The 115,343-nt window shown below is 68.8% G+C and carries 97 protein-coding genes and 6 pseudogenes (1 of these 103 running past the window's edge); 67 read left to right on the top strand and 36 right to left on the bottom strand.

Going from position 1 to position 115,343, the window contains the following annotated elements:
* Positions 1-4 carry the 3' end of an ArsR/SmtB family transcription factor gene (locus OG510_RS00515; protein ID WP_406134606.1) on the top strand. The gene continues 374 nt to the left of window position 1, outside the view, so 4 of the gene's 378 nt are visible here — the last part of the coding sequence; its start codon lies beyond the left edge, outside the window; it ends in the stop codon at positions 2-4.
* 560 nt (positions 5-564) lie between these two features.
* A pseudogene (locus OG510_RS00510) lies at positions 565-1,781 on the top strand (IS110 family transposase).
* Between the two features lie 131 nt (positions 1,782-1,912).
* On the opposite strand, the gene OG510_RS00505 reads toward OG510_RS00510, so the two are convergent.
* The 4 genes from OG510_RS00505 to OG510_RS00490 form a co-directional block, all read right to left on the bottom strand.
* Positions 1,913-2,404 carry a nucleotidyltransferase domain-containing protein gene (locus OG510_RS00505; protein ID WP_406134605.1) on the bottom strand — a complete coding sequence of 164 codons (492 nt, stop codon included), beginning with the start codon at positions 2,402-2,404 and terminating at the stop codon, positions 1,913-1,915.
* 317 nt (positions 2,405-2,721) lie between these two features.
* Complete coding sequence (locus tag OG510_RS00500) at positions 2,722-3,288, bottom strand: dihydrofolate reductase family protein (protein ID WP_406134604.1); 567 nt, start codon at positions 3,286-3,288, stop codon at positions 2,722-2,724.
* A 977-nt stretch (positions 3,289-4,265) separates the two neighbouring features.
* Entirely contained in the window at positions 4,266-5,048 is a 783-nt protein-coding gene (locus OG510_RS00495; protein WP_406134603.1) for a maleylpyruvate isomerase family mycothiol-dependent enzyme, read from the bottom strand.
* A gap of 300 nt (positions 5,049-5,348) precedes the next feature.
* The gene (locus OG510_RS00490; RefSeq protein WP_406134602.1) at positions 5,349-5,555 is read right to left on the bottom strand and encodes a hypothetical protein; all 207 of its coding nucleotides are present in this window, start codon (positions 5,553-5,555) and stop codon (positions 5,349-5,351) included.
* A gap of 373 nt (positions 5,556-5,928) precedes the next feature.
* Between OG510_RS00490 and OG510_RS00485 the strand changes: the two genes are divergently transcribed.
* The 3 genes from OG510_RS00485 (at position 5,929) to OG510_RS00475 (ending at position 7,498) form a co-directional block, all read left to right on the top strand.
* Positions 5,929-6,447: a hypothetical protein gene (locus OG510_RS00485; RefSeq protein ID WP_406134601.1), complete on the top strand. Its 519-nt coding sequence runs from the start codon at positions 5,929-5,931 to the stop codon at positions 6,445-6,447.
* Complete coding sequence (locus tag OG510_RS00480; protein ID WP_406134600.1) at positions 6,434-6,799, top strand: winged helix-turn-helix domain-containing protein; 366 nt, start codon at positions 6,434-6,436, stop codon at positions 6,797-6,799. The genes OG510_RS00485 and OG510_RS00480 overlap by 14 nt, the downstream gene beginning before the upstream one ends.
* A 318-nt stretch (positions 6,800-7,117) precedes the next feature.
* Positions 7,118-7,498 carry a RidA family protein gene (locus tag OG510_RS00475; RefSeq protein ID WP_406134599.1) on the top strand — a complete coding sequence of 127 codons (381 nt, stop codon included), beginning with the start codon at positions 7,118-7,120 and terminating at the stop codon, positions 7,496-7,498.
* Between the two features lie 508 nt (positions 7,499-8,006).
* Here the strand turns inward: OG510_RS00475 and OG510_RS00470 are convergent.
* Complete coding sequence (locus OG510_RS00470; protein WP_406134598.1) at positions 8,007-8,138, bottom strand: hypothetical protein; 132 nt, start codon at positions 8,136-8,138, stop codon at positions 8,007-8,009.
* Between the two features lie 644 nt (positions 8,139-8,782).
* On the opposite strand from OG510_RS00470, the gene OG510_RS00465 reads away from it, so the two are divergent.
* The 7 genes and pseudogenes from OG510_RS00465 (at position 8,783) to OG510_RS00435 (ending at position 16,232) form a co-directional block, all read left to right on the top strand.
* Complete coding sequence (locus OG510_RS00465) at positions 8,783-10,432, top strand: helix-turn-helix domain-containing protein (protein ID WP_406134597.1); 1,650 nt, start codon at positions 8,783-8,785, stop codon at positions 10,430-10,432.
* A 410-nt stretch (positions 10,433-10,842) separates the two neighbouring features.
* Positions 10,843-12,216 carry a helix-turn-helix domain-containing protein gene (locus OG510_RS00460; protein WP_406134596.1) on the top strand — a complete coding sequence of 458 codons (1,374 nt, stop codon included), beginning with the start codon at positions 10,843-10,845 and terminating at the stop codon, positions 12,214-12,216.
* Between the two features lie 3 nt (positions 12,217-12,219).
* On the top strand, positions 12,220-12,810 hold the full coding sequence (locus OG510_RS00455; RefSeq protein ID WP_406134595.1) for a hypothetical protein: 591 nt from the start codon (positions 12,220-12,222) through the stop codon (positions 12,808-12,810).
* A gap of 495 nt (positions 12,811-13,305) precedes the next feature.
* Positions 13,306-13,659, top strand: a complete 354-nt coding sequence (locus OG510_RS00450; RefSeq protein ID WP_406134594.1) for a beta/gamma crystallin domain-containing protein — start codon at positions 13,306-13,308, stop codon at positions 13,657-13,659.
* A 266-nt stretch (positions 13,660-13,925) separates the two neighbouring features.
* Positions 13,926-14,897, top strand: a pseudogene (tuf, locus tag OG510_RS00445) (elongation factor Tu); the annotation flags it as partial.
* 527 nt (positions 14,898-15,424) lie between these two features.
* Entirely contained in the window at positions 15,425-15,949 is a 525-nt protein-coding gene (locus tag OG510_RS00440; protein WP_406134593.1) for a VOC family protein, read from the top strand.
* Between the two features lie 112 nt (positions 15,950-16,061).
* On the top strand, positions 16,062-16,232 hold the full coding sequence (locus tag OG510_RS00435; RefSeq protein ID WP_406134592.1) for a hypothetical protein: 171 nt from the start codon (positions 16,062-16,064) through the stop codon (positions 16,230-16,232).
* 424 nt (positions 16,233-16,656) lie between these two features.
* On the opposite strand, the gene OG510_RS00430 is transcribed toward OG510_RS00435, so the two are convergent.
* Positions 16,657-17,574 (bottom strand): alpha/beta fold hydrolase, encoded by a 918-nt coding sequence (locus tag OG510_RS00430; protein WP_406134591.1) that lies wholly within the window; start codon positions 17,572-17,574, stop codon positions 16,657-16,659.
* Between the two features lie 113 nt (positions 17,575-17,687).
* On the opposite strand from OG510_RS00430, the gene OG510_RS00425 reads away from it, so the two are divergent.
* Positions 17,688-18,323 carry a TetR/AcrR family transcriptional regulator gene (locus tag OG510_RS00425; RefSeq protein WP_406134590.1) on the top strand — a complete coding sequence of 212 codons (636 nt, stop codon included), beginning with the start codon at positions 17,688-17,690 and terminating at the stop codon, positions 18,321-18,323.
* A gap of 164 nt (positions 18,324-18,487) precedes the next feature.
* Here the strand turns inward: OG510_RS00425 and OG510_RS00420 are convergent, their stop codons facing one another.
* Entirely contained in the window at positions 18,488-19,219 is a 732-nt protein-coding gene (locus tag OG510_RS00420; protein ID WP_406134589.1) for an SDR family oxidoreductase, read from the bottom strand.
* Positions 19,220-19,348: 129 nt separating this feature from the next.
* On the opposite strand from OG510_RS00420, the gene OG510_RS00415 reads away from it, so the two are divergent.
* Both OG510_RS00415 and OG510_RS00410 read left to right on the top strand, forming a co-directional pair.
* Positions 19,349-19,939, top strand: a complete 591-nt coding sequence (locus OG510_RS00415; protein ID WP_406134588.1) for a TetR/AcrR family transcriptional regulator — start codon at positions 19,349-19,351, stop codon at positions 19,937-19,939.
* A 514-nt stretch (positions 19,940-20,453) separates the two neighbouring features.
* Positions 20,454-21,446, top strand: coding sequence for an aldo/keto reductase (locus OG510_RS00410; protein WP_406134587.1), 993 nt, complete (start codon positions 20,454-20,456; stop codon positions 21,444-21,446).
* Here the strand turns inward: OG510_RS00410 and OG510_RS00405 are convergent.
* A complete protein-coding gene (locus OG510_RS00405) occupies positions 21,443-21,643 on the bottom strand; it encodes a hypothetical protein (protein ID WP_406134586.1) in 201 nt (66 codons plus the stop codon). The genes OG510_RS00410 and OG510_RS00405 overlap by 4 nt on opposite strands.
* A gap of 418 nt (positions 21,644-22,061) precedes the next feature.
* Here OG510_RS00405 and OG510_RS00400 point away from each other — a divergent pair, with 418 nt between their 5' ends.
* Entirely contained in the window at positions 22,062-22,847 is a 786-nt protein-coding gene (locus OG510_RS00400) for an alpha/beta fold hydrolase (RefSeq protein ID WP_406134585.1), read from the top strand.
* Between the two features lie 124 nt (positions 22,848-22,971).
* Here OG510_RS00400 and OG510_RS00395 read toward each other — a convergent pair whose 3' ends face one another.
* On the bottom strand, positions 22,972-23,979 hold the full coding sequence (locus OG510_RS00395) for a GlxA family transcriptional regulator (protein WP_406134584.1): 1,008 nt from the start codon (positions 23,977-23,979) through the stop codon (positions 22,972-22,974).
* A gap of 727 nt (positions 23,980-24,706) precedes the next feature.
* Here OG510_RS00395 and OG510_RS00390 point away from each other — a divergent pair.
* From OG510_RS00390 to OG510_RS00340, 11 genes are all read left to right on the top strand, one after another.
* On the top strand, positions 24,707-25,915 hold the full coding sequence (locus OG510_RS00390; protein ID WP_406134583.1) for an ATP-grasp domain-containing protein: 1,209 nt from the start codon (positions 24,707-24,709) through the stop codon (positions 25,913-25,915).
* Positions 25,912-27,276: a type III PLP-dependent enzyme gene (locus OG510_RS00385; protein ID WP_406134582.1), complete on the top strand. Its 1,365-nt coding sequence runs from the start codon at positions 25,912-25,914 to the stop codon at positions 27,274-27,276. The genes OG510_RS00390 and OG510_RS00385 overlap by 4 nt, the downstream gene beginning before the upstream one ends.
* A 92-nt stretch (positions 27,277-27,368) precedes the next feature.
* On the top strand, positions 27,369-27,653 hold the full coding sequence (locus tag OG510_RS00380) for a phosphopantetheine-binding protein (protein WP_406134581.1): 285 nt from the start codon (positions 27,369-27,371) through the stop codon (positions 27,651-27,653).
* Positions 27,654-27,667: 14 nt separating this feature from the next.
* Complete coding sequence (locus OG510_RS00375) at positions 27,668-28,489, top strand: hypothetical protein (RefSeq protein WP_406134580.1); 822 nt, start codon at positions 27,668-27,670, stop codon at positions 28,487-28,489.
* A complete protein-coding gene (locus tag OG510_RS00370) occupies positions 28,483-28,959 on the top strand; it encodes a holo-ACP synthase (protein ID WP_406134579.1) in 477 nt (158 codons plus the stop codon). The genes OG510_RS00375 and OG510_RS00370 overlap by 7 nt, the downstream gene beginning before the upstream one ends.
* Positions 28,956-29,453, top strand: coding sequence for a hotdog fold domain-containing protein (locus OG510_RS00365; protein WP_406134578.1), 498 nt, complete (start codon positions 28,956-28,958; stop codon positions 29,451-29,453). Before OG510_RS00370 ends, OG510_RS00365 begins: the two co-directional genes overlap by 4 nt.
* A 67-nt stretch (positions 29,454-29,520) precedes the next feature.
* Entirely contained in the window at positions 29,521-30,999 is a 1,479-nt protein-coding gene (locus OG510_RS00360) for an MFS transporter (protein WP_406134577.1), read from the top strand.
* Positions 30,996-31,967: a 3-oxoacyl-ACP synthase III family protein gene (locus tag OG510_RS00355; RefSeq protein ID WP_406134576.1), complete on the top strand. Its 972-nt coding sequence runs from the start codon at positions 30,996-30,998 to the stop codon at positions 31,965-31,967. Before OG510_RS00360 ends, OG510_RS00355 begins: the two co-directional genes overlap by 4 nt.
* Positions 31,968-32,116: 149 nt before the next feature.
* Positions 32,117-32,650: a GNAT family N-acetyltransferase gene (locus OG510_RS00350; RefSeq protein WP_406134575.1), complete on the top strand. Its 534-nt coding sequence runs from the start codon at positions 32,117-32,119 to the stop codon at positions 32,648-32,650.
* A gap of 329 nt (positions 32,651-32,979) precedes the next feature.
* The gene (locus tag OG510_RS00345; protein WP_406134574.1) at positions 32,980-33,231 is read left to right on the top strand and encodes a hypothetical protein; all 252 of its coding nucleotides are present in this window, start codon (positions 32,980-32,982) and stop codon (positions 33,229-33,231) included.
* 86 nt (positions 33,232-33,317) lie between these two features.
* A complete protein-coding gene (locus OG510_RS00340; RefSeq protein WP_406134573.1) occupies positions 33,318-36,377 on the top strand; it encodes a BTAD domain-containing putative transcriptional regulator in 3,060 nt (1,019 codons plus the stop codon).
* Between the two features lie 16 nt (positions 36,378-36,393).
* Here OG510_RS00340 and OG510_RS00335 read toward each other — a convergent pair whose 3' ends face one another.
* The 12 genes and pseudogenes from OG510_RS00335 to OG510_RS00280 all read right to left on the bottom strand — a co-directional run bounded on the left by OG510_RS00335 (position 36,394) and on the right by OG510_RS00280 (position 48,749).
* Positions 36,394-36,582: a hypothetical protein gene (locus tag OG510_RS00335; RefSeq protein ID WP_406134572.1), complete on the bottom strand. Its 189-nt coding sequence runs from the start codon at positions 36,580-36,582 to the stop codon at positions 36,394-36,396.
* A 96-nt stretch (positions 36,583-36,678) separates the two neighbouring features.
* Positions 36,679-37,317 (bottom strand): hypothetical protein, encoded by a 639-nt coding sequence (locus tag OG510_RS00330; RefSeq protein ID WP_406134571.1) that lies wholly within the window; start codon positions 37,315-37,317, stop codon positions 36,679-36,681.
* An 86-nt stretch (positions 37,318-37,403) separates the two neighbouring features.
* Positions 37,404-37,646 (bottom strand): annotated as a pseudogene (locus tag OG510_RS00325) (amidohydrolase); the annotation flags it as partial.
* Entirely contained in the window at positions 37,643-38,917 is a 1,275-nt protein-coding gene (locus OG510_RS00320; RefSeq protein WP_406134570.1) for a PLP-dependent aminotransferase family protein, read from the bottom strand. The gene OG510_RS00320 and the pseudogene OG510_RS00325, both read right to left, overlap by 4 nt.
* Positions 38,918-38,987: 70 nt before the next feature.
* Entirely contained in the window at positions 38,988-40,247 is a 1,260-nt protein-coding gene (locus OG510_RS00315; protein ID WP_406134569.1) for an MFS transporter, read from the bottom strand.
* Positions 40,244-41,242 carry an NADP-dependent oxidoreductase gene (locus tag OG510_RS00310; RefSeq protein WP_406134568.1) on the bottom strand — a complete coding sequence of 333 codons (999 nt, stop codon included), beginning with the start codon at positions 41,240-41,242 and terminating at the stop codon, positions 40,244-40,246. The genes OG510_RS00315 and OG510_RS00310 overlap by 4 nt, the downstream gene beginning before the upstream one ends.
* A 62-nt stretch (positions 41,243-41,304) precedes the next feature.
* Positions 41,305-43,239 (bottom strand): phenylacetate--CoA ligase family protein, encoded by a 1,935-nt coding sequence (locus OG510_RS00305; protein ID WP_406134567.1) that lies wholly within the window; start codon positions 43,237-43,239, stop codon positions 41,305-41,307.
* Positions 43,236-44,444: an acetyl-CoA carboxylase biotin carboxylase subunit family protein gene (locus OG510_RS00300; protein WP_406134566.1), complete on the bottom strand. Its 1,209-nt coding sequence runs from the start codon at positions 44,442-44,444 to the stop codon at positions 43,236-43,238. Before OG510_RS00300 ends, OG510_RS00305 begins: the two co-directional genes overlap by 4 nt.
* The gene (locus tag OG510_RS00295; RefSeq protein ID WP_406134565.1) at positions 44,441-45,400 is read right to left on the bottom strand and encodes a 3-oxoacyl-ACP synthase III family protein; all 960 of its coding nucleotides are present in this window, start codon (positions 45,398-45,400) and stop codon (positions 44,441-44,443) included. The genes OG510_RS00300 and OG510_RS00295 overlap by 4 nt, the downstream gene beginning before the upstream one ends.
* On the bottom strand, positions 45,388-46,284 hold the full coding sequence (locus tag OG510_RS00290; RefSeq protein WP_406134563.1) for a TauD/TfdA dioxygenase family protein: 897 nt from the start codon (positions 46,282-46,284) through the stop codon (positions 45,388-45,390). Before OG510_RS00290 ends, OG510_RS00295 begins: the two co-directional genes overlap by 13 nt.
* Before the next feature lie 72 nt (positions 46,285-46,356).
* Positions 46,357-47,577 carry a 5-aminolevulinate synthase gene (gene hemA / locus OG510_RS00285; protein WP_406134562.1) on the bottom strand — a complete coding sequence of 407 codons (1,221 nt, stop codon included), beginning with the start codon at positions 47,575-47,577 and terminating at the stop codon, positions 46,357-46,359.
* Between the two features lie 185 nt (positions 47,578-47,762).
* The gene (locus OG510_RS00280; protein WP_406134561.1) at positions 47,763-48,749 is read right to left on the bottom strand and encodes a helix-turn-helix domain-containing protein; all 987 of its coding nucleotides are present in this window, start codon (positions 48,747-48,749) and stop codon (positions 47,763-47,765) included.
* A 111-nt stretch (positions 48,750-48,860) separates the two neighbouring features.
* On the opposite strand from OG510_RS00280, the gene OG510_RS00275 reads away from it, so the two are divergent.
* On the top strand, positions 48,861-49,889 hold the full coding sequence (locus tag OG510_RS00275; protein WP_406134560.1) for a saccharopine dehydrogenase family protein: 1,029 nt from the start codon (positions 48,861-48,863) through the stop codon (positions 49,887-49,889).
* 197 nt (positions 49,890-50,086) lie between these two features.
* On the opposite strand, the gene OG510_RS00270 is transcribed toward OG510_RS00275, so the two are convergent.
* Positions 50,087-50,479, bottom strand: a complete 393-nt coding sequence (locus OG510_RS00270; RefSeq protein ID WP_406134559.1) for a nuclear transport factor 2 family protein — start codon at positions 50,477-50,479, stop codon at positions 50,087-50,089.
* 95 nt (positions 50,480-50,574) lie between these two features.
* On the opposite strand from OG510_RS00270, the gene OG510_RS00265 reads away from it, so the two are divergent.
* Together OG510_RS00265 and OG510_RS00260 are read left to right on the top strand one after the other, a co-directional pair.
* Positions 50,575-51,141 (top strand): PadR family transcriptional regulator, encoded by a 567-nt coding sequence (locus OG510_RS00265; protein WP_406134558.1) that lies wholly within the window; start codon positions 50,575-50,577, stop codon positions 51,139-51,141.
* Positions 51,138-51,917 (top strand): SGNH/GDSL hydrolase family protein, encoded by a 780-nt coding sequence (locus OG510_RS00260; RefSeq protein WP_406134557.1) that lies wholly within the window; start codon positions 51,138-51,140, stop codon positions 51,915-51,917. The genes OG510_RS00265 and OG510_RS00260 overlap by 4 nt, the downstream gene beginning before the upstream one ends.
* An 837-nt stretch (positions 51,918-52,754) precedes the next feature.
* Here OG510_RS00260 and OG510_RS00255 read toward each other — a convergent pair.
* Both OG510_RS00255 and OG510_RS00250 read right to left on the bottom strand, forming a co-directional pair.
* A pseudogene (locus OG510_RS00255) lies at positions 52,755-53,273 on the bottom strand (AAA family ATPase); the annotation flags it as partial.
* A gap of 84 nt (positions 53,274-53,357) precedes the next feature.
* Positions 53,358-53,870 (bottom strand): annotated as a pseudogene (locus OG510_RS00250) (GNAT family N-acetyltransferase); the annotation flags it as partial.
* 147 nt (positions 53,871-54,017) lie between these two features.
* Here OG510_RS00250 and OG510_RS00245 point away from each other — a divergent pair.
* Together OG510_RS00245 and OG510_RS00240 are read left to right on the top strand one after the other, a co-directional pair.
* A complete protein-coding gene (locus OG510_RS00245; protein ID WP_406134556.1) occupies positions 54,018-54,506 on the top strand; it encodes a GNAT family N-acetyltransferase in 489 nt (162 codons plus the stop codon).
* Between the two features lie 809 nt (positions 54,507-55,315).
* Entirely contained in the window at positions 55,316-56,422 is a 1,107-nt protein-coding gene (locus tag OG510_RS00240; protein WP_406134555.1) for a hypothetical protein, read from the top strand.
* Here OG510_RS00240 and OG510_RS00235 read toward each other — a convergent pair.
* Positions 56,356-57,214, bottom strand: a protein-coding gene (locus tag OG510_RS00235) for an IS5 family transposase (RefSeq protein WP_371628382.1) whose coding sequence is annotated in 2 segments (ribosomal slippage) — positions 56,356-56,860 and positions 56,859-57,214 — 861 coding nt in all. Because the reading frame shifts where the segments join, the coding sequence is not laid out codon by codon here. The two genes, OG510_RS00240 and OG510_RS00235, sit on opposite strands and share 67 nt — an antisense overlap.
* A 162-nt stretch (positions 57,215-57,376) precedes the next feature.
* Here OG510_RS00235 and OG510_RS00230 point away from each other — a divergent pair.
* From OG510_RS00230 to OG510_RS00200, 7 genes are all read left to right on the top strand, one after another.
* Positions 57,377-58,330, top strand: a complete 954-nt coding sequence (locus tag OG510_RS00230; protein ID WP_406134554.1) for an IS481 family transposase — start codon at positions 57,377-57,379, stop codon at positions 58,328-58,330.
* A gap of 45 nt (positions 58,331-58,375) precedes the next feature.
* A complete protein-coding gene (locus OG510_RS00225) occupies positions 58,376-59,704 on the top strand; it encodes an IS630 family transposase (protein WP_406134553.1) in 1,329 nt (442 codons plus the stop codon).
* 14 nt (positions 59,705-59,718) lie between these two features.
* On the top strand, positions 59,719-60,057 hold the full coding sequence (locus OG510_RS00220) for an SAVED domain-containing protein (RefSeq protein WP_406134552.1): 339 nt from the start codon (positions 59,719-59,721) through the stop codon (positions 60,055-60,057).
* 1,436 nt (positions 60,058-61,493) lie between these two features.
* Positions 61,494-62,468 (top strand): hypothetical protein, encoded by a 975-nt coding sequence (locus tag OG510_RS00215; protein WP_406134551.1) that lies wholly within the window; start codon positions 61,494-61,496, stop codon positions 62,466-62,468.
* On the top strand, positions 62,465-63,049 hold the full coding sequence (locus OG510_RS00210; RefSeq protein WP_406134550.1) for a hypothetical protein: 585 nt from the start codon (positions 62,465-62,467) through the stop codon (positions 63,047-63,049). Before OG510_RS00215 ends, OG510_RS00210 begins: the two co-directional genes overlap by 4 nt.
* On the top strand, positions 63,043-64,323 hold the full coding sequence (locus tag OG510_RS00205; protein ID WP_406134549.1) for a ThiF family adenylyltransferase: 1,281 nt from the start codon (positions 63,043-63,045) through the stop codon (positions 64,321-64,323). The genes OG510_RS00210 and OG510_RS00205 overlap by 7 nt, the downstream gene beginning before the upstream one ends.
* Positions 64,320-64,802: a Mov34/MPN/PAD-1 family protein gene (locus tag OG510_RS00200; protein WP_406134548.1), complete on the top strand. Its 483-nt coding sequence runs from the start codon at positions 64,320-64,322 to the stop codon at positions 64,800-64,802. The genes OG510_RS00205 and OG510_RS00200 overlap by 4 nt, the downstream gene beginning before the upstream one ends.
* Before the next feature lie 343 nt (positions 64,803-65,145).
* Here OG510_RS00200 and OG510_RS00195 read toward each other — a convergent pair whose 3' ends face one another.
* The 5 genes from OG510_RS00195 to OG510_RS00175 all read right to left on the bottom strand — a co-directional run bounded on the left by OG510_RS00195 (position 65,146) and on the right by OG510_RS00175 (position 70,475).
* Complete coding sequence (locus OG510_RS00195) at positions 65,146-66,267, bottom strand: hypothetical protein (protein WP_406134547.1); 1,122 nt, start codon at positions 66,265-66,267, stop codon at positions 65,146-65,148.
* Positions 66,264-68,225 carry an integrase gene (locus OG510_RS00190; protein WP_406134546.1) on the bottom strand — a complete coding sequence of 654 codons (1,962 nt, stop codon included), beginning with the start codon at positions 68,223-68,225 and terminating at the stop codon, positions 66,264-66,266. Before OG510_RS00190 ends, OG510_RS00195 begins: the two co-directional genes overlap by 4 nt.
* Positions 68,226-68,237: 12 nt before the next feature.
* Complete coding sequence (locus tag OG510_RS00185) at positions 68,238-68,558, bottom strand: hypothetical protein (protein ID WP_406134545.1); 321 nt, start codon at positions 68,556-68,558, stop codon at positions 68,238-68,240.
* Positions 68,555-69,283: a hypothetical protein gene (locus tag OG510_RS00180; protein WP_406134544.1), complete on the bottom strand. Its 729-nt coding sequence runs from the start codon at positions 69,281-69,283 to the stop codon at positions 68,555-68,557. The genes OG510_RS00185 and OG510_RS00180 overlap by 4 nt, the downstream gene beginning before the upstream one ends.
* A 190-nt stretch (positions 69,284-69,473) precedes the next feature.
* Positions 69,474-70,475, bottom strand: coding sequence for a hypothetical protein (locus tag OG510_RS00175; RefSeq protein WP_406134543.1), 1,002 nt, complete (start codon positions 70,473-70,475; stop codon positions 69,474-69,476).
* A gap of 212 nt (positions 70,476-70,687) precedes the next feature.
* Between OG510_RS00175 and OG510_RS00170 the strand changes: the two genes are divergently transcribed.
* Both OG510_RS00170 and OG510_RS00165 read left to right on the top strand, forming a co-directional pair.
* Positions 70,688-74,305, top strand: coding sequence for a Helicase associated domain protein (locus OG510_RS00170; RefSeq protein WP_406134542.1), 3,618 nt, complete (start codon positions 70,688-70,690; stop codon positions 74,303-74,305).
* Positions 74,306-74,773: 468 nt separating this feature from the next.
* Positions 74,774-76,075 (top strand): DEAD/DEAH box helicase family protein, encoded by a 1,302-nt coding sequence (locus OG510_RS00165; RefSeq protein WP_406134541.1) that lies wholly within the window; start codon positions 74,774-74,776, stop codon positions 76,073-76,075.
* Between the two features lie 301 nt (positions 76,076-76,376).
* On the opposite strand, the gene OG510_RS00160 is transcribed toward OG510_RS00165, so the two are convergent.
* The gene (locus OG510_RS00160; protein ID WP_406134540.1) at positions 76,377-78,197 is read right to left on the bottom strand and encodes an ATP-binding protein; all 1,821 of its coding nucleotides are present in this window, start codon (positions 78,195-78,197) and stop codon (positions 76,377-76,379) included.
* A 380-nt stretch (positions 78,198-78,577) separates the two neighbouring features.
* Complete coding sequence (locus OG510_RS00155; RefSeq protein WP_406134539.1) at positions 78,578-79,006, bottom strand: hypothetical protein; 429 nt, start codon at positions 79,004-79,006, stop codon at positions 78,578-78,580.
* Between the two features lie 158 nt (positions 79,007-79,164).
* On the opposite strand from OG510_RS00155, the gene OG510_RS00150 reads away from it, so the two are divergent.
* A complete protein-coding gene (locus OG510_RS00150) occupies positions 79,165-79,437 on the top strand; it encodes a helix-turn-helix transcriptional regulator (protein WP_384364035.1) in 273 nt (90 codons plus the stop codon).
* Between the two features lie 218 nt (positions 79,438-79,655).
* On the top strand, positions 79,656-81,131 hold the full coding sequence (locus OG510_RS00145; RefSeq protein ID WP_406134538.1) for a UvrD-helicase domain-containing protein: 1,476 nt from the start codon (positions 79,656-79,658) through the stop codon (positions 81,129-81,131).
* Positions 81,132-81,592: 461 nt separating this feature from the next.
* Here the strand turns inward: OG510_RS00145 and OG510_RS00140 are convergent, their stop codons facing one another.
* The 4 genes from OG510_RS00140 to OG510_RS00125 form a co-directional block, all read right to left on the bottom strand.
* Complete coding sequence (locus OG510_RS00140; protein ID WP_406134537.1) at positions 81,593-82,753, bottom strand: MAB_1171c family putative transporter; 1,161 nt, start codon at positions 82,751-82,753, stop codon at positions 81,593-81,595.
* The gene (locus OG510_RS00135) at positions 82,750-83,229 is read right to left on the bottom strand and encodes a hypothetical protein (protein ID WP_406134536.1); all 480 of its coding nucleotides are present in this window, start codon (positions 83,227-83,229) and stop codon (positions 82,750-82,752) included. Before OG510_RS00135 ends, OG510_RS00140 begins: the two co-directional genes overlap by 4 nt.
* A gap of 105 nt (positions 83,230-83,334) precedes the next feature.
* Positions 83,335-83,886 (bottom strand): hypothetical protein, encoded by a 552-nt coding sequence (locus OG510_RS00130; protein ID WP_406134535.1) that lies wholly within the window; start codon positions 83,884-83,886, stop codon positions 83,335-83,337.
* A gap of 342 nt (positions 83,887-84,228) precedes the next feature.
* Positions 84,229-84,444: a hypothetical protein gene (locus OG510_RS00125; RefSeq protein WP_406134534.1), complete on the bottom strand. Its 216-nt coding sequence runs from the start codon at positions 84,442-84,444 to the stop codon at positions 84,229-84,231.
* Between the two features lie 268 nt (positions 84,445-84,712).
* Here OG510_RS00125 and OG510_RS00120 point away from each other — a divergent pair, with 268 nt between their 5' ends.
* The 24 genes and pseudogenes from OG510_RS00120 (at position 84,713) to OG510_RS00005 (ending at position 115,002) form a co-directional block, all read left to right on the top strand.
* The gene (locus tag OG510_RS00120; RefSeq protein WP_406134533.1) at positions 84,713-85,657 is read left to right on the top strand and encodes a ParB N-terminal domain-containing protein; all 945 of its coding nucleotides are present in this window, start codon (positions 84,713-84,715) and stop codon (positions 85,655-85,657) included.
* A gap of 429 nt (positions 85,658-86,086) precedes the next feature.
* A complete protein-coding gene (locus tag OG510_RS00115) occupies positions 86,087-87,922 on the top strand; it encodes a carbamoyltransferase (RefSeq protein ID WP_406134532.1) in 1,836 nt (611 codons plus the stop codon).
* A gap of 27 nt (positions 87,923-87,949) precedes the next feature.
* On the top strand, positions 87,950-88,081 hold the full coding sequence (locus OG510_RS00110) for a hypothetical protein (protein WP_406134531.1): 132 nt from the start codon (positions 87,950-87,952) through the stop codon (positions 88,079-88,081).
* Between the two features lie 165 nt (positions 88,082-88,246).
* A complete protein-coding gene (locus tag OG510_RS00105; RefSeq protein WP_406134530.1) occupies positions 88,247-89,863 on the top strand; it encodes a hypothetical protein in 1,617 nt (538 codons plus the stop codon).
* Positions 89,864-89,890: 27 nt separating this feature from the next.
* Positions 89,891-91,126 (top strand): acetyl-CoA carboxylase biotin carboxylase subunit family protein, encoded by a 1,236-nt coding sequence (locus OG510_RS00100; protein WP_406134529.1) that lies wholly within the window; start codon positions 89,891-89,893, stop codon positions 91,124-91,126.
* Positions 91,123-92,307: a cytochrome P450 gene (locus OG510_RS00095; protein WP_406134528.1), complete on the top strand. Its 1,185-nt coding sequence runs from the start codon at positions 91,123-91,125 to the stop codon at positions 92,305-92,307. Before OG510_RS00100 ends, OG510_RS00095 begins: the two co-directional genes overlap by 4 nt.
* Positions 92,308-92,711: 404 nt before the next feature.
* A complete protein-coding gene (locus OG510_RS00090) occupies positions 92,712-93,959 on the top strand; it encodes an MFS transporter (RefSeq protein WP_406134526.1) in 1,248 nt (415 codons plus the stop codon).
* 88 nt (positions 93,960-94,047) lie between these two features.
* Positions 94,048-94,770, top strand: coding sequence for a pyroglutamyl-peptidase I (gene pcp / locus OG510_RS00085; RefSeq protein WP_406134525.1), 723 nt, complete (start codon positions 94,048-94,050; stop codon positions 94,768-94,770).
* Between the two features lie 61 nt (positions 94,771-94,831).
* Positions 94,832-96,787, top strand: a complete 1,956-nt coding sequence (locus OG510_RS00080) for a hypothetical protein (RefSeq protein WP_406134524.1) — start codon at positions 94,832-94,834, stop codon at positions 96,785-96,787.
* A 39-nt stretch (positions 96,788-96,826) separates the two neighbouring features.
* The gene (locus OG510_RS00075; protein WP_406134523.1) at positions 96,827-98,146 is read left to right on the top strand and encodes an LLM class flavin-dependent oxidoreductase; all 1,320 of its coding nucleotides are present in this window, start codon (positions 96,827-96,829) and stop codon (positions 98,144-98,146) included.
* Between the two features lie 121 nt (positions 98,147-98,267).
* Positions 98,268-99,215: a chlorinating enzyme gene (locus OG510_RS00070; protein ID WP_406134522.1), complete on the top strand. Its 948-nt coding sequence runs from the start codon at positions 98,268-98,270 to the stop codon at positions 99,213-99,215.
* 8 nt (positions 99,216-99,223) lie between these two features.
* Positions 99,224-99,493 carry a phosphopantetheine-binding protein gene (locus tag OG510_RS00065; RefSeq protein WP_406134521.1) on the top strand — a complete coding sequence of 90 codons (270 nt, stop codon included), beginning with the start codon at positions 99,224-99,226 and terminating at the stop codon, positions 99,491-99,493.
* 8 nt (positions 99,494-99,501) lie between these two features.
* Positions 99,502-100,275, top strand: a complete 774-nt coding sequence (locus OG510_RS00060; RefSeq protein ID WP_406134520.1) for a thioesterase II family protein — start codon at positions 99,502-99,504, stop codon at positions 100,273-100,275.
* Entirely contained in the window at positions 100,253-101,857 is a 1,605-nt protein-coding gene (locus OG510_RS00055) for an amino acid adenylation domain-containing protein (RefSeq protein ID WP_406134519.1), read from the top strand. The genes OG510_RS00060 and OG510_RS00055 overlap by 23 nt, the downstream gene beginning before the upstream one ends.
* Positions 101,854-102,327: a YbaK/EbsC family protein gene (locus tag OG510_RS00050; RefSeq protein WP_406134518.1), complete on the top strand. Its 474-nt coding sequence runs from the start codon at positions 101,854-101,856 to the stop codon at positions 102,325-102,327. Before OG510_RS00055 ends, OG510_RS00050 begins: the two co-directional genes overlap by 4 nt.
* The gene (locus OG510_RS00045) at positions 102,324-103,478 is read left to right on the top strand and encodes an acyl-CoA dehydrogenase family protein (RefSeq protein WP_406134517.1); all 1,155 of its coding nucleotides are present in this window, start codon (positions 102,324-102,326) and stop codon (positions 103,476-103,478) included. Before OG510_RS00050 ends, OG510_RS00045 begins: the two co-directional genes overlap by 4 nt.
* 285 nt (positions 103,479-103,763) lie before the next feature.
* Complete coding sequence (locus OG510_RS00040) at positions 103,764-104,714, top strand: cupin-like domain-containing protein (protein WP_406142265.1); 951 nt, start codon at positions 103,764-103,766, stop codon at positions 104,712-104,714.
* Positions 104,715-104,804: 90 nt separating this feature from the next.
* Positions 104,805-106,364: an NAD(P)-binding domain-containing protein gene (locus OG510_RS00035; RefSeq protein WP_406134516.1), complete on the top strand. Its 1,560-nt coding sequence runs from the start codon at positions 104,805-104,807 to the stop codon at positions 106,362-106,364.
* A 191-nt stretch (positions 106,365-106,555) separates the two neighbouring features.
* On the top strand, positions 106,556-108,124 hold the full coding sequence (locus OG510_RS00030) for an MFS transporter (protein WP_406134515.1): 1,569 nt from the start codon (positions 106,556-106,558) through the stop codon (positions 108,122-108,124).
* A gap of 115 nt (positions 108,125-108,239) precedes the next feature.
* Positions 108,240-109,069 (top strand): annotated as a pseudogene (locus tag OG510_RS00025) (IS5 family transposase).
* A 285-nt stretch (positions 109,070-109,354) separates the two neighbouring features.
* Positions 109,355-109,603 carry a hypothetical protein gene (locus tag OG510_RS00020; RefSeq protein WP_406134514.1) on the top strand — a complete coding sequence of 83 codons (249 nt, stop codon included), beginning with the start codon at positions 109,355-109,357 and terminating at the stop codon, positions 109,601-109,603.
* A 13-nt stretch (positions 109,604-109,616) separates the two neighbouring features.
* Positions 109,617-111,146, top strand: coding sequence for a helix-turn-helix transcriptional regulator (locus tag OG510_RS00015; RefSeq protein WP_406134512.1), 1,530 nt, complete (start codon positions 109,617-109,619; stop codon positions 111,144-111,146).
* Between the two features lie 19 nt (positions 111,147-111,165).
* The gene (locus tag OG510_RS00010; protein WP_406134511.1) at positions 111,166-111,738 is read left to right on the top strand and encodes a transcriptional regulator; all 573 of its coding nucleotides are present in this window, start codon (positions 111,166-111,168) and stop codon (positions 111,736-111,738) included.
* A gap of 756 nt (positions 111,739-112,494) precedes the next feature.
* The gene (locus OG510_RS00005) at positions 112,495-115,002 is read left to right on the top strand and encodes a Helicase associated domain protein (protein WP_406134510.1); all 2,508 of its coding nucleotides are present in this window, start codon (positions 112,495-112,497) and stop codon (positions 115,000-115,002) included.
* Positions 115,003-115,343 lie beyond the last annotated feature (341 nt).

Genomic DNA, 115,343 nt, shown 5'->3' with positions numbered 1-115,343 from the left:
CTGACGAAGGATCACGGCACGTCTCCCGGCGAGGTGGCTCACCAACCACGCGTGGAAGGGCAACCGGCCCAAGAGCGTTGAAGGAACAGCAGTCCCTGCGGGTGCTCTGATGGGTTCTCATGACCGCCTGACCAGACGGTTCAACAGTGAGAGCAGCGATGATTCCCTGCGGCGGCGCTGGAACTGGCGACTCGAGGCGTTGGGCGAGGACCCGTTCAGTGATCCCCACCGCCCCTCCGAAGCCCGGGATCGGGCCGGTCCGCATATCCCGAAGCTGTCCTACTCACCGGCCTGTTCGCCCCCGTTATGTTTTCCGCGGCTCCGCAATGGGGCCGCTGGCCTCCGGGCCCGGCATGACTGTTGCCCCCTGTCGAAGGCATGACCTGGGGGGTGGTGTTCACCGGGCCCGAGAGGTGTCCGTCGGAGACGCTGATCAGAGGTCCGGCCACCGTCCGGCCCGGCGCAATGCCGGACAGTTCGCGGGCGGCAGGTCTGCATAACGTGGATGCGCGAGCACGACACCCAAGCCGAGGCCGGCACCGTCAACACCCCGGAAAGGGAACGATGTCCGAGATTGAAAATGTCGGCGTATTCCTGGGCCTGGACGTCGGCAAAAGTGCCCATCACGGTCACGGACTCACCCCGGCCGGGAAGAAGGTCTTCGACAAGCCCCTGCCCAACAGCGAACCCAGGCTGCGGGCCGTGTTCGACAAACTGGCCGCGAAGTTCGGCACCGTCCTCGTCGTTGTCGACCAGCCCGCTTCCATCGGCGCCCTGCCGCTGACCGTCGCGAGGGACGCGGGCTGCCGCGTCGCCTACCTGCCCGGCCTGGCCATGCGGCGGATCGCCGACCTCTACCCGGGCGAGGCGAAGACCGACGCGAAAGACGCCGCCGTGATCGCGGACGCGGCCCGCACCATGCCGCACACCCTGCGCTCGCTGGAGCTGACCGACGAGATCACCGCCGAACTCACGGTCCTTGTCGGCTTCGACCAGGACCTCGCCGCCGAGGCCACCCGCACGTCCAACCGGATACGCGGCCTGCTCACCCAGTTCCACCCCAGCCTGGAGCGCGTTCTGGGTCCCCGCCTCGACCACCAGGCCGTCACCTGGCTCCTGGAGCGCTACGGATCCCCGGCCGCCCTGCGCAACGCCGGCCGACGCAGACTCGTGGAACTGATCCGCCCCAAAGCCCCCGCATGGCACAGCGACTGATCGACGACGTCTTCGACGCCCTCGACGAACAGACCGTCGTGGTCCCCGGCACCGGCACCCTCGACATCGTCATCCCTTCTCTGGCCGCCTCCCTGACCGCCGTCCACACCCAGCGCCGGGCGATGGAAGCCCAGATCAACACCCTGCTGGAGGCTCACCCTCTTTCCCCGGTCCTGACGTCGATGCCCGGCGTCGGCGTCAGGACCGCCGCAGTCCTGCTGGTCACCGTCGGCGACGGCACCAGCTTCCCCACCGCCGCCCACCTCGCCTCCTACGCCGGACTCGCCCCCACCACCAAGCAGTCCGGCACCTCGATCCACGGCGAACACGCACCCCGAGGAGGCAACCGGCAACTCAAACGGGCGATGTTCCTGTCCGCCTTCGCCTGCATGAACGCCGATCCGGCTTCCCGCGCCTACTACGACAGGCAACGGGCCCGCGGCAAGACCCACACCCAGGCCCTCCTCCGCCTCGCCCGCCAACGCATCAGCGTCCTGTTCGCCATGCTCCGCGACGGCACCTTCTACGAATCCCGGACACCGAAGGGCGTCGAGCTCGCCGCATAACCTCAGCAACCCCGAACCACCCCAAACCCGGCAGGAGTGCCTTGACGAAAGACATAGAGGCACCCCCCCGCACTGGCGAGACCACGGCTACCTGCACCCCCCGAAGTGGCGCGGAGGCTTGGCCTCGTTCCTCAGAAGTGGGTGGTGATCCCGAAGACTCGCCGGAGTTGAGTCATGTCGTGCCGGTCGCGGTCCCTGGGCTCGTATCCCTGATGGAAGTAGACCTGCTGCTCGGCGGACAGACACGGGACGGGCGTTCCCTTGATGGTGCCGGTCACGAAGCACGAGGAGGGATAGATGAAGGGACGCTCCGGTTCGGGTGACGCCTGCACCGCCGTGCCGTCGTCGGCGAAGACGAGGGGATGAAGGTCGATCTCCCGGCCGTCCGGTGCCGTGACGACGAACCGGATGGGCCTCCAGCTCAGGCTCTCCTTGAAACTCGCCTCGGCGAGGGCCGCCATCACAGTGGCCTCCTGGTTTTGCCGATGCATCAGGTCCAAGTCGCTGTGGTGCCGGGTCTGTTCGCCGACCAGAGCGTCAATTCCCCACCCTCCGCCGATCCAGACCTCTACCTCTGCCCGCCGCAGCAGAGCCAGGACAGACAACACGTCTTCAGCCGTCATCACATGACGCAGGCTAGGAGCGATCACCTCGGACGGCGAGCGAATTCCTCCGACTGCGGCCAAGCCCTGCCTCGGCGGACTTACCAGGAAACTGTCCCCTTCAATGAGAACGGTGGGGCAGACGTCCCAGCATCCTGACGCACCCCAGCTCAGGGCGCACCGCCTCCGCCATGGTCGACGAGACGCGTCCCTGCGACCCGTGAGCCACAGCCGAGACGACCTGCCGGACCTGTCACGAATCCCACTCCAACCTGTCACCCCGCAGGGGCAACGGCCTTGCCTCTGCACGATCTAATGCGACGGGGGAGTGCTGCTGCTCAGCGCCTCGACTCGTACCTGGTCAGGACCACGCCGCCGGGAAACGTCCGCGTCTCCACCAGGTTCAGGTTCACCCAGCTGTCCAGCGCGGTGAAGAACGGCGTCCCGCCGCCGACCAGGACTGGATAGGCGGCGATCGCGTACTCGTCGATCAGCCCGGCGCGCATGGCCGCCCCGGCGAGCGTTGCGCCGCCGATGTTCATCGGGTCGCCGTCCCCGGCCTTGAGCCGGATGATCTCGGCGATCGCGTCGCCGGTGACCAGACGGGTGTTCCAGTCGACCTTGCCGATCGTCGAGGAGAACACCACTTTCGGTGTGTCCCGCCAGTTCCGGGCGAACTCGATCTCCGCCGGGGTGGCGTTGGGCTGCTGGTCGCCGGTCGGCCAGTAGGAGCTCATTGTCTCCCACAGCTTGCGCCCGTACAGCGACAGGCCACTCGCCTGCTCGTGGTCGAGCCACCACTGGAACAGCTCGTCGCTCGGCGGCCCGCCCCAGCCGATGTCAGCATCGGCCGCGGCGATATAGCCGTCCAGAGTCAGGTTCATGCCGTAGATCAGTTTCCGCATGGCTCAGCCTTCCGTTCGTGGCTGTCCGGCGTATGGACCAGCGCGGCGCGGAAAGCTCATCGGCGGGCGATCTGGGCTCGCTGGCAGCCTTTGTGCCCAGGGCTCAGCGTGGTGTAGTCGGCCGACTCGGACAAGCCGTCTGATCTCGACCTCGCGAGGAAATGCCACGGAGTTGAGACTGGTCATGGGTGACAAGGCCGTGTGAAACCAAGAACGCCCAGGTCACGCAAGATCGACATGTCATGAACGGTGAGCCCCTTCACCCGGCGAGCGCGCCGGCGAGCCGGCACCAGGGATCCATGCCTCCATCCTCGCCTCGGAAATCCTGGCACGCACCCCGGACGCGCGCACGCCGCATACTCGCCGGCGCTGCTTCGCTGGTCCCGTGAGGACGGCGTGTCGGCGTACTGCTGTGCGATGCGGTCACTTGACCATTCCCCAACGGAGACCAAGAGCCGGAGCTGGGCTCAGAAAACAAGACACTCGACTCAGACGATCGATTTCAAGCCGTCAGTGGTCATAGGCAGTCAGCGACCGCATGACGAGCTGGCCGGTGTGCTCGTTGTGCCGGATGGCAGCGGTCAGCGCGAGGCTTCGCTGGAGCACGCGGACGATCACCCCGCCTGGGGTGCGGCCGCGGTGCCGTTCGGGGGCAAGCCGGCCCTTGAAGGTCTCGTTAGATGGGCCCGGGCATGCCGCAGCCACCGAGCTTCGGAGGTGTAGCCGAACATGACCTGCATCATCGACAGCGTCACCAGTCCGGCATCGCTGAGCTGCGGCGAATCCATCAGCAGGTCGTCGGTCCTGACGTAGGGCGCGGTCGCGAGGGGGCATGCCTGACGTCACAACCTGACTGAGGATTCCCTCGTCCCATGCGCGCAGCCAAGCCTTGGAATCGATCATCCAGTGAGACCGCCACCGTTCGGTGCGAGTCCGTTGGCGATTCAAGCGGCCGGTTTGTGCGCGGTGGCGTGTCGTTACGCCCAGTCCTCCGGTTCCCAGGCGAGGAGCAGGTCGAGCAGCTCCGGGTCCCCGTCGAGTTGCAGGGGGTCCACCGAAACGCGGTTGTACAGCCAGAGGACCAGATCACTGGCCGTGCCGCGAATGGAGAGGCCCGCCGCGTCCGGGTCCTCGCCGGTGGCGGGCAGCCGGGTGGTCCGTGCACCGTCGCCGTCGGCCGTGAGGCGCCAGGAGCGGCCCTCGGTGGCGTGGAAGTCGAAGGCGGTGGGCTTGTGCGGCCAGGCGCTCGTCGTGAAGCTGGCGATGAACAGGTTCTCCTCGACACCGTCGAGCGCCACCTCGAGAGGCAGTGAGGCCGGCTCGCCCACGGTGAGCTGGGCGTCGTAGGTGTGCACCGCGATCTCCTGCACCTGGTGCCGGGCGACGCCACCGGCGGTGTGCGGCGTCTGCGTGTTACCCCAGCCGGTGAAGCAGCCCTGGTCCGGGCCGGCCTCCCCAAGGGCCTTCAGCAACAGCTCGGTTGAGTCGGCCAGCCAGGCCGGCACGGCCTCGCGCTCCTGCGGCGCGACCGCGTCACCCTGGGCCGGGGTCCTGGACGTGGCGTCCGGCCCGGCGGCGACGGTGGCGGCCCAGCGGCGGCGCCCCTCGCCGATGTGCTGCACCAGGTCGGACAGTGTCCACCCGGGGCAGGTCGGCACGGACAGGTCGAGGCTGGGGGCGGCGGCGATCGCGGCGCGGAAGGCAGTTGCACGTTCGTCGATCAGCCGCAGCAGATCGGGATACTCCAGAGTCTTGTGCACGGCGGTACTTCTATCATCTTGATTCATTTGCCCGACAGCGGTTTTCCCAGCCGGTACGGCGGGGGAGTCCGGCCCAGGCGAGCCCACGCTCGGGGCTTCCGCTACGCCACAGCCGAGCCCCGAGCCCCGAGCCCCGAGCCCCGAGCCCCGAGCCCCGAGCAACTCCCAGGTCCGAAAGCGGCTTTACGCCGTCTGCCGGTGCTGCTCGTCCCCTGCTGCTGCCGACAACCGCACCAGGAGACCGTGTTCTTGCCGTTCAGCGCCTCAACGCGCAGCCCAGGACCCCTTTGGAATCAATCATCAGTCTTCGGGGGCGGACTCGGTGTGCCAGTTGTCCGGGGAGACGGCCTGCGGGGCGATGTCCTGATACTGGTTCCCCGGCATGGCCGCCGCGACATCCGAGGTGGACCAGGAGTGGTCCGAGCCAACGGACGTAAAGGGCGTGGCGGCGAGCACGCCACCGGCAAGCAGAGCCGTAACGGTCAAGGCCGCGATCTTGTTGCCCATGGTGTGAATCCTCCCCGCCCGCCCGGACCGTCCGGCAAGCTTCGACAACTCTGACGTAGGCGGATAAACAGATGCTTGACGCCTTATTCAGCCGCGTAGGGGCGTCTCGTGACCAGGCTTCGCCCGGCCCTTCCCGGATCGCCCCCTCTCCGGCCATGCCGTGGTGACACGCGCCCGAGCCGGCCGGCGCACCGCCGCCCTGGCCACCCTCCTCGCCCGCCCGGGGCGCACGCCATGTGGCCCGGCCCTGTCCACCGTTCGACGGCCACGCCCCTGCTCTGCGGCCACCATCCGACGTTTGACACTCCCCTTTCAGGCAACTACTTTCCTATCAGGAAACAGGTTCTGATTGAGAAACACCAAGGAGGCCATCATGACCCGAAACCCCACACCCGCCGAGGCATCAAGGGCGCTCCAGGACGTCCAGCAGCGGCGGGAGGAGGCGCTCGGCTCGGCGCGGGACTCGCGCTGGGTCGCCGTCCTCTTCGGCATCGCCGTTTTCGCTCTGCTCGCCGCGCCCGACTTCTTCGGGCAGGGCGTCGAGTCCGCGGTGAACGTCGCCTTCGCGGCCGTGGCCGTCGCCTACGCGGCACTGCTGCGCAGCAGGCGCGGTTCGGCGCTGCTGGGGCGGCGGACCAAGGTGCGGCAGGACGCGGTCTCGCCCCGGTTCGCACTGTGGAGCAGGGTCATCATCCTGACGGTTCTGGCCGTCGGCATCGTCGCCGCCTTCGTGCCGCACCCGGGCCTGTCCGTCCCGTACGCGCGGACGATTGCCGGCGCGGTACTGGGCGCGGTCCTGATCCTCTTCGGGAGCCGTCTCCAGAGTGCTCTCGCCTCTCTTGCCACGGGCGCAGGGCGCGGACGATCCGGGGCGCTCGATGGATCGGCCTGACTTCGACCCGGTGCTGCTGGACCCCACCCGCCTGTCGATCGTGTCGTTGCTCGTCGGCACCGAGTGGGCGGAGTTCGGCTGGGTGCGCGAAGCGGCGGGACTGTCGGCCTCCGCACTGTCCAAGCAAGTGGGCACGCTCGGCACCCACGGATACGTCGACGTGGAGAAGGGCTACGTGGGCAAGCGCCCCCGCACATGGCTGAACCTCACCACCGCGGGCCGCGAAGCCCTGGAACGCCAGGTCACGGCATTGCAGAAGATCGTCGACGACTCCCGGGCAGAGGGCTCCGAAGCACGAGTCCAGAACCCCGGACCCGGCGAACGCGGCGGGCGCACCACGCACGGGACGTGACGGTGCACGGGAGGTGAGCGTGCGCGGCGGCGGGACGCGAAAGCTCGCGGCACCCGGACCGCCAGAGCGACGGTCGGACAACCCGCATCACTGGCCACTGGGTGAAACCCGGTCATGAGACGTGCAGTGGTCCGAACCCACCCGGTTCACAGTGCTGGTGGCCACGCCGGACACGGCATCTGCCCAACAACGCATCGCCCTGACCCCCCAACGTCAACGCCGACGGGCGTCGGACCGGCGAGACGATCGCACCCAACTGGCCGCGTGATACCGCGTGATACCGCGCGGAGCTCGACGACATCGCGAAGAAGGAGCCGAATGATCAGCCGCAACCCCCAGAACGTGCACGCTCCGGTCGCGGACTACGCCCATCAGATCGAAGTGAGCGCACCCGGCCGCTGGCTCGTACTCTCGGGACAGATCGGGATGCGACAGGACGGCAGCGTGCCACCGGACCCCATCGAACAGATCGACGTAGCCCTGGAGAACCTCCGGAGCAACCTCGACGCCGCCGGCATGGTGGTGAGCGACCTGGTGAAGCTGACCTTCTACCTGGTCGGCGACATGGACCCGGCGGCACGGCGCGCCACCGTCGCTCAATTCCTCGGCGGCCATTTGCCCACAACCACGCTCCTCTACGTCAGCGCCCTGGCCGCCCCGGCACTGCGTGTCGAGGTCGACGCGTGGGCGTTTCAGTGACATCCGCAACGAGTTCAGCTGTACTCCGGCGGCGTTCCTGGCCTGTTTTTTGCGGAATCGCAACCGTATGCCTCGGGGTTGGAATGCTCGCGGCGGTGCTTAAAGTGAGCTCACTGGTCGATCACTTCAAAGGCTCTAGCGACAAGGCGGAGCGCAAGATCAATAATTGGCTGCACTCCACACGCGCGGTGCACGAACAAAATGCTGCCGCGCCGCAGGTCCGCTGGACGCGTTGCCGGAGTGCTGACGCCTCTCTCGTCCTGTGCGCTGCTGTATCGGGTGCAGGCGCTGTCTGGATGGTGCTCAGCGGCAGTTGACAGCCTTAACCGCCTGATCGCGACGGTTCGGAAGGCGTTGGACTCGTCGTGGCCGGAGCCTCGTAAGAAGCTGCCGCCCCGAGCCGCGACCTTGGACCCGTATCTGCCCGAAAAGCAGCCGGTACCTCGACCTCGAAATGGCTCGCCGGATAACTGGCGAGCCATCACGAACGAGTCGAAGCAGGAATCGACTAGGAACAGGTTCCGTAGTTTTGATGCTGCACGCGAGCGGTGTACTGGTCGCTCACCTTGACCCACACCCGGTCCTTGTGCGAGCGGTTGTACCAGCGGTAGTAGCGGTGGTAGAAGCTGGTGAACTCCACCTTGTAGCACCACCCGGCATCGACACGGAATGTGTCCCAGTCCTGGTTCTTGGGCGTCCCCTGCCCCGAATATATCCACTTGAATTTTTGAGGTACTTTCTTGCTGCCCGCCTTTGAGCTGCACTTCGGGGTCGAGTCCGTCCAGTCCCCGTTACCGCCGCCCCCGCACCAGTTCCGGGCCACGTAGACGGGTCCCGGAGTCTCATCCACCGTCCTGGAACACCCGAGAACGGTGCAACTGGCGTCCGCGTGAGCCGATGGCGCCGCGGCGAGCGAAAAACCCAGCAGCGTGGCCAAGAATATCGCGGCCGGAACAGCCTTCTGCTGCCTGCGGAGATCAAGGACTGATCGCATTTTCTCCCCTGTCCACTGTGATGGCGTTCTGAACGGGCACAGCGCTTCCAGTTTGGTTTTCCTGCCTTCGGATCACGTGCTCAGGCAGCGAGTCAGCAGGAACCGCCGCATGTCAGAGCCGCGGGCCACGGTCGCCGCGGGCCACGGCACATCGAGCGTGCCGGGCGGTGCAACTGCGCGGCAAGGCTTCGGCGTCCCTGGCAGGGGAAGGGATGAAACGAGGCCTCTGACCTGCTCCGACGGGGCGGCCTGGGACGCCGGAGTGGGGATGCGTATCGGGGAGTTGGGGAATGTCCGATCTGGCGGGACGCCTGCATGAGCTGAAGCAACGCAGTGGTAGCAGCTACGCCGAACTTGCCGTTCGATGCGGAATCAGTACCTCCACCCTGCACCGCTACTGCCGGGGCCAAGTCCTGCCGGACAGCTACGGGATGGTCGAGCGCATCGCCCGGACCTGTGGAGCCGAACGGGCCGAGCTCTACCAGCTGTGGGAACAAGCCGACGCCGCCCGGGCCGGAGCAGCCGCTGAATCCGTCCCCGCCCCTCACGATGCCGGCGAGGCACCCGCCCCGGCCCCGATACCCGTGCGGGACGCGGGTGTTCCGTGGTTTCCCGGTCGGCGGTCCGGCCGGGTGCGGTGGTTCGCGTTCGTGAGCTGTCTCCTGCTCACCCTGGTTTTCGGGGCGACGGCGTCGTCTCCCGCCCGGCACCATGACGCGCGGGCGGTTCAGCGCGTATCGGGCCCGGCCTGGTCGCAGTACCCGTCCGCGGTGCCCTCTGTGTTCTACGGGGTGACGATGAACAACGGCAGCGGGGCGATGCCCACGTTCCGTGTGGGGGCGGTCCGGCTGTGGGACAGCGAGACCCGCTGGGCACAGGTCGAGCCCGCACGCGGCCGGTACGACTGGACTGTCCTGGACCGGCTGGTTAACGGGGCTGAGCACGCACACCTCCCGGTCCTGTACACGTTCGGAGCGACCCCGTCGTGGGCAGCCCCGGATGCGCCGCTGGGCCCGTACACCGACAGGTCACGTGTAGCCCCGCCTGACGACATCAACGACTGGGTCGACTTCGTCCGGAAGGTCGCCACCAAGTACGCGGGCAGGATCGGGGCATACGAACTATGGGCCCTCGCGCCTTCCCCGCATTTCTTCACCGGCGACGCCGCGACGCTCGCCCGCATGACCCAAAGGGCCGGCGCCGTGATCCGGCGGGCCGACCCGAAAGCAACGGTCGTGTGCCCCTCCATGGGAAATCTCTGGGAGCCGGCATCGCTTCGGTTCCTGCGCGACTTCGCGGCAGCCGGCGGCTACCAGGACTGTGACGTCGCCGGAGTGAAGCTTTCTCCCCGCAGCGACGGCGACCCTCCGGAAACCTTCATCCGCCTCGCCCAGACCATCGAAAAGACCTTCCACGAAGCCGGAGTACACCCCCGCCTGTGGAACACCGGAACCACCTACCGCATCCCTGAGGACCAGCCACTGGACCAGGCCGATGCCATCGCATACGCGGCGCGCTTCTATCTGGTCGGCATGTACCTGCGCTACGACCGCATGTACTTCTACAACTGGGGCGGCACGAAGATCCCGCTCGTCCTCCAGGCCGCCGGTGGTCAACCGACGGCCGCCGCCCGTGCGGTGGCCGTACTGCAGCACTGGCTTGCCGGGGCCCGCATCACGTCATGCGGCCACGGACAGCAGGACGGGCTGGCCGGCCCGATCTGGGAGTGCCGCTATCTCCTGGCCGCAGCAGACGGAAAGGCATCACTCCCGGCCGTCATCCGCTGGACGGAATCCGGAACCGCATCCATGCCCGTCGACCGCGGCGCACACACCGTCCAGTCCCTGGACGGCACCACAACCTCAGCCCCACACACCTTGCGCATCACCGGGCAACCCGTATTGATCACACTCTCCGAGGAAGCAGGAGACACTCCGTGATACGCGGGGACGGCCCCCTGCCCACATCGCACGACGGGCAGGACCTGTCCGGGCCACGGACGGCCTGCTCGTTGCTGCGACGGCACTCCTCGGAACGGATGTCTACGGCGTAGCCCTGGGCCTCGCGGTTCTGCGGCGCGGCCGTGCTGGTCGCTGGTGTCGTGCCGGCCCCGTTCGCCACCCGTCCCCGCACCACCAGCAGCCCGGCCAACGGCCAGTCGTACTTCGCGTACTTCGCGACCGCGGGGCCGGACGCCATCACCGGCGTCCTGGCAGCGGACCGGCACCCCGCCCGGCTCCAAGCGCTTCGCCGGGGCACGCTCAGGCCGAGCGGTTTTGTACGCACTCCGACTGCATGCCTAAGCCGCAGCGTGAATGCGGTATCCGCATGCGATAGGTACTGTGTGGGTATGCTGATGAGCACCGAGGAAACGCTGCGGGTGACAGTGGCCGCGATCGCGCACCGCACCGGTGAGCAGCAGTCCGTCCTGGCCGCCGCCCTGGGCCTGACGCAGAGTCAGATCAGCCGTAGGCAGCGCGGACAGGCCGCATGGACCCTGACGGACGTCGACCGCCTCGCCGAGCACTGGGGGATGCCCGTACTGGATCTGCTCGCCGGTCCCACGCACGCCATGACGAAGCTGCCCGCGGACCGCATCGCGGGCGGCGGCACACAGACGCTGATCCCGCTCGACGCCCGGGCCCCGGCGCCCCGGCGCACCCCGGCTCCGACCCCCGCCGCGGCCGAGGCCAAGGCGGCGCCGGCCCCGGAGCCGGCCGCACCACCTGCCCCGAAACGGGTGGCCGCACCACCGCCCCCGAGGCGGGTGGCAGCGCCCGCCGGCCCGCTCGCCGACCGTGTCCACGCCCGCGTACGGGCTGAACTGACCGCGCATGAAGGGGACTTGGAAGCGGCGCGGAACGCGCTCATCAAGTCGGCGGTCCCGGACGTGATGGCACTGTTCGCGGCCTCGCGGGTAGGCGGCCGCTACGAGCACTCCGAGTTCCCGCCCACCGCGGCGATCCTCACGAAGGCGCGACAGAGGGGCGCGGACCAGGTCTGGGAAGCCCGCCCGAAATGGCGCTCCGAGGAACTGCACCGCGCCGCACGCGGCGGCCACGTGACCCTCGAAGTGACCGCCCTGGACATGAACGCCGCCTACCTCAGTGCGCTGAAATCATGGCTGCCGATCGGCAAATTGGTGCACTCCGAAGGCGGGTATCACGACGCGAAGCGCTCCGGCATCCACCGGGTCACTCCGGCCGCCTGGGAACAGCCGGACCTGCCCTCACCACTCGGCGCACGCAAAGAACCCGGAGACCTGTGGGTCACCGAACCCACACTCCGCCTTCTGCTGCGCTGCGCGAAGCTCGGCTACTGCGACGCACCCGTCATCCACGAATCCTGGACATCCGGCGCCTCCGAAGGACTCCTGGAAAAGATGCGCCGCGCACTCGCCGAAGTACGCAAGGACGCCATTTCCAGGAATGACGAAGTGGCCCTGGAATACGTGAAATCCATGTATTCTAAGTTCGTGTCCACTATCGGCGAGAGCAGCGCGAACCGGGAGATCCGGCGACCCGACTGGATGCACATCATCCGCTCCCAGGCATTCGCGAACCTGTGGCTGAAAGCGCATAAAGCCCACACGTCAGGGCTGACGGTCGTTCAAATGTCAGGCACCGACGAACTGCATATCGCCGGAGACTGGAAAACGGTGTTCCCGGAAGGCCGAGACCTGACCCAGGTCAAAGCCAAAGCCATCTACACACTGGGGGAGTAGTCCGTGTCCGGCGGAGCAACCGACCTCTGGGGCCAATGGCAGAAACACGGCGCCCAGGGACTGAGCGGCGCCCAGGCACTCGCCACCGAGCTGGACCGCATCACCCGCGAAGGCGCCATCGCCTCACCCGTCACCACCAACCGCGGCCTCTTCGCCCGCCTGCGCTACCTCAACACCCGCCCCGGACGCCAAGTCCTCACCCAGCACGGCGTATCCACCCGCCTCCTGCGCTCCTGGCAGCGAGGAGCGCACCCCAGCCGCCCCAAGCTCGAAGCCGTCGACCGCGCCTACCAGGAACGCCGCAAGAACAACCTGGTGCGCTCGGGCACGCTCAAGCGGCTGCTGGACAACGAAGGCCGCGGCCGCCGTATCGAGATCTACCCCGTCGACCAGGCCACCGTCCCCGAGCAGTACCGCCGGGCGAACCTCAGCGAGCGCTCCGTGCAGGCGCGTTACGTCTGGGACGACATGGTCGACGCCTGGGGCAAGGGCGACATGGGCACCCTGGACGAGATCTGGGACGACATCATCACCGACCTCGACTCCGACTACGCCGCATACGCCTACGTCGGAGCCATCGGAATCGGCGCCTGACGACCACACCGGTCTTACCCGTCAGAAAGCGCCCTCCGCCCCGCCATGAGTGTTCCGGACGGCCGCACGGGATGGTCTGCCCCGAGTGAGCCAAGGGCTGCGGCTGCGCGTACGGCCGCACCGCTCGCGGAGATGCGGGCCGCGACCGGCGGCCAGGGAAACGATTCGGGAACGGCACCGCTGGCAGGGATCCGCTGCGATACGCAAGCGGAGAGTGTGCGCATTATGCGGATTATAAAACCACCGGCATTCGCAGATTTGGACATTCGAGGGATGGAAACCGGCCTCTGCGGCAACGCCGGCGGCCGTATGCGCCGTCCGTGCAGGACTCTCTGCCGAGTAAGTAAAAGATGAGGCAGAGATGGCTGATCTGCAGGGTGAATATCGCTGGCGTTGACCACCCCTGGCCTGGTTCCTGGCCTGGCCTCTGGCCTCCGGATCCAGGCGCACTGCGATGAAAAGCCCCTGGTCCGCCATCCAGAGCAAGGAGGATCTGTGATCTCACAGTTGAAGAAGGCCACACGTTCTGCGGCCGTGGCCCTCGCGGTGGCCGCCGCGTTCACCGTCACCATGCCGGCCAGCAACGCTTTCGCCATCGATAAGGTCGCCTGCCGCGGCGGTGAGAACTTCCTGAAGATCTGGTCGCACAGCGGCGGCACCCAGCGTGTCGACTGCTACGCGAACCGCGGGAAGACGTCCTTCGGCGGATGGTGGGTGGACAAGATCTCCACAGGGAACAACGACCTGATCTACTACGACAACAATGGCGACTCGGTGAAGGTCGACAGGTGGCATGAGATCTCCTTCCCGAATCGCCCGCCGAAGGTCAACGCAATCGAAATTCTGTGACGTCCTCACCAGGTGAGTCCGAAGAGCAGCCGTTCTCCTGGACTTCGAGCCGTGCGTAACGCCGGTTCGGCGGATATACGGTGCCGGTTCCCCCGGCCGTGAACCCGTTTCCGTATGGCTCGCCGAGCCGGCTGCGCCTTCGCGGTGTGGCCGGCGCCGGTACCCCGGCATCAGGTGGCTCCGTGACGCAAAGGACCGGCGGTGGCTGCGCGACCGGCGTGGTAGGCAACGGCTTGGGCGGACGTAAGGCCCGCCCCGTCGATGTCCACTACTCACACGTGGACTGCCCCGGCCACGCCGACTGCGTCAAGAACATGATCACCGGTGCGGCACGGCTGGACGCAGCGATCCTGGTCGTCGCCGCCACCGACGGCCCGATGCCGCAGACCCGGGAGCACCTTCTGCTGGCCCGCCAGGTCGGAGTGCCGCGCATCGTCGTCTTCCTCAACAAATGCGACTTGGTCGACGGCGAGGAGTTGGTCGAGCTGGTGGAGATGGAGGTCCGGGAGCTGCTCTCGCAGTACGGCTTCCCCGGTGACGACGTGCCGGTCATCCGCGGCTCCGCGCTCAAGGCCCTGGAGGGCGAGGCGGAGTGGGAGGCCAAGGTCCTTGAACTGGCAGGGGCCCTGGACACCTACGTACCCGAGCCGGAGCGGGCCATCGACAAGCCGTTCCTGATGCCGGTCGAGGACGTCTCCTCCATTCCTGGTGGTGGCGCCGTCGTCACCGGCCGCATCGAGCGCGGCGTCATCAGAACCGGAGAGGAGATCGAGATCGTCGGGATCAAGGACACGGTCAGGTCGGCCTGCGCCGGTGTCGAGATGTTCCGCAAGTCGCTGGACGAGGGGCGAGCCGGTGAGAACTGCGGGGTGCTCCTGCGCGGCATCAGCCGCGAGGACATCGAGCGGGGCCAGGTCCTGGCCAGTCCCGGCTCGGTCAAGCCGCACACACAGTTCGAGGCCGAGCTCTACATCCTGAGCAAGGAGGAAGGCGGCCGCCACACGCCCTTCTTCAAGGGCTACCGCCCGCGGTTCCACTTCCGCACCACGGACGTCACCGGTGCCATCGAGCTGCCCGAAGGCGTTGGAATGGTCATGCCCGGTGACACCATCAACATGGAAGTCACCCTGATCCACTCCATCGCCATGGAAGCCGGGCAGCGGTTCACCATCCGTGAGGGTGGCCGGACGGTGGGCGCCGGCGTAGTGGCCAAGGCCGGAGCGCGGCAGGAACCGTAGGCGCTCGTGCCCATCGGCACGTGATCTTCGGACGCTGTCTTCTGCGGGTCCCTCGCACGTGACGCCGCGGAACACCGAACCCCCGCTACCTCGATGCGCCCGTCACCCAACTCCGCGCCGAGGCCACCAGATCCGGGACGAGGACGCCGCCCGGCTCTCCCCGTTCGAGGAACGGCACATCGGGTGTTGCGGCGAGACGGATGACGGGCCCGGCCGGCCCTGGGCGTGGTGGCGTTGGGGGACCGATCTCCAGGGCGGGACGGGCAAGGGGCGCGGGCGCACCCGAGGCGGCCGTCCCCGACGGGTTCGATTCGAGGGCCTCCCGGAATCTCCGGCCGTTGTCCGGCCGGCTCTCGCACGGTGGGGGCCACCGGTCGGCCAGGCCAGGTGCCGCCCGGGTGCGGGACGGAGGCACGGCGGTCAGGGGCACTGGTGTGCTTCGCGCACATCGATGTGCCTTTTGTGAGGTCCCCAATACATCCCTACGGTGGGGCTACGCACTAATCGTAACCAAGCGTAGGAGTGACATGCCGGTCCAGCGTCTCAACCACGCCGTGCTCTACGTCCGCGATGTCGAACGCAGCGTCGCCTTCTACACCGACCTGCTGAACTTCCGCACCGTCTTCCGCCTCCACGCCGACGGCGGCAAGGTGCCCGAGGGCGCGTTCTTGCAGGCCGAGGGGTCGGCCAACGACCACGACTTGGCCTTCCTCCAGATCGAAGGCCCGGCTTCCCCGCAGAGCCCGGGCCGGCGCCCCGGACTCGCGCACCTGGCATGGGAGGTGAACACCCTGGCCGAACTCCAGCAGATCCGCGGCACGTTGCTGCAGAAAGGTGCACTGGCCTACGACACCGATCACGGCACCACCAAGTCGCTGTACGCCAACGACCCGGACGGCCTGGAGTTCGAAGTGTGCTGGCTGGTGCCCGCCGACAGGACGAACGAGGTGCACCCCGTGGCCTTCGCACCACTCGACCTGTACGCGGTCATCGCACAATTCGGTGCCGACCTCCCAGGCGGGATAGGAATCTCCGCTCCGGCCCGCCACTGAACCACCCGGCTGATCGTCGGTGTCTGGGTGGACGTGCTGTGCCCGTCAGCCCGATCCGGATGCCCCGACCGAGGCCGTCCCGACCCTGGAGTACCGGCGGCGAAGTATGGGGGTGGGCCAGACACAGGCGCGTGCGTTGGAGGAGGGCCTGCTCGTCTCTCTGGTCGCCCTGTTGGTCTCGCAGAGCTGCACCATCGGTCTGACCCCGGTCATCGACCCGCAGAGCGAGGCGTTGGCCCGCCCGCGGCTGTCCCGCGCAGACCAGAACTATGTACGCCGCTGACACCCTCGCCGCGGCGAACGCCACGCTGGTCGCTGCCCAGTCCCGCATCGAGCCGGCCCGGATGCGGGGCGGCGGCCTGCTCGCCTCCGCCGGCGGCCTGCCCAATGGAGAAGTGCCGACCGTTGGGTACGGGCCGCTGGAGGCATTGGCCTGCTGCAAGGTCAACTTGAAGCGGATCGAAACACATTGGCCGGACATGCTCCGGGTGGCCGGGCCGCTCATCACCCACCAGGGCCGGGTGCGGGCGGATCGGCAAGACTTTGAACCTGCTCGCCTTGGTCGACCCGATGGACGACACTTGTCGCCGTCTGATGAACCGGCAGCTCACCGTGCAGGAATCCCCAGCTCGCCCGCGCGATCCGCCAGGGCGGCCGGGGCCAGATCCGTCAGGCGTACCGCTAGGGGCAGGAGGACCAACTCGCTGTCAGTCGGTGGAGTCCATGAAGCCCAGTATCCGGCGGTTGATCTCGTCCGCGTGGTCGATCTGGGGTCCGTGGCCGGTGTCGGAGATGATTTCGGCTCGGGCACTCGGTATGAGGCGCGGGACGCGCTCGACTTGCCTGTGCGGGTGCAGAAGGAGGCTTCGCCTGCCGAGTGCCAGGTAGAGCGGGGTGCGGATGGTGGAGAGCTCGCCCTCGGACAGAGGCAGCGGGGCGGGACGTCGTATGCGGAATGCGCGAACGCCCAGCCTGATCATGGTGCGCAGCTCCGGCACGACCAGGACCGGCTGTTCCAGCCACGCCGCCAATCGTGGGCGCAGCGCCTTGGGTGCGAAGGTCGCGAACAGGCTGGCGAAAATCCAGACGAAGAAACGCAGACCGACTTTTTCCAGGCCGCCGGGGTCGAGGAGGGTGACCGAGGCGAGGCGGCCGGGCCTGCGGTGCGCTTGGTTCAGAGCGAGCCAACCGCCGTAGGAGGAGCCGAGCAGGTGCACGCGTTCGAGCCCAAGTCCGGCAAGCGTCTCGTCCAGCCACTGTGCGGCACGTTCGGGTTGATGGATGGGTGCGCGCTGGACGCTACGGCCGGGATCGCCCGGGGTGTCGATCGCGTAGACCGGGCGGGCGGTGCTGAGGGCTGGGGTGTTCGGGTACCACATGGCGGAGCAGGAGCCCGCTCCGTGCACCAGGACGATGGGGGTACGTGACTGGGCGGCCGGGTCCGTGGGGTCGTACTTGTAGACGTGCGTGGTGCCGAAGGAGGTCTCCACGTCCGTCTCCGCGTGAGCGAGTGCTCCCATCGCATAGACCGCGTCGCAGGCCGCGAAGTAGCGGTCGCGCCGGGTGTCACTCACATAACGGCCGACGTCGGCCTGGGTGCGGGTCTCGGTCCGGGACACGGCCACCTCCGGGTGTCGATTCTTGATGATACGAACGTATCACCTTGATAATACGGCTGTACCATCAAGGCGACGGGGGCGACCCCGGCCGGTGAAAGCGGCGAGCGGAGGAGCGGTCGATGCCCAAGCGGGTGGACCACGCAGTGCGGCGTGCCGAGATCGCCGAGGCGCTCCTTCGGGTGGCGGCGCGACGCGGGTTGCACGCGGTGGGTATGCGCGATGTGGCAGCGGAGGCGGGCGTCTCGCTGCGGCTGGTGCAGTACTACTTCGAGACCAAGGAGAAGCTGCTGCTCTACGGGCTGCAGCATCTGGCCGAGAGGTTCGGGGAGCGGGTCACCGCCCGTGTTCGGGCCGCCGGCCATGATCCGGGACCGCGTGCCGTGATCGAGGCGATGTTGATGGCGGCGTTGCCGATCGACGCGGAGAGCCGCGTCTTCCACCTCGTCTACACCTCGTACGCCGTTCTGTCCGTCACCGACAAGGTGCTCGCGGCCCAGCCCTTCATCACGAACCCTGATGCCGCCGAGAGCGCCCTCGTCGCTCTCCTCCGGGAGGCAGAGGATGGCGATCTCATCCGGCCCGAGGTGGACGCGGGTCTGGAAGCTGTCAGCCTGCTCGCCATGTCTGCAGGACTCGGCACCAGCATCCTTGTCGGCCAGCGCAGCCCCGAGTCGGCCGCAACGGTCATGAACCACCACCTCAACCGAATCTTCCGAGGCGACCTTGCCGACGCGGAGGCGCGGACGCAGGAGTGACGCCATTTCCCGGAACATCACCCGTGCCTGTTGGAGGCCCGTGGGTTCAGCCGAACTGAAGCTTGTTCAGAGGGAATTCGGGGGTCGGCCCGTGTGTGCCAGCTGGGGGTATCCTTGGGTTCGACAGGGATAGGTGTGTGGTGCGGCGTGGCTGCCGCGCAGGACTATCCCTGGGCGGTGGGGCGAACGACGATGTCACCTACATCGACACCGTCCGGCTGTTCGATGGCGAAGGCGATGGCGCGGGCCACCGCGTCCGGCGAAAGAGCGGTCTCCATCATCTTGTCGATCTGGTCCTTCACGGCCGGATCCATGCGCTCCGCGAAGTCCGTGCGGACGGCGCCGGGCGAGACGACGGTCACGCGCAGGCTGTCGCCGGCCTCCTGGCGCAGGCCCTCGGAGATGGTGCGCACGGCGTTCTTCGTGCCGGCGTACACCGACTGGAGCGGCACGATGCGCAGTCCGGCGGTGGACACGGTGTTGACGAAGTGTCCGAAGCCCTGCTCCCGGAAGACGGGAAGGGCTGCGGCGATCCCGTACAGGACCCCTTTGAGGTTGACGTCGATCATCTCCTCCCAGTCCTCGACGCGCAGGTCGTCCAGACGGGAGATCAGGCCGATCCCGGCATTGCTGACGAGGACGTCGAGCTTGCCGTATCGATCGCGTGCCAGCTTGACGAGGCCGGACAGGTCCGCGTGCCGCGTCACGTCCGTGCGGGCCCAGGCGGCTTCACCGCCGGCCTTCTCGATGCGGGCGGCCAGGGCCTCAAGACGCTCCGGACGGCGTGCCCCGAGGACGATCTTCGCGCCGCGCTCGGCGAGCAGCAGCGCGGTCGCCTCGCCGATGCCGCTGCCGGCGCCCGTGATCGCCACGACTTTGCCGTCGATTCCCGACATGATGGGCAGTCCTTCCGGTAGGGGAGTGGGGGCGGCCATGCCCTACAGTGAAAGTGGAGGCCCCGCCACTTCATCCACACTAAGTGGCGGCTCCTCCACTTAGCAAATGGAGACAGGGGAGAGCCACCGATGGCCCGGGACGCAGGACGCCCGCTGAGAGCTGACGCACAGCGGAACCGGGACAAGATCCTGGCCGCCGCGGTGCACGTGTTCACCGAGGAGGGACTGGACGCGCACTTCGAGCGCATCGCCAGAGAAGCGGGCGTGGGAACCGGCACCCTCTACCGCAACTTCCCGACCAGGGAAGCTCTGATCGAGGCGGCGTACCGCAACGAAGTGGCCCGGCTGTGCGACGCCGTCCCCGGCCTCCTCGCGGCGATGTCGCCGCCTGAGGCCCTGCGCGCCTGGACGCGCCGCTTCATCGACTACGCCACCGCCAAACTCGGCATGGCCGACGCCCTGCGAGCCGTCGTCACCTCGGGAACCAACCCCTACGCCGACAGCCACGAGATGATCCAGACCGCCCTCTCCTCCCTCATGGACGCCAATACCGCTGCCGGAACGATCCGCTCCGACATCAGCCCGACCGACATGTTCGCCGCCCTCGCCGGTATCGCCCTCACCTCGGCCAGGCCCGAGCACCGAGAGCGGGCCGAACGCCTCCTCGACCTCACCCTGGACGGACTGAGACCTACGCCGTCGCGGCCCTCCGAAAACTGACGGCAGAAGCCAGGACGTCATCGAAGCCACTGTTCAGCGGCCTGTTCCAGTGGTGCTCGCGCGGAGCCCGCGTAGCGCATCGCGGTCTTGTCGTCAAGCCCGGACACCACCTCGGCGACACCACCTCGGCGACACCACTTCGGCGAGGCGGAGCGGGCCGGGCCTACCGGCAGACGCACTGTGATGCGGTCGCCGCAGGCTTTGAGGGCGAGAACTGCCGGGGTGGCGGTCCGGGCGCTCTTACGGCCGCCGCCTTCGACGTGAACTCGGGTGGTGGCGGCGGGCCCACCACCGCGATGCACGGCACCTGCTACGCCGTGTCCGGTACTACACGGCGTCCGTGGCGACCTGTTGCCGGTGGACCGCTTCACCCTCAGCCGCTCAGCCGCGCCTGACCCGCCTGCGGGGCCGGTCCTCCGGGTTGACTTCGAGCGCGCTCCAAGTCCTAGTGTCGGCGCCGTTCGTCAGCCCGTGAAGTACCGCCCGGTCCGCCGGGCAGGAGGAGTATCCGCGCATGAACACCCGAACCACACTCGGCTCGCCCGGTCTCACCGTCAGCGCGATGGGCCTGGGGTGCATGGGGATGAGCGAGAGCTACGGCGCCGCCGACTGGGACGGCGGCCTGGCCACCATCGACCGGGCCCTGGAGCTGGGCATCACGTTCCTGGACACCGCCGACGCCTACGGCACCGGGCACAACGAGGTGCTGGTGGGCCGGGCCATCCACGGCCGCCGGGACCAGGTGCAGCTGGCCACCAAGTTCGGCATCGACCGCAGTGCCGGCGACCGGGCACGCCACATCCGCGGTGCCCGGGACTACGTGCTGCGCTCCTGCGACGCCTCGCTGCTGCGGCTGGGCGTCGAGGTGATCGACCTGTACTACGCCCACCGCCCGCCCCAGGACGTGGAGATCGAGGAGACCGTCGGAGCGATGGCCGAGCTGGTCGAGGCGGGCAAGGTCCGCCGTCTGGGCCTGTCCGAGGTCGACGGCGAGCTGCTGCGCCGGGCGCACGCGGTGCACCCGATCACCGCGGTGCAGAGCGAGTACTCGCTGTGGACCCGCGACGTCGAGGCCATCACCCCGGTGATGGCCGAGCTGGGGGTCGGGCTGGTGCCGTACTCGCCGCTGGGGCGGGGGTTCCTGACCGGCACCCTGGACCGCTCCGCACTGGGCGAGAAGGACTTCCGGCGCACCAACCCCCGCTTCGCCGGCGAGGCGGGCGAGGCCAACGAGAAGATCGCGCAGACCGTACGCGAGGTGGCCGACCGGCTGGGTGCCACCCCGGCCCAGGTGGCGCTGGCCTGGGTGTACGCCCAGGCCGAGCGGCTCGGGGTGGCGGTGGCGGCCATTCCGGGCACCCGCAGCCCGGCCCGGCTGGAGCAGAACGCGGCCGCGCTGGAACTCACCCTGGACGCCGAGGCGCTGGCCGCGCTGGACCCGCTGAGCGACCAGGTGACGGGCGAGCGCTACACCCCCGCGCACACCGCTGAGGTCGCTCGGGATTAGCCGGTGGGCCCGACGCGTACGACGTCCAGCTCGACGACGTCGTAGACGTCCCGCCCACCGGTGACCTCGCCGGTCACGACCAGCCCGGGGCGGGCCGGCGGCGCCCCGTACTGCCCGACGGCCAGGATCGCCCCGGTTGCCGGAGCCCGGGGCGCTCTCGCCGTAGGAGACCAGCGCCCGGTACCCGTCCGGCCCAAGGACCCTCCCGTTGCGCCATCTTGAATTCTCCGGGCGACCCGACAGCCATCACTGCACGTCACCCGGTCTCGGTGTCATACGGGACGGCGTGAAGGCCGGCGATCTTGTGTTCGGTGCGACGCCGACGGAACAGGCCAGTGGTTCGGAGCAGGCCAGTGTTCGGGGCATGCCTGAAGTGCGTCTCAGCGTCGCGTAGGGGCACGCGACGCTGAAGCTCTCCCCGGCCCTTCGCCGAACAGCCGGCCCGACTCCGGCGGCGTGCCGGGGCCCAAGTACGGCTGATCGCCCGCCACCGCGCCCGCCACGGACTTGGCCGCCGACCGCGCCTTCCAGGCGAGCCCCAGGCATCCGACGCCCGTCCCCTTGAGGCGCATACGGTGGCGTGAGTTCGCCGTTGGCCTCATTCGAAGGAGTCCTATGCCCGACCTCTCCGCCGCGCAGTCTGTCGTTCTCCACTTCCTTGAGCGGGGACAGGGGGAGGGGCTGGTATTGGTCCACGGAGTGGCCGGCTCCATCGCCGGCAGCTGGGGGAGTCTGCCGGAGTATCTCGCTGAGCACCATCGCGTCATCGCCGTCGACAACCCCGGTTCGGGCCACAGCCCGCTCCCCGGTGCTCCGCTTCAGTTGGACGTGCTCGCCGACAGCATCGCCGCGACAGCCGAGCGCGCCGGTCTCCATCGCTACAGCGTCGTCGGGTATTCGATGGGCGGTGCCATCGCCGTGCGGCATGCCACCCGGCACCCCGCCCGCACCGCCGCGCTCGTGCTGGTCGCCGGATTCGCCCGGCCTGACTGCCGGCTGCAGTTGGCGCTGCGCAACTGGCGGGATCTGCTGGAGGCCGATCCTCGGGTGCTCGGTCGTTACCTCATGCAGCTCTCGTGCGGCCCGGCCGCCCTGGCGCAGCTGGACGGCACGGATCTCGACCGGATCGCGCAGGAGATGGTCACCGGGATGGCGCCGGGCACACGGCACCACATCGACCTCGCGCTCGATCTCGATGTCCGTGCCGACCTTGGGCGCATCGATGCACCCACTCTCGTCGTCGCCGCGTCCGAGGACATTCTCGTTGCCCCCAGCCATTCCGACGAGCTCGCCCAGGGCATCAGGGGAAGCCGCCTTGTCCGCGTACCGGCCGGGCACGACGCGCCCGCGGAGCAGCCCGCTGCCATCGCCGCCCACATCCGCGCACTCACCCGGTGTTGACCGGCCGCCCCGTATGCGCCGAGACGGGACTCGCCCGATGCGGTGCGCCATCTCATGCGGTTCCGGGGCGAGTTGGGGCGCAAACGCTGGAGCGTCACGGTGCCGCCGGCTGACAGCGGGGCCGTCAGCCGGCGGAGCGCGATCCGAAGTCGCCCGGCTCGTGGCGGAAGGTGCGTCGGTAGGTGCCGGGAGAGACCCCCACGGCGGCCCGCAGGTGCTGGCGCAGAGTCGTACCGGAGCCGAAGCCGGCGTCGCAGGCTACCTGGTCGATGGGCAGGTCGGTGGTTTCGAGTAAGTGGCGGGCGCGGGCGATGCGTTGCTGGAGGACCCACTGAGCCGGGCTCAGGCCGGTTTCGTCGCGGAACCGGCGCGTGAAGGTGCGTACGCTCGTTCGCCCGTGCCGGGCGAGGTCGGGGAGCGCCAGGGGCTCGGCGAGGTGGTCCAGGATCCATTGCCGGGTCGGTCCTGTGGTGCTGCCGGTCGCCTCGGGGACGGGTGTCTCGACGACCTGGGCCTGGTTGCCCTCTCGCCAGGGAGGCACCACGCAGCTTCTGCTGGCGCGGTTGGCCACTTCGCTGCCGTGGTCACGGCGGACGATGTGCAGGCACAGATCGAGTCCGGCGGCGCCGCCCGCGGAACTCAGGATGGTGTCGTCATCGACGTAGAGGACGTCCGGGAGCAGTTCCACATCGGGGAAGAGCGAACGGAAGTGCTGCGTGTAGGACCAGTGCGTGGTGGCCTGCCGGTGGTCGAGGAGACCTGTTGCGGCGAGGACGAATGACCCGGTGCAGATGGTGACCATGCGGGTGTCGTCCGCGGCGGCGGTCAGAGCGTGAGCCAGGGCCGGCTGGAGGGTCCCGTCCCGGATGGCGGATGAGCCGTTGGGGGTGGGGATGACGACAGTGTCGGCCCAGGCCAGCGAATCCTCGCCGTACGCGGGATGAATCCGGTAACCGGCGTCAGTGCTGACCGGTGCGCCGTCCAGCGTGCAGGTGATGACCTCGTACAGGCAACGGCCGGTGCTGTCCTTCGCGGCGGCGAAGACCCGTTCGGCAATGCCCAGATCGAAAGGGGTCACCTCCTCCAGGGCGAGGACGGCGACACGGTGGGGTTGCGGAGACTCTGCTGGCATGACCCAGATCCTTCATTTTTTGGCCCGGCATTACTCGCGGGCGCAGTGAGAGATGCGGCAGTGTTCTTGGCGGGGCGAACACCACGGCGCGTCAGTACACAAAGTGGAGGTCGGACAGACTTTTTACCGAGGGTTCATCGGAACCTCATCAGAATTCAGGCCAGATGGCTGGGATTCGCTCCTTGGCGACCACAGGGGCCACCGAGGTGACGCTCACGCTCCGCGGGAGAGGCGCAGTGAGGACTCGGCGCCTTTTCGTTGAATCCTGGACGGAAGACGTGCCTGATATCCGCCGCAGGCCAAGAGACCGCCCCTGCCGAACAGGGGAGCGGGCGGCCCTCGGGCTGCCGCCGGAGCTTCCGTGACTGCGTCGAGTGGTGCATTCCCCCGCCCCTTCTCGTCCGGTTCCCGTCCGGCATTCCAGGCGCGCCACTGTGCCGGCGCCCGGACAACCAACGACCGTAGCAACACATTCGAAGACTGACCAGGCCGTTCAGAATCGGTGCCGAATCAGTGCTGAATCAGTGCTGTGTGTGCAGTTCCAGTGAAAGGGAGGAATCCTCGCCATATGTCCAGTTATTTGCGGGCGATGAAAAAGGCCGTAGCCGGCGACCCGGACGCCGTGTTCGTCTTTCTCTGCAATTTCGAGGTGGAGCGGAATTGGGCAGAGGATTACGTTGGGCTGCCCGGGCCCCAGCTGTCCGGATCGGACGAAACCGTTCAGCGCATGGAAGAGCTCGGAGCGCTGCTCGGCGCGGAGAGCGATTTTCTGCTGGTGCAAAAACCGCTCGACCCTTCATTCCGCGATTACGCCGCAGCACTCGGATTGACGCCGCCGACCGAACTGATACCTGAAAACTGTCCCGAGGGCGCGGGAACTGCCGCAGCGGTCCTCTCCTCACCGCAGCTCCTCGCCCGGTTACGGGAATTGGCGGAGAACGGGGCGTACCTCATGCCCATGGGTACCTCGGCAGAGGAACAGAAAATAGCCGAAGAAACCGGGCTGCGCCTGGCAAGCGCCCGGTCGGATATCGCCGAAAAGGTCAACAGCAAGATCTACAGCCGCCGGATCACCGACGAACTGGGCCTGCGGACCATCGCCGGCCGGTGCTGCGAGAACGCCGGGGAACTGGCTGACGCCTTGACCTGGGGGCTCGCGGATTCCCCTGCCGTCATCGTCAAGGAGGCATACGGCGTCTCCGGACGCGGCCTCATCGTCATCGACAGCCCGAAGAAGGCGGACCGGCTGCTGCGGATGGTGCAGCGGCGCGCCGGACAGTCGGGCTCGGACCGGATCGACGTCGTCGTCGAGCGCTTCCTCGAGAAAAAGGCCGACCTCAACTACCAGTTCGTCATCGGCCGTGACGGCTCGGTGTACTTCGACTTCGTGAAGGAAGCCCTGACGGAGAACGGTGTCCACAAGGGCCACCTGATGCCCGCCGGACTGACCCCACCGCAGTCCACGGAGATCGAGCAGGCCGCCTACGCCCTCGGTACGCGTCTGTACGCCGACGGGTTCTTCGGCGTCGTCGGCGTGGACGCCATCCTGGGCGCCGACGACCTCGTCTACCCCGTACTGGAGATCAACGCCCGCCTGAACATGTCCAGTTACCAGGGCCACGCCATCGACATGCTCGCGCCCAACGGCGGCACCGTGCTGGCCAAGCACTACCCGCTGCAACTGGACCGGCCCCTGACGTTCGAGGACATCCGCGCAGTACTCGGCCCGTACGACGGCCTCGACGAGAACACCACCGGTGTCGTCATCAACTGCTTCGGCACCGTCAACGCACAGGCCCAGGTCTCCCCGGCCGGCTTCGACGGCCGGCTCTACACCCTGCTCTTCGCTCCCGACAAGGAACGACTGCTGCAGCTCGACACGGCAGCCACCGCACGGCTGGCCTGCCTCAGCACCAAGGAAGGCGCCGCACGATGACCGAAACCCAGACCTCGCCCACCCAGACCTCGCCCACCCAGACCTCGCCCACCCAGATCTCACCCGCCCAGACCGCGCCTGCCCATGCCGCTCCCGGCCCGGAGCGACACTTCCAGGGCGTGCCCGTCTCAGAGATCGCTGAGACCTTCGGCACCCCCACCTACATCTACGACACCGACACCCTGCGCCACAGCTATCAGCACCTGCGCGACCTCCTCCCGCCCGCGGTCGACATCTTCTACTCGCTGAAAGCCAACCCGAACATCAGCATCTGTGGCTACCTGCACTCGCTGGGCGCCGGGGCGGAACTGTCCTCCCGGGCCGAGCTGGAGACCGCCCTGCGGGCCGGCGTCGCCCCGCGCGACATCATCTTCCTCGGCCCCGGCAAGACCACCGAGGACCTCCAGGCATGCCTGGACGCCGGCATACACGCCGTCGTCTGCGAATCCCTGGAAGAACTGCGTCTGCTGGACCGGCTCGCCGCCGAGCAGCAACTGACCGGCGTGCGCGCCATGCTGCGGGTCAATCCCGACTTCCATACCAAGGGATCAGGACTGGCGATGGGCGGCAAGCCCCGCCAATTCGGCATCGACGCCGGCATTCTGCGCTCCGCCGCCCCCGAGATCGCCCGGCTTCGCGCCGTGCGAGTCAGCGGCCTCCACGCCTACATGGGCACGCGCTTCCTCAACCACAGCGACATCGTGCACAACACCGAGCAGATCCTCAGCACTGCCGAAGAGCTCAGCGCGGACCTCGGCATCGCCCTGGAGACGCTCGACTTCGGCGGCGGCCTGGGCATCGCGTACTTCGACAACGAGAAGGACCTGGACCTGGAGGCTCTGGCGGCCGGACTGGGCGAGATCATCGCCCCCTTCGCCGCCCGCCACCCGCAGTGCCGCCTGATCATGGAGCTCGGCCGCTACCTCACCGCACCGGCCGGCACGTACGTCACCCGCGCCCTGTACGTAAAGGAATCCCTCGGGGAAGAGTTCGTGGTGGCCGACGGCGGGACCAACCACCACATGGCGGCCGTCGGCATCGGAAGCTTCGTCAAACGGAACTTCCCGGTCACCTCGCTCACGCACTACCAAGCCCCGGCCACCCGGCAGTACACGCTGGCCGGTCCGCTGTGCACCCCCAACGACGTCATCGCCAAGCGCGCCACCCTGCCACCGGTCCAGGCCGGCGACCTCATCGGCGTAGAACGCTCGGGCGCGTACGGCCCGAGCGCCTCACCGGTGAACTTCCTCAGCCACGGCCACCCGGCCGAGGTCCTGGTCCACGGCGGCGCCGCCCACCTCATCCGCCGCCGCGCCACCCTCGATGACCTGCTCGAACCGCAGCACCTGATCGACCTGTGACAGCGCTCAGTGCCGGGCCGCCGCACCCGGCACGACCGCTGCCCCGCACATCCCGTTCCGGACGACACCACCCACACGAAGGAGCAGCCATCATGCAGCGCACCGACGCCGTCACAGCCATCGAGACCGCCCTCACCGAGGTCCTGGACCGTGAGGTGACCGGCACTCAGCAGAGCACCCGCCTCTTCGAGGACCTGCACCTCGACTCCACCTCCGTCCTCGAACTGCTGATGTCCCTGGAGGACTCGGCCGGCATCGAGGTCGACCCGGAAGAGATCGACGCCGACGACTTCCGGACGATCGGCACCCTCACCGACTTCGTACTCGCCGCGACGGGAACCCCGGCCGACGCACCGGCCGCGGCCGCCGCCCACTGAAGCGGAAGAACACCATGGCAACCCTGACCGCCACCCACCACGTGCTGGCCCCGTCCCGACGCCCCGTCCCCGACATTCCGGGCCTGGCCCAGTACCACGCCGACCTGTTGCGCCCGTACGGCACAGACCTCGATGAAGAGCGGTGGGAAACCGGGCCCCAGGTCGGCTTCCCCGACCTGGCAGACGGTCTCCTCGGCACCCACGGGGCCGAGGCCGCCCCGGCCCCCGACCTGATCATCGTCGCCTATGCCCTCCCGGACCTGCACCCCTTCACCACGACGGCCTCCTACATCAACCACCACTTCGGCGACCGGGCCAGGAGCTTCGCCGTCTCCGAACAGGGCCTGCTCGCCCCCTTCACGGCCCTGCAGATCGTCTCGGCCTATCAGCGCAGCGGCCGCAGCCGGCGCGCCGTCATCGCGGTACTGGAACAGACCACGCTGCCCGCGTACGACCCGCTCGTGCACGACGCCGCATTGATCGACTCCGGTGTGCTGCTGAGCCTTGACGCTGACGGCGGCGGCCTCCCGCGCGTCCTGCGCGCCGGCACCGAAGGCCAAAGCCTCGGCGCACTGCATACGCTGCTGGACGCCCCGGAGCACGGCGCCACTCTGCTCGTCACCAGTGAGCGGACCGAACTGCCCCCCGCCACCAGGGCGGACATCCACCGCACACGCCCCGACACCTACTGCACCGGAGTATGGCTCGAACTGAGCAACCGGCTGCCGCAGTGGCGACGCCAGTACGAAACGCTCGTCCTGCACGACGTCGATCCGCGCTCGGGAGCCCGCGCCACCGCCGTCATCGATCTGACAGGACGGCGCACCTCGTGGTGAGCGCCCCGGCCGTCCGGCCGGCCTCCGCAGAGGCCCGGGAGACCACGTCCGCGCAGGCGGCCGGGCCGGCCACCGCCATGCCCGGCATCGGCATCGACCTGCTGTACCTCGATGAGCTGGACGCACTGCTCCAACGCCCCTGGGTCCTCAGCTACCTCTACGCCGAAGCCGAACTGCGGCATGCCGACACCCTCACCGGCGGGCGCAGGCGTGACTTCCTCGCAGGCCGCTTCGCCGCCAAAGAAGCCGTCCTCAAGGTCCTCGACTGCGGTCTGTTCGGCGAGGTGCTGCCCCGGCACATCGAAGTACACCGCACCGCTTCCGGCCGCCCCGACGTGCAGCTGGCCGGCAGCGCCCGCCACCGCAGCAACACCCTGGGGCTGGCGGGCATCACCGTCACCCTCACGCACAAGAGAGACGTGGTCCTGGCCCTGGCCCTCGGCCTACCGAAAAGGAGCCTCACCCCGTGACGACCCCCTCCCGCACCGCCCCGACTTCCCGCACTGTCCCGGCCTCCGGCAGTGCCCCGACCGCCAGTACCGCCACCAGCGCGCTCCCGCCGGAGGGTCTGAGCGCGACCCTGCGTGTACGGATCAGCGCGGGCGACGTGCACTACGGCGGAGACCTCGTCCCCGGGGCCCGAGTCCTGGAACTGTTCGGCGACGTCGCCACCGAGCTGACCATCCGCACCGACAGCGACGAAGGGCTGCTGACGGGCTACGCCGACGTCAGCTTCACCGCCCCTGTGCACGCCGGTGACTTCCTGGAAGTAACAGGCACCATCCGGCGCCACACACGTCTGCGCCGCACCATCGCCTTCGAAGCCCGCAAGGTCATCGCCGCCCGGTACCAGGACGGCGCCAGCAGCGCGGCCGTCCTGAGCGAATCCCAGGTGGTCTGCCGGGCCACCGGCACAAGCGTTGTCCCCATGGCCAAGGCACAAGCCGCACGCCACGCCGGATGAAAGGCGCCCGGCCCACCGGCATACGGCCGGGCGCCGCTCTGCAGAACCAACTGACCAGGAACCGCTGATGAACGAACTCGACACCGCCACGCACACACCCACCGACGCTGACCCGCACACACCCACCGACACCGCCACGCACACACCCACCGACTCCGACTCCGCCCCGCAAGACCACCCCCGGGCGGGCACCGGCCTCCCCGCCGGCCTGAGCAAGGCATCCCGTCTGCCCTGGGTCTGGATCGTCACCGTCGTGTCCTTCCTGGCCCTGACCGGCTCCTCCGGATTCCGCGCGGTCCCCGGCGTGATGATGGACCCGCTGCACATGGAATTCGGCTGGAGCCACGCCTCCATCGCCACCGCGGCGTCGGTCAACATGGTCCTCTACGGAGCGGTCTCCCCTTTCGCGGCCTCCTGGATGGAGAAGTACGGCATCCGCCCCGTGGTCACCACCGCCCTTCTCCTGATCGCCGTGGGCAGCGCGCTGCCCACGTTCATGAGCTCCCCCTGGCAACTGACCCTGTACTGGGGGGTCCTGGTGGGCGTGGGCAGCGGGGCCGTCGCCCTCGCCTTCGTCGGTACGGTCACCAACCGGTGGTTCACGCGCCGCCGCGGCCTCATCACGGGCATCCTGACCGCCGGCAGCACCGCCGGACAACTGGTCTTCCTGCCCCTCCTGGCCTGGCTGGTCAACCACACCAACTGGCGCATCGCCTCCTTCACGGTGGCGGCCGCCGCCCTGGCGGTCGTTCCACTGGTCATGTTCTTCATCCGCGAGCACCCGAAGGACGTGGGCCAGCGCCCCTTCGGCGAGGACCCCGCGACCTCACCGAAGGACGACACCACCGACACACCGGAGGCCACTCGGACCGCCCCGGAACCGGAACCGGAACACAACCCCCTCGGTGTCACCGGCGCCTTCCGTGTCCTGCTGGCGGCCGGCCGTACCCGCCCGTTCTGGATGCTCTTCGCGGGGTTCGCGATCTGCGGTGCGACCACCACCGGACTCGTACAGACCCACTTCATCCCGGCCGCGGGCGACCACATGATGCCGCAGACCACGGCGGCGAGTCTGCTGGCCATGGCCGGCCTCTTCGACCTGGTGGGAACCATCGCCTCCGGCTGGCTCACCGACCGCTTCAACGCCCGCGTCCTGCTCTTCGTCTACTACGGCCTGCGCGGCGTGTCCCTGCTCGCCCTGCCCTCACTGTTCGCCCGGACCGCCACTCCCAGCATGCTGTTGTTCGCGATCTTCTACGGCCTCGACTGGGTGGCCACCGTCCCGCCCACCATGGCCCTGTGCCAGGAGCGCTACGGCTCCGCCTCCGCCATCATCTTCGGCTGGCTGTGGACCGCCCACCAGGTCGGCGCAGGAGCCGCGGCCATCCTCGCCGGCACCGTCCGCGACCAGCTGGGCGACTACGCGATGGCCTGGTACGGCGCCGGAGCCCTGTGTCTCTTGGCCGCCTTCCTCGCCCTCGCCATCGGCCGCAACACCACATCCCCGGCCCCGGCCGCCCTTCCGCACCCCAAGGAAGCCGTATGAACCGCATCGCCACCATCGAAGCCGTCGAGTCATTCCTGCCCGACAACTCCCACACCATCGAGGAACTGGCCGGCCCCCTCGGCCTCAAGCGTGCCCAGATCCGCCTGCTGCAGAAGGTGCATGGGCTGCGCCGCATCCGCCAGGACCCCGACGCGAGCCTCCTCGACCTGGTCCTTCCCGCCGCCCGGCGGGTGCTTCACCGGGTCCCCGACCCCACCGACATCCGGTACGTCCTCTACGTGCACTCCACCCAGGAAGTCACACCCTCCCACCTCAACGCCGCCGCCCTGATCAGCGACGCCCTCGATCTCCAGCACGCCGCTTCCTTCGCCGTCACCCAGCAGAACTGCGCCACCGCCCTGGCCGCGATCGAACTGGCGGGCACCTTGCTGGAGGACGACGGCGACCCCTACGCCCGCGTACTGATCGTCACCGGCGACAAGGCGTTCACCCCCGGCAACCAGCTGCTGTACAACACCGGGGCCCTCATGGGAGAAGCCGGCGCCGCCATGCTGGTGGCCACCGCGGACACAGCCGGCGACCGCGTCCTGTCCTACGCGACCCGAACCATGGGCCAGTACTCCGGAGGAGTCCTGCTCTCGCCCGAGGAGTCCAAACAGTACGGCCGCGACAGCGCCCGTGCCCTGGCCGACGTCATGCAGGAGGCCGTCGAGCAGGCGGAACTGACATGGGACGACATTGACTGGGTCATCCCCCACAACGCGCCCCTGACCGAGACCGTCAAACACCTGGGCATCGACCCGGCGCGCGTCTACCTGGAAAAACTGGCCGAGTACAGCCACTGTTTCGCCTCGGACGTGTTCCTCAACTACACCGAGCTTCGCGACTCCCACCGGCTACAGCCAGGCCGCCACTACATCTATGTGGCCTCCGGGCTGGGGGCCACATACTCCTCCATGACCTTCCAGCACCAGGCACCCGCTCTGCCCCGCCTCACCACGATCTGACCCTCCGCGCAGCCGCACCGGGCGGCCCCGGCCCAACACGGCGCTCGGGCATTGATCGCGGCTGTCCCGCATACCGGGCGTCCACGCCCGGCAGGACCGACCGCGCCCCGTGGCACGACAGCGCGTGCGCCCGTGAGACGGTTGCTGTCATGGCAAGTGGCACACCGGGCGGCGAGGTCGCACTCGAGACGAGCCGCCTGCTGCTCAGACCCTGGCGGGCAGCCGAGGCTGTCGTCCTGCGTGAACTGTGGACCGAACGTGATCCACGGGTGCCGCCCCACCGTCGAGTCGACGCGGACGGACACCCCACGGTCGCGGAGCTCGAGGATTCGATCCGCACCGACAAGGTGTGGTCGACCGGGCTGCTGGCGGTCGAACGGAAAACCTCTCGTGACGTCATCGGCTACTGCGGGCTGGTCGACAGCGGACGAGGACCGGCAGGGGAACCGGAACTGGCATTCGAGCTGCTGCGCCGGGTCTGGCGTCAGGGATACGCGACCGAGGCAGCGTCGGCGGTCGTGGAATGGGCGCGATCGTCTGGGTACGGACGTCTGTGGGCCACGGTCTGGGACTGGAACACCGCTTCTCGCCGAGTGCTGGCCAAGGCCGGGTTCACCGAGACCGGCCGGAAGGAAGCGGACGCGGTGCACGGGACCACCTTGTTCACCACGAGAGGGCTCTGACACGCCAGGCGTGTGACCTACGGACGGCTCCGTGCAGTGCCGGCAGGCGGCAGGTGGCCCCAAAACTGTCAGCAGGCAGAAGCGGATGCGGCACATACTCCACCCCGGAGCGAACGGGAGCGGGGGAGCGGCGCAGCAGGTAAGCCGGGAGCGGCCCGCGATGGCCTGTCCGGCGCAGGGGCGTATCACCAACTGGTCGGAAGTGGCCGACCGTTGCATGTGACGTTCTAATATGGCGTTCTGCGCCGAGACCGCACGCACCACTGCGGCATCGGCGCTACCCGCACGTCATGCCCCGTCCCGCAGAGAACGGGGGGATACGGAGCCTCTTGACTGTGCAGCTCACCCGCTTCTGCGCGCACGGCTTTCGCTCGCCGGCCCATGGCGAGGAGATCCCGGTCCTCGGTCCGTACGCCCTCGGCCACGGAGGCACGGCCGGCGCACGGGTGTTCGCGAGCCCGCGTCTCGGGATCGGATACGGATACGGCCGGAACCGGTTCGCGCTCGGGGACAGCGCGGAGAAGGAGAACATCCTGCTGATCGACGAGGTGGTCAGGGCGATCGGCCGCATCGCCGCTTAGGGGCTTTCGTTTGGATCAGGCTGGAATCAGCGGCTCCGCAGCACTCGTCTGAAGTGCCGCGGAGCCGCTCACGGGGGGACGAGAACATGGAAGAAGAAAACGCGGAACGAGGGACGACGACCAGAGGGCTGTGCTTCCGGATCCTCGGACCACTGGAGGCAGCGGTCAGCGGGAAGCGGCTCCTGCTGTCCGGTGTGGTGCAGGAGCGGGTGCTGTCCATGCTGCTCCTGGAACCCGGCCGGGTCGTGCCCATGCCCCGGCTCGTCGAGGCGGCCTGGGAGGATCCGCCGGCGACCGCCTCCCACCAGGTCCGCAAGGCCGTCTCCGACCTGCGCCGCCGCCTCCCGGACGACGGGGTCATCCTCACCGACGGCAGCGGCTACCGCATGGTCGTGGCCCCGGGGCAGCTGGACCTGCTGGAGTTCGACGCCCGGATCCGGGCCGCCGAACAGGACCTGCGCGACGACCGGCGGCCGGAGGCCGCCGCCCGACTCGATGCCGCGCTCGGGCTCTGGCGCGGGTCCGTCCTCTCCGGCCAGGGCGGCTCCGTCATCGAGGCGGCGGCCACCGCCCTGGAGGAACGCCGGCTGGTGGCCACGGAGGAGCTCTACGACCTGCGGCTGGCACTCGGACTCAGCGGTGAACTCGTCGCCGGCCTGCGCATGCTGGTCTCCGCCCACCCGCTGCGCGAGACCTTCCGCAGCCAGCTCATGCTTGCTCTCTACCGCACCGGGCGGAAGGCCGAGGCACTCAACGAGTACGGCCAGGTCCGTGAGTTCCTCGCGGACGAGCTGGGCGTCGACCCCGGCCCGCCGCTGACCAAGCTCTACGAGGGGATCCTGCGCGACGAGCCCGGACTGGTGCTGCCGTGGCAGGAGTCCGCGCCCGTCCCGGACGAACCCCCCGCCCCGCCCGTCCGGGTCTGCACCCTGCCCCAGCCGCTGGCCGACTTCACCGGCCGGGCCAGGGAACTCGCCGAACTCCTGAACTGCGTCGACGCGGCCGATCTGCAGGAAGGCTCCGACAGCAGATCCGCCCGGGTCGTGGCCGTCGACGGCATGGGCGGATCCGGGAAGACCTCGCTTGCGGTGTGGGCCGCGCACCGGCTCGCCGACCGGTTCCCCGACGGGCAGCTCCACGTGGACCTGCGCGGGTTCACTCCGGGCGAGCAGCCTCCGGTCCCGCCCGGCACCGCGCTGCATCACCTGCTGCGCTCGCTGGGCGTGGACGACGACCAGATCCCCAGCGACACGGAGGCCAGGGCCAACCTCTGGCGGGCCACGGTCGCCGGGCGACGGCTGCTGCTGCTCCTCGACAACGCCGCCCATGTGGACCAGGTGACCCCGCTGCTGGCCGCTTCCCCCGGCTGCCTGGTCCTGATCACCAGCCGCTCCCGCCTCCTGGACCTCGACGGTGTCAGCTGGGTCTCCGTCGGTCTGATGACGCCGCAGGACAGCGCCGCCCTCGTGGCGGCGACCCTGGGGGCGGACCGGGTCGAGGCCGAGCCGGAGTCGGCGGCGGAACTGGCCGAGCTCTGCGGCCACCTGCCGCTGGCCCTGCGCATAGCCACCGCCCGGCTGCGCAACCGTTCCTCCTGGACCCTGCGCTACCTCGCCGAACGGCTGCGCGACGAGACCCGCAGACTCGACGAACTGCGCTCCCCACAGCGCAGCGTCTCCGCGACGCTGCACCTGTCGTACATGGCACTGGACGAGCCCCAGCGTGCGGCCTTCCGTACCCTCGGACTCCACCCGAGCACCGGCGTCGACGTCCACTCGGCTGCCGCCCTGCTGGGTACTGGACCCCACGATGCCGAGTCGACCCTGGAAGTCCTGCTGGACATGCGGCTGGTGCAGCAGCCGCAGCTGGGCATCTACACCCTGCACGACCTGGTACGCAGCTTCGCCCGCGGCCTGTGCGGCCCGGCGACGGCGCAGCAGGACGCGGCGGTGGTGGAACGGCTGCTCGGCTACTACCTCACGGCGACGGACGCGGCCTGCCAGATCCTCTTCCCCGGACGCGAGCAGCGCGACACCGGCATCCCGGCGTACGACGGCAGCCTGCCGCCCTGCCAGGACGCCGAGGCCGCCCGCGCCTGGTTCGACCGTGAGCACAGCGGACTGCTGGCTGCCGTCTCGCTGGCGGTGCTGCACCGCCTGCCCCGCCACACCGTCTGCCTCACCCGTAACCTCAGCTTCCACCTGAACGCCCGCGGGCAGTTCGACGACCTGTGGAACATCTGCCGGAGAGCCCTGGCGGCCGCCCGCGATCTGGACGATCCCCAGCTGCTCTGCGTCACCCTGTCGAACGTCGGGGTGGCCTGCTGGAAGGTGGGCAGATTCGCCGACGGCCTGGAAGCCGCGCAGGAGGCCCGGGACGTCGCCGTGGGCCTCGGAGACCGGCGCATCCAGGCCCACAGCGAATCGACCATCGGACTCCTCGCCTCGATGCTCGGCCGGTACGAGGAGGCGCTGACGCTGCTGAGCGAGGCCGTCACCCGCTCCGCGAAGCTGGGCGCCAGCCGCTCCGAGGCGGAGGGCCTGTCCACGCTGAGCACGCTGTACGAGAAGTGGGGCCGGTACACGGAGGCAGCCGACACGGCCCGGCGGGCCCTGGAGATCAGCCGGTCCATCGGCTACCACGGCAACCTGGTCATGTCGCTGACCGATCTGGCTTTCGCCCAGGTGGGACTGGGGGAACTGAAGGAAGCGGACGAGAACCTGGCGCAGGCGCGGCTGCTGAGCGAACTGCGGACGGCGCCGGGGGACGTGGGACTGGTGCTCGCGCTGTCCGCGAAGGTGGCGTATATGCGGGGGAGGGCAGCCGACGCCGAGGAACTCGCGCTGCGTGCCCTGGAAGTGGTCCGCACGGGGGCGACGCCGGTACGGCTGGCGGAGGTGGAGAACATCATCGGCCATCTGCGGTACGCGCTGGGGGACCACGAGGCTGCCCTGGTCCTTCACCGGCACGCCAGGAAGGCGGCCGTGGAGATGGGCTTCTGCTCGGAGGAGGCGTCCGCGCTGGCCGGTATCGCCCGGGCGCAGGAAGCCCTCGGCGACAGGGAGGACGCCGAAGGACACCGGGCCGAGGCCGACCGCCTCTACGCCTTCATGGGCGTCCGCAATCCGCAGACCGTGTTCCCCTGACCCCGGGGCCCCGGGCTCAGGGGGCCGACGGGGGAGTCGCGGGACCGGCGTTGGTGGCGAGGACCGTGGTTGTCGCGGCCGCACCGTCCTCGGGCAGTTCGTTGCCGACAGCCACTATGAGCGCCGGCACCGTCAGGACGAGGGCGACGATCGCGCCGACGATGCGTGCGGTCCGGACCGGGTTGCCGTTCAGGTTCTCGTTCATCTCGAACTCCTCGCAGATCTGTGGACGTGGTGAGCGGCCCGGTTCCCCGTCCCGCTCTCGACAGATCCCAAGGTGCCCGGAGCCGGTCCCGGGCGGTTACCGCTTCGTTCCCGGCCCGAGGGAAGAGACCAGGACCGAGGTCCCCGCGATCCCGACCGGGTCGGGGCCGGTGGGGGTGAGCGCCACGTCCGTCCGCGTCCCTCCGAACTGGTGCCCGATCAGATCGAGCAGGCAACGGACCGTTTCCCGTACGCCGGCCTGCTCCGACTCACCCATGGGCTGCCGAGACTCCGGCCAGGCAATGCCCAGGAGGAGGTGCATACCGCTCACGGACACCGTGTCGACCTGGCACACCGGCGCCGGCTCGACACCGGCCGGGGCGGGCCCGGGCACCGGGCCCCACCCGAGGATCTCCCGCAGTTCGGCCCGGTCCGGAAGCCACGGCCCCGTCCGCCCGGGACCGAGGGCCAGTCCCCGCAGGGCGTCGAGCACGGCTGGCTCGGTGTCGCCGCCGCTCACGACGAAGTCGATACCGTGCCCGGCGTCCTCGTCCGCGGCCAAGTCCCGCAGGGTACGGGCCGGGTCATCGGTGGTCAGGGTCCGCTCCGGCGGTATCCCGCCAGGCGCCCCGGCGCCGGTGCGGCGCAGGGCCCAGGGCTCCAGCCCGGTGTCCGAGACGGCCCGGATCAGTCCGGCGTCGGGTGTCAGCAGCAGGACTCGGCAGGGCTTGTACATCAGGTTCGCCTCGTTCGTGAACTGGGCCGGCCCGAGGGGGCGTGGAGTACTGACGGGCCGGGGGCGTGCAGGTGTCGGCGGCCGGCGCCGCGGAGCAGCACCGTCGGGCCGGGCCGGGCGCCCCGCAGCACCGCGGTCACCGAACCGAGCCGCCGCCCGGTGCTGATCTCCAGCCCCAGCCCGTCCAGGGCGTTCAGCACGGCCTCCTGGGTGTACGGCAGGTCCAGGCCAACCTCGGGGCGGGAATGCACAGTCCGCCGCAGCCGGACCATGTCGTCCTGGATGCTCCGCGCGTCGTCCAGCAGACCGTCGGACGGGCGGCCGCTCATCGGGCCACCGCTTCGCGCAGCCGGTGCGTGCCGGCCCCGGCCACCTCGTCGCGTATCACGTCCGACAGCCTCCGCACGCCCTCCCGGACAGCACTCGCGGGCGGGTAGGAGTAGGAGAGCCGGAGGTTCTGCGCACCGCCCCGGGTGTGAAACCCGGAACCCGGCACATAGGCCACCCCGCTGTCGATCGCACGGGGCATCATCGCGCGTGCATCCAGCCGGCCCGGCAGCGTCACCCAGACGAAGAACCCTCCCTCGGGCACCGTCCAGGACACCCCGTCCGGCATGGTGACAGCCAGTTCGTCGAGCATGGCGTCACGGCGTCCGCGGTACAGGCTCCGGGCGGCATCGAGATGCCCCTGCCAGGACCACTCGCCCAGAAACCGGCTCACCGCCCGCTGGGCCAGTCCCGAGTGGGAGAGCATCGCGCTCTCCGCGGCGAGCACCAGCGTGCCGGCGAGGGCGCGCGGAGCGCGGACCCAGCCCACGCGCAGCCCGGGAGCGAAGGTCTTGGAGAACGAGCCCAGATAGACCACCCCGTCCGGGGCGTCGGCGCACAGAGCGCGGTGCGGCTCCTCCCCGAAGTGCAGCAGCCCGTACGGATTGTCCTCGACGACCAGGACACCGGCCCGCCGGCAGATCTCCAGGACCTCCTTCCTGCGGCCGGCGCCGAGCACCAGGCCGGTGGGGTTGTGGAAGGTCGGCACCGTGTAGAAGAACTTCGCCGGGCGTCCCTCCGCCGCGCAGAGGGCGAAGGCGTCGGCCAGCGCCTGAGGCACCACGCCGTCCTTGTCCATGGCGACTTCGACCACCCGGGCCTGGCCCGCCGCGAAGGTGCTCAGCGCGGTGACGTAAGTGGGGCCCTCCGTCACCACCGTGTCGCCCGGGTCCACGAGGATCCGGGTCACCAGGTCGAGCGCCTGCTGCGATCCGACCGTGACCAGGACCTCGTCCGGGGTCGCCGCGATGCCCTCCGCCGCCATGACCTCGCAGATCTGCCCGCGCAGCACCAAGTCCCCCTGCGCGGAGCCGTACTGGAGCGCACCCGGCCCGTCGGTTCTGAGCACGTCCCCCAGGACCGTGCGCAGCGCCTGGGCCGGCAGCGCTTCGGAACTGGGCATCCCCCCGGCCAGCGAGACGACGTCCTCCCGGGCGGCCATGGAGAACAAGGCCCTGGTGTCCGAGGGCACCATGCGGCGGGCCCGCTCGGCGAGGAGCAGCGGTGGGGCCGCGACCGTGTCCAGGGGCAGGACCGGCTGGCACGAGAGCATGGTGTCTCCAGAAGACGTGGGACGGCGGATGACGTGAAGGGTGGTACGAGCGGTGCGCGCTCCGGGCAGTTCAGGCGGGCGTCAGCTCCGGCTGCGTCCCGGCCTCGTCCTTCGCCGCGCCGGCGGCGCGGGGGATGAAGCGGAACGCGGCCCAGAACCCGCAGGCCGCGAAGGGCACGAGCAGGGCGGCAAGGGTGAGGAAGGCGGTGGTGAGCGACTGCCGGGCGGCCACGCCCAGCACCGGCATCAAGGCGGCGGTCCCGCCGCCGATCGCCAGCAGCCGCAGGGAGGCCATCTTCGCCTTGTCCAGCGGGCCGGCCTGCTGCTGAAGGAGCGTCAGGAGCAGGGTGATGGCGTTCAGGTTGGCGAAGCCGGCCAGGAAGAACTCGACGTAGTGCAGGGCGGGCGTGGCGGTGAAGGCGAGCGCCACTGCGATCACCGCCTGGAGCGACACCCAGAGCGGGAGCAGCGCCAGACGCACGGTGTGCCGGGTGAAGAAGGTCGCCACGATCATCCCAGCTCCCAGCGTGCCCTCCAGAGCCGAGATCGCCCACGGCTGCCCGCCGTGCCAGGCGTCGACGAGAGGCACCACCAGGGTGGAGAGGCTGTAGGAGTACACGAAGTCACCCGCGCACATCAGGACCATCCCGAAAACCACGGCCTCGTGACGGTGCCGGCGGAACAGCCCCGCCCAGTCGCGCAGCAGATCGGGCAGCGCCGAGCGCAGGGTGCTGTCCCGGAGCCGTCCCGCCGATTCCTGGCGAGGGGCACGCAGCCTCGAGACCACCGTCGCCGCCACCAGGGAGACCGCCACGTCGACCAGCAGGGCCTGAGTGGCCGTACCGATCATCAGGACCAGGCCGAGCGCCGCCATCCCGATCAGGCTGCCTGCCTGGATCGCGATGCCGATCAGGCTGTTGAAGGCCACGGCACGTTCGCCCGCGATGCGGTGCGCGGTGAATTTGAAGAACGCCGTGCGCTGGATGTTGTCGAAGACCGCCAGGAACACGGCGGCCGTGCCCACCACGGTGACGACACTTCCGTCGCCCGTGGACAGGGCGACCACGATGACGCCCACAGTCAGGGCCCGCAGCAGGCTGCAGAGCACGTAGACGGTCCTGGAATCGAAGGCATCGACCACCGGCCCGGAGAAGGGGAGGACCGCCACCGCCCCCAGCCCCTGGAGGGCGAAGATCATGGCGAACGCCTGGGCATCCCCGGTGTGGTGGAACAGCGTCTGCCCGAGCGCCAGGGTGTACAGGCCCATCCCGATGCTCGACACGAGCATCGAGCCGAGCATGGTGCGCGCCGTGGTGTCCCGCAGGATCATGACCCCACCACCCGAACCGTCGCCTTGCCGGTGTTGCCGCCGGCCAGCATCCCCAGGAAGGCGTCGACGATCCGGTCGAAGCCCTCGGTGACCGTGTGCCGGTCCGTGACCGTGCCCGAGGCGAGCGCGGGCACCAGCAGCTGCTCCAACTCGTCCTGCCTGTCACGGTGGTTGCGTACCAGGAAGCCTTCCAGCCGGACGCTCTTCTCCACCAGGTCGAAGAGGTTGCGCGGCGCGGGGGGCGGCTCGGTGGCGTCGTACTGGGAGATCGCGCCGCACCAGGCGATCCGCCCGAACTCGCGCATCGCCCCGATCGCGGCCTCCAGGTGCTCACCGCCCACGTTGTCGACGTACACATCGATCCCGTCGGGCGCCGCCTTCGCCAGCTGTTCGGCGAGCCGGCCCTCGCGGTGGTCGAACGCCGCGTCGAAACCCAGTTCCCCGGTGAGGAGGCGGACCTTCGCGGGGGAGCCGGCACTGCCGACCACCCGGCCGGCACCCATCAGCCGTGCGAGCTGCCCCGCCGCACTGCCCACGCCGCCCGCCGCGGCGGAGATGTAGACCGTCTCCCCGGGGGCGAGCCGGGCGATGCGGCTGAGAGCCACGTAGGCGGTGAGGCCGGTGCCGCCGAGGATGCCGAGATAGGTCTCGGGCGGCACTCCGGGTGTCCGCGGCAGGACGCGTACGTCCTCCGGGCGCACCACGGCGTGGGTGCGCCAGCCCTGACGGTGGAAGACCAGGTCGCCCTCCCTCAGGCCAGGAGCGCGGGATTCGGTGACCCGGCCGATGGAGCGGCCCTCCAACGGGGCGGACAGCTCCCACCCGGCGTCCATGTTCTCCCGCATGTACGGGTCCACGGACAGGAGCTCGTTCTCGACGAGCGCGGTGCCGGCCTGCGGTACGGGCACCGGCTCCTCGGTGAAGACGAACTCGGCACCGGTCGGCCGGCCACGGGGGCGGCTGACCTGCTGAACGGATCGGGCGGTCTGAGACATCGGAAAGCTCCAGAACTGTGCGGAGAGGGACGGGCGGAGGGGAAGTGCGGGGCGGCGGGAAGTCAGCTGAGCCGGCGGTCGATCACGGTCCGGATCTTTCCGCTGACCGGGTTACGCTCCAGCCCGCCCTCCGGGTGGCACTCGACCACCAACTCGAACAGGCGCAGGCCGTCGTCGTAGAGGTGATCGCCGCTCAGCGCCGGGAAGGCGCCGGCAAGGAAGGACTTCAGAGCCCCGGGGTCCAGCTCCTCCCGCGACTCGGTGCGCAGCACCAGCGTCTCGGTGCCCTCCCTGGTTGTCAGCTCCGCCTGGAGCTGGGACACCTGGAACTCCTCCAGGGCGGCGGCGATCTCGCCGTAGTGCACGGTCGCCGACTTGAACTTCAGCAGGCCGTCGCTGCGCCCGAGGTACTCCAGCACCCGCCCGGACACCCCACAGTCGCAGTCGCGTTCGGTCACCCGGCCCATGTCGCCGATGCGGTAACGGATCAGCGGCCCCTCGAACTTCTGCATCGCGGTGATCAGCAGGTGCCCGGTCTCGCCGTCCGGCAGGGGGGCGCCGTCCTCGTCGACGACCTCGACGAGGTTGTAGTCGTCGTTGACGTGGTGCAGCGTGCCGCCGAGCCCCTCGCACTGGTAGCCGATCTGCGCACCGTCGTTGGCCGCCAGGATGCTCGTGATGGACCGGGTGCCGAGCTCCTCCCGCAGCCACCTCTTGTCGGACTCGGTCATCGGGGTTCCGCCGTAGACGACCTTCTCCAGACGCAGACCGGGATCCTTGCGCCTGGCCTCCCGGAGCAGGGGCAGCACCACGGCGGGCTGGCCCAGCAGGACGTTCACCGAGAAGTCGCGGACCAGCATCAGCACCAGGTCGGCGGTGACCTGCTGGCCGGCGGAGAAGGCCTCCACCGGCATCCGGGTCAGCTCGCTGGACGTCGTCAGCAGTCCGCCGTACAACCCGCCGCCGACCAGCGCGTTGAGGACCCGGTCCCCGGGGTGGATACCCAGCGCCCGCAGGAGCGGGATCGCCTCGCGGACCATGTTCTCCCAGTCGGTCCGCGAGTACACGATGTACCGCGGCTCCCCGCCGGACGCCCCGCTGCGGAGCACCTCGCCGCTGGGGCGGGCACCGCTGGACATACCGGTGGCGCGGGGCAGGGACCCCGCCTCCAGGGCCGCCTTCTCCAGGACGGGCAGCGCGGCCAGACCGGATACACCCTCGACCCGCGGCAGGTCCCGGTAGTGGGCCGTGCGCCGGGCCATCCCGACCAGATAACGGACCCTGGCGTCCATACGCGATGCCCGCCCGGGGTCGTCGCGGCGCGCGGCATCCAGCGAGGTGCCGGCCAGATAGACGGAAGTGAACAGCTGCCGGAACCACGGCGACCTGCAGTCAATGTCGGCCACGGGCGCCTGCGGGCCGTCCTGACCGGACGTCACCCTGACCCGCACCGACGGGACCCCGGGGCGCCCGGCCCCCGCGTACAGCTCACCCGAGGCGGACACCGCCTCCTCGCTGAGCACCACCAGGTCAGGGACCACGACGACGGTGCCCTCCACCTCGGCCCCGGCCGCCGCAATCTCTGCCGCGGGCAGCGGGAAACCCGGCTCGCGCAACGCCTCGGTCACCGTGGTCCACAGAGCAGGCCGGGAGGTACGGACGAGAACGGCGTTGCCCACCGCCCAGGCCAGCAGCAGCCCCCGCAGTGTGTTGCCCGCCCGGCCGTCGTCGAGGACGACACGGCCCACCGGTGTCTGCTCCCAGACGTCGCCGGTGTCGGTGAGCGGGCGCCAGGGGAACTGGCTGAGACCGCCGAGCGCCTCGTCGAGGGCGTGGGCCAGCGCGTCGGCGTCCAGCAGGCCGCCGACTTCGAGAAGGTCGGCCTCCTTCAGAGCCCTGGCCACCGGCGACGACACGTCGTCGGCCAGTACTTGCTGGACGTGCTCCACGGCCAGCAGGAGATCGGTCGGATAGTGGCGGACCGGGCGGCAGCTCATGCGGCGCTCCCCAGGACGGCCGGCTCACGGGTCCGGGAGATGACGGTGATGCTGTCCGCGCACACCCGCAGAAAACGGCCCAGTTCCGCGGCGTCGGTGTGCGAGGCCTCGATGAACACGGGGCACTCCCATTCCTGGTAGGTGATGTGTGCGGTCAGCGGACGGTCGGCGGGCAGCACGTACAGCTGGTCCACGCAGGGGTGGCCGGCCAGCCCCGGGGGCAGCGTGACCTCGGCGGTACCACCGGGGAGGTGGTGGCCCGGGAAGGCCAGCCAGCCGTGGTAGCGGCCGCTGGGCTCGTCCGACGGCGGGCGTTCCAGACCGAGGCGTACCGCGATCTCGTGGGACGGCAGGTGGACACCGGTCCGGCGTTCGTGCGCGGTGACCACACCCGCCCCGCCCACCCGGTTGGCGACCTCGAGGAAGACCAGTTCGTCGTCGGCCGTGTGGAACGCCTCCAGGTGGACACAGCCCTCCTCGATACCGAGGGCGACGGACACCTCCTGCGCCAGGCCGCGGTGTGCCTCCGTCAGCGGGATCTGGTGCGAGCCGAGCGGCAGGCCGCCGGCGAACTCCACCGGCTTGTTGATGTAGCGGCTGGTCTCCAGCTCCACGAACCTGCCGTCCTGCATCAGTCCGTCGATGTGCAGGATGTCGCCCTCGATGTGCTCCTCGATCTGGTAGTTCTCCGGGTCGGCCAGCTTCCGGTAGGCGCAGAGCGCCTCACGGGCGGTCTCCAGGACCATGACCCCGTCGCTGGAAGCCCCGTTGCGGGGCTTGAGTACCGTCTTCCCGCTCCAGGGCAGCGGTCCGCACGGGGGAGGCGCGCTCACGAAACGGGGGTGGCGGATTCCTGATCCCCTCAGCGCCTCCTTCATCCGGACCTTGTCGCGGACGAGTTCGGTACGGCTCTCCGACGGACCGGGGAGCCCCAGGTGGCGGCGGATGTGTACCGCTTCCAGAATCCCGAACTCGGAGAGAGACAACACCTTTTCGTAGCCGTCGGACGGTTTCACCCGGGCCGTCACCCCGGCCACCAGGCCGTCGTCCTCACCCATCGGGATCCGCGAGCAGCGGAGGTCCCCGGGGATCTGCCGCAGTGACGCCGGCCGGCCGATGTAGGTCACCTCGTGCTGGTCGTGGTCGACGCCGCGGTGGTAGGAGATCTTGCGGTAGGGCACTTGATGGATCACGAGAATCTTCATCCGGAGTACTCCAAGGCAGTGACGCCCCAGCTGAATCCCATGGCACTGGTGACCAGCAGGATCAGGTCCCCCTCACGGAGCTTCTTCTCCTCCATGAGGCCGTCGAGGGCGATCAGGGTGTCGGCTCCGCCCATGTGGCCGAGCCGTCCGTAGTTGAAAACGCTGCGCTCAGCGGGGATGCCGAGAGTCGTCAGCAGACGCTCGTGCATCCCCTTGTCGCCTTGATTGATCAGGAACCACGCGACATCACCGATGGTCCGTCCGGTCACCGTCAGGGTTTCGTCGACCAGGCGGGTGAAGTTGTCCACGTAGGCGGAGGCGAGACCCCGCCGGTGCGCACCCCGCCGGATGACGACCCGGCCGTCGCGCCATTCGCCCTGGTAGTAGTCGGCCCATCCGGGGTCGGTGCGCATCGCCGAGTGGAGGACCCGGAAAAGAGGGTTGTCATCCGCCAGCAGCACCGCCGCGCCCGCATCACCGAAATTGAAGAGCGCCTTGGAATCCGGGTCACCGTAGTCCACCATCCGGCTCAGCCGGTCCCCGAGGAGAACCAGCGTGTACGTGCCGGGCCTCTTGCCGGTGGACTCGGCCGCCAGCCGGATCGCCGTCAGGCCCGCGTTGCAGAAGTTGGTGAGCTCGTAGCAGTGGGCGTTCCTGATGCCGAGTTCGCCGGCCACCTTGGCCGCCGGCGACCAGAACGGGATGTCCCACTCGCCAGAGCCTGTGTAGATCACCTCGTGTACGGCCGAGCGGTCGGTCCCCAGCCGCTCCAGCAGCCGGGACGCGGCCCTGACCGCCAGCCCCGACGCCGTCTCCCCATCCGCGAGGACCGGGAAAGACTCGGTGTGGGTGATGGCGGCCAGGTCCGCGACGGACACCCCGGAGACCTGATGCATGTCCCGGATGTCGGCCGTCGCGGACGGGAAGCACACGTCGAAGTCGACTATGCCGCCCACGGGTCCCTCGCCTCGATGCTCACGCGGTGCACGGTGCGGTCGACGCCCGGCTCCACCGCGGTGGCCGCGTGGTACGTCAGCTCGCACTTCCAGATCACCAGGTCCCGTGGGGTCCACCGGTGCTCGTAGACGTGCGCCGGGTCCTGTATCAGCTGGTCCAGGAGGGCGAAGAACTCCTCGTTCTCATTCGCGTCGAAGCCGATCACCCGCTCCATGTACTCCGGCGCCCCGTACACGTACCGGCGGCCGGTCGTGGGGTCGGTCTTCACCAGCGGGTGCTGGACCGGCGGGTACTCCACCTCCACCAGCGCCTTGAACTCCGCGATGGACAGGCCCGCGTGCTTGTCGGAGATGCGCTGGCGCTTGGAGACGGTGTGGACCGCCGTACGCCCCTCGATCTTCTCCTTCCACTCCTGGGGCAGGCGGTCGTAGACATCGGCCGCGTTGGCGTAGAGCGTGTGGCCGCTGGTGCCGGGGACGTCGATACCGTGCAGCATCGTGTAGGGCGGCGCATCCTTCTGGTAGGAGGAGTCCTGGTGCCAGAAGTTGCCGACCCGGGCGACACCGATCGCCATGTTGTTCTTCTTGGCGTTGGAGGAGATCATGATCTCCTCGTGTTCCGGGTGGCGGTACTTGGCCATCAGGAAGGGCTTCGGCCGGCCGATACGGCTCGCCAGCTCGATCTGCTGCTCGGAGGTGATGTCCAGGGAGCGGATGACGACCAGCTCCCGCTCGTGCAGCAGCGTGCTCACCTTGTCCCAGAGCCCGGAGTCCTGGAGATCCTCGTAGGTGACTCCGGTCAGCTCGGCGCCGATGAACGGCGTGAGGTCGTTGATCCGGATACCGGTGGCGGTGGCGGTGGTGTCGGGCACGGTCATGGTCATGGTTCTGTCGTCTCCTCGGATAGGAACGTGAACGTGAAGGGGAGCGAGGGGAGCAGCGGAACGGGAAGCCGTTCAGCTGGGGTCGTCCGCGAGGCACCGGGCGAGCGCCTCGACGAACCGGTCGATCTGCTCTTCCGTGCGGAAGGGGGCGATGGTCACGCGGAACCGCTCGCCGCCCTTCGGCACCGATGGGAAGTTGATGGGCTGCACGTAGACGGAGAACTCGTCGAGCAGCCGGCGCGATATCCGCTTCACCCGGTCACCGCCCGGCACCAGGACCGGGACGAGGTGCGTGGGGGCAGGCACATGGCCGATGCCCGCCTCGGTGAGCCGACGGCGCATCAGCTCCGCCTTGCTGTGCAGCTCCTCCCGCATCGCGGCGCCCTCGGCGCTGCGGATGACGGCCAGGCTCGCCAGGGTGGCGTCCAGGGAGGCCCGGGGGATGGTCGTGGTGAAGATGAACCCGGGGGCATGCGAGCGTACGTAGTCCAACGGGACGTCGGGACCGGCGACATAGCCGCCGGTGGTGCCCACCGCCTTGCCGAACACGCCCTGGACGAAGGTGACCCGGTCCTCGCCGATCGCCTCGCTGATACCGGCGCCCGTGGGTCCCGAGACCCCGATCGCGTGGGTCTCGTCCAGGTAGGTCTCTGCGTTGTACCGCTCGGCCAGGTCGCAGATCTCACGGATCGGCGCGATGTCGCCGTCCATCGAGTACACCGACTCGAAGACGATCAGCTTCGGGCGGTCCAGCGGCTGCCCGGCGAGCGCCAGTTCGAGGTCTGTCAGGTCGTTGTGGGCGAAGATGTGCTTGGTGTTGCCCGAGGTCCGTACCCCCTCGATCAAGGAACGGTGGTTGAGGGCGTCCGAGAACACCACGGTCTCCGGCGCCGCCCGCAGCAGCGTGGCAAGCGTCTCCACGTTGGCCACGTAACCGCTGGTGAAGATCAGCGCCCGCTCCTTGGCGTGCCAGCCGGCGAGGAGCGTCTCCAGCTCCACGTGCGCCTCGCTGGTGCCCGCGATGTTCCGCGAACCGCCGTTGCCCGTCCCGTGCCGCAGGGTCGAGGTGAGCTGGGCGTTCATGACGTGCTGGTGCTGGCTCATGCCCAGGTAGTCGTTGGTGCACCACACCTGGATACGGCGCCCCTGGTGCAGGGCGTGACCCCGGTCCTCCGCCAGGTAGGAGCAGGCGACGAAGTCGCGGTAAAGGCCTTCCGCCCTCAGACGGTCGAGTCCGGCGCGGAGGCCGGCGTAGGTATCCGGGGCACGTGGCGGAGCAAGGGTGGAGATCACGGTGCTGCCCTCTCGGGTCGGTGACTCGGACTGGAATCACCATGGATCCATCCGTTCCCGATCCGCTCCCTCTCCGTTCCCGCACCTCCTGGGGCGGTCGTCAGAACTTCTGCTGGGGTCCGGATGAATGATCGTGGCAACACCGGGCAGTGGGGCACAACACCGTATGCCGACCGTGGCTACGATCACGCAGGGCATCGACGGTGTGGCCCGCCGTCGTCCGGGCCGGGGCGGGCCCGCGCGCGGAAGGTGCGGCGGTAGGTGTCCGGCGGCACACCGACCGTCCGGTGGAAGTGCCGGCGCAGTGTTGTGGCGGTGCCCATACCGGTGGCCGCCGCAATGGCGTCGACGGTGTCGTCGGTGGTCTCCAGCAACTCCTGCGCGTGGCGGATCCGTTGGGTGAGCAGCCATTGCAGCGGGGTGGTGCCGGTCACTGACCTGAAGTGACGGCTCAGGTTGCGCGAGCTCATCCGTGCCCGGCGGGCCAGGTCCTCCACGGTGAGCGGCTGGTCCAGCCGCTGGATCACCCAGGGCAGGAGTCCGGCGAGCGGGTGGTTGTCCGGTGCGGGCACCGGAGTGGTGATGAACTGGGCCTGGCCGCCGTCCCGGTGCGGCGGCACGACAAGGCGGCGGGCGAGGGTGTTGGCGATCGACGAGCCGTGGTCGAGGCGGACGAGGTGCAGGCACAGGTCCATGGCGGCGGCCTTGCCTGCGGAGGTGAGCAAGCTGCCGTTGTCCACGTAGAGGACGTCCGGGTCAACCGTCACACGGGGGTGGCGCTCGGCCAGCTCCCGGGTGTGCGCCCAGTGCGTGGTCGCCCGTCTGCCGTCCAGCAGGCCGGCGGCGGCCAGCACGAAGGCGCCCGTGCAGAGGGAGACCACGCGTGCGCCCGCCTCATGGGCCGCGCGCACCGCGTCGATCAGCTCGGTCGGCGGGTCCTGGCCGATGTCGGCCCAGCCCGGGACGATCACGGTGTCGGCGCGCGCGAGACGGTCGAGCCCGTGGTCGGGCTCCAGCCAGAAGCGGCCGGCCCGCACGGCGCCCGGTCCGCAGAGCGAGAGGCGGTACCACGGGTCCGCCCCGCCGGGTGGGTCGGCTCCGAAGACTTCGCACACCAGGGCCAGTTCGAAGTGGAGCATGCCGTCGGTGACGGCCAGCGCGACAGTACTCATGTCCGGAACTGTATGGGTGATGGCGTTCCAGACAGTCGCGGTGAGTGGGCAGCCTTCGTCAGGATGTCCGTGACAGAGCGAAGCGGATCACCGAGTGCGGGGGAGAAACTCATGGGATCGGGCCAGAAGGTGGCTGTGTTCGGCGCCTACGGGCACACCGGGCGGTTCGTGGTGGCGGAACTGAGGGAGCGTGGGCTGCTCCCGGTTCTCTCCGGCCGCGACGCCGACAAGCTGAAGACGCTGGCGCAAGAAGCCCAGTCGGACGCCCGCCCGGCATCGGTCGAGCACCCGGTCTCGCTCGACCGCGCACTGGCCGGCACGGCCGCCGTGATCAACTGCGCCGGGCCCTTCGCCACGACGGCCGCCCCCGTGATCGAAGCGGCCCTGCGGGCCGGGATCCCGTATCTGGACGTGGCGGCCGAGATCGAGGCCAACATCGACACCTTCGCGCACTTCGCCGACCGGGCACGGGACGCGGGAGCGCTGATCGTCCCGGCGATGGCCTTCTTCGGCGGCTTCGGCGACCTGCTGGCCACCGCGGCTATGGGTGACTGGACGGCGGCCGACGAGGCACACATCGCGTACGGGCTGAGCAGCTGGCACCCCACCGCAGGGACACGCACAGCGGGCGCGGTCTCCCGGCAGCGGCGGGGCGGCCGGCGCATCCTCTACACCAAAGGGAGGCTGGAGCACCGTGACGATGCCCCGCCGGCCCTTGAGTGGCCCTTCCCCGAACCGATGGGCCCCCGTCCCGTCATCGGGGAGTTCACGATGGCCGAGGCCGTGACCGTACCCAGCCACCTGTCCATCCCCGAAGTGCGCACCTATATGACGGTCGAGGCGGCCCGGGACATCGCCGCCCCGGACACGCCGACGCCGGCCGCGGTCGACGAGCGAGGCCGGTCCGCTCAGACCTTCCTCGTCGACGTCGTCGTGTGCTCGGGCACCGCCGAACGCCGCGCCGTGGCCCGCGGTCAGGACATCTATGCCGTCACGGCGCCGCTCGTGGTGGAGGCGGTCGACCGTATCCTCACCGGCCGGACCCATGCGTACGGCGTCGCCTCCGCAGGAGAGATCTTCGACGCCCCCGACTTCCTCCGCGCACTGTCCCCGCACATCACCCTGGAACTGCGGCCGTAGCGGGCCAACTGCCCCTACATGCACCGTACTTATTCCACAGACGGGACCCGGGGCTGCGGCGTCCCAGCCGATGCCGATGAGGGTCCACCGCGTCTCGTCTGCGACCACGGGGGTTCCAGGAGGTTCCAGGGGGCCAGGTCGTTCGAGGCGTGCAACGCGAGCCGGCTGTCGAGCTGGTTCCATGCGTCTGTACGCCGTCAGCCCTGAGCGGCCTCCTTCGCGATCCGGTCGAACTGCTCCGCCATCGCCGCTTGCAGGGCGTTCGCCGCCGACAGCGGGCGGACCATGACCGTGAACTCGTCGATCAGGCCCTCGTCGTCCACGTGCAGGAAGTCGGCGCCGCTGATCGAGCGGTCGCCGACGCGCGCCTCGAAGACGAGAACGTGATCGCGCCCGCTCGTGTCGTTGATCTCCCGGACGTAGCGGAAGTCCTCGAAGACGCGGGTCACCGCGCGCAGGATCGCCATCGTGACCGCCTTGCCCGGGTACGGCTTGAAGACGACCGGGCTGGTGAAGACGACGTCGTCGGCGAGCAGCGCCTCGATCGCCCCGTGGTCGTTCGCCTCCACGGCTTTGCGGAATGCCTGCATGACGACACCTCTCCTGATCCGGGCCCCGATGCACCCATACGCAAATTGTTTAATAGGTGTGGATGAAAATAATCGCATCACTGTACGGTGTCCAGATGTCATTGAAATACGCCGTGCTCGCGGCCCTCCTGGAGGGTGAGGCTTCGGGCTACGACCTGGCGAAGATCTTCGATGTGTCCGTGTCCAACTTCTGGGCCGCGACACCCCAGCAGCTCTACCGCGAGCTGGAACGACTCGCCGCCGACGGCCTGATCGAGGCCCGGGTCGTCCCGCAGGAACGCAGGCCGAACAAGCGGCTGTTCACACTCACCGACAGCGGGCGTGCCGGCCTCGCCGCGTTCACCACCAAGCAGCCGCGGCCCATCGCCGTGCGCGACGAGCTGATGGTGAAGGTGCAGGCCGCGGACCTCGGCGACACAGCCGCCGTACGGACCCACATCGAGGAGCGCATGACGTGGGCCACGGGCAAGCTGGCCCGGTACGAGCGCGTGCGCACCCACCTGCTGCAGGGCATGACCGAGGAGGAGTTCCTGCGGGACGGCGAGCGGATCGGCCCCTACCTGACGCTGCTGCGCGGCATCTCCCTGGAGGAGGAGAACCTGCGGTGGGGCGAGCGCGCTCTGGAGATCCTCGACCTGCGCACGGCGAGGTCCGGCCGATGACGGCCTACCTGCGCTACGTGGCCCTCGGCGACAGCCAGACCGAGGGCGTCGGCGACGGCGACGACAGGACCGGTCTGCGCGGCTGCGCCGACCGCCTCGCCGAGCGGCTCGCGGAGCTCGACCCCGGGGCGCGGTACGCCAACCTGGCCGTGCGCGGCCGGCTCGCCGGACAGGTGCACGCCGAGCAACTGCCGCTCGCGCTCGCCCTGCGCCCCGACCTGGCGACGGTCGTGGCCGGGGTCAGCGACCTGATGCGGCCGTCCTTCGACGCTGACGAGACCGCCGGGCACCTGGAGGCGACGTTCGCCGCGCTGTCCGGCGCGGGCACCAAGGTGGCCACGGTGACCTTCCCCGACGTCGGGCGGATGATCCCGGTGGCCCGCCCGCTCGCCGGCCGGGTCGCTGCCCTCAATGCCCGGATACGCGCCGCCGCCGACCGTCACGACGTCGCCCTGGCGGAGACGGACCGGGCGGAGGTCTTCGTCGACCGGCGGCTGTGGAGCGCCGACCGGCTGCATGCGAGCCCCCTCGGCCACGCCCGGATCGCAGCCGCGGTCGCCCACGCCCTGGAGCTGCCCGGCAGCGACGACGCCTGGCGGCGGCCCCTGCCGACGATCGGAGCGCCGACCGTGACCCGCACCGTGCTGACCGAACTCGGCTGGATCTCCTCCTATTTGGGACCCTGGCTCGGCCGGCGACTGCGAGGCCGCTCTTCCGGCGACGGCCGCAGCGCGCGGCGCCCGCAGCTGCTGCCGGTCAGGGACACGGCACCGTGACCAGCGCCTCGGGCGCCAGATCCGCGAGCGTCGGACAGCCGTCCACCGCCACGGTCAGGCCGGCCTCACATCGCGGCCTGCCGCGGCGCGAGGTGCCCCGGCGGACTGCCGGTACGCCCGGACCGCAGCGAGCTTGTTCTCCCAGCAACTTGATCTCGTGCACTGCCTACAGGCCGTCGCCACCTTCCCAGCTTCGACGCCCCAGCCGGGAGCCCCGCCGCGACACGTCCCGCCCCCACCCGGAATACCCGAGGCACCCGCACGGCCAGGACCACCGCGGCCTGCCGCGCCTCACCGATCGCCGCGCGCAGCCGCTCTGCAGGGCGGCCCGCATCGGCCCACCCTGCCGACGCCAGCGCCGCGCCCCGGTCCTCTTCATCGTCGGTAGCCGCAGATGAATGATGCGGGCGAACAGGCGGGCCGGACAGGTGGCCGGCACCCTGTACGTCAGAGCGCCCCGCGTGCAGCTCCGATGGGCAGCGGCTGCTAGGGCCGAGGAAGAAAGAGCTCCGAAAATATGCCATCTCGCATTTAAAATGCGTTAATCGCATACTGATGAGCGCGGAGGGAATCCTGTGGGTGACGGTGGCCGCGCTCGCGCACCGGACCGGCGAGCAGCAGTCGCCCTACCGACGGCACTGGAATTGACCTAGAGCCAGATCGGCCGCAAGCAGAGCGGAATAGCCTACTGGGCCCTATCCATGTACACACTCAGCCCTTTCCAACCTGGCCGGCCGGTGTCTGCCCCCTCGCCGCGCCTCCAGGAAGCCCTGGGGCTGCTCCGCGCAAATTCGTGGGGGCGGCAGAAGACGAGTGCGCGGGCGTAGGGCCGGTCTGTCAGCTGAACGAGAAGCGCTGCGCGGCTTCGGCGGGAGTCACCCCTTGACTACGCCCGGGAACGTCGTGAACGACGTGTGCGCCCTCCGAGCGCAGTTGGTCGCTGCCGGCGTGCCGGGCCATGAGCGCGGCGAAGGCATGGACGTCGGCGGTGGTGATGTCGGTCCGGCCACGCTCCGCCTGCTGTTCGAGGAGCACGCCGAGATCCGGGTTGAACCGCAGCATGGTCACCGGAGCGTCGAAGCGCCTCGCAATGGCGATGAGACGGGCGCGCGCCTGGGGGGTCACGTTCGTGGACTCGGCTACTGCTGTGTGTCCACCGGCGAGCCGGGCGACGATCCGTCGGTCGCGTTCCATGAAGATCCGAGCGTCCGCCGCGTCGGTGTGCGCCTCGGTGGGTGCGATGCCGAAGAGCTCCGCGCGGATCTCGTCGCTGGACACCACAGCGTCCTCGTCGATAAGCCCGCGTGCGATCAGCGCTCGGATGAAGCTGCTCTTGCCCGAAGCCGGCGGGCCGACGAGGACCACGAGTCCCGCGGGTATACGCGTCAGCCCTGACGGTGCCGGCCCGTGGGGCTCTGGGCGGGGCCCCTCGGAGGGAGGGTCCGCCGGGGCCGTCTGTGATGGGCCGTTCCGTGCGGTCCTGCACTCCATCAGAACTCGGCTTCCCCGTGCGGCGACCGGGCGGAAGCCTGCCTTGCTCCATGCTCTGACCGCCGGGCGGTTGGCCGCTTCGGGATCGACTGTCACCCGGTCCCATCCCCCGACGGCAAGGAGATGCCGGACGAGGGCCCGAGCGGCGTCAGGGCCATACCCCTGACCCCGTGCGCGCGGCAGGAGCACCATGTCCACACCGCCCTCGCGCGGGCCGGAGGCGACGTACTGGGCGTACCCCACGGGATCACCGCCTCGGAGCACCAGCAACGAGACCACTGCGGGACGCCGCCTTCCGATGTACTTGGCGGCCACTTCCTCGCGGGTGAGAGGCCGCCCGCCCCAGTTGCGGACGAACTCGGCGTCGGCGAACCATCCGGCGAGCAGCGGCAGGTGGTGCTCGGTGGCGGGAATGAGCGATACGGCCTCGCCCTCGATGCGCCCCTCAGGTGTGCCCTTCACGGAATGCGACCCCTTTCGTGTGCGTGTCCCCCTCATCCTTCCCGCGCGGGCCGGATGAGAGAGGGGAGAGAGACGGTACGGAGCGGCCAAAACCGCATTGCACCGGTTCGGGACGGGGGAGGATGCTGACTTACGGAGGTGTTCCACGTGACGAGCGTCGTGCTGGGACTGACCGTGCGGGATCTGGTGCAAGCGGATCTGGCGTCGTGCGGCTGGTCCGGATCCGCGCATCATCTCAACAATGTCGCCATGCAGTTGGATCGCGGGTCGTCCGGCGACGTCGACTATCTGGCCGTGTGTGCCCGTGCCGGGATTCCGATCGCCAAGGGCGGTGTCGACTACCGGGCGAAGGACGGCGTAGGCACGCTGTGGCAACTCGCCGTCCACCCCGCACTGCAGTCCTGTGGCGTGGGCACGGTTCTCGTCGAGGCCCTGGAACAGCGCATCAGGAATCGGGATCTGTGCCAGGCCGAGCTGTGCGTGGAGGACGGCAATCCACGTGCCCGTGCCCTCTACGAGAGGCTGGGCTACCGCGCCTACGACCACCGGCCGGACGCGTGGGAAGAGCAGGCCCCCGACGGGACGCTGTACCGCCACGAAACGATATGCACCATGATGCGCAAGGACCTGTCGTAGGACTTCGCCCTTCTCCGGGCCGGCCACCCGGGGTGCGAGCCGGGCTTCCGACCGAACCGGTGTCCTGGAGGGGGAGGGAGCAGATGGAGGCCGGTCCGATCGGAGGCGCTTCACCACCGGCCGCCTGAACCGTCTGGTGAAAGAGCAGATGTTCGGCCGCGCAGGATTCGAACTTCTCCGCAAACGCGTCCTACTGGCGTGACCGAGCGTCACCGCACCACGCGAAGCGGAACAGAGCCCGCTCTCGCCGCCGACCCCTATGAGTTCTCATTTCTCTTGCGGTAGAGAGATCGCTCTGACCTGCGAGGATGCAGATGGCTGAGAGATGCCTCGCTATGCTTTCTCCGTGCGGATCAGGACCTTGAGCTGCAGTACCGCAGGCTTGTTGAGAATCCCGCAGATGTATTGAGAATTCCGGTAGCAGCCAGGGGTGTCTGCATGCCTTCGGCTGACGAACCCTTGCCGGTGGGCGTCTGTCATGGACTGGGCATCCAGTGCTCCTGACGCGTATAGAGCAGTGGCTGGGGGAGCGCAGATGCCCGCTCTGCGCCCTTTCTGATCTTTGCAAGCTGGTCAGCGTCGGGCGGGCCCGAGAACGCCGTCGTTCAGCCCGACGGGCTTCCAGCGTTGATGGGCTGGGCGCGGGGAGGGTTCGCGGGTGATGATCTGCTCGTTGGCTGCGGTATGGCGGCCGCTCGAATGGGAGACCGTGTTTCGTGCCTGACTTGCCTGCCCCGAGTTCGACGGGTGTTCGTATCGCCGGTGACCGGTACCAGTGGCTGGTCGCGTGGCAGGGTTATGTTACGGCGGTGCGTGACGCGGCGCTGCGCGTGCCGAACCCGGTGGTGGCGGTCGGTGTTGAGGTGGACGGCGTGGGAAACGTGGATGACGTCGTCTTATACCGCGAGGAGCCGCCCCACACCTACATGCAGGTCAAGTACGCCGCAGACAGTTCCTCACCCGTCAACGAGGAGTACTTGCTCAAGCCAAGCGACCAGGGCGGCCCGTCGATCCTGCGCAAGGTGGCGCAGGCCTGGCAGCAACTCGCCGGGGGCGGCACTCCGGTCGATCTTGCCCTGTTGAGCAACCGGTCCCCGGATGCCGGGGATCCGCTGATCTCACTGAGGGATTCCCGCACCCAGTTGCTCGTGCCGAAGGCGGCGCAGCAGGGACCGCGATCGAAGAAGGGGCAGGCGCGCAGCCGTTGGGCCGCCGGTATCGGGCTGAGCGAGGACAGGCTGCTGGATCTGTTGAAGGTGCTGCGCTTCGACCTGGCACGGGACGTGATGCACCTGCATGAGCACTTGCAGATGCTGATGTTCGCTGCTGGGCTGCGGTTCGATGAGGAGGCCATGCACGCCGGCGCGGACTGGGTGGCCCGCCGAGTCGCCGATGGGCAGCGCAGGCTGTCCCTGGCGGACGTCAGGGAGGCGATCCGGTCTCTGCGTCTGGAGGCCGGCACGTCACGGGCGGTGCTTTCCGTCGCCACTTTGAAACCGGACCCGATGGCGGAGGACGCCGACTACACGGTGGACTGGGCGGACCGCTTCGAGGGCGCCTCGCCCTACGTGAAGCGGCGTCCGCTTGCCCCGGCGACCTGGGCGCAGTTGCAGGCGGACATCGAAGCGGCACCGTTTCGGATGCCGCCGGGCACGACCTCCATCGCCGTCACCGGCAGTCTGCGTCTGGCACCCGCGTTCGTGGTCGGCGCGGCTTTCCGCATGGTGACTGGAGTCGACTTGGCCGTGGCCCAGCGCGGACAGGTGTGGTCGTCCGCTGCCGGGTACGACGCTGTGCTGGCCCCGGAGGTCGACGAGCACGCTCTCGGCCTAGGGTGTGTCTTCAAAGGTCAGATCCATAACAGGATTGAGGCGATGGTGACGGTGGCCTGGAACGACTCGTGGGTCTTGTCGTAGCGGGTGGCCAGGCCGCGCCATTGTTTGAGCCGGTTGAAGCAGCGCTCGACGACGTTGCGGAGTCGGTAGACCTCCCTGTTGAAACGCGGTGGTCGGCCGCCACGTGAGCCTCGGCGTAGGCGGCCGCTGGCCTGGTCGATGCGTTCGGGAATCGTGTGGCGGATGCCGCGCTTTCGCAGGTAGGCGCGGATCTTACGGGAGCTGTAGCCCTTGTCCGCGATGACGTGGTCGGGCCGGGTGCGTGGCCGGCCTGGACCGATGCGGGGAACGCAGATGGCGTCCAGGACCTCCTCGAAGCGAGTGCAGTCGTTGACGTTCCCGCCGGTCAGAACGAAGGCGAGTGGGCGGCCGTGTCCGTCGCAGACCAAGTGGAGCTTGGTGCTCAGTCCGCCTCGGGATCTACCGAGGGCGTGATCACCCGCTTCGTCCCCCTCGGTGACCCCTTTTGCCGCCGGCGGCGTGCTGATGGGCCCGCACGATCGTGGAATCGACCGACACCAGCCAGTCGATGTCCCCGGCCGCATCTTTCTCCGCCTGCAGAGCCCGCAGCATGCGAGAGAACGTGCCATCCAGTGCCCACCTGCGGAAACGCGTGTAGAGCGTCTGCCAGGAGCCGTAGCGTTCCGGCACATCCCGCCAGGCCGACCCCGTGCGCAACTTCCACACAATCCCGTTCAGCACCACGCGGTCATCCGACCGCGGCCGCCCCGCCGTCCCCGAACTCGGCAACAACCGCGACAGGACAGCCCACTCAGCATCCGACAGCTCATGACGACGCACCACAACCGACATGATCCCTCAACACCTAAAACAGCTTTGAAGACACGGCCTAGGTGTTCTGTCCGGGGAGGTTGTGGTCGGGTGAGGGAGATCTCGGCTGAGGGATCTTGAACGGGTGAGGGCCTTCCGGGTTCGGTGTGGATTGCGACGTCTACACCGACCAGAAAGGCCCTCGTGGTTCACCGTAATGCACCCCTGACCGAGACCGGCCGCCTGCGGGTTGCCCGTTGCGTTGTTGAGGACGGCTGGCCCCTGCGCCGGGCCGGGGAGCGTTTCCAGGTCTCCCCGACGACGGCCCGGCGGTGGGCAGACCGCTACCGGGCCCTGGGCGAGGCCGGCATGAGCGACCGCTCCAGCCGCCCCCACCTCAGCCCCCGTCAGACACCGACCCGCACCGAACGCCGCATCATCAAGGTCCGCGTCCTACGCCGGTGGGGACCGGCCCGTATCGCCTACCTACTCGGGCTGGTGCCCTCGACCGTCCACCGCGTACTGACCCGCTACGGTCTGGCCCGCCTGACCTACCTGGACCGCGCCACCGGCCGCGTCATCCGCCGCTACGAACGTGACCACCCGGGCGAACTGGTGCACGTCGACATCAAGAAGCTCGGCAACATCCCCGAGGGCGGCGGCCACAAGACACTCGGCCGCCCAGCGGGACGCAAGACTCGCTCAGGTGTCGGCTACAGCTACATCCACACCGCTGTCGACGACCACTCCCGCCTGGCCTACAGCGAGATCCTCACCGACGAGAAGAAGGAGACGGCCACCGGGTTCTGGAGCCGCGCCCAGGAATTCTTCCTCTCCTGTGGGATCACCGTGGAACGCGTCCTGACCGACAACGGCGCCTGCTACAAGTCCTCCCTCTGGCGCGATGCCCTGGCAGCGGCCGGGATCACCCACAAGCGAACCCGGCCCTACCGGCCCCAGACCAACGGCAAAGTCGAACGCCTCAACCGCACCCTGCCCGACGAATGGGCCTACGCAAAGCCCTACCACTCAGAACAGGAACGACGCGACGCCTACCCCGCCTGGCTCCACACCTACAATCACCACCGCGGACACACCGCGCTCGCAGGCAAACCACCCGCCAGCCGCGTCCCCAACCTCACAAGGCAATACACCTAGTGTTCTGCGCCTGAAATCCTGGCGTTAAGTTGCTACGGTTTCTGGATGTCGTTTTCGGGGCGCTCTTCCGTCGAGTTCGTGTTGACCGCTGACGAGCGTGACCAGCTGGTGCGCTGGTCGCAGGGGTCGTCGAGGTTGGCTGTTCGGGCGCGCATTGTGTTGCGGTGTGCCGAGCCCGGCGTCGTATACGCGCGGGTTGCCGATGACTTGGGTGTGTCGGCCATGACGGTCGGCAAATGGCGCAAGCGGTTCGCGGAGTCACGGTTGGAAGGCCTGGAGGACACCGACCGGCCGGGACGGCCGAAGACCTTCCTGATCCTGAGTGATCTGGAACGGGAACAGCTGACGCGTTGGGCCCGCCGTGCGAAGTCCTCGCAGGCATTGGCGTTGCGGTCGAGGATCGTGCTGGCGTGCGCCGCGGATACGTCGAACAAGCGGGTCGCGGGCCGGTTGGGGACCTCGGTGTCCACGGTGGCCCGGTGGCGACGCCGGTTCGTTGAACTGCGACTCGAAGGTCTGGCCGACGAACTGCGGCCGGGCCGGCCACCGTCGATCCTCCTCGACCGGGTCGAGGAGGTTGTCGCCACCACGCTGGAGAGGTCGCCGCGTGATGCCACGCACTGGTCGCGGGCGTCGATGGCCGAGCAGACCGGCCTGTCGAAGTCGACGATCGGACGGATCTGGCGGCAGTTCGACCTGAAGCCGCACGTCCAGGACACGTTCAAGCTGTCCACGGATCCGCAGTTCGTGGAGAAGGTCGTCGATGTCGTCGGCCTCTACCACCACCCCCCGGAGAAGGCGGTGGTGCTGTGTGTGGACGAGAAATCCCAGGTCCAGGCCCTGGACCGCACGCAGCCGGTCCTGCCGATGATGCCCGGCATGCCAGAGAGGCGCACCCACGACTACCAACGGCACGGTGTGACCAGCCTGTTCGCCGCGTTCGACATCGAAGACGGCAGCGTCATCAGCTCCCTGCACCGCCGCCATCGGGCCGTGGAATTCAAGAAATTCCTGGTCAAGATAGACAAGGCAGTGCCGACCGAACTCGACGTCCACCTGATCTGCGACAACTACGCCACCCACAAGACGCCCGCGATCAAAGCCTGGCTCGGACGACACCCCCGATTCCACGTCCACTTCACACCAACTGGTTCCAGCTGGATCAACCAGGTCGAGCGGTGGTTCGGGCACCTCACCGACAAACTCATCCGCCGCGGGACCCACCGATCGGTCCAAGCGCTTGAGGCCGACATCCGCACCTGGATCCAGACCTGGAACGAGGACCCCAAACCCTTCACATGGACCAAGAGCGCCGACGAGATCCTCAACTCGTTAGCGAAATATATCGCCAGGATTTCAGGCGCAGAACACTAGGGCCGGAGCTCGCCGTGGCCATCGCGGTCACCATCGACCCCACCGAGGATGTGCTGGACTTCCTGCGGGAGCAGCGTGCACCCGTCTCCCGGCTGCTGGTGCTGCGCCCGCCCGGTGGCGCCAAGGACAACTCCGTCCCGGATGCGGCGACGGCCAGCGCCCTTGCCGTCGGCATCCGGGATCTGCTGCGTCGTGCCTGCCGCGCGCATCCTGCGATCCACCTCTTCCAGGCTAGCCCGATGGGCTTGGCTCTGCTGCTGGGTAACCGGTGGAACCGCCTGCGCCCCACCACCGTGTACGAGGACGTCAACGCACAGCAGGTGTATGAAAAGGCGTTCGTCGTCGACGCGTAAAACCCGCCCGCATCTCCACCATCACGCTGCCCGGGTGAAGCGGTTGCTCAGCGCGCCTCGTGCAGGTCGTGGGAGACCAGGGTGAGGCGGTCACGGGCCGTCAGCCCAACGCGACAGCGATCGGCAGCGGGCCATGGAAGAACAGCAATCAGCAGCTCCTCCACCGGGGTGGCGTCGCCGAGTTGCGCTGCCCACTGCCGGTGTGCCGTCTGCCAGCGCTCCCATATGTGGGTGGTGACGGCGGCATGGAGCGCGGAGTCGTCGGGCAGGTAGGCGTTGCCGGTGTCGATGACGAGGTAGGCGCCGCACGGGCCGTTCGCACCGGTGGTGTCCTCGGGCGGAGGTGGTAGCCGGTGTGGTGTCCCGGCCCGTGGGCGACCTGACCGGTCGTTGCCACGTGGCGGGCGTCGTCGACCATGGAAGCGGCCGATGCCAGACGGACGATCAGCGCGCGACCCGGGGGCGCTGCTGTCCGGGAACTCGTGGGATGTCCATGAGCTGCGGAGGACCGGAGGCGGCAGATGCCAGGTGGTGGCAGAGCCGGCCGTGCTGGCGGGGGCCGAGTTCGGCGCGCAGCGCACTGCCGAGGCTGACTCCGGACTGCGTTTCGTCGGTCAGGCGTCGCCCCAGAAGGAATCCGTCGTGCAGGTGGGTGGGCGAGCACGTAGAGCACGACCTCGGGATCCGCTGCTCCCGCTGCCCGGAGTTCCTCGATCTGCGCGTCGACGAGCCGGGCGACGAAGTCGACGACGTCCGATCGGTGTGGGGCGGAGGGCTCGCCTGGCCACAGGACCGCGCGGTGGACGACCAGCGTCGTGCTGTGTGCTTGGCGGGAGGCCTGCCTTGAAGGCCACGACCCGCGAGGCCCGCGTGCGGCGTGCCGGATACAGGCTGATCACCACGCCGAGGCCGCGCGGGCGCTGCAGTCCCCATCCCACGACGATCAGGGCCAGCGCACCGGCGAAGACCACGGCGAACACCCGCGGTCGGCTGGTCAACTGCTCCAGGATGTTCGGCACGACACCAAGCGCGACGGCCGTGCTTGCTGCCGTCACCATCGTGCCGCCGCCTTCCCGGGACAGCGCAAGTCGCCTCAAGTGCCCGAGCCATCTCATGCCCCCCAACTCGTCGGTCGGAATGCGCTCTTCTGGGAGCGCACTGCGTGCGATCCCGCTCTACGGGCGAGCGTTCCATGCCTGCCGGGGCAGATTCCTAACCGCCCCGACGTGCTGCCCCCGGCAGCCGGATCGGCGACAGACACGGGACAGCACCTCATCCTGAAGATCAACGCGGTTTGATCCGAAGGGTGTTGTCAGTGGGGGCCCGTACCGTGGCAACGAGCAGCCAGCGAACGTCCTTTTTCGGCCGCGCACCACAGAGGTGCCACGTCCGGGGCGTGCACCGGGCTGAACGGCGAGCCCGAGGAGGCACACCGCATGAGGATCGACGAGGCATTCGACGCGCTGCAGCAGACCGTCGACGAGGACATTGAGAAAACGAGGCTGGCCCGCGGGCGCCGGGACCTGTTCAAGGAGGCGCTGCTGAAAGAGCCCGATGTCCTCGAGACGTTCGGATCGGGCTCCTTGAGCCGCAGCACGCAGCTCAAGCCCATCCACGACGTCGACATCGTGGTCGTCTACGACCCGGACGAGCACCCTGAGTGGGGGAGCAGCGGGCCGAGCGCGGAGGAGGCCCTCGAGCACATCCGCTCCCAGGTCAACCGGCTGCTGAGCCAGAGCAAAGGCACCCACGCCACCGTGGTCCGACACACCCTGCTGCGCAACCACGCTGTCAAGTGCTTCCTCGACGACCCCGACGACCCGGAGGCCTTCACCGTCGACGTGATGACCGCGCTGCGGCAGCCCGACAACTCGCTGCTCATACCCGAGAAGCTCAGCGCCAGGTGGGTGCCGGCCAACCCCGAATACCTGATCGAACTGGTCGCCGAACACCAGCGTTCCTGGTCATACTTCCGGCCGATGGTCAGGCTGCTCAAGCAGTGGCGGCTCGACGCACCGGTCGAGGGACGCGTCAAGTCCCTCGTCATGGAGGTCCTCGCCCTGCAGTGCCTGCCCATGTCCGGAAACCGCTCCCAGGGGTTGAAGACGTTCTTCACCGCCGCCGCGACCCGGGTCAACGAGGGCGTGTGGGACCCGGCCGGTCTGTGCGGCGAGGTCCAGCCCGACCTGGACCGCCAGGGCCTGTCGGCTGCGTTCGCCAATGCCGCGGACCTGGCGGACCAGGCCTGCGCGGCGGCGGCCGAAGGCGACACCGACGAGGCGTTGCGACTGTGGCAGGAGATCTTCGGTGAGGACTTCCCGGCGCCCGCCCCTGCCTCCAAGACCACCTCGCTGATCGGCGCGCCCGCGCTCATCACTCCCCGCCCCATCAAGGACGCACCCCAGGGATGACGACCGTACCTGCTCGCAGCACCCGCACTTCCATCACCTGGTGGGAGTGCGAACCACGCCGACTGCGACGAGACCAGGAGGAGATCCCCGCCCCCTTTCCCCACCTCGTCTTCAGCGACGAGGGAGCGGGAGGATGGGAGGGCATGCTGCCTCGCTGGCCGTTCGACCGGCCCGAGCCCGCCCACCTCACCGACTGGATCGGCGAGCGCGGCCTCCGGCTACGCCTGGAATACGGTCAGGCCTACCCCATGGTGGCCCCCCGGATCTTCCCTCTGGACCCGCTGCCCGAACCGTTCGAGTGGACCCAGCACCGCTGGCATGTCAACGGCGACTCCAGCCTGTGCCTCCTGCGCGACGACGTATGGACGGGCCGCGAGTCCGTTGGCGACCTGCTGCTGAAGGCCGCCGGCTGGCGGATCGAGTACGCGCTGATGAAGCACCAGACGATCGAGGGGATGACCGGCAGTGGAATAGTCACCGACAGTCGCCTCGACCACTTCCTGGCCCAGCCCCCGACACCCACGGACACCACCGGGCACGGTGAGCCGGACACCGCCGGGCAGGACGGTCCCGCGTGCTGATCCTCATCCCAAGGGGCGCCGCGACCAGACTCCGCACCGCGGGCCCATCGGGCCGGCTGTCGTTGCGCATCAGCCGGCCCGACGACCTTGCCGTCGTGAGCGGCATCTCCGACGGAGCGGACGGATCCATCATCTCGGTGGATCCCGCACCCGGAAACCGGCTGCTGGCGGGCTGCGACTCCCTTCCCACCGGCTACTGGTACCGGGCCACCGGCGAACTGCAGGCGCTCTGGTACCTCCTGCGAGTACGGCGCGGTACGTCCTTGAAGCTCGATGCGTTCAAGGACGCCGTACCCAGCGGTTTCAAGACGCCGGGCGACGGCGGCTATGTGGCCATCACCCACGCCCCCGGCGTGAAGGACGCGTTTCCCGAAAGCGGTTTGCCCGACCTCCTCGCCTGGCACGTCACCCGTGCGGGCATCCAGCCGCTTGAGGTGTCGGTCGAGCCCGAAGTCACCGGGGTTCCGCAGCTCGAGGGCCACTGGCCCGTCGAAGAACTCCGTAGCACACGCGTCATGTTGATCGGAGCGGGGAGTATCGGCTCGGCCACCGCGCACGCGCTGGCCGGCTACGGCGTCGGCCACCTCACCCTCGTCGATCCCGACCGCCTCCAATGGCACAATCTCGTCCGACACACCAGCTCCCGCAAACACATCGGCCGCACCAAGGCCACCGCGCTGTCCGAGGAACTCACCCAGCTGCGCCCCGACACGCGCGTGGCGCCCCTGGCCCTGGACGTCATCGAGCACGCCGACCGGATCCGAGCCCTCCTCACAGACACCGACCTCGTCGTGTGCGCGGCCGACGGCGTGGCCGCACGCCGCGTCACCGGCCACCTGGCCCGCCGAGCGGGCCTCACCGCCGTCCTCGCCTGCGTCCTGCAGGACGGAGCCCTCGGCGAGATCCTCCGACTGCGCCCCTGGCCCCAGCACGGCTGCCTGACCTGTCGGCGGCAAACCCTCGCCGAAGCCGGCAGCGTCGACCCCGAGCCCGCTCTGGACGCCGGATACGGCACCGGCACGCGGCACCGGCCGATGACCGCTGTCGGACCTGACCTCCACCTCGTCGCCCACCTCGCGGCGAAGAGCGCCGTCGCCACTCTCCTCGAACGCGCCGGACACCCCGACCAGCGCCTGCCCGGAGAGCACGCCCTGCTCGGACTGCGCCGCCAACCCGGCTGGGCCCCGCCCTTCGACCTCCACCGCACCGCCGAACTGCGCTGGCTTCCCGCTACCCCACCCAGACCCGGCTGCCCCACCTGCGAAGAGCCATGACACAACAGCCCGTGGCCGTCGTGCACCTCACTGCCCCGGCCGCTCGCGTGATCACCACCGAACTGCGCACGGCCGACCACACCACCGAGACCGGAGGAATCCTGCTCGGACACCACACCCGTGACACCGTCACGGTCCACCACGCCGGAACTCCCGGACCCGCCGCCGTACGCACCCCCACGTACTTCCTGCGCGATCTCGTGCACGCTCAGGCGCTCGCCGACGCGGCCTTCGCGGCCGACAGCAGCGTTTGGGTCGGCGAATGGCACACCCACCCCACCGGGCGTCCGGTCCCCAGCGCGCGCGACACGGCCACCTACCGAGATCTCTTGGACGATCCCGAGCTGGGCTTTCACAGCGTCATCGCAGTGGTTTTCGCTCCCCGGCAAGGCCGTTGGACGGGGGCCGCCTGGACCTGCCACGGCCGGCGTGTCGCCCCCGTGGAACTCACCATAAGCCCCGTGGACGGGCCGAGGTGAGAAGACCCGCCTCCCCGGCCATGGCGCTTCCGGCCTCCGCGCCGGCCGGCACCCGCGTCACCGCACGACGAACCCGCCATCGCCGCCCGCAGTCCTCAACCCGGCCGTACGCACCCGCGATAACAGTGAACTCACCGCGCAGGCTTGGGCCCGTCACCAGGTCCGCTCACCCAGGCCTCGGCATGGTCTGTGCTTTTCGGCAGAAGGCTCTATTCCCAGCCGTTTTCAGGGTCGCCTGAGACGACCACCGATCAGCAGAACGGGCACTGCGCCTGGTCCCCGGCGAGTTGACACCTCGCGGCCCTGGGAGGGGACCAGAACCCCCACGCCCGCGCGCTGTGCGTCACCATGCGCCGTTGGTTTCAACCTTGCCCGGCAGATCGAGGTAGCGGGCGGCGTCGTTCAGGACCTCGGGTGTGATCGCTTCAGTGCCATCGAGGATGGCGATCTGCGCGGCCATGCTGAGCAGTGGGGTGAGGTTCTCCATGAGCCCGTCGGTGATCTCGTAGAGCTCTTCGGCGAGGTCTAGGAGGCTGGTGGGCCGGTGGTGGCACAGGTGGAGTCTTCCATCGAAGCTGGCGAGGGCTCGGGGCCACTCGTCGGGGTGTTCGGGGCAGCGGGGCGGCAGCCGGTTGACCCACAAGGTGGGTACGGCCCGCTGGCGCAGTGGTGCGGCGTCGCTTGTCCGGCGCAGGGCGGGGAGACGGGCTGTGCGTGCTTCACGGAGGATGTCGCTGGAGCCGATGCCGCTCCAGAAGATGGTCAGGCTCAGTTCGTCCGCGAGGTAGTCGAAGAAGTCGAAGGTGGGCTGCAGGTCCTCGGTGCGCAGCCGGTCGATCCCGTCGACCAGGCACACCTCCACGTGGCGGGTGCGCATCACGTGCACGGCGGGCCCGGTGAAGTCCTTCATGCGCTGCACGGGCCGGCTGTCGGTGTCGGGGCGGTAGAGGTCCCAGCCCAGGAACGTGGCCAGGGCTGCGGACCAGTCGGCCGGGGTACCGGGGGTGGGCGGGGCGTTGATGCAGACGACCGGGATGCGGGTGTCGTCGATGCCGTGCAGCTGCTCGCGGCGCCCTTGGTGGCCCATGCCGATGTGGTGCAACAGCGTGCGTTTGCCGGTGCCGCGATAGTCGCTGTCGATGGCGACGTGCGGGCCGATCTGGCGGCGCTCGCCGTTTCGCCGGAGCATCCGCCGTGCCAGGTGCAGTCCGCGCTCGATGTCAGTGGTTTCGATCAGGCCGAGGTCGGCGTGGTAGCGGACGCGGGGATCGTTCTCCCTTGCCTCCTCGCTGTCGGCGCAGGAGGGGTCTTGCGGCGGCAGCGGAACCAGGGGCGGGGGCTGGGAGGGCGGTTGCCGCAGGCGGGTGCGCCACCCCAGCAGGGTGGTCGGCGGACCGGCGAGGTCGGGGGCCGGCGGGGCTGGTGGAGCGGGCGGGGACTGCGGATCACGCACCGGGGCTGTCAAAGGTCCTCTCCTTGCCGGCCACTTGAGCCGTTATCGCCGTCGGTGGGCGGGTTCAGTTCGGGCAGCGAGGCGAGGAAGGCATCGACGCTCTGCCCGCTGTCCGTTACGGGCTCGCCGGCGGTGAACAGTTGCGCAGCGGGGCGATCGAGGCGGCGGAAAGGCCGCACCGATTGTGGATCCAGCGGCGGCATCCCGGCGGCATAGGGCTCTTTGGGCGCCACCGTTTGACGGCGGGGCGCGGGCAGGGAGCGGGCACGTGCGGCGGGCACGTCATCGGGCCCGGGCCCGTCGGCGGCTTTGGACAACAGACGCTGCGTGGCCCGGGCGATGGCGGCCTCGTCGTGGCGGCGGCCGCCGGCGGCGAGATGGACCTGCAGCCCTTGCTCCCAGCTCTCTTCGGTCCACCGGTCGCGCAGGAGGCGCCGGTGGATGAAGGGCACCTCCACCCACGGGTCGCCGTCCGGGTCGACCCGGTGGTCGAACAGCCAGGCGACCTCGGGCTGGTTGGGGGAGTAGTGCACCTCCCAGCGCCCCTGAAAGGCCGCGAGCCCGGACGAGCCGCGGAAGGGATCCAGGGCCCCCTTGTCCAGGTTGTAGGTGCGGTTGTTGATCTGGAAGCCCTTGCGGTTGATGCGCACCCACACGGTCGGTAGCAGCTTGCGGTTCTCGCCCTCGGTCAGCGCCGTGGCCCGATAGCCGCGCAAAGAGATCAGCGCCGCATACATCTGGTTCGGGGTGAGCTTCAGTCCCGGGGTGAACGGGCTGCGCAGCGCGCCGTGCGGGGTCTGCTGCCAGTGCAGCGCCACCCACTGCTCGAACAGGTCCTGCAACTGGGCGATCGTCCACAGCGGCTGCTTGCGGACGTGTTTGCCGCGCAGGTCCAGACGATGGTGGGTGTAGGAGGCCAGGTGCTGGCTGAAGCCGATCTTGATCGCCAGCATGGCGCGCTCGACGATCGCCTTGTCGACGGGGGTGCGCAGCCGGGCCTCGCGCACCTCGATGCCCAGGGAGTTGCAGGAGCGGGTGAAGTCCGCCGAGACGAACGGCGAGCCGTGGTCGACGACGAGCGTCTCGGGTTTGATGACCGGCCGGGCGGCCGCACCGGCGAACCGCTCGTCGGTGGCCAGCAGTTCAGCGAAGGGAAGATCCGAGCCGTCCATGAAGGTTTCCGGGGCCCACCCCGGCCGTGCCGGCAGCGGCGCGGTGCTCTGCGCCACGACCTGCACCGTGTCGAAGCTGCGGGTGGCCCGCCCGCCCAGCCACCGGCCCGCACCGGCACCACGGCGGAACCGCTTGGGCACGATCAGGGCACCGACGATGCTGCGGGTGGCCACATCGATCGCAATGGTCAGCTCCACCGAGATGATCTGTCCGTCGTCACCGATGGCCAGGACATCCAGCCCGGTGGTGTCGATCTGCACCAGTTCCCCGGGCCACCGTGCCGTGGTCGCCCGCCGGCTGCCGGGCCGGGCCACCGACAGCGGCGGGCCGGCCGCACGCCGGGCCGCGACAACATGCGCATTGTGTGCCGTGATCCCCAGGCGCTGCAGCAGCCGGTAGTACGTGGCCTGGCTGGGCAGCAGCGCAGCGGTGGTGGCCGTATCGGCGTCGGTGAGCTCCTTGGCATAGCGGGCCTGAACCGTCTGCTGCACACGGCCGATCAGCCGTGACAGGGTGCCCGGCGACAGTCCCGCTTCGCGTTCGCCGTCCAGGGTCTCCCACATCAGGTCGATCACCCGCTGGTCGACGCGTCCGTGCGCGGATGCGGCGCGCTGGCTACGCCGGTCGATCAGCCCCAGCAGGCCCTCCTTGCGCCAGGCGAGGCACTTGCGCTCGATGGTGGCGGGTGAGGTCGGCCAGCCGGCCGCGGTCAGCTGGTCGGCCTTGGTGCGGTAGCGCTGCTTGAGGGGATGAAGCTCTGGGTCGAAGGCGGGTTTGGGCCGGGTGGGCGCCGGCACGTTCGGGGCCTGCTAGTGCAGTACCTCCTTCACGATGCGCTCCCACCGGATGACCTCGCGGCGCAGTGCGGCGGGCAGGGCCTTCAGCTCGTGCCCGCGGTGGGCAACCACGGTGCGGGGAGCCTCACGGCTCAGGACCGCGAAATCCTTCGCGGACGTCAGCACCGGCTGGAGGATGATCAAAGGCTCGGCTGTGGTGTCACCGGGCGCGGTGAGGAAGATCCGCGGACCGTGAAAGGCGGTCACCAGCCAGTGAGTCCCGCTGAAGGCGATGGTGTCGCCGAGTGCCAGGGTGTCGGCGCCTGCCCGGACCGCGTCATCCGGCACGGTCATTCATCCTCCCCAAGCCATGCCGTCGATGACGGCGTCAGGGGCCTGGTCATGTCGGTGTGCAGCCGCCGTTTCCAGATCAGGTGATAGGCCAGGTCGATGCCCGCAAACGCGGGCAGGCATGCCGCACGCACCCCGGAACGGATGGTGCGTGCGGAACCGAAGTGGCGGGCCAGCGCCTCGGCATCGCCCGGGGAGAGCCGCTGTGGGCTGCGGGCGGCGTACAGCAGCATCAGGTTGTCCAGTTCCACACCGTCCGGCGGCCGCATGACCCGCACCCGCCAGTCGGCCACAGCGGCGGTCCTGGCCAGCAGTTCCTGCCCGGCGCGCCAATCGTCGGTGAGTTCCTCCGGCTGCACACAGATGACTTCCCGCCGCCCCGCCCGCAAGGCGACGAAGTGCGGCCGCACGCTTTGTATGGTGCCGTCCCGCGCCCAGCGCAGCTCCATCGGCCCGGCGCTGCGCGCGGCCACCGCCGGGTCCCGGTCCAGCAGCATGCCGCAGCGCTGCTGGCGCAGCGAACCGCACGCCAGCGACTGGCCGGTGGCCGAGGCCCAGGCCTTGGTGACGAAGGACTGCCGGCCCGGATAGGGCACCGGCATCTGCAGGGGCGCCAGTTGTTCGAACGGCACCTGAGCGGCCTGCTCCACCGGCAGTTCTCGCCGGCGCCCGAACCGGTCGAGATAGCAGACGGTGATCGTCTGCTGGCCAAGGGGAGTGTCCGGCACGCGCGTCCCCCCTCCGTCCGCTCGCTGCCAGGCAGGCCCGCCTCAGACAGACCCGATCCATGATCCGCCGAGCAGGGTGGCGCTCGCAGCCACTGCAGCAGCCGATCACCCGAATGAAGGGCATAGCGAACGCCAGCCCGAAACCTGCGCAGTTGAGGCCGACGAGGCATCGGGCGCTGCCGCGCCGACTTCACACCGGCACGGACGGGTCGTTCCAGTCCCAGGGCAGACAACACCGCTCGGCCAGGGACCGCTGCTGTTCGTCGTCGGCGTGGATGAGCGCCGTCACCGGCCGGCCCGGCCCGGCCACCGGCGGCATGCACCGGTGATGCTGGTGCAGCCACTGTGCCACCGGGATCCGCCACGTCCCGGACGGCAGCTCGAGCGCAGCGGCCAGCCGCCCCAGGCGCTCCAGCAGCTGCGCCTCGGCCGCGGCCCACGGCCCGCCGGGCCGCATCGCGCGCTGCCGCTCGTAGTCCAGCAGCGCGCGGGCCACTGCGACGGCCTCCGGGTACATCCACAGCCACGCCGACTCCAGGTCGCCCTCCGGCCGCCCGGCGCGATGCGCCCGCCGTGCCCAGCACTCCACGACCGTCGTGCGCCACCACCAGCCGGTGACCGCGAACGCGTCCGCGGCCAGGTACGCCCCGACGGGTCCGTGCCGGCGTTCGAACCGCCGGCGCTGCCGGTGCGCCACCATCACCTGCGCCAGCGGGGCCAGGTCCACGCCGGAGCCGGACTGACGTACATGGGTGAACTGGCCATGTCGGTCGCAGATCTTCCAGGACTCGGGCCAGACCAGCCAGATCGGCCCCCACCCGCCGCCGCGCAGCGCCACGCACCGGCTGCAGGCCGGGATCAGATAGTGCTCCATCGGATACCACGGCCATTCCCACCGGGCCTGCTTCCCGGGCAGCAGGTGGGTCGCGCGCAGATGAGGCAGTGCCCATTGCAGCCTCGGCAGTTCCACATTCAGCATCGCGGCGAGCCGCTCAGCGGCCGGAGCGCTCAAGAAGACCTCGGCCAGATGCGGCTGCACCGCATGCTGCCCCGGCCCTCCCTCGCCCAACTCGTCCAGCAGGAAGGCGATGTCCACGCCCTGAGCCGCCGCCACGCGCCACAGCAGCGAGCAGTTCGACTCATGACCGGCCAGCCGCACCGACACGCGTGCCAGACTCCGGCCCCACACCATGCGGCCCTCCGCCCTGCCGACAGATCGGCCTCGCGCAGCCGCCACCTGTGCTGTATCTGAACAGTTAGATCGCGCGCGAACACCGAACGGGCCGGTTTTGTGCGACAGTTCACCTGATCGTGTGGCAACACCGCAGGCGGGCAATACATGGCCGTTCTGCTGCGCAATCTTCGGGCAGACCCACTGACCTGCCAGAACCGCGGAGTTGGCCCGTGCAGCTTGACCTTCCCGGCGAACGCCTGTCCAGCAAGCTGTGGACCCGGCAACGTGATGCCGCGGACTGCGTGCTCAACGCGTTCGCGATGGGACGCACACGACAACAGGTGATCATGCCGTGCGGTACAGGCAAGACCCACCTTGCCGTCCACGTCGCCCACGAGATCACCGCCAACAGCCGCAGCCTGACCCTGCTGCCCACCCTGGAGCTGCTGAACCAGACCGCCCGCGTCTGGTACACCGCCGGCCGCCCGGGCCGCTACCTCGGGCTCTGCTCCGATCCGCAGACCAGCGAGCCCGTTCTCGACGGCATCCTCACCATGACAGGCGACCCGGCAGGTCTGGCCCAGGCCGTGCGAGAGGCCGACGGCCCGGTCAACGTCTTCGCCACCTACGCAGCCCTGAAGAAGCTCCGCCTGGCCCACCGCGAGCATCAACTGCCCCGCTGGGACATCGCCATCGTCGATGAAGCCCACCGCACCGCCGGGGCCCGCAGCAAGGCCTGGGGCACCATCCACGACGACGCCGCCATCCCCGCCCGCCACCGGCTCTACCTCACCGCCACACCCCGCATCTGGGACGTCAACCGGGGCGTCGTCACCGAACCAATCGCCTCCATGGACGATGTATCGCTCTACGGCACCGTCGCCTACCGCTACTCCCTGGCCGAGGCCATCCACGAAGGCAGGCTCGCCGACTACCGCATCGCAGCCCCCGAGATCCACCACCCGCAGCTGCGCGCCTTCCTCACCAGTCGCACCAAGCGGGGCCGCACCCCGCAGGCCGATGCCGCGCGGGTCGCCGCCGCCCAGCTGGCCCTGCTCAAAGCCCGCGAGGACCACCACATTCAGCGGGCGGTCTCCTTCAGCCGCAGCATCGCGCAGTGCGAAGCCCTCGCCGAAACCCTCCCGCAGACCGCCGCCGCCATCCCCGGCCAACACGCCGACGGCCTGTGGGTGTCCAGCATCCACCACAAGCACTCCCGGCCGGTGCGGCGCGAACGCATGAGCTACTTCGGGCAAGCTCCCGCAGCCGGGCCCGAAGGCTCGCTCGCCGAACTCCGCGTCCTGTGCAATGTCCGCCTGTGTGTCGAAGGCGTCGACTTCCCGCTGGCCGACTCCGTGCTGTTCGCCGACCCCAAGCAGTCCACCATCGACATCATCCAGGCCATCGGACGGGCCCTGCGCATCGGCCCCGGCATGAACAAGGTCTCCACCCTGATCATCCCCGTTCTGTTCGGACCCGGGCAGCGCCCCGAAGAAGCAACCTTCGGCACGCCCTACCACCTGCTGCACCAAGTCATGATCGCGTTGCGGGCCTACGACGAGCACTACTTCTACCGCCTGCCGATCAGCGGCCGCCGCCTGCTCATCGCCACCCCCGACTACGCAATCCGCCCCGCACGCGCCCTGGACATCGCCCCGCACCTGATGCTGCGCATCATGGAACCCGAACCGGACATCTGGGACGCCGGGATGGCCGCTGCCCGGGCCTTCCACACCGAACACGGGCATCTCGACGTCCCCAGCAACCACATCACCGACGACGGGTTCCATCTCGGCTGCTGGCTCGGCTACCAGCGTGCCCTCAAAGCCGCCGGGCACCTGCCCGCCGTCCGCGTCGCCGCACTGGCCACCTTCAACATCACCTGGCGCCACGACCCGGACAGCACCGAGGCCTTCCTCGAAACCGCCCAGGCCTACGCACGCGAACACGGCCACCTCCTTCCCCGCGACGCACAGGAGACCTATCAGCGCCGCCCCCTCGCGCAGTGGCTCCTGCAGCAGCGCCGCCAGGACGACGAGGGCAACCTGCCCGCCCCCTACCGGCGCGCCCTGCGCGACATCGACCGCTGGTGGAACCCCCACTGGTCCGACGCATGGCAGCGCACCCTGACACGGGTCCGCGACAGCACCTCCCCTCCGATCATCACCCCCGGCCACCTGCCCGACGACGCAGACCACCTCACCCGCTGGCTCGACCGGCAGTTCGACACGTTCCCCACCCTGGCCAAGGAACAGCGCCAGCAACTGGCGGCACTGCCCTTCAAAGACAGTCCCCTGGCCCTGGCGTTCCATCGCACCCCCACCAACCACTTCGCGGGCGGCCTGCGCGCCGCCCGGCACTTCTACCGCCAGCACCACCACCTGCGGGTCCCGCCCGACTTCCACGTCGGCGAAGGCGACCGGCGTTTCCCGCTGAGTCCCTGGATCACCGACCTGCGCGCCCAGGCCCGCCAAGGTGCCCTCAGCAGCGAGGAGATCGCATCCTTGGACGCACTGGCCATGAAGTGGACACCGGCTTCCCAGCGCGCACAGACGCCGCCGGCACCGCTTCCATCAACACAGACCCCCGCTGCCGTCACGAGCAATTTCGCGGCTGGGGAGGAACCGGCTCTCCAGGACATTGCCGCGTTGGTGGGTGCGCACGACCCGGTGTTTTGGACGGCCGAGAGCGAGCCGCCACCGGGCCTGGCCCCGATGATCTTCGGAGGGGGCGGCCGCCGGACGCTGATCAACATGCCCGCCGGAGCAGGAAAGACCACCACCATCGCGTCCGCCGTGCTTGAACTCGCCCCCGAAACCTGCCTGATCCTCGGCCCGGATGTGCTTTACCTCCGCAAAGCCGCCGCCACCTGGCGGAAAGTGGGTGACAGGCCGCAGGCGGGCCTGGGCTTCAGCCCGCACGGTGGTACCCGTCTGACCAGCGCTGCCGATCTGGCCGACTGGATCAGACAGCAGCCGCCCGGAGCGCTGGTGTTCGCCCGCTACGCAGATGCCCGACTGGTCGCCGACGGCCACCATCGCCACGACCTTCCTGCCTGGGGACACCTCATCGTCGAAGAAGCGCACCGCACCGCAGAAGGCATCATCACGCCGGAACACCCCTATGCCAGCGTCCACTACGACGACCGCGTCCTGGCCCGGCGGCGTAGCTATCTGACGGCCACTCCACGCATCCCCCGCCAGATGGCACCCGGCCTCAAAGCACGCGACGTGGACTGGGCGGTCCACATGCCTGCACAAAAGATCTTCGGGAGTCACATCGTCCCGACGAGCCGGCAGGCACTGGAGGACGAAGAACTGCTGGCGCCCTGCCAGCTGGAGTTGGTCCGCGTCCGCAGAAACCCCGCCTCGCGGCGTCCGCGGCAATGGTCCACCGAAGCCAACGCAACCGCGCAGATCATCGAACGGCTCCAGCTGCGCCGTGTCGCGGTCGTACTGGCCACGAAGGGCGAGGCCCAGAAATTCGGCATGCAGCTGGCGGTGGACATGCTCGACGCGGAGATCCTCCTGGAAGACGACCCGCCAGCAGGGCGGTACGCACACGACCAGCCGGTCATCCGCTGCGTACGCAGGAGCTACAACCCGTTGCCCCACGATCTCGACGCCATCGTGCTGCCGGACCCCAACTGCACCGCAACACAACTCGTCAACGTCCTGCGCCCGCTCATGGCACAAGACGTACGGCGCGTGGCCCGCACCAGGGTCCTCGTGCCGCATGCTGTGGACAGCGATGATGACCCGCCGAGCGACCAGTCCCTCCTCGTCCAGCGCGTCACCGCCGCCTTCTGGGCGCACGACCCCACAGACCCCATCGCCCCACTGCGGTGAGCAAGGCCGCGGCACCTTCCCTCGGCCGCATCGCCTCCGTCGACCCCGTCAGCGGTGAAGGTGCAGCGGCCGTCGGCGTCGGTGAACAGGTGGCCGCGCAGGTCGTTCTCCTGAGCGCCGCCGACCGCTCAACTGGCCGGGTTCCGGGCGAGGGGCGGAGCGCGGCCAACGAAACGAACCCGCATCGCGCCCTGCCGCCCTGGCAGCGGGCATTTTTTCGGGCTCCGGTCCTTGGGACCGGAAGCGGAGTGTAGCCTTGTGGCAGGCCGAGCGCATCGGCCCACGCCGAGGGGCCGGCCCATGAACGACCCCTTGTTTTCGCGGCGAAGGTGCCCGGACCACGTTCCGGCGAGGCAGCATCAACTGCGCGAGCTGCACCATGTGCAGCAGACTTCACCACTGCCCGCATGCCACTCGACGCCGCGCCGTGGACATGGGGCAGCGCGCGGCGGGACTCGAGGTCATGTCATGCCCAAGGACCACGCCCGCAAGAGCAGCGCCCGTCGGCGGGCCTACCGCACCGGATCCTCCTACACCTCCGCCAACGCCCGCACCGTGCACGAGGCCCCCACCCCTACCGTCTGGCTGGCGGGGCGGTCCTGGCCGCACGGACTCGAGCTGGTGCTGCGCGACGGCGGACGGCGGCTCACCTTCGCCATGCCGGCCGGGGGCGGCAAGACCACCGTGGCGGCGAGCGGCCTCAGCCAGGCACAGCCCACGGCGAAGACCCTGCTCCTGGTCCCCGATGCAGCGGCTCTCCGCGACGTCATCAAAACCTGGCGCCTGCACTGCGACACCCCCATCGCCACCTTGAAGGTAGTGACGGTGGGGCAAGGCAGCACCGCCGCTTTGGCAACCGCCCGGGACGTCGCCCTCTGGATGGCAGCCCAAGGAGGCGGAGCCATTCTGGTGGCCTGCCACGACGACGCCGAGGTCATCGCCAGCAGCCACCTGGATCACCAACTCCCGCCGTGGGACCAGATGGTGATCGAGGAGGCGCACCGCACCGCCGCCGAGCCGGTCACGGCCGACCACCCCTATGCGGCGATCCACTACGACGACGCCATTCCCGCCTTCGCGCGCCTGTACCTGACCGCCACACCTCAGATCCTGCCCACGCCGACCGCCCGCGACGGGGAAGTGGACGACGGCGGCGTCGACATGCCGGGCAACCAGTTGTTCGGGCACATCCAGCCGTCCGTGTCGCGCACCGAACTCGTCCGCAAGGGGCTGCTTTCCCCCTACCGGATCGATGTCCTCGCGGTGCCCGATCTGGCCCACTTCCCGCGCCTGCGCGCTGCGGCGATCGGCACCGCCCACGCCATCGAACGCCATTCTCCGCGCCGCATCGTGTCCATCCACAGCACCCGCGACCAGGCCCAGCACTTCGCCCTGCAGCTGGCGACCCAGATGCTCGACGCGGAGATCATCGTCTCGCCCGAGCGCCGTACGTCCGACACCCACAGCCAGCCCGTCATCTGGTGCCAGTGTCCCACCGATCCCTGCCCGCAGGACATCGACGCCGTCGTGCTTGCTGACGCCTCCTGCACCGCCGTACAGCTCACCGACGGCCTGACGCCGCTGATGCGCCAACGCCACCACCTCGTGGGGCAGACATCCGTCGTCGTCCCTATCCCCATCCACCCGGACGCCGACGGCGAGGACCCCGAATCGCTGCTCCAGTCTCCCCACCTCGACCGGGTTTTTGCCGCGCTGAAGGCACACGACCCCGCATACGCCGAGGCGTTCCGCAAAACACGCGACCAGTGAGTGCACCACCGCTGCTTCGCTCCCTTATGAGCTCGCCCTCCGCCCGGACGGCGGGGACCCAAGCCGCATCCGCGCCGCCTACGACCGGGTGCGGGCGCGCCTGGACGGGATCACCACCGTCACCGCCGGGCTCACGGCACTCGCCGTCCAGGGCCAAGCTGCCTACCAATCGGTCTTTGGCACCTGACACCCAGAACTCGCCGGGCCACTGTGACGGAACTCTGCGACCTGAGCCGATTCACCTCAAGCCGGTACCGGTTCCGCACAGCGGTCGCGAGCAGGCCGGGCTGGCCCGCCGTCTTCAGGGGACGAGCGGGTTGTCCCGGCTCAGCTCGATGACGTGCATCTGATCGAGCAGCCGCTTGGGCAGCTGGGGCAGATCGTTGTCCACGATGATGATCTGGTGGGGCCGGGCGCGCAGCGCACCACCGCTGCGCACTCCGGCGATGTGATCGAGGAAGTGGGTGTAGAGCCGGCCGACGAGCTCTTGGTCGTCGGCCCCGTACCCGACGTTCTTGCGGGGGGAGTCGATGACGAGGAAAGACGGCAGGTCCGTCGCCCCGGTCACCAGCGCGTAGCTGAGGAACGCCATCCGGTACACGACGTTGATCGCGCAGCGGACCCCGTGCCCGACCTTGGTGAGGTTCCCGGCGCGTACCTGCGGCAGCAGCGAGGTGTGGTTGAGCCGGGCGCCCGGATCGCCGGGCAGGCCGACGGAGCCGACGAGTTCGGTGAAGTGCTCCTCGAACTCGCCGAGCGTGGTCCGCCGGTGGGCCAGCAGGTTCTTGCGGGTGCGGATCTCCTCCCGCACGCCCTTCAGCTCGTCCTCGCACGTCTGGACGGAGCGGTGCAGCTCGGCCAGCCGGCGGTGCGGCTCCAGCTGCCGTTCCAGCAGCGTGGTCCGGGTGCGGGCCGTCGCATGGGCCGCGGCCAGCCCTTCGATCTGCGCGGCCAGCGGGCTGATCTCCTCCCGGGTGCGGGCATCCAGCTCGATGCGGGCCTGCTCCCACGCGGTCTGTGCCTCGCTGTGGGCCTTGACCTGTTCGGTCAGCTGCCGCTCCGCCGCCGCCAGCGCGTCCTGCGCCGCGTGCAGGGACTGTGCCAGGACGGCGGGATCGAGCGCGCTCAGACACAACGGGCAGTCCCCTTCGGGAACCGGCCGCACGGTGAGATCGGCGCGGCACACCGGGCAGGGTGAGCACGGCTGGGGGCCGTGGGCGCGCTGGTCGGTCAGCTGCTGTACCTGCTGCTGGCGCCCCAGCGCGTGCTCGCCCTCGGCGACCGCACGCCGGCACCGCTCGAGCACCTGCTCCGCCTCCAGGACACGGCGGCGCAGCGGGTCGGCGTGCGCAGTGGCGGCCCGCATCCGGCCCTTGAACTCCTCCAGACGCTGCAGCGCCGCGCACTCCTCCTCGTGCGAGCGCGCCAGCTCCGTCTCGAGGTCGGCGGCGCTGCCGGTCAGAAACGCACTGATGGTCTCCGTCCGCCGCCTCAGGTCAGTCAGGGTGCGCGTCAACTCGTCCTTGCGGGCCGTCAGCACCCGCATCGGTCCGTCGGTCAGCCCGAGCAGCAGTTCGACCACGGTCCGGTAGGACTGGGCGGTGTTGGCCTTGCCCCTGACTGACTCCGTGCCGTCCACCACGTCCTGGGTGAGGTAGCACATCGCGTACAGCTGCTCGAAGGTCAGCCGTGCCCCGGCGCCCAGCAGGGCCACGGCGGAGGGAGGTGCGAACATCTCGCCCAGGCCGAGCAGGTCCAGCAGCACCTCGCCCACCACCCGCCGCCCGCCGTCCGGCTGCGTCTCCACACCGAGGATCTCCTCGGCGCCGCCTCCGTTGCTGTCCAGGAGCTCGACGTCGGACACGTCCCGGACCAGGGAGCGTCGCAGCCCGATGCGCATCCCCTCGATCCGTACGAACAGCGTCACCGTCTGCAGACGCTCCCCGGGCACCTCCCGCCAGGCGACGGGCAGCCCGAGCGCGTACTTGATGCAGTCGGCCAGCGTGGTCTTGCCGGTGTCGATCGGCCCGACGACGCACACCACCGCGTGGGCCAGATCGATCTCCCGCACCCCGCCGTCCGATGTGAGCACCAGCCGCTCACAGAAGAAGTCCCTTGCCACCGCGGTTCCTTCGGATCGCCCGCCTGCTGTCGGGTACTCCAACGGCCCGTCCCGGCACGGGAAGCGGGGCCGGGCGCGCACCCACCGGATCGAGTGGGCAACGCGCGCAGGCTGCCCACCCGATCCGGCGCAGCCACGGTGCGGGCGCGGCGTGGCACCAACCGTCCCGTGCCGCCTCCCGGTACCGGGAGGCGGCTGCTCCCGGTGAGCGGCCCGCACACTGCCACGGGACCGCCCGCGGCCGCCGTGCGTACGCCGGGCTCGCACCGGTTCCGGCCGGGCACCGCCTTGTGCCCGGTGGGCAGGACGCACCCCACGTGAGGCGGGCGGACACGGTGACGCGACCGCGGATGCGGGTGGGCGGCCGGGTGCGGGCTGTCTCACAGGGCCTCCACCCACTCGCCGTGGTCGGCGGCGAGTTCTGCAGGCGGGGGTGAGGAGGTGAGCGGGGCGGCACGAGGGGGTTCGGGGACAGCGGCGGCGTGGGGGATCGAGCGGGAACATCCCCGGCAGGCGTCGGCCAGGCGCCAGGTGCGCCCGTTGTCGCCGCAGATCAGCAGCAGCGCCAGTGGTCCGGAGCAGGCAGTGGGCGGCCGGTGCCAGACGCACCCGTGCTCACGGCACTGGCAGGTCCGCAGGTGCGCGGGCAGCGGAGTGTCGAGGAGATGGCCGGCGAGGTGGTGGCGCGCCTGACGCGACACCGGGATGCCCGGCTGGGCGGCGAAGGAGCGGCACGCGCTACAGGTGACGGTCGGGCGTCCGGCATGCGCGCTGATGGTCACGCTCCAGGCGCGTGCGGGCAGGGCCATGGAATCCCTTCGGCCATGTAGTGAGGGCGGGATCGGGGCGCCGCCGGGGGAGGGGCGACGAGCGGACACCGTAGTGCAGAGCTCTGCCCTGCCCGGGCCCACAAATAGGGCAGAGGTCTGCACTGTCAGGGCGGGGGACTGCACCATCGGATGGGCAGGTGACGATCTTCCCGCCGCCGGACCCGGACCCGACGGCGCTGCGCCAGGACCTGTCCCGGCTGCGCGCCGAGCGCGGCTGGAGCTACGACGAACTCGCCGCTCGCAGCAGCCTGTCCAGGCGCACCCTGATCGAGATCGAGCAGGGCCGCACCATCGGCACCCTGGCCACCTGGCACGCCCTCGCTCACGCCTTCGGCCTCCCGCTGGGCGAGCTCCTCGCCCCCCTGTGCACCGGCCACGAACCCCCGCACGGAGAACCCCGGGCCCGCTGAGAATCCTCACCCGATCGGGACCCCGCACTCGCCCATCCGTGCGAGCGCAGCCCTGGCGTTCCCTTTCCGTCACCCTCTCGAAGGCGTCAGGCGCGACACGCCCCGAAGACCGGTTCACCGGCTGCCACCTTTCACTCCGGCACCTGCATCAGCCGATGCAGGTCCGTCCCGCATGCCCGCACCCGCGGTCTGCCACGGCCTTACGGAGACCCCCACCCATGAACTTCACCCCCACGGCAGAACAGGCCGCCGCACTCGAGGCGTTCACGAGCGGCCACCACCTGGTCATCCAGGCCGGCGCCGGCACCGGAAAGACCTCCACGCTCGCCTTCCTCGCTGAGCAAAACCCCACCCGCCGCGGCCGCTACCTCGCCTTCAACCGCGCCATCGCCCAGGACGCCGCCGCCCGCTTCCCCTCGACCGTCCAGTGCAAAACGGCCCACTCCCTGGCCTACGCCGCCCTCGGCCACCGCTACCGCGACCGCCTGAACAGCCCCCGCCGGCCCGGCTGGAAGACCGGAGCGGACCTCGGCCTGAACACCCCCGTACGCATCCTGGGCCGCGACCTGCTGCCCGCCACCTTGTCCAATACGGTGCTGCGCACCGTGACCCGCTACTGCCAGTCCGCCGACACCGAACTCGCCCACCACCACGTGCCGCACCTGCGCGGCATCGAAACCGAGGCCGCCCACGCCGAACTCGCCGACCTGCTCCTGCCGTACGCCGCGAAAGCCTGGCAGGATCTGCAGGACCCCGCAGCGGGCACGGTCCGCTTCGAGCACGACCACTACCTCAAGATGTGGGCCCTGACCGAGCCCGTCCTCGACGCCGACTTCCTGCTCCTGGACGAAGCCCAGGACACCAACCCCGTCCTCGAGCACATCGTCCTCGCCCAGCAGGAACGCACCCAGGTCGTCATGGTCGGCGACTCGGCCCAGGCCATCTACGGCTGGCGCGGCGCCCGCGACGTCATGACCGGCTTCACCGGCCACCACCTCACCCTTACCCGCTCCTTCCGCTTCGGCGCCGCGCTGGCCGCCGAAGCCAACCGCTGGCTCACCCTTGCCGACGCCCCCATCAGGCTCAGCGGAAGCGCCGACATCCCCACCGTCATCGGCCCCCACTCCCACCGGACCGGCGCGGTGCTGTGCCGCACCAACATCGGCGCCGTCACCGAAATCCTCGCCCTCCAGCAGGCCGGCACCCCCACCGCACTGGCCGGCGGGGGAGACGCGCTGCGCGCCCTGGCCCACGCCGCCCGCGACCTCATCCAGGGGCGGCGCACCCACCACCCCGAACTGGTGCTGTTCACCACCTGGAACGAACTGCGCGACTACGCCGAACTCGACCCCGCCGGCGCCGACCTCCAGCCCTTCGTAGGCCTCGTCGACGGCCACGGCCCCGACGCCATCCTCCAGGCGGTCGACCGGCTGGTCCCCGAAACCCACGCCCAGATCACCGTCTCCACCGCCCACAAGGCCAAAGGCCGCGAATGGCCCCAGGTGCGCATCGCTGCCGACTTCACCCCGCCTGCCGACACCGACGAACTCGACGCCGAAGGCCGCCCCGTGCCCGGCCCCATCGACCCTGACGAGGCCCGCCTGGCCTACGTCGCCGTCACCCGCGCCCGCCATCACCTCGACCCCGCCGGCCTGGCCTGGCTCGATCAGCACCCCGATGCCCCGGCCTGCTGACCCGGCACGCAGGCTCGGCCAGGGCGGGATGACGCTGTGAAGACTGCTGCCGGGATCGGCGGCTTTCAAGAGCGGGGGAGGCGGACTGGGTGTGGTTTCCCATGGTCTAGGTGCGAATCGGCGGTGAAGAACCGACAGGAGCGTCGGAGTTCATGGTGCACTGCCAGGGTGGCCTACAAGTCGGCTATGCTGCGGCGGCCCCCTGACATACTGCGAGGAGCCATGGCGACGCCCGGGAGATCTGGCGTGACACGCGTCCGGGGCGGGGTGGCGTCCGGCTGCACGGGGCAGTGGATGAAGACTGCCGAGGAAACGTCTAGCGCGGTCGTGAGCCGATCACAGTTTCCGTTGACAGGTTTCCGACGCCGCCCAGCCTGCGTCCGCCGCACCGCGACTCCACCAACAATTCGTTCATCGTCACGGAGCTCACCGGGCGGAAGGCTTCCGGCCGTGGCCCGGGCTCAGTTCTCCGCCGCCCGCGATGGTTCCGAATCGACGTGCGAGGGCGCGGATCGATAGGCCCTGACCATGTGGAGCAGAAAGGCCCGTTCGCCCGCGAGATCTGTGCGGCCCGTCGAGTTGAAGCGCGGTGTACAGGGCGCCGGATCGAGCCCCCGCAGTTTCGCGTCCCGGGCGCTCTTGACGGCGGCGGCCAGGGCAGCGATGTCCCCGCTCGCCTCGGCACTGGGCCGCCTGCGGCGCGGCGGCGCCTGAGGCGGAAGGCCATGGTCCGTAAGCGCCAGAATGGCGTCCCTGGTCTCGATGATCCTGCGGTAGGCGAGCATGTGATAGGGTATACGGGGCCACACAACGTCCCAGATCCGGTGGCGCGGTGAAGTCAGGGCGACGTGCGGGACCGCCATCACGAGGTCGTGCCACATTGGCCACAGCCGCCAGGCGGCGGCGATGTCGGAGACGGCGCGCCGGAAGGCGGAGTACGTCGGCACCAGGATGGCCAGGGCGCGCAGCCCACCGTGCAGGTTCATGAGCAGGGGAAGCCAGGGCAGGGGCCAGTCGGCATCCGTGGTGACCCGTAGGAGATACCCCAGCCAGTAGACCTCCACCAGAGCCGTACCCAGACCGAACAGGCGCAGGCTCAGGGTCAGCGACCGGTGCGCGGAAGTCGCGCCGTAGCGCAGGCACATCGACACGCACAGGGCGTTGGCCGCCAGATGCGTGCTCATGAGAACGAGCCAGTAGACGAGGGAGGGGTGCGGCGCCCCGCTGGTCGGGATGCCGATCTTGAGGTGCGGCTCGGCCGCGAGATCCAGGACGAGCAGGAGGGCTACTATGGCGCCGGCGGCGAGGACGATGGCCGTCTGGAGGCGACGGCCCTCCGCGGTCACCTGGGCCACGAAGGAGAGCACGGCTCCTGCAGACAGGACGCCGATGGCGTTCCTGGCCGCCGCCACGACGTTGGCCTCACTGTGGTGGGCGGCCTCGTGCAGGACGGACGGCTGATCGAGCGTCATGGCCGCGGCTGCGGTGGCCACGGCCAGCAGCACGCCACGCTGGGCCGCCGAACGCAGGCCGGAGGGCGCGCGCAGCAGCACCGCGATCCATAGCAGCAGCACACTGGGCAGCTCCAACTCGGAGCCGAGCGTGGCTGCGTCGTGGGTCATGCCGTGCCGTGCCGTGGGTTCACTCCCAGGGCCGCCTCCAGGCGGCCGAGGGCACCATCGGCGTGCCTACGGGAGGTCTTGCACACGAGGGTCCCGAGAACACTGGCGAACAACTCCGCCTCCCGTTCCTGGCTGGTAGCGTAGTTCGTGCGGCGCAGGAGACGCTGCACCGCGTTCACGTCGAGGTCGGGCAGGAACGAGCCCCAGCCGGTGCCGTCCTCGTCCGACGCCCCATGGTCGAACAGCATGTGCCCGATCTCGTGCAGCACAATGTGTTCCTGGTGGAGGAGCGCGGTGCGCTGTTCGTAGAAGATGTGGTCTTCGGCATCGGTGGCCAGCCACATGCCGCAGGCACCGGCGGTGGCGGCCTCACGCGGCAGCGGATGAAGATGCAACGGCCGCCCGCGCCGCGCGGCGATATGGCGGCACAGGATCTCGATGGACAGGGTGGAGGGGAGTTCCAGCCGGTCGATCACCGCTCGGCAGCGACGTCGCAGCCTGAAGGATCCGTAAGACATGAGTGTCCGCGTCGGGGCCTTTCTTCAGGTGGGGGGACCGGGACCGAGGGAGCGGGCACGGGGTCAGTGTCTGCGGGCTCCGGGGCGGTCCAGCCGGTCGTCGGCGTGGGGTGCGTCGTAGGGCAGGGCGTCATGGGTGCGGGTGGGCGGCGGGGGCTCCTCCTGTTCGCTGACGTGCTCCAGATGCTCCACGCGCCGGGCTTCGTTGACGATGGTCAGGAGGGCGTCCAGGCTCGCGGACGACAGGCCCTCGGCCCTGAGCGCGAGGCTGCGCACCTTCGTATCGCGGAGCGCGATGGCGAGTTTCAGCTGCGCATCGACCCGGCGCGACACCTCGTCGTTGACGAAGTACTCGAGCGGAACGCCGAAGAACTCGGCGAGTACCGCAAGTTGTTCCAGTGTCACATTGCGCTTCCGGCCGGTGGCGAGTTCCCACAGATAGGTCCCGGAGATCGTTTTGCCGGTGCTCTCGTGGATCAGTTGGGCGAGCCGCGCATATCCCGGGCGTTTGCGCTCGTCCGGGTAGTAGGTCGAGACCAGGTGGCTGAGCCGTTCGTCGAGGTTCTCCAGCAGCGGCCGACTTGTGTCGCGATGATCTGCCTCGCCCCTGTCCATACGCCACCTTTCGTACGTCCGCTCCAGTGGACAGCGCCACCCCGGATCAGTGTGGCTCATTTCAGGGCGCGCAGTGAGTGCAATTCGGTCGACCTTCTGGGAGTTGAGCTCGCGCGTGGCTCGTCTGTGACGGGTGCGACGCCGGGTGCGCGAGCGGCCGATGAGAGCGATGACCTGGAAACAAGGTGTGAGAGGTACGGGCCGGATGCGCCGCCCCGGGCGGTCACGGGTGTTCGACCGGGGCGGCTGGAACGGGCCCGTCTGCTCCAGCGGACGGATTGACGCTCCACCGTCCGCTGCCTAGCGTCCTGTGGCGTGAATTCCGCTCGAGGTGTGAACGACTCAGGGCAGGCCGCGGATCTGGAACGAGCCACCCGGGACGGGTACACCCTGGCGGCGCTCCTTCTGCTTGACGTGCCGGGGTGGACCGACCCGCCGCGGATCGCGGGAGTGGACGAAGCGGATGTGCGGGAACTCGCACGCGTGATTGGGCCGTTGCCCTCCGTCGTCGCGCATCGGGTGACCGTGTGTGTCGTCGGCGGGCTTAGGCGCGTTCATGCGGCCCGGCTCCGGCGGGAGGACCGCGTCGGCGTTCGCTGTTCGGAGCAGCCGGCGCAGGGATGTGGTCGGCGAGGTGGTGCGGTCGGACTCGTCTTGCGGGCTGCCGTTGCTGGCGCTGGCCGGATGTCCCGATGCCTCGCCGAGGCGGACCGCAGTAGAAGCCGGAGTCGCCTTTGCCGCTACTCGTGACACATGACGCAATCGTGGGCCGTCCTCAGGGTGTGCGCTCCGGAGGCCGGGCCCGGCTCGATGGAGAAGGGGGATCATGGACGCCTCGGACGGCATGATGCGCGTGGAATCGGAACCCGGCGACCGGAGAACGGTGCGTTCCCTACCGATAGCCTCACTTCACGTGGGTGATTCGCTGCGGCAGAAGGGAGTCGACAACCATCACGCCTGTCTGCTGGCCGAATCCGAGGGCAAGCTTCCGCCGATCCTGGTGCACCGTTGGACGATGAGGGTGATCGACGGGGCGCATCGGCTGCGGGCGGCGGAACTGACGGGCCGTGAGGTGATCGCCGTCGAGTTCTTCGACGGTGACGAGGACGAGGCGTTCGTCCGGGCGGTCCAGGCAAACGTCAGACACGGACTGCCCCTGACCCTCGCTGACCGAACGGCGGCCGCCACACGCATCGTGCGTACCCACCCCGACTGGTCGGACCGCAGGATCGCGGGCCTGGCCGGTCTGTCGCCCAAGACAGTCGGCGCCGTACGGGCGCGGTCGACTGAGGAAATTCCTCAGTCGGCGGTACGGGTCGGCCGGGACGGCAAGGCGAGGCATCTGCCGAGGCGGAAGACGAGCCCCCCCATCCAGGAGGCGCCCGCGGAACGGGTGTCGGCGGGCGGCGGCCCACCGGTCGCCGTGACGCGGCCCGGCCCGCCGTCCCATCCTCTCCCGCAGCGCGCCCCGCGTACGGCGGGACAGGCTCTGCGGTGCGGCCCGGCGGTCGTCCCGTGCCGGGACGGTGCCGCGGACCGTATGGCGAGGTACCAGGCGCTCTGCCAGGACCCCTCTTTCCGGATGACTGAGACCGGTCGTTTCCTGCTGCGTTTGTTGGAGCTCCATATTGCCCGTGCGGGGGAATGGGATCGTTTGATCGCCAACGTGCCGCCGCATCAGGCTGATTCGGTGGCAGACCTGGCGCGGGAATGCGCGAAGGCATGGCTCGACTTTGCAGAGCGGGCCGCACGTCCGGGTGCTCGGGTGTAATCGCGGTACAACCGGTTTCATCGTGGCTTGCCGGCGTCCGACGACCGTCGTCGGCAGGGAAGAAGTTTCCGTATCTCCGGACGGAAGCGCAGCTTGACGTCGAGAAACAGCCCTGAGTATCGTCTTGTCCGCTTAATGATCAGGCCCGGTTCTCGGTGGTCGTAAATCCCGCTGAATTCAGTTCGTGGCTATGCTCCGTGGGTTGGTGTAATTCCTCTGATTCCACAACTGGCGGCCTCGCTGAAATGGTTTCTGCGTAGGTTCACGGAAAGGTTGGTCATGTCCAAGGTGCTCTGGAAAATACCTTTCATCGGCGGCCTCTTCAGGAAACTGTCGTTCCGCCGGAAGAAGAACGAAGATGGCGACTCCACGATGTATCCGCTGTACTGATCCCGGCCTTGGTCTCACCGCACCCGAGGGGACGTTGAAATGCCTGACCTGGTGCTCGGGATCTCCTCCTACTACCACGACAGCGCCGCGGCACTGGTCGAGAACGGCACCCCCTGCGCGGCTGCGCAGGAGGAGCGGTTCAGCCGACGCCGGCACGACCCCTCGTTTCCCGCCCAGGCGGTTCGGTACTGCCTCCAGGAGAGCGGAGCCAAGCTCGACGACGTGTCGGCTGTCGTCTACTACGAGGATCCGAGTCTGAAGTTCCGAAGAGTCCTGACGACTTTCGCCGCGGCCGTCCCGTACGGTTTCGCTCCCTTCCGGGAGGCGCTGCCCGACTGGCTCGCGTGGAAGCGACGTGCCGGCGAGACGGTGCGTGACGAGTTGGCCGGGCTCGGCCTCGGACAGGTTCCCCCCGTTGTCTGCCGACGCCATCACGCCTCCCATGCGGCGTCCGCTTTCTTCCCGAGCCCGTACGAGTCCGCTGCGGTGTTGTGCATCGACGGTGTGGGGGAGTGGGCCACTACCACGCTCTGGCACGGTCGCGGCTCGCGCCTCCGGCAGCTGGCCGAAGTGAGATTCCCGCACTCGCTCGGCCTGCTGTACTCGGCCTTCACGTACTTCTGCGGCTTCAAAGTCGACTCGGGCGAGTACAAGTTGATGGGGCTGGCGCCCTACGGCCGGCCCCGCTTCGCGGAGGTGATCCGCCGCAGGCTCATCCACATCAAGCCGGACGGCTCCTTCCGCTTGAACATGCGCTACTTCGCCTATCTGCACGATCACGTGATGACCGGCCGCCGCTTCGAGGCGCTCTTCGGAGGACCGCGACGCAGTCCCGAAAGCCCGCTCACCGAGCGAGAGTTCGACTTGGCCGCATCGGTGCAGCAGGTCACAGAGGAGGTCGTCACCCGGCTGGCCCGGACAGCGCGCTGGCTCACCGGGGAGCGAAGGCTGTGCCTGGCCGGCGGAGTCGCCCTGAACTGCGTCGCCAACGGAAAGCTCGCCGACCGCAAGATCTTCGACGAGATCTGGGTACAGCCGGCCGCGGGGGACGCGGGCGGCGCCCTGGGCGCGGCCCTCTCCGTCGCGTTGGAGCGCGGTGCCTCGCGTGCCCACCTGGGCACCGGGCGCGACGGGATGGCGGGAGCCCTCCTCGGACCCGCCTACGACGACGACGCGATCCGGGCCTGCCTCGACGAGCACGGGCTGACCTACTCAAGGCCAGAACCGGACGCGCTGATCCAGGAGACCGTGGTGGCGCTCGACGGCGGAAAGGTCGTCGGGTGGTTCCAAGGGCGGATGGAGTTCGGGCCGCGCGCGCTGGGCAACCGGTCGATCCTGGGTGATCCGCGCGATTCCGCCATGCAGTCGACGATGAACCTCAAGATCAAGTTCAGGGAGTCCTTCCGGCCCTTCGCACCGTCCGTACGGGCACCCGACGCACGCGACTACTTCCTGCTCAACCAGGACAGTCCCTACATGCTGTTGGTGGCCGACATCGCGCCCGACAAGAGGCTGACAGGGCCCGTGCCCGATGGAGTCTCCGGCCTGGACCTGCTGAAGGTGCAGCGATCCCTGCTGCCCGCCGTCACCCATGTCGACGGGTCGGCGAGAATTCAGACGGTCGCCGAAGTGGACAATCCCCTGTACTACCGCCTCCTGTCCGCCTTCAAGGAACGCACCGGCTGCCCGGTGCTGGTCAATACCTCCTTCAACGTGCGCGGCGAACCGATCGTGAACACGCCGGCCAACGCCGTCACGTGCTTCATGCGGACCGACATCGACATGCTCGTCCTCGGTGGCTTCATCCTGCGCAAGGAGGAGCAGCCCGCATGGCACGAGGGCGGCGACTGGCGCAGCGACATCCCCCTCGACTGACTCCACCAGGCACCCGGAGGCGCACACATGCGCAGAGCCGCCCTGTTCCTCTTCTACTACCTGGTCCTGACGCCGGTCGGCCTGCTGTGCCGCGCGGTGCGCGACCCGCTGCACCGGGGCATCCGGCCCCGAGTGAGCAGCTACCTGGTCCGGCGGTGACACCGCCCGGCGTCCGCTGCCCGGCGCACGTGGCCCCCTTCCCCACCGCATTCCACGGCGAATGCACCGACAGCGCGGAGAAAAAAACCATGGCATGTCCCACGACCGAATGCCGGGTACCGGACGCCGGACCGCACCCCGACGACCGCGGACGCTCGGACCGGCATGCCGGCGTCTGATGCGGCGCGGGTCGCCGCCGAACTCGCGCTGACCCTGGCCCTGTACCGCTGGGTGGTCTCGCCGGTGACCGGGTGGTGCGCCGTGCGCCTGGGCACCGGCCGCTATCCCGCCGCGGCACTCAACGGCGCTTATCCGGAGGGGGCGACCAGGCTGCGGAAGGTGGTTGCGGCGGGCTCCGTCGTCGCCGTCCTCAGCGCGGTCGTGGCGGTCTGCGGGGACACGGCCCGCGCGGGCCTGGCGTGGGTGCCGACCGTGGCGCTGGCACTCGTCCTCTGGAAGTACCTCACCCTGGACTACGACGCGGCCCTGGGCCTCGGCTGGCAGCGCGCCGACAGGCTGACCGTCTTCGTCGCCGGTGCCGCCGCGCTTCGCTGGCCGTGCCTGGCCCTGATCGCCGTGGTGCTGCTGTGCGGGCGGCTTGGCGGCTGGACGCACCACTCGAACGTCTGCATCCGGATGGTGAAAGCCGGCTTCTGTCTGTCGCTCGGCGCCGGTGTGACGCACACGCTCGGGGTGGCACCGGCGGCCCCGCGCAATACGACCCTGGCGGTCCTCCTGGGCGGTGTGTACCTGAGCCACTATGTGACGGCGGCTTGGAGCAAGGCGAGACTGGGGCGCTTTCCCTGGTCGTGGATGCTGGACAACCGGACCGACCTACTGGTGGCCACTTCCTACTCCTGGGGGTGGGCGCGATTCGTGCCGGCCCGGACCGTCTCACGGGTCGTCAGACGACTACGTCCAGCCGCCGCGCTGCTCAACAGCGCGACGATGCTCATCGAACTCGCGGGGCTGCTGGCCTTCGCGCACATCTGGCTCTTCGTTCTCGCAGTTCTCGGCGCTGTCCTGTTCAACTGCGTGGTCGCGCTGACCTCCGGCCTGCTGTTCTGGGAGAACATCGTCATCGGCGTCGTGCTGGCCGTCTTGTCCGTCCTCGTCGTCTCCCACGGCGGTGATCCGATCCATTTCGGTGTGTGGCCCTGGCTTCTCAGCGTGGTTCTCATGGCGCTGGTTCTGGCAGGATGGGCCTGGCGCCCCAATATCCTCGGCTGGTGGGACACGCCGCTTTCCGCCAAGATCCTGTGGACGGTGCGGACCGACGGCGGTGAGACGTATGGGCTTTACAACGACTTCATGAGCCCACATGATCGTGAGTATGCTCGGGCCGCCGGGAATGCACTGATCCGGGAACCGGTGGTGACTTTTCCGCTCGGTGGCGTGGAAGACTCCGACATACGCGATGTCCTGGTCGGGGCGCGGCCATGTGACGAAGACATCGAGCAGGCCAAGAGTCTGTTCGGGACAAAGGTGTGGGACGAGCGTCGAGCAGAGCGGCACATCAACTACATTCGCAACCTTCTGGCCGCGGTGAACAGCGGGAAGTCCAAAAGCCCGCTGCCCCGAGCATTCCGCTGGTTGAAGGCGCCGGGCGGTCATCTGTATTACTGGGGAGACCTGCCGCGCTACCGGATATCGAAAGGCCACGTCTCAAGGGTCGAGGCGTGGTACCGGGAAGAGCTGTACGCGAGCGATCAGTGCGAATGGATCCGCTTGCGCGACGAATTGCTCGTCGCCGTCGACATTCCCGGTACCAGTCGGAACTGAGTCCAGCATGTGTATCGGAGGACAACCATGCACGTCGTACTCGTGGGGCCGCGCGCAGAGATCGTACGTGGGCTGCGTGCCGACGGACACGAGATCACCCTGCTGTACGAGCCGGGCCACCGGGGACGGGTGGCCGCCCTGCGCGACCAGGTGGACCGCGTCTGCGCGGTGGACTCCTATCGCAAGGTCGAGTCACTCTGGTCCGCCGTCCACCACCTGGAACCGATGAACCCGATCGGCGCGGTCGTCACGACGACCGAGTGGGCCGTCGTCGCCACGGCGGTCCTGGGCCAATTGATCGGGGCCCGATCGCTGTCTCCCGCAGAGGCGCTCGCCTGCCGCGACAAAGGGGTGCAGAAGAAGAAATGGAATGCCGCCGGGGTGCCCACGACCGCGTGGCGCGTGCTGTGCAACAGCCTTGAGTCGGAAGCCGAGGCGGAACGCTGGCTCGCCGAGAGCGGTCTTCGGTTCCCGCTCGTCGTGAAGCCGCTGGCCGAGGGGGCGAGCAAGTCGGTGAAGGTGGCACGCTCCGTGGGCGAGTTCGTCCTGGCAGCCAATTCCATCGACGGTGGGCGGGCCATGGTCGAGCAGTTCGTCGAAGGCCGGGAGTGGCATTTCGACGGCATCGTGCAGGACGGAAAACTGTCGGCCTTCATGGTCTCCCGATACAGTGAACCGCTGTTGTGCACGAAATACGGCAAGCCCATTCGCTCGATAGCCATGACGCCGACACAGCATCGGGACGTCTACGATTCGGCCGCCGACCTCGCCTCGCGCGCGCTGCAGGCACTGGGACTCACCACCGGGGTGTTCCATCTCGAAGTGTTCGGTGAACCGGGAACATTCGTCGCCAGTGAATTGGCCTGCCGTCCGGGCGGCGGGATCGTGGGCGAGATGACGGAGCGGGTAATCGGTGTGGACATCTATGAGGCGAGTGCGCGCGTCATCACCGGGGATCACATACCGCGGTGGGCCGGGGAAACGGAATGGACCCACGGCTGGACCATCCTCCCCACCGCCCCGGGGAAGCTGAACCATGTCGAAGCCGGAGAAATCATGAAGGTTCCGGGAGTGGATAAAGTGATCATGCGACTCGAACGCGGCAGCACCATGCGGGACATGGCGGACGCCTCGACCCTGGGGGTCGGCTGCGCGGCGGTGAAAGCACGATCCGTCGACGAGTGCCAGCGCATGATCGATGCGGTGGTGGCCGCCGTGGAACAGATCCACGACGGAGCCCCTCTGGAGGCAGCGCGGTCATGAACCTCTCCCACGACGCCTCCGCCACCTCCTCGCTGCACTACGACCCGCTCGATCCCGGCACACTCACCTCCCCCTATGCCCTGTACGCCCGTCTGCGGGAGGAGACCCCCGTCTTCTGGCACGAACAGCTGGCGTCATGGGTGCTCACCCGCTACCGCGATTGCCGTGACGTCCTGCGTGACCACGCACTGTTCGCCAGGGACCGCCGCCGAGTGGGCGAGGATGTGCCGGAATTCCGGCAGAGCGTGCAGTCCCTGGACCCGCCGGACCAGACCTCCTTACGGGGCCTGTTCATCAACTCCTTACGGGCACAGGACCTCGACGGCATCGGCCGCCGGGCACGCCGGCAGGTCGCGGACATCTTCGATCGCATGTCCAGCCGGGCGGAGTTCAACTGGATGACCGAGGTCGCCGCTCCCGTCTCGCTGTCGATCACCGCCGAGCTCCTCGGCGTCGAGGAGCCAGAGCTGGGGCCGTATGTGCAGATATCGGACGCGCTCGCGCGCCGGATGGACTACGGACTGCTGCCTGGTGTCGTCGAGACCGGGGACCAAGCCCGGAAGCAGTTCAACGCGTTGGTCGACTCCTGGTTCGAGACCAACGACCGGCCGGGGACCCTGCACGACGTCCGCAAGAACGCGGCCAAGGCGCGGGTCCCGGAGCACTACATCCGCAACACCACCAGCGTCACGTTCAACGCGAGCTTCGGCACCGTGTACGCCACCGCGGGCAATGTGGCACTCACCCTTCTCCAGCACCCCGAAGCGCTGGCCCGGTTGTGCGACGAGCGGCTGCTCGACACCGGGGTGGACGAACTGATCCGTTTCGACGGACCGGCGCAGGGCACCAGCCGCGTGGCGACCCGGCGGACCACGATCCGGGGCACCGCCATCGAGCCCGGCCAGACGGTGCTGACCCTGATGGCGGCCGCCAACCGGGACCCGGAGCAGTTTCCGCGCCCGGACGAACTGGTCCTGGACCGTTCTCCCAATCCGCATCTGGGCTTCGGCTGGGGGCCGCACGCCTGCCTGGGAACGATATTCGGCCAGCTGGCGGTCAAGCAGTTGGTGCTCGGGCTCCTTGACGCCGATGCGCCGCTGAGGCTCGTCGGCCCCCCCGAGCGTCGGCGCACGGCAACGGTGCGAAGCCTTGACCGCCTGCCCGTCACCTTCCGCCGGTGACGGCAAGCCACTCAGGTTTCACGGGCGCGGATCCGCAGACCCCGCCGTCTGCGAGTCGTTGCCTTCCCTGGCCCAGCCGGGCCACGGGAAGGACGTCGTGTCCGTGATGAGTCCGCCCACCGATCCGGGAGGAGGTGCCCCCATGAGCTACGACCACTGAGAATGAGCCGGTGGACGGGTCCGGCCGCTGCCGGACCCGTCCACGCCGGGGAATCGAGGGCGGCAACTCGAACACGCATCGTGGGTGCAACGCCGCCCGGACGAATTTTCGGGAAGGCCAGAAGGTAAGAAACTCTTGTTCATGAGTGGCCTGGACTATCAACTGCACAGCAGGCACGAGCCGTTGATGTTGTAGTCTCTGACGTCGATTCGCTGGCTCCTTACGTGTCAAAGCAAGGTTGGAAATGAGTCTGAAAACCGAAGTCGCAGCAGACGATCCAGACCAGGGGGCAGATGTCGCCAGCCCCTTCCATGTGCCAGCATTCCGGTGGTTCTTCACGGGACGACTCGTCTCGCTGCTCGGCAGCTCGATGACCCCGGTGGCACTGTCCCTCGCAGTTCTCAATGCGTCGGGCAGCGCGGGCGACATGGGGGCGGTGCTCACCGCCAACACCATTCCTCTCATCGTTTTCACACTGGCCGGCGGAGTGGTCGGAGACCGGTTCTCTCGGCGACTCGTACTTCTGCTGTCGAATCTCGGTGCCGGTCTTACGCAGGCTGTTGTCGCTTATATCCTGATCTCAGGCAACTACCATCTCGGTGCTCTGGTTCTGCTCGAAGCCCTGAATGGGACCCTGGCGGCATTCACGAACCCGGCACTGCGTGGCATCGTCCCGGATATCGTGCCCAAGTCGCAGATCCAGCGCGCGAATTCAGTGCTGGGATCGGGCAAGAACGCGGCGAAGGTCCTGGGCCCCACCGCTGCTGCCACCCTTGTGGCGACCACGAACGGCGGCTGGGCGATCTCTGTCGACGCCGCCACGTACTTCGTCGCCGCGGTCTGTATGTTCCGGCTCAAGATGACCGGCAAGACGCCACCCCGGAAGGCCAGCGCGTTCGTCGCACTCCGTGAGGGATGGACGGAATTCCGGTCCCGGACCTGGGTCTGGACGATCGTCGCCTCGTTCGGCGTCGCCAACTACATTCAGGTGGGTATCTGGACGGTCCTGGGACCGCTGATCGCGAAGGACCGGATCGGCGAGACCTCCTGGGGGATGGTGCTCAGCGTCAGGGCGATCGGCATCCTGCTCATCGCGGTTGTGATGTACCGCATCACCTTGAAGCGGCTCCTGCCGGTGGCACAGCTGTGTGCGAGCCTGGTGGGCCTCCCGCTGATCGCCCTGGGACTCGTCGCGAATGCGTACTGGCTGGCAGCCGCAGCGTTCCTGGCCGGGCTGAGTTTCGGTCTTTACAGCATCGCCTGGGAGACCACGCTGCAGGAGAACATCCCCCAGAACATGCTGTCCCGGATCTCGTCGTACGACAATCTGGGGTCCTTTATCGGCATTCCGGCGGGACAGCTTTCGGCCGCACCCTTGGCGAGTGCCTTCGGGGCTCCCCGAGTCGCGCTCATCGGCGGATTCCTGTGGATCGCCCTCACGCTCTGCCCGCTCGCCGTTCCTTCTGTGCGGGGACTTCGGCACGCGACGTGAAACAAGCATCCGGACGGATTTCCGCTCCGGTCGACCGCTCCCGCACAGTGCACTCCTGTCCGTTTCCCCACAGGCCGGCCGACAGCGTGTGACGAATTCGCTGTCCTCACCCTCGGAGGCCACCGTTTCTCGCGTCCTGCTGACCGGCGTCGAACCCTTCGGCCGAAACCATCTGAACTCCGCCTGGGAGGCCTGCCGACTCCTGGCCAAATCACCGCCGCAGGAAATCGAGTTGGAGGTGGTCCTGCTGCCGTGCGCATTCGGAGATTCCATAGCCGAACTCCGTAAGCAGATGCTGCGGCTGGAGCCGGACCTGGTCATCTCCACGGGCCAGGGAGGCAGCCGCCCCGACATCACCATCGAGCGCGTCGCGATCAACCTCAACGACGCCGAGGGCGCGGACAACAACGGCAATCAGCCCATCGACGAACCCATCGTCGCCGACGGGCCTGCGGCGTACTTCTCCTCGATACCGGTCAAGGCCTGCACCGAATCCCTGTTGAAAGCCGGCATACCCGCGTCCGTCTCCCACACCGCCGGCACCTTCCTTTGCAACCACATCGCCTTCGGTCTGGCCCATCTCATCGCCACCGAATTCCCGCACGTCCAGGGCGGGTTCGTGCACATCCCGTTCACTCCGGCACAGGCCGCCGACCGGCAGCGGCGCCCGTCCATGGCCAGTACCACCGCCGCCGACGCCCTGCGCATCGTGATCTCCACCGCCCTGAGAACCTCCTCGGAACACTCCGCGTCCTCCCGTAGCACGCGATCAGGGACCGCGCGCTGGTTCCCCCGGCGATCGCGGAAGTAGTCCGCCGTGCGCCCCTCGCCCGATGCCCGCCCCCGCCTTCGTGAGCAGGAGGGAGTCTCCCGTGCGCATTCTTGTCCTCGGTGATTCGTGCAGTGCAGGTATCGGGGCTCCTCAGGCGGTGTATCCGTCCGTCCTGCACACGCTGCTCGACGGCGCCCACCGGATCGAGAACCACGCCGTTCCGGGTTTCACGAGCGCCGACGCGGCACGGTACTTCCGGCGGAGAGCGTCACGGCGGGGCTGGGATCTGGTCATCGTCTACCTCGGCAATTCCGATGGTGCCCAGTCCCGCTACAAGGGGGTGTACCACGCCTGGCGCGACCGGGACCGGTTGCGGTCGCGCGCTGCGAGCAACCGGCCCGTCGTCCGCATCCGGCGCAAGGACACCGGAGAGTTCGACGAACGGGACGAGCGCCGCACCGTGGCGACCACGCCGCGGGACTTCCGGCGGAACCTGGAGTCGATCGTGCGGGAGGCGGATCGCAGTGGCAGCCGTGTCCTGCTCATCAACCCGATCGCCAATACGCGTTTTCCGGCGGCCATGATGGGGCCACGTGCCCCCTACTACAAGATCGTGGGACTGCCGGCCCGGCTCGCCGACGCATTCACCGGCCGCACCGCCCCGGCCCGCACACTGATCGACGCGGTGCGCCGCCATGAGGAGGGCGACGCGGAGAAGGCAGCCGCACTGTACCGGCAGTTGGCCGACGGGCAGGGGCACGCACCAGCCATCGCACGGAACAACCTGGCCGTTCTGCTGCATCAGCACGATGGAGCCGAGGAAGCCGTGGAACTGCTGAAGGAGCTGGCCGAGACCGAGGGCGCGTCCGGCGCAGTCGCCGCGTACAACCTCAGCCGGATCCTCGACGAGGGACAGCATCAAAACGCAGCGCACGGCTACGCGATGCGCGCCGTCGAGGCCGACATCCACCTGTACCGCATGAAGGGGGCATACCGGCGGCAGATCGACGAGATGGCCGCGCGGCCGAACGTCGAGGTCGTCGACCTGGCCGAGTTGCTCGGCCCGGCTGACTTCGTGGACTACTGCCACCCGACCGCCGAGGCGCACGTGATCCTCGCCGAAGCCATCGCGTCGCGCCTGACCCCGACCGGCGGCGCCAAGGACAGCGACGCCGGGTATGTGTGCGTCCACCCCAGCCCGGACGCCTACTTCGACGTGATGCCCACCCTGGCCGACCACTTCACCCTCGACTTCGATGTCGCTCGGCCGGTCGTCCGGCAGGCGGCGGCCGAAGTGCTCCAACAGGCAAGGGAACAGGGCCCGGACGACTTCCTCGCCGGCGAGCCGAAGTGGCCCGAACCCGCGTCGGATCTCCAGGCCAACATCATCAACACCTTCCGGTACGCGGCCGGCCATCCAGCGATCACCTCGCTGGACGACCTCGAACACTGGCTCCCTGAGTACGGCTGGGAGATCGGAAGGTTCCCGGAGTACTACCTCTGCCGGATCCTGCGCGACTACGCGCTGGCGGCGGAAGAGTATTCGCCCGACGAGCGCGCCGCCGCCGCCCTTCGCCGGCAACTGAACTCCGCGGTGCAGCGGGAACGCGTGCTGCCAGGCATTCCCTCCGCCGCATACAGCCGGCTGCGGATCGACACGTCGTACTCGCACCGCGTCTTGCTCAAGGTGCGGCACCAACTCGCCCAGGACACGGTGCTGTTCGAGGACTCCCGGGCCCACCGGATCGCGACGGTACGCACCTGGTACCTGCGCGAGGCGTTCCGGTTCGGCGCGCATTCGCGCAGCAGCATGCTCTACCCGGCGTGGGCCCTGGAGCAGCTGACCGAAGGCGTCTGCGTCGCCCTTACCATCGCGCTGCGTCAGAAAGCGGCGGAGATCGAGCGCTCGGCCCTGTCCCTGCTGGATGGCCTGGGCAGGCTCCGAGACGTGCACGAGAAGTACACCGCTCGGCACCCGAGGTCCTGGGACCTGGCCGAGTGCAAGGACTACCGCACAGAACTCGCCGCGCTGCGCGGCCTGTTCGTACGGCAGTAGCCGACCGCCTGCACTGAAGGGAACCCGATGGTCCGAAAAATGCACATCAACGCGTTCTTGAGCGGCGTTGGGCACCATCAGTCGGCCTGGCGGCTGCCGGAGAGCGATCCGCTGGCCAATACCGATGTCAGGCACTTTCAGCACCTTGCCCGGGTGGCGGAGCGCGGCAGGCTCGATTCCCTGTTCCTCGCCGACCATCCGGGGCTGTGGGGCGACATTAGCCGTCAGCCGGCCGCTGCGCTGGAGCCGACGGTCCTGTTGACCGTGATGGCCGCGGTGACCGAGCGCATCGGCCTGATAGCCACGGCCTCCACGACCTACAACGAGCCCTTCAACCTGGCCCGTAGGTTTGCCTCCGTCGACCACGTCAGCGGCGGCCGGGTCGGCTGGAACATCGTGACGACGGCCACCCTGATCGCGGCGTACAACTTCGGGCTGGACAAGCTTCCGCCCCACGCGGACCGGTACGCCCGCGCCGATGAATTCGTGGGCCTGGCCCGGAAACTGTGGGACAGCTGGCAGGACGACGCGATCATCGCGGACAAGGAGGCGGGGGACTGGGGCGACAACAGCCGGCTGCACCCCGCGGCACACGTGGGAACGTACTTCAGTGTCTCCGGACCGCTGGACGTCGCGCGCAGCCCTCAGGGATATCCGCTCCTCGTGCAGGCCGGATCGTCCGAGGACGGACGGGACTTCGCGGCCCGCCACGCGGACGCCGTTTTCACCGTGCAGAAGACCCTGGAGGACGCCCAGGTCTTCTACGCCGACATGAAGAAGCGCGCGGCCCGCTCCGGCCGTGATCCGCAGACCGTCACGATCCTGCCGGGCATCGTGCCGACCATCGGCACGACACAGGCCGAGGCCAAGGCCGCCGACGCCGAACTCGCCGGCCTGATCAAGCCCGAGCACGCCATCAAGCAGCTGGCCGGCGTTTTGCAGGTGTCCGCGGACGAGCTGCGCCTCGACGAGGAGCTGCCGGCCCACCTCACCACCGACCGGCACGTCGAAGGGGCGCAGGGACGCCAAGCGTTGGTGGTTGGTCTTGCCCGGCGAGAGCACCTGACGGTACGCCAGCTGATCAGCCGGCTGGGGGCGGGCCGCGGCCATCTCACCATCGCCGGCACCCCGGAACAGGTGGCGGACACGATGCAGCAGTGGTTCGAGAACGACGCTGCCGACGGCTTCAATATCATGTCGCCGGTGCTGCCCTCCGGTCTGGAGAGCTTCGTCGACCATGTGGTGCCGATCCTTCAGGCCCGCGGCCTCTTCCGCACCGAATACTCGGGAACGACGCTGCGCGACCACTACGGAGCGGCCCGCCCCGCCAATCAGTACGTGAACGGTGAAGCCGGGTAGTGCCGCCTCAGGAAACTTTCACCCGGCCTCACTTGACCAGAATTCCTGGAACGGTACCGTTGGTACATCCATTCCTTTGATTTCCCCTCGTGGGTGATATGTGTGCGAAGGAGGGTTTATCATGCAACAGCAGGACAAGAAATTTTTGCTGAGTTCGCAGGAAATTGATCGGTTCCATCGGGACGGGTTCATCGGACCGTTCGACCTCTACCCGGAAGAGGACATGGAGCGGGCCCTGCGTCGTACCCGGCCCAAACTGATCAACACCAAGACTTCCATCTACAGCCAGAAGCAGGCTGCCTCGGGTACCACCAACCTGGCCAACTATGATCGCCACCTGGACGTCGACTTCCTCGCGGAACACATCTCCCGACCGGAGATCGTCGACCGGGTGGCGAGCCTGCTCGGACCCGACGTGCTCTGCTGGCGCACCGAATTCTTTCCCAAGTACCCCGGCGACGAGGGAACCGACTGGCACCAGGCGGACAATTTCTCGAACGTGGCGGGCTCGAAGCATCCGCAGATCGTCTGGCCGGAGGATTCCGAATTCGGCGGCACGATCACCGTCTGGACGGCTTTCACTGAAGCCAGCGTCGAAAATGGCTGCCTGCAATTCGTCCCCGGTTCGCACCGGAGTATGAACTACGACGAGTCGAAGGTGATGACGTACGACCTGGAATCCATTAACAACGTGGAGAAAGGCGGCGTCAGGCGGGGCTTCTTCGGATATGACTACCGACAGCTGCAGAAGGACCCGAACTGGACTCCCGACGAGTCGAAAGCGGTGTCACAGGTCATGCGGCCCGGCCAGTTCGTCATCTTCTGGTCGACCTTGATGCACGCCTCCCACCCGCACAGCGGTGCCGGCCGCATGCGGCTGGGTTTCGCCTCCCGCTACGTCCCCACGCAAGTACGGGTGTACCCGTACTCCGAAGGCCTGGAGGAATTCGGAGGAGCGGCCAGTCTCGACCGGTACGGCACCGTCCTGGTGTCCGGTGAGGACCGGTTCCACCACAACAGCATCATCGATCAGACCGTCAATGGCTACCGCTTCCCGGTGCGTCAGTAGGAGGGGTCATGTCCGACACAGTGGACGAGCAACATGTCGAAGTGTGGCTGATCAGCGTGTGTCAGGCACTGGGCCTCGACGTCGCCGCGGCCGAGGACGACTTCTTCGAGGCCGGCGGCACCTCGCTGAGCGCGATGAAACTGATCGCGCGGGTCGAGGAGACGTTCGGCGAGGACACGCTGCCGCCCGACGACCTGTTCGCCCAGAGCAGCGTCCGGGCCCTCGCCTCGGCCATCGAACGCAACCGGTACCGGCCCGCACCGCTGGCCGGTACCTAGCTGGCGCCGTGCGTCCCGGTGGCAACCCGTGGCTGCTGACGTGCGGGCGCCCGGTCCGTGACCCGTACGTCACGCTGATCTGTTTTCCGTGGGCCGGTGGCAGCCCGGATGTCTTCCGGCCGTGGGCGGGCGGACTGGCTGACGGCATCGAACTGCTTGCGGTCCGGCTCCCCGGCCGGGGGCCACGGATCAGGGAGCGACACTACGAGGACTGGGAGTTACTGCTCAAGGACGTCTCCTCCGCGCTGGCACCCCATTTGGAGCGTCCCCACGCCTTGTACGGTCACAGCTTCGGTGGGCGGCTGGCCTACGAGCTGGCCCGGTTCGCAGCGACCGCTCATCCCGGCCGGACCCGAAGGCTGTTCGTCTCCGCCTGCCGCAGTCCGGACATGCCCCAGCGCCGTCCCCTCCTGCACACCCTGCCCGATCACCAGTTGCGGGAAGCCCTGCACCGCCTCGGCGGAATGCCACCGGAACTCGTAGGCGACGACAGGCTGATGAGGCTGATGCTGCCGACGATACGGAGCGAGATCCGGCTCGCCGAGATGTGGGGGAGCCGGGACGGCGACGGTGTGGAGGCGCCGATCACCGCGATGTTCGGACGCCGTGACGCGGTCGACGGCCGCGCGGACATGGCCCGCTGGAGATCGTTCGGGCGTCGCGGCTGCGAACTGGTCGACATGCCGGGCGGGCACTTCTTCCCCCTCACGCATCGCCCTCACCTGCTCGACGTCCTCAACTCACGCCTGGGAGCGGCTGGTGGACAGGATCAGTTGTGGTGAAAAGGCCGTGTCGATCCACCGCAGGATCAACCAGACGGCCCAGCCCTACCCGAGCCACGACAGTCTCAAGGAACTCTTCGAAAGGTGTGCCGCACGGTATGCGGACGCGGTGGCCGTCGTACACCGCGACCGGCGTCTGACCTACCGGGCACTCAACGATCTCGCCAACGCGATCGCGGCCCGGCTGCTCGAAGTGGGCGTGCGGGCGGGCGACACCGTCGGGGTGTGCGTCGAGCGCTCCCCGGAAATGATCGCGGCTCTCCTGGCGGTGCTGAAGTGCGGAGCCGCCTATCTGCCGGTCGATGCCTCCTGGCCCGACGCCCATCTGCGTACCGTGCTTCGCGCCGCGGGAAGCCGTCTGGTCCTCGGCGATCAGGCCACGGCGCTGGCAGAACGCCTGCCGGATCAGCGGACTCTCCCCGTACGCTCTGTACGCTCCGGACAGGCGGGAGCGGAGACGGCTCCGCGGCACGGAAATCCCCGTACGCGCGTTGGCCCGGACGACATCGCCTACATCAACTTCACCTCGGGGTCGACGGGACACCCCAAGGGAGTGCCGATCCGTCATCGCAGCGTGGCCCGCCTGGTCTTCGGCGCACGCTACGCCCGTATGGGTGAGGACAGTGTGGTGCTGCATGCCTCTCCGGTCCTGTTCGACGCGGCGACCTTCGAGATCTGGGGGCCGCTGCTCCACGGAGGCACATGCGTCCTCTACACGGCGTCGTTCATCCGGCTCTCCGAACTCCGACGGGTGCTGGTCGACCAGGGCGTCACGCTGGTCTTCCTGACCACGGCGCTGTTCAACACCGTGGTCGACGAGGCCCCGGACGTCCTGTCCGGCGTACGGACCATCCTGACCGGGGGCGAGGCGCACTCGATCTCCCACATGGGCAAGGCACTGGCCCATTACGGCCCGGACCGGCTCGTCAGTGTGTACGGCCCGACCGAGTGCACGACGTTCGCCACCTACTACCCGGTCCGCCGTCTTCCCCCGGCCGGCACGGCACTGCCCATCGGACGGCCCATACAGAACACGCGGATGTACGTGGTTGACAGACAACGGCTGTGCGCGGCCGGTGAGATCGGCGAGGTATGGCTCGCCGGCCCCGGCCTCTCTCCCGGCTACCTCGGTCAACTCGACCATAGGGAGGCCCCGTTCGCCGTGTGCGATATCGACGGCCGCCCCGAGAGGATCTACCGGACAGGTGATCGGGGCTACCTCCTGGAGGACGGCAATGTGGTGTTCCAGGGGCGGCTCGACCATCAGGTCAAGGTGAACGGTTTCCGGGTGGAGATCGGAGAGGTCTCCCACCACCTCGACCAGGATCCGACGGTGAAGCAGAGCTATGTCACGGTGACCGAGACCTTGGCCGGCGGGAAGGTGCTGATGGCCTTCGTGGTGCCCGCTGTGGCGGATTGCACCCCCACAGCGGTGCGTGAAAGACTCGGCGCGCAACTGCCCGACTACATGGTTCCGTCGGCGGTGCACCTGTGCGGCGCGCTGCCTCTCACAGCCACCGGCAAGGTCGACCGTCGCGCCCTCCTCACCGTTCAGCACCCTTTCGGAGCGTCATCGTCATGAGCCTCAGCAAGCGTGCCCGCCAATTCCAGGACCTCCTCGACCAGCGCGGCCTCGACCTGACCGTCGTCGAACTCCCGGAGTCGACGCACACAGCCGATGACGCGGCCCGGGCCCTCGGGTGCGAGAAGGCACAGATCGTCAAATCGCTGGTGTTCCGTGGCGTCGCCACAGGGGAGGCGGTGCTCGTCCTGGCCAGTGGCCCCAACCAGGTCAACGAGAAGACCGTCGCGGCCGCCGTGGGCGGCGACATCGCCAAGGCTGACGCGGACTTCGTCAAGACCGTCACTGGTTACAGCATCGGCGGGGTCCCGCCGCTGGGACACAAGGAGGACCTGACGGTCTTCGTCGACGAGGACCTTCTGGCCTTCGCCGAGACATGGGCCGCGGCCGGCAATCCGCGGGCCGTCTTCAGGATCCCGATGAAGATCACCGACATTCTGCCCGCGCACACCGTCCTCTCGGTGACGTGAGGCGCGACGACCCGGGCGGCCCCGGCCACGCCGACTTCCTCGCGGCAGACCACGACGGATTCCGCACCCGCGTACGTGCTCTGCTGGACAGCCTGGTATCCGCGAACGCAGAGGACTGGGAGAGCGAGCGACGGATATCCCGCAGCGGCTGGCGGAGCCTGGGCGAGGCCGGGCTGCTGTCGTTGGACCATGCCGGTCCCGGCTTCCTGCACAGCGCGATCTTCCTGGAGGAGCTCGGGGGGCTCGGGTTCGGCGGCATTCGCGCCTCCGTGGCCGTGCACGCCTACATGGCGACGTCCTATCTCCATATGTTCGGCACCGAGGAGCAGCGGCAGCGGTACCTGCCCGGCGCTCGGCAGGGCCGGTTGATCGCCGCGCTCGCCCTCACCGAGTCGACGGCGGGTTCGGATCTGAGGGATCTGGCCACCCGGGTGTATGCCACGGAGAGTGGGTACCGCGTCCAGGGCGAAAAGCTCTACGTGGCGAACGGCTCCCAGGCCGACTTCCTCATCACCCTGGCCGCGAGCCGCCCGCCGCGGGGCTGCAGCGGCCTGGGCGCGGCGAGTCTGCTGGTGGTCGACGGGGACGCGGCCGGCGTGAGCCGGCATCCGGAGCCCATGCTCGGCTGGCACAGCGCGGATGTGTGCAGGGTGCGCCTCACGGACGTGGACATCGGCGCCGGCCAGTTCGTCGGCCGGCCCGACCGGGCGATCCTGCATCTCGTCCAGGCGCTGGACTTCGAGCGCCTGGTGGCCGGACTGCTTGCCGTGGGAGGGGTCGGCCACTGCCTGGCCCTCCTGCACGCGTTCGTACGCGAACACCACGTCAAAGGCGTGCCGTTGGGGGCCCACCAGGCGGTGCGGCACCGCATCGCGGAGCTGGAGAGCTCGTATGAGCTGGTCCGATTCTACGGTTACCGGGCGGCCTGGCTGCAGGCCAACGGGCGCCTCGACACCCGTACCGCGTCCGTCCTGAAACTCCGCGCGACCGAACTGGCCGTCACGGCGGCACAGACGTGCCTGCAGTTCCACGGTGCGCGGGGCTACGCCGCCGACGCCGTGGCAGCCCGGCTGTACCGGGATGCCATGGCCGGGCCGATCGCCGGCGGGGCGAGTGAGCTCCTGCGTGATCTGGTCTACGAGACGACATGAGAGACGTCCGGCACCATGCGCGGGACGGGCGGTCCCCAAGCTCCGACGACCAACTCCCTTGTGTCCACCCTCATCCGCATGACAGGATCAAAAAGATCCCGCCGATATTCGCAGAGATGCGGGCGGGTGTCCGTGTGACGGAGACAAATCTCGCTCCGTGCAATAAGTGTCACCTCAAAGCCGCCTCGAAGCGCGGTGAATTCCGAAGAGTCCCGGCCCCGGAAAGAATCCGCCTCCGGCTCGTTCCACTCTCGCGCACCCAGTATGACGGAAGAGGTTTCCGTGATGGATCTGGACATGCTCGTAGCACCTCTCACTGCCGACGAATTCATTCGAGATCACTGGCCGAATGTACCGGGCTGCTTCGCAGGAGACCCTGCGCGCCTCGCTCCACTGGTGGAGTCGATTCCAGAACTCGCCTCCGCCACCAGCGCCCTGGAGGTTTTCGGGGACCGGGTCTCGATCATCCGGCCCGACGGATTCTTCGCCAACGTGGCCGACGGGAAGTCGGCACTGCCGTTCTACAATGCCGAGTTCACCGTGCTCCTGCGCAGCGCCGAGCGATTCATCCCGGGACTGCAACGGGCCATCGACCAGATCTCCGGGGAACTCGGCATGCCCGGATCTGTCTTCCATTGCGACATCTTCGCGTCAACCGGACAGAATGCCTCGGCCTACGAGGACGCCAGTGGGCTCACTATGCACAGCGATGCCGAGGTGAATCTCGCGCTCCTACTCACGGGGCGCAAGGTGTGGCAATGGGCAGCCAACGAACACGTGCGGAATCAGACGACCACGGTTCTGCGAGGGGACCAGCAGGTGAGCAAGTCGCACTTCAGGTTCGCCGACAAACTGCCGTTCCCAACGGCGATGCCCGGTGACGCGATGTCCGCCGAAGTGACAAGCGGCGGAATGATGTTCATGCCGCGAGGATGGTGGCACGCCACCAAGGCGTACGGGGAGTGCCTCCAGGTCAACTTCGCCATGATCGGGCCCACCTGGCTCTCCGTCCTCACGGAGGCACTGTCGGATCGCCTCATGGAGGATGTCCGCTGGCGCGAATACGCCTATGGGATCACGGGAACGGGCGGACCTCGGGTGAGCGCCGAAGCTGAATTCGGGCGCCTTCTGGGCAACTTGGCCAGCTATCTGAAGCAGGACACGGCGGCGAAGGAACTGTTGAGCGGCATCGCGCCGCACGACGCCGAGGACCAGGCACGGTCGGGAAAGGCCTGACAACGGGCGAGGGACGGCCGGTGCCATCGGCCGCGGAAGCTGGGCGCGATTCCATGCTGGGTGTGAACAACCGGACGGACGGAGGTCGTTGTGGCAGACGCTGATCTGGACTATTTGGTGGTGGGTGCAGGGCCGGCCGGGCTTCAGGTGGCGCAGCTCCTGGAGGCTGGAGGGCACACGTACGAGGTCGTGGAGGAATCCAGCAGGCCGGGGTCCTTCTTCGCCACGTATCCGCGACACCGTCAGATGATCTCGGTGAACAAGCGCTACACAGGAAGCAGTGATCCGGAGTTCAACCTGCGCTCGGACTGGAATTCGCTTCTCTCGGACAGGCCCGAACTACGGCTCGCCCGGTACACTGAGCGCTATTTTCCCCTCGCCGACGACATGGTCCGCTACCTCGGCGATTTCGCGGAGGCGCACGGCTTGCGTGTCCGTTTCAATCGACGCATCACCAGGATCGCCCGCACGGCGAGCGGATTCGAGGCCTCGGACAGCAGCGGGGACACGTATCAAGCGCGCCGAGTCGTCATCGCCACCGGCGTGAGTCGGCCCAACGTTCCAGACATCCCCGGTGTCGAAGCGGCAGAGCCGTACGCGACAGTTTCTGTCGACCCCAAGGATTTCATCAATCAGCGGGTGCTGATCATAGGCAAGGCGAACTCGGCACTGGAGACCGCCGACAATCTGCTAGAGACGGCCGCCGTCGTCCACGTGGCCGGTCCCAACCCGCTGCATCTGGCTTGGCAGAGTCATTTCGTGGGACATCTCCGGGCGGTCAACAGCAATTTCATCGACACTGCTCAGCTGAAGATCCAGAATGCCATCGTGGACGCGCGGGTCATCGGAATCGAGAAGGAAGAAGAAGGCGGATACCGCGTCCGGTTCAAGTTCACCCGGGCGACGATGGAGCATCGCTACGACCGGGTGATCGTGTGCACGGGATTTCGCTTCGACACCTCCGTCTTCGAGGAGGGGTGCCGTCCGCGGCTCGCCGTCAACGACCGTTTTCCCGAACTCACTGAGGCCTATGAGTCGACCAATGTGCCGGGTCTGTATTTCGCAGGGACCCTCACCCAGCAGATGGACTTCAAGAAGGGAACCAACGGCTTCATCCACGGATTCCGCTACGGCGCACGCGCGCTGTGTCGCATCCTGGAGCAGCGGTACCACAACGGGGTCTGGCCGCACGACGAACTGCCGCCGGAACCAGGTGAGTTGACGGCCGCCCTGATTGAGCGGATCAACCGGTCGTCCGGGCTGTTCCAGCAGTTCGGTGTGCTGGCCGATCTGCTGGTGGTGCCGAGCGAGGGGCCGGTCAGGCACTACCAGGAAGTGCCCGTCGGACACCTTCACGACTCCGCGTTCGGCGAGGCGGAGAACACCTTCTCCGTCAGCCTGGAGTACGGGCCGGACCACGAACTCATGGATCCGTTCAAGCCAGGTCTCTCGGCCTCGGTGCTGGGAGACGGTTACATCGACGCCTTCCTCCACCCGGTGATCCGGCACTACCGCCACGGCGAGCTCGCCGAGACGCTCCACCTCCCGGACGACCTGGAGAACGAATGGCGACGATCGGATGTCCACATCAAGCCGCTCGAAGCCTTCCTCACCGGCACGATCGAAGGCGCGCGCGTCGCTCGCAGGTGACACGCCGCCCCACGTGACGACGATGCGAAACGTTACGAGCAGAAGCACAGGACGGCGGCCGGGAAGGCCGGGTAGGCGCGGGCGTGGCGTTCAGGGCGGCCCCCGAGCCCGCCCTGAACGCCACGCCCGCGCCACGAGACCAGGCCCGCCGGGCCACGGCGGCACCTCCGCAGGCCGACCAGGAGCTGACCATGCACGCACGAGCAGACGCCCTGATACCCCGTCCTGTGCTGTTCTGGACCGGCGTGCTCCTGACCTGCGCCGGTGTCATCGAGCATCTGTGGATGTATGCCGACTCCGCCTCTACGGGCTTCGACATGTCGATGATGCGGATGTCGCCAGCGATGTGGGCGGCGATGATCGTCATCGTCGTGGGCGTGGCCATCTCGGCCTGCGCGGTGGTGCAGCCAGGCGGAACCCGTCCCGCGGTCGTGTCCGGCCCACCTCAGACACCCACGGTGAGCCGTCACCGCCTCATCGCCAGCCTCACCTTCGCTCTGCTGGTGGATCAGATGAAGCCCGCGACATTGGCGTTCATCTCGCCCGGCATGCGCGCCGAGTACCACCTCAGCACCACCGGGATCTCGTGGTTGCCCACGGTGGCCCTGACCGGCACCGTGCTCGGGTCACTCGTGTGGGGGCGCGCGGCGGACCGTATCGGCCGAAGGGCCACCATCCTCATCGCGTCGCTGCTCTTCCTCGGTACGACGGTGTGCGGCGCCATGCCGAGCTTCTGCGGCAACCTCGTCATGTGTGCCCTGATGGGCATGGCGGCTGGAGGCATGCTGCCCGTCGTCTACGCATTGATGACGGAGAGCCTGCCGCCGGGCCGGCGCGCGGGGATCATGGTGCTGCAGGCCGGACTCACCACCACCGGCGGCTATATGGCCGCCTCCGGGCTGGCGGCGATCCTCATTCCGCTGGCCGGCTGGCGCGTGCTGTGGTTCGCCCAGCTTCCGCTGGTCCTGGTCCTGATCGCGTTCAACCGGTGGATCCCGGAATCCGCTGCCTTCACCGACCGGCAGTCACGGCCCGAACGCGTTCCCGCCTCCGCCCTGTTCAAGCACCCCCAGACAGTCAAGACCCTGGTCGTCAGTGCCTACGCCCTCGCCTGGGGCCTCGTCTACTGGGGCTTCATCACCTTCCTGCCCAGCCAGCTCGCGTCCTCCGGCACCGACGGCATGTCCGCCACCACCCTGCTGTTCATCTCCTCCTTGCTGGCCGTCCCCACCTGCGCGGTCGCGGCATGGCTCTACGTGCGCTGGTCGGCCAGGGGCACCATGGTCGTCTACGCGGCCCTCACCTGCACGGCCTTGCTGGTGCTTGCCGCCGTAGGCATGGACGGCAGCCGACCGGTTCTCCTCACCACCGTGATGCTGCTGTTCGCCGGAACTGCCGGCGTCATCGCACTTGTCGGTCCCTACACGGCCGAGATCTACCCGCTGCCCATCCGCGGCACCGCCGGCGGATGGACAGCGGCGGTCGGCAAGTCAGGCGGAGCCTTCGGGCCACCCCTGATCGCCATGATTCTCTCGGCACACGCAGGCATGCGCACCGCCGCGGTGTTCGTGGCGTTTCCCATGGCCGTGGCAGGGATCGCGGTCGCCGTCCGCGGCAGCACTCCGCAGACCGTCTCCCAACGCCCAGGAGGCGCCGAACCATTGGACACCGAACTCGGCGATCTCGTATGCGGCGAGGCCCTTCCCGCCAGAGCCACGCCAGCAACGCCCCTACAAGGCGAGGGAGGAACGGCGACGTAGGGGGCGAAAATGGTGGCCGGTGCTGTGGTCGTGCCATATGGGTCGAAGCACTCGGACTTCCAGGGCGCTAGGCAGTGTCTTCAAATGATCTTGCCTGGTGGATCATGGTGGCGTGATACGTCGTCATGAACTGTCTGATGTCGAGTGGGAGTTCGTCCGGCCGTTGCTGCCCGAGTCGTTGCGGGGGCGGAAGCGGCTGGATGACCGCAGGGTCCTGAACGGGATCGTGTGGAAGTTCCGCACCGGTGTCGCCTGGCGGGATGTGCCCGAGCGTTACGGGCCGTGGGCCACGCTGCATACCCGTTTCCGCAGGTGGGCGGTGGACGGAACGTTCGACCGGATGCTCCGAGCCGCCCAGGCGAAAGCCGATGCGGCTGCTGACGTCGAGTGGCTCGTCTCGGTCGACTCGACCGTCGTCCGTGCCCACCAGCACGCGGCCGGGGCTCGAAAAGGGGGCTCCGGAACCCAGCTCTCGGCCGGTCCAGAGGCGGTCTGACCAGCAAGATTCACCTCGCCTGCGACGGCCGGGGCCGTCCCCTCGCCTTCGTGGTGACGGGCCGCAACACCAACGACTGCACCCGGTTCACCGCCGTGATGGAAGCGATCAGGGTGCCCCGGATCGGGTCGGGTCGGCCTCGCGTCCGGCCCGATCACGTCCTGGGCGACAAGGGCTACAGCTCGAAGGCGATCCGCACCTGGCTCCGCCGCCGCCGCATCCCGCACACGATTCCCGAACGGGCCGACCAGATCCGCAACCGAGCCCGGCGGGGCAGCCGGGGAGGCCGCCCGCCGGCCTTCGACCGCGAGGCATACAAACACCGCAACGTCGTGGAACGGTGCTTCAACCGGTTGAAGCAGTGGCGCGGGATCGCCACCAGGTACGACAAGACCACTGAGTCTTACGAAGCAGCCGTCACCCTCGCCTCACTCTTGATGTGGGCGTGACATTTGACGACAGAACCTAGGGGGCCACCGGCTATGAGGCTTCTGGCACACGGACCCGATCGCGCAGAAGGCTCCCGCGCGGCGACACGAGAGGCCAGGCCGGCAGTTGCGGATAACTCTTTAACTTGTTGCAAAGTTATCCCCGTTGCTGGTAACTTCGCAACAAGTTGAAGTGTTTCTTTTGCGGGAGGGTGAACGGGGGTGCTGCAGATCCAGCTGGGAGCCGAACGGCCCGCCGACACGGACGACGGTCTGGGACGCACCATGATCGGTTGGCGTCCCGGGATGTCTGAAGATGAGGCCTGGCTGGCTGGGCGCGGTATCTGGAAGTTCAACGCCGACCGGGCCCTGTCCCAGGACGAGGTGCAGATCATCAGCACCGGCGGCACGGTGCTTGCCGTCGCGAGGATCACCGGGATCTCCAAGCACGGTGACCGCTACGCCCTCGAGGGCGACCTGCTGCGCGACGATGCGCGGGTGGGCCGCCCCACTCCGAGCCCGCACCTGTCCCGTAACCCCGTCACCTACATCTGAGAGCGGCGCATCGATGAGCGACTTCGACGCGATCGACTCGCTGCTCGCTTCCCTCACTCCTCAACCCGCGCTGCCCGAGGCGCAGGTACGCCGTGACCTGCGTGAGCGGGCCGGCCTGTCGAAGGCCCAGGTGGCCCGGACTCTCGGCGTGAGCCCGTCCACGGTCACGGGGTGGGAGACCGGCCGTGACCCTTCGGGGGAGCTCAGGGCGAAGTACGCCTACCTCTTGGACGGCCTGGCCACGAAACTCGCACCCCCCGCCCCACCGCCCGCAGAGGAAGCCATTGCGCCCCAGCCCGCACTGGACGAGAGCGCAACGTCCCTGGCACCCGGCGATGCCTCGACCGCAGGGGACGACACGGACGACGTCGAAGCTCTGGCCGCGCCCGAGCCGTGTGTCCTGTGCGGGCAGCCTGCTCGTCACCAGGTCGCCGGTTTCCCTCAGCACCTCGACCCCACCCAGTGCGCCACCCCAGAGTTCCCACCCGCCCAGCGGCCGCAGAGCCGCACGACGAAACCCGTACAGGCCGCGCCCGCCGGCCGGCGTGTGCGGGCCGCGTCCGACACCGACCCGTCGTCCGCCCCGATCGCGGCGGCCGTGGTCGAGGCGCTCGAGGCGCACGAGGGCGATGTGGAGGCGGCGACCGCAGTCCTGGTCAAGCGGGCGATCCCGGATGCGATGGCTCTGCTGGACGACTGCCGCAGGGGCGGCCGCTACGCGATCGTTGCTCACCCGTGGATCCCGGACATCCTGCGCAAGCAGTCCGGGCGCGGTGCCGACCAGGTCTGGGAGGCCCGTCCCAAGTGGGCCCGCCCCGAACTGCCCGCAGGCCGGCACGAGGTGACGGCCTTGGACATCAACGGCGCCTATCTGTCCGCGCTCAAGACACACCTGCCGCTCGGCCAGCTGGAGCACACCACAGGCAATGTGCACGACCGCCGCCGCGCCGGCGTTCACCTGATCACCCCGCCCGCATGGGAGCATGGCGCGTATCTGCCCAACCCGATCGGCAACCGCGACGAGCCCGGCCCGCTCTGGGTCACCGAGCCCACCCTCCGGCTGCTGCTGCGTCTGTCCGGCCCCAAGTACGCCCTGTGCGAAGTGCCTCAGATCCACGAGTCGTTCACCTCGGGTGCGACGGAGAGCCTGCTGGAGAGGTTCCGCATCACGCTCAAGGACGCCCGCGACACCGCGATCGCCGCCGACGATGAGGTGATGCTGGAGTATGTGAAGGCGATGTACTCGAAGTTCGTGTCCACGATGGGGGAGTCGAATTACAACCGGGAGCTGTACCGTCCGGACTGGATGCACCTGATCCGCTCGCAGGCCTTCGCCAATCTCTGGGCCAAAGCCCTTAAGGCGCACGACGCCGGCCTGGCGGTCGTCCGTGTGATGGGCACCGACGAACTCCACGTCGTCGGTGACTGGCGGCGTGTCTTCCCGGAAGGCCGTGGAGTTTCCGAGGTGAAGGTCAAGGACGTGTACGCCGTCGGCACATCACCCACAGACCCGGCCGCGGCCGGACACACCGACGAGAACTGACAGAGGGAGGGGACCTCAAGTGCCCGAGCGCACCATCGATTTCGGCAAGTACGGCGCCCAAGGCATCAAGGGCTACGAGGCCGTCGCCCGCCAGCTCGACGCCCTCGCCGACTTCATCGCTTCGCCCGCCACCACCCGGCGCGGCCTTATGGCCCGTCTGCACTACCTCACCCGCACCCCCCGCGCCCGCGCTGCCGCCTACGACGCGGGCCTGACCGTCACCGACCGCACCCTGAAGGCATGGCTGGCCGGCACCCGCAATCCCACCCCGCAGAACCTCGCCCGGATCGAAGCCGCCTACCGCACGGTCCGCCGTCACAATGTCGCCCGCTATCTCCTGGCCCGCCTCAACCGCACCGGCCGCGGTACCCGCGTCGAGATCCACCCGCTCAATCAGTCCGGCGTGCGTCCTTCCCAGCAGCGGGTCGTGGAATTCCGCATTCTCAACGTCCGCCACTGGGAGGCCATCATCGACGCCTGGTCCACTGGCGATGACAGGGCCATGGACGAGGCCTGGATCGAGCAGATCGTCGACCTCGGCTCGCAGTGGGGCCAGTACGAGTACGTCACCAACGTCGGCTTCGCCGCCTGAACCCCACGCGCTGCACCACGCCCGAAAACCAACCTGCACGGCCGAACCGGTCTCCGGGCTCTCGGTGTGGTGGACCAACGGGCCTTGTCCCTGCCCTACTAGAAGATCTACCGCTGTGCCGCGTGTTCGCCGTTTTGCGGCCGCTGTGCACCCAGGGCGCGCGACGATGGAACCGTAATGCCGGGGAATGAGCCTTCCGGAGGGGACTGTGGGAAAGACCGTGAGCGGCGTGGACCATGTACACACTGCGGCCACGGTCCGTCGTCGGCAACGGGAGTTCGTGCCGCTGTCCGAACTGCACCCGGACCTCAAGACCAGGGCCGACACCGCTCTGTTGGACCAGCTATTCTACGCGACGGTGGACGAATGCCCTGCCCCCCGCTGCCGTCCGCTGCTCCTCGACCGCGTCGCGGCCGATGTGTGGTCGACGCGCAAACTGGTCGACTGGGCGTGCTACATCACGTCGGAGACGTACTGCGGGCTTCCTGCTGAGCTCGTGGATGAGCGCGCGGCGGCGGATTCCGTTTTCTGTCCCTCGGTCACCTTCCGTCGGCTCGCCGCGGAGTACCGCAACTCAAAGGGCGACCAACGCCATATACGACGCGTGCACAGCCGCACAGCTCCGGGAAGCGGCGGACAACGCTGTTGCTCTGGCCGACGGACTCCAGGTGTGGGGAGCGGACTTCCTCTACCAGTGACCCCCGTCCACCCCCGCCCCTTGCGAACCTTCAGCAGATGCTCCCGAGGAACCACCTGATGGCCATCGACCCCCGCCCCGCTGTACTGGACAGCCCCCTGCCTCGGGCCGACAGCTCTGCTCCCGCCTGTCCCGTCCGCCGTGCGCTGCGCCCGGATCAGCGGGCGGCGGTGGACCGTGGGGTACGCGGCCTGAGGAAGCCCGGGAGCCGCGGGCACATGGTGTCGGCGTGCGGAACGGGCAAGACGCTGATCGCTCTGCGGACAGCGGAAGCTCTCGAGACCCGGTTTCTGCTGGTGGTGGTACCCAGCCGGGATCTGATCGGCCAGTGGGCGGCGGCGGCCCGCGCGGACGGCCGCACCGAGGCGTTGGTGGCGGTGTCGTCGCTGAATGCGAACAAGCACCCCGTGCTGGCCGAGGCAGAAGTGGTGTCCACGGGTTCGGGGGAGTACCTGGCGTACTGGCTGGCCCAGCGGGCCAAGAAGAGCGAGCCGGCGACCGTGTTCGTGACCCTCGACTCGCTTCGGCGGATCGAGGAGATCCAGCACTCCGTCTTCCCAGCTCCGGTCTTCGATCTTGCGATCGTGGATGAGGCGCACCGCACCGCGGGCTCCTGGGACAAGGAATGGACCATGGTCCACGACCAGTCCCGGATCCGCACCGATCGCCGCCTGTACCTGACCGCCACGCCCTATGAGTGGGAGGCACCGCGCCTGGCCGAGGCCCCGGATGCCCGCCCGCGCCCCAAGCGGACCGCGTCGACCGTCCCGGCCTGGGAGTCCCCATCCCTGATCGCCTCCATGGATGACCCGAAGGTGTTCGGCCCCCGCCTGCACACCTACACCCACGCCCAGGCGATCGAGGACGGCGTCCTTGCTGACTACCAGATCCTCATCCCCACCATCACCGGCACCGACCTGCGCACGGTCCTGACCGACCCCGACCACGCGCACACCGGTTTCGCCCCGACCGCACGCCGGACCACCGCCCTGCACCTGGCGGTCCTCAAAGCGATGACCGAGCACGACCTCAAGCATGTGATCGTGTACTTCCAGCAGGTCGCCGACGCCGCGGGCTTCGCCCGCCAGTTCCCCCACACCCTGCGCACCCTCCCGCCCGAGCAGCGCCCTTCCTGGGCTGGCACTCTGTCCCTCTCGTCGATCAACGGCAACCACACCCCCGACCAGCGCACGAAACTCCTCGACCGCTTCGCGAGCGCCGATCGCGCTGTGATCACCAACGCCCAGGTCCTGTCCGAGGGCATCGACCTGCCGGCCGTCGACGCCATCGTCTTCGCCTCTCGCACCGAAAGCGTGCGCCGGATCGTTCAAGCCCTGGGTCGCGCTCTGCGCAAGCCCCCCACGGTCGACGTGAAGACCGCGAGCCTGGTCATCCCCGCCTACATCCCACCCGACTCCGACCCCACCGACCTCCTGGACACCCCCTTTGAGGCCCTCTGGCTGATCACCGCCGCACTGCGCCACCACGACCAGACCATTGCCGCCCGCGCCCCGCGCAAGACCACCGCGCACCGTCTGGACGACACCACCCACCGCCTCCTCGACCGTCGGTTCCGTTTCGACTTCACCCTCGACCCTGGCACGATCGTCCGCGCCATGGACCTGCTGGCCTGGCCATCGGCCGGCGCGGTGCTCTCCGCGCCTCGCCGTGCCGGCCTGGCAGCGGCCATCCGCTACCACGCCGAACACGGCCACCTGAAGGTCCCGGTCGACTACACCGACACCTACGGCTACCGCCTCGGCTCCTTCATCGACGGCCAGCGCACCGCCCACGACCAAGGCACCCTTACGGCTGACTGGGTAAGCGAGCTTGAGGATCTGGGCATGATCTGGGACGCCCACGAGGCCGCCTGGGCAGGCCACATGGCGACCGTCGAGGCGTTCCACACCACCTACGGCCACCTCGCCATCCCCGCCACTGAACCCGGCGGCCAATTCCTCGTTGACCAGCGCGCTCTGGCCCGCAAACACCGCCTGCACCCGGACCGCGAAGCCCAACTCACCAGCCTCGACGCCGACTGGACGCTCCCTCACGGACCCGACTGGCACCGCAAATACCACCTGCTGCGCCGACACATCGAAGCCGGACATCACCCCGCCACGCTGCGCCGCGACACTGTGGTCGACGGCGTGAAGGCCGGCAGCTGGCTGCACCGACACCTCACCACCTGGAACAAACTCTCTGACGGCCAACGCGACAGCTTCACCCGCCTCGGCCTGACCCCCGATCAAATCCAGCTGCCGGTACACAAGATGACATCCGACGAGCCCCGACCCAGCGGGAGAACACGCCGTACCTTCGAACAGACGACGACATTGCTGCGCGCCTTCATGGAACGGCACGGCCGTGTACCCGGTGCCCGGGAGTGGATCGAGGTCGACGGCCAACGCATCATGATCGGCCCATGGCTCTGTAAGACACGCACCAAGCAGAACGCTGGTCAACTACCCGAGAAATACAGCCAGTTGATGCGCGACATCCTCCTCGAGGACTGGCCCGCAACGACGACCAAAGAAGGAGACACTGATCTCTCGGAGATCCCATAGTTTTTCTGCTTCCTTAACAGCGGCAGCATCCTCGTGCACCGGTATACTGGAGCAACCGCGAATGACTCGTGCCCAGAGGGGGAGCCGCACGGCCCGCCACTGCCCCGTGACACTAGCCAGCTTGTAGGCGGACGCGGAGCGGACGCCTACTCAACCACCTTAACTATTAGCCAAGTTGCAGATGGATACAGAGCCGAGGTGGGGACAGATCGCGGAGCGATCGGCTGCCCACCGACCCGCCACGTACTCCACGGAGTGGAGCACTCCGGCCACGGAGTGGCCGGCAGCCCGCGGAGCGGGCTTTCATCCGACGCGTAGCGTCGGCGCGTCGTCTTCGCGTA

The organism is Streptomyces sp. NBC_01089 (genome assembly GCF_045162975.1).
Lineage (GTDB): Bacteria > Actinomycetota > Actinomycetes > Streptomycetales > Streptomycetaceae > Streptomyces.
This window is presented reverse-complemented; position numbering and strand designations above follow the sequence as displayed.

What these genes read in the sequence shown, in the direction of transcription:
- OG510_RS00505 (WP_406134605.1), bottom strand. Translation starts at nt 2,404, where the DNA reads ATGACGGCTGAAGACGTGTTGTCTGTCCTGGCTCTGCTGCGGCGGGCA.
- OG510_RS00500 (WP_406134604.1), bottom strand. Translation starts at nt 3,288, where the DNA reads ATGCGGAAACTGATCTACGGCATGAACCTGACTCTGGACGGCTATATC.
- OG510_RS00490 (WP_406134602.1), bottom strand. Translation starts at nt 5,555, where the DNA reads ATGGGCAACAAGATCGCGGCCTTGACCGTTACGGCTCTGCTTGCCGGT.
- OG510_RS00485 (WP_406134601.1), top strand. Translation starts at nt 5,929, where the DNA reads ATGACCCGAAACCCCACACCCGCCGAGGCATCAAGGGCGCTCCAGGAC.
- OG510_RS00480 (WP_406134600.1), top strand. Translation starts at nt 6,434, where the DNA reads ATGGATCGGCCTGACTTCGACCCGGTGCTGCTGGACCCCACCCGCCTG.
- OG510_RS00475 (WP_406134599.1), top strand. Translation starts at nt 7,118, where the DNA reads ATGATCAGCCGCAACCCCCAGAACGTGCACGCTCCGGTCGCGGACTAC.
- OG510_RS00465 (WP_406134597.1), top strand. Translation starts at nt 8,783, where the DNA reads ATGTCCGATCTGGCGGGACGCCTGCATGAGCTGAAGCAACGCAGTGGT.
- OG510_RS00460 (WP_406134596.1), top strand. Translation starts at nt 10,843, where the DNA reads ATGCTGATGAGCACCGAGGAAACGCTGCGGGTGACAGTGGCCGCGATC.
- OG510_RS00440 (WP_406134593.1), top strand. Translation starts at nt 15,425, where the DNA reads ATGCCGGTCCAGCGTCTCAACCACGCCGTGCTCTACGTCCGCGATGTC.
- OG510_RS00425 (WP_406134590.1), top strand. Translation starts at nt 17,688, where the DNA reads ATGCCCAAGCGGGTGGACCACGCAGTGCGGCGTGCCGAGATCGCCGAG.
- OG510_RS00420 (WP_406134589.1), bottom strand. Translation starts at nt 19,219, where the DNA reads ATGTCGGGAATCGACGGCAAAGTCGTGGCGATCACGGGCGCCGGCAGC.
- OG510_RS00415 (WP_406134588.1), top strand. Translation starts at nt 19,349, where the DNA reads ATGGCCCGGGACGCAGGACGCCCGCTGAGAGCTGACGCACAGCGGAAC.
- OG510_RS00410 (WP_406134587.1), top strand. Translation starts at nt 20,454, where the DNA reads ATGAACACCCGAACCACACTCGGCTCGCCCGGTCTCACCGTCAGCGCG.
- OG510_RS00400 (WP_406134585.1), top strand. Translation starts at nt 22,062, where the DNA reads ATGCCCGACCTCTCCGCCGCGCAGTCTGTCGTTCTCCACTTCCTTGAG.
- OG510_RS00395 (WP_406134584.1), bottom strand. Translation starts at nt 23,979, where the DNA reads ATGCCAGCAGAGTCTCCGCAACCCCACCGTGTCGCCGTCCTCGCCCTG.
- OG510_RS00390 (WP_406134583.1), top strand. Translation starts at nt 24,707, where the DNA reads ATGGAAGAGCTCGGAGCGCTGCTCGGCGCGGAGAGCGATTTTCTGCTG.
- OG510_RS00385 (WP_406134582.1), top strand. Translation starts at nt 25,912, where the DNA reads ATGACCGAAACCCAGACCTCGCCCACCCAGACCTCGCCCACCCAGACC.
- OG510_RS00380 (WP_406134581.1), top strand. Translation starts at nt 27,369, where the DNA reads ATGCAGCGCACCGACGCCGTCACAGCCATCGAGACCGCCCTCACCGAG.
- OG510_RS00375 (WP_406134580.1), top strand. Translation starts at nt 27,668, where the DNA reads ATGGCAACCCTGACCGCCACCCACCACGTGCTGGCCCCGTCCCGACGC.
- OG510_RS00360 (WP_406134577.1), top strand. Translation starts at nt 29,521, where the DNA reads ATGAACGAACTCGACACCGCCACGCACACACCCACCGACGCTGACCCG.
- OG510_RS00355 (WP_406134576.1), top strand. Translation starts at nt 30,996, where the DNA reads ATGAACCGCATCGCCACCATCGAAGCCGTCGAGTCATTCCTGCCCGAC.
- OG510_RS00350 (WP_406134575.1), top strand. Translation starts at nt 32,117, where the DNA reads ATGGCAAGTGGCACACCGGGCGGCGAGGTCGCACTCGAGACGAGCCGC.
- OG510_RS00340 (WP_406134573.1), top strand. Translation starts at nt 33,318, where the DNA reads ATGGAAGAAGAAAACGCGGAACGAGGGACGACGACCAGAGGGCTGTGC.
- OG510_RS00335 (WP_406134572.1), bottom strand. Translation starts at nt 36,582, where the DNA reads ATGAACGAGAACCTGAACGGCAACCCGGTCCGGACCGCACGCATCGTC.
- OG510_RS00330 (WP_406134571.1), bottom strand. Translation starts at nt 37,317, where the DNA reads ATGTACAAGCCCTGCCGAGTCCTGCTGCTGACACCCGACGCCGGACTG.
- OG510_RS00320 (WP_406134570.1), bottom strand. Translation starts at nt 38,917, where the DNA reads ATGCTCTCGTGCCAGCCGGTCCTGCCCCTGGACACGGTCGCGGCCCCA.
- OG510_RS00315 (WP_406134569.1), bottom strand. Translation starts at nt 40,247, where the DNA reads ATGATCCTGCGGGACACCACGGCGCGCACCATGCTCGGCTCGATGCTC.
- OG510_RS00310 (WP_406134568.1), bottom strand. Translation starts at nt 41,242, where the DNA reads ATGTCTCAGACCGCCCGATCCGTTCAGCAGGTCAGCCGCCCCCGTGGC.
- OG510_RS00305 (WP_406134567.1), bottom strand. Translation starts at nt 43,239, where the DNA reads ATGAGCTGCCGCCCGGTCCGCCACTATCCGACCGATCTCCTGCTGGCC.
- OG510_RS00300 (WP_406134566.1), bottom strand. Translation starts at nt 44,444, where the DNA reads ATGAAGATTCTCGTGATCCATCAAGTGCCCTACCGCAAGATCTCCTAC.
- OG510_RS00290 (WP_406134563.1), bottom strand. Translation starts at nt 46,284, where the DNA reads ATGACCATGACCGTGCCCGACACCACCGCCACCGCCACCGGTATCCGG.
- OG510_RS00280 (WP_406134561.1), bottom strand. Translation starts at nt 48,749, where the DNA reads ATGAGTACTGTCGCGCTGGCCGTCACCGACGGCATGCTCCACTTCGAA.
- OG510_RS00275 (WP_406134560.1), top strand. Translation starts at nt 48,861, where the DNA reads ATGGGATCGGGCCAGAAGGTGGCTGTGTTCGGCGCCTACGGGCACACC.
- OG510_RS00270 (WP_406134559.1), bottom strand. Translation starts at nt 50,479, where the DNA reads ATGCAGGCATTCCGCAAAGCCGTGGAGGCGAACGACCACGGGGCGATC.
- OG510_RS00265 (WP_406134558.1), top strand. Translation starts at nt 50,575, where the DNA reads ATGTCATTGAAATACGCCGTGCTCGCGGCCCTCCTGGAGGGTGAGGCT.
- OG510_RS00260 (WP_406134557.1), top strand. Translation starts at nt 51,138, where the DNA reads ATGACGGCCTACCTGCGCTACGTGGCCCTCGGCGACAGCCAGACCGAG.
- OG510_RS00225 (WP_406134553.1), top strand. Translation starts at nt 58,376, where the DNA reads ATGTCGTTTTCGGGGCGCTCTTCCGTCGAGTTCGTGTTGACCGCTGAC.
- OG510_RS00215 (WP_406134551.1), top strand. Translation starts at nt 61,494, where the DNA reads ATGAGGATCGACGAGGCATTCGACGCGCTGCAGCAGACCGTCGACGAG.
- OG510_RS00210 (WP_406134550.1), top strand. Translation starts at nt 62,465, where the DNA reads ATGACGACCGTACCTGCTCGCAGCACCCGCACTTCCATCACCTGGTGG.
- OG510_RS00200 (WP_406134548.1), top strand. Translation starts at nt 64,320, where the DNA reads ATGACACAACAGCCCGTGGCCGTCGTGCACCTCACTGCCCCGGCCGCT.
- OG510_RS00185 (WP_406134545.1), bottom strand. Translation starts at nt 68,558, where the DNA reads ATGACCGTGCCGGATGACGCGGTCCGGGCAGGCGCCGACACCCTGGCA.
- OG510_RS00175 (WP_406134543.1), bottom strand. Translation starts at nt 70,475, where the DNA reads ATGGTGTGGGGCCGGAGTCTGGCACGCGTGTCGGTGCGGCTGGCCGGT.
- OG510_RS00165 (WP_406134541.1), top strand. Translation starts at nt 74,774, where the DNA reads ATGCCCAAGGACCACGCCCGCAAGAGCAGCGCCCGTCGGCGGGCCTAC.
- OG510_RS00155 (WP_406134539.1), bottom strand. Translation starts at nt 79,006, where the DNA reads ATGGCCCTGCCCGCACGCGCCTGGAGCGTGACCATCAGCGCGCATGCC.
- OG510_RS00145 (WP_406134538.1), top strand. Translation starts at nt 79,656, where the DNA reads ATGAACTTCACCCCCACGGCAGAACAGGCCGCCGCACTCGAGGCGTTC.
- OG510_RS00140 (WP_406134537.1), bottom strand. Translation starts at nt 82,753, where the DNA reads ATGACCCACGACGCAGCCACGCTCGGCTCCGAGTTGGAGCTGCCCAGT.
- OG510_RS00130 (WP_406134535.1), bottom strand. Translation starts at nt 83,886, where the DNA reads ATGGACAGGGGCGAGGCAGATCATCGCGACACAAGTCGGCCGCTGCTG.
- OG510_RS00125 (WP_406134534.1), bottom strand. Translation starts at nt 84,444, where the DNA reads ATGAACGCGCCTAAGCCCGCCGACGACACACACGGTCACCCGATGCGC.
- OG510_RS00120 (WP_406134533.1), top strand. Translation starts at nt 84,713, where the DNA reads ATGGACGCCTCGGACGGCATGATGCGCGTGGAATCGGAACCCGGCGAC.
- OG510_RS00115 (WP_406134532.1), top strand. Translation starts at nt 86,087, where the DNA reads ATGCCTGACCTGGTGCTCGGGATCTCCTCCTACTACCACGACAGCGCC.
- OG510_RS00110 (WP_406134531.1), top strand. Translation starts at nt 87,950, where the DNA reads ATGCGCAGAGCCGCCCTGTTCCTCTTCTACTACCTGGTCCTGACGCCG.
- OG510_RS00105 (WP_406134530.1), top strand. Translation starts at nt 88,247, where the DNA reads ATGCCGGCGTCTGATGCGGCGCGGGTCGCCGCCGAACTCGCGCTGACC.
- OG510_RS00100 (WP_406134529.1), top strand. Translation starts at nt 89,891, where the DNA reads ATGCACGTCGTACTCGTGGGGCCGCGCGCAGAGATCGTACGTGGGCTG.
- OG510_RS00095 (WP_406134528.1), top strand. Translation starts at nt 91,123, where the DNA reads ATGAACCTCTCCCACGACGCCTCCGCCACCTCCTCGCTGCACTACGAC.
- OG510_RS00090 (WP_406134526.1), top strand. Translation starts at nt 92,712, where the DNA reads ATGAGTCTGAAAACCGAAGTCGCAGCAGACGATCCAGACCAGGGGGCA.
- OG510_RS00075 (WP_406134523.1), top strand. Translation starts at nt 96,827, where the DNA reads ATGCACATCAACGCGTTCTTGAGCGGCGTTGGGCACCATCAGTCGGCC.
- OG510_RS00070 (WP_406134522.1), top strand. Translation starts at nt 98,268, where the DNA reads ATGCAACAGCAGGACAAGAAATTTTTGCTGAGTTCGCAGGAAATTGAT.
- OG510_RS00065 (WP_406134521.1), top strand. Translation starts at nt 99,224, where the DNA reads ATGTCCGACACAGTGGACGAGCAACATGTCGAAGTGTGGCTGATCAGC.
- OG510_RS00050 (WP_406134518.1), top strand. Translation starts at nt 101,854, where the DNA reads ATGAGCCTCAGCAAGCGTGCCCGCCAATTCCAGGACCTCCTCGACCAG.
- OG510_RS00040 (WP_406142265.1), top strand. Translation starts at nt 103,764, where the DNA reads ATGGATCTGGACATGCTCGTAGCACCTCTCACTGCCGACGAATTCATT.
- OG510_RS00030 (WP_406134515.1), top strand. Translation starts at nt 106,556, where the DNA reads ATGCACGCACGAGCAGACGCCCTGATACCCCGTCCTGTGCTGTTCTGG.
- OG510_RS00020 (WP_406134514.1), top strand. Translation starts at nt 109,355, where the DNA reads ATGTCTGAAGATGAGGCCTGGCTGGCTGGGCGCGGTATCTGGAAGTTC.
- OG510_RS00015 (WP_406134512.1), top strand. Translation starts at nt 109,617, where the DNA reads ATGAGCGACTTCGACGCGATCGACTCGCTGCTCGCTTCCCTCACTCCT.
- OG510_RS00005 (WP_406134510.1), top strand. Translation starts at nt 112,495, where the DNA reads ATGGCCATCGACCCCCGCCCCGCTGTACTGGACAGCCCCCTGCCTCGG.